Origin of the sequence: Mesorhizobium sp. STM 4661 (assembly GCF_000359125.1) — a bacterium.
In the GTDB taxonomy this organism is placed as follows: Bacteria; Pseudomonadota; Alphaproteobacteria; order Rhizobiales; family Rhizobiaceae; genus Mesorhizobium.
Map to the genome: position 1 here is coordinate 1 of NZ_CAAF010000064.1, position 105,903 is coordinate 105,903.

A 105,903-nucleotide genomic window follows, 5' to 3' on the forward strand; every position below is an offset into this window, starting at 1 on the left:
GTCGCCTGGGGGCACATTCATAAGTTGACCTCTTATCGCCACAAATCGCGCGCTTGATGAGAAATCATCATGGTGGCTGGGGTTCCCATGACTATTCGATTTGCTCTCTGCCCGATCGGCTGCGCGCTTGCGATGGCTGTGGCGACGCCGGCTTTCGCCGACGCGGAATGCCTGGCTAATGGAAAATCATTCCAAATCGGTCAGGTCGCCTGCCTGACGCTTTCCAGCCGGAGCCACCTCGCCCGCTGCGACATGGTGCTCAACAACACCTCGTGGACGAGAGTGGACGACGAGTGCCCGGGAAATACGCCAGCGCTTCACCCCACGTCGATCTCGACACCGGCACCCAGCCTGGTGCCCACGGAGCCGACCGAGAACTGATTTTCCGATAATCTGGAAAGCGGCCGTCGCGACTACTGGTCGCCGCCGCCCTTGGTGAGGATGTCGTCGGCCAGCGAAATCGCTGTGCGGCGATCGGCTTCGCCGGCGGTGGCAAACGCCTCTTCCTGCATGCCGCGTATCCATGGCTGGTCTGCCGGTGAAGCGCGTTCGAGCGCCGCGGTCATCATCGCCAGGCCGCGCACGATCTTGCCGCTCTGGAACAGCAAATTGCCGAGCGTTGCCTGCGCACCGGCATGGCCCTTTTCGGCGGCGAGCTGGAACCAGCGGCCGGCCTGCTTGACGCTGGCCTTGACGCCGCCCTCGCCCTTCAGGAACATCTGGCCCATCTCGAACTGGGCGTTCGGGTTGCGGTAGTTGGCGGCGGCGCGCATGTAATATTCCTGGGCCGCCACTTCGTTCTCGGCGACCGGGCTGCCGGGAATGCCTTTCCTCAGATAGTCGCCGAGCGCCACCAGCGCGTCCGACACATAGCTCTCTTCCGGCGAGCCGGGCTCGACATCCTGGTCGACGATCTCGCTGAAGAATTTGAACGCGGCATAGTCGTCGCGCGCCACGCCATCGCCCTCGGCATACATGCGCGCAAGCTTCCAGGTGGCGCCGATCTGACCGTTTTCGGCCGCGTATTTATAAGCTTCCGCAGCCTGCTCCTTGTGGCCGTTCTTGTAAGCGGAAAAGCCGAACTGGAACACCGCCCACGGGCTGGACTGCGGCTTCACGCCGGTCTTGTCGTCGAACACCTTGTCGTCGAAGGCCATGGCCTGGCCCACGGCGCCCAAGGTCGCGCCAAAAGTGGCGATCGCGACCAGTGCCGAAAAGACAGACGACCTCAACAACTCAGATATCCGCATAACAATGTGTTTCTTTCGCACCGCCCGGATGGGTGACCGCGCCGTCGCGGGCAGGCCCTACCGTTTGTGCATATTTCCAGATCGCGCCCGACTGATAGTCAGTCGTGCGCGCCTTCCAAGTCTCTGCCCTCGCTGCCAGTTCCGTGTCGGACAGATCGACCTCGATCGTGCCGTTCACTGCATCGATCGAGACCACGTCACCATCCCTGAGCAATCCGATCGGGCCACCCAAGGCAGCTTCCGGCCCGACATGGCCGATGCAGAAACCGCGCGTCGCGCCCGAAAAGCGTCCGTCGGTGATGAGGGCCACCTTGCCACCCATGCCCTGGCCGTAGAGGGCCGCCGTCGTCGACAGCATTTCCCGCATGCCCGGACCGCCGCGCGGACCCTCGTAGCGGATGACGAGAACCTCGCCCTCCCTGTAGTTGCGCTGCGTGACCGCCTCGAAACATTCCTCTTCCGAATCGAAGCAGCGCGCCGGACCGGAGAATTTCAACTCCGCCATGCCCGCGACCTTCACGATCGCGCCTTCGGGGGCAAGGTTTCCCTTCAAGCCCACGACACCGCCGGTCTGGGTGATTGGTCGGTTGGCGGGACGGACCACATCCTGGCTATCATTCCAGGCAACGTGCTCCATGTTTTCGGCCAAAGTGCGGCCGGTCACCGTCAGGCAATCGCCATGCAGGTAGCCGTGATCGAGCAGCGTCTTCATCAGGAGCGGAATGCCGCCGGCCTCGAACATGTCCTTGGCGACATATTTGCCGCCCGGCTTCAGATCGGCGATATAGGGCGTCTTCTCGAAGATCCTGGCCACGTCGAACAGGTCGAATTTTATTCCGGCCTCATGCGCGATCGCCGGCAGATGCAGCGCCGCATTGGTCGAGCCGCCGGTGGCCGAAACCACGGTCGCCGCATTCTCCAGCGCCTTCAGCGTGACGATGTCGCGCGGGCGGATGTTCCTTGCGATCAGCTCCACGATCTTTTCGCCGGAGGCGAAATTGAAGCGGTCGCGCATCTCATAGGGCGCCGGCGCGCCGCAGGAATAAGGCAGCGCCAGACCGATCGCCTCGGCGACCGTGGCCATGGTGTTGGCGGTGAACTGGGCGCCGCAGGAACCGGCCGACGGACAGGCCGCCTGTTCGATTTCGAGGAGTTCGGCATCACCGATCGTACCGACCGAGTGCTGGCCGACCGCCTCGAACACGTCCTGGACGGTGATCTGCCGGCCCTTGTAGGAACCGGGCAGGATCGAGCCGCCATAGATGAAGATCGACGGCACGTTGAGCCGCACCATGGCCATCATCATGCCGGGCAGCGACTTGTCGCAGCCGGCAAGACCAACCAGCGCGTCGTAGCAATGGCCGCGCATGGTGAGTTCGACCGAATCGGCGATGACCTCGCGCGACACCAGCGACGATTTCATGCCCTGGTGGCCCATGGCGATGCCATCGGTGACGGTGATGGTGCAGAATTCGCGCGGCGTGCCGCTGGCGGCGGCGACGCCCTTCTTGACCACTTGCGCCTGGCGCATCAGCGAGATGTTGCAGGGTGCTGCCTCGTTCCAGCAGCTCGCGACGCCGACCAGCGGCTGCGCGATCTCGGCCGCCGACAGTCCCATCGCATAGAGATAGGAGCGGTGCGGCGCGCGCGCCGGACCGACCGTCACGTGGCGGCTGGGCAGCTTGGCCTTAGAGATGACTCTGGCGTCCATACTCTTCCTTGCCGCGGGCGGTGCGGCCTGCCCCATCGCCGAGCCTTTTGGCACGTGTCCCGAGACAAATTCGAGGTGCGCCGGGTTTATGGCGGGAAATAGGCAATTTCCCCGGGCAGGTTTCAACATTACAGGATGTTCAGAAACTGTTGCCGAAACGTCACAATCGCAAGAGGCGAAGGGTGTGCGGCGTATTTGCAACGTTGGCCATATGCCGATCACCCCGCAAGCCATTCGGAGGAGCCCGGCCAAAACAAAAACGCCGCGCAAAGCCCGGTGTTTTGTCGTTCAATTCTAAAGACTTACCACTTCACCTTCACGGAAGCCGAAAGGGCGGACACGAGATCGTTGCCAAAATCATATGACACGTCCGTGCCATGGGGAATACCATCCTCGTCATAGACGACGCCCACTGACCCACTGGTCATGATGCCTACGGCGCCACCGAAGCGGACCTCGACGTTTTTGCTAGGCGTGAAGGACGCACCGGCGGCGACCGTCCAGGTATCAGTCTGCGAGCTCAGACCCGTCGTCGTGCCGCGATCCCAGGTAAGGGTCGCCGCGCCGCTCCACTGCTCGTTGAACTTGTGACCGATACCGCCGGATACGGTCCAGCCGTCGCGATACAGCAGGTCCAGAGATGTGACAAAGCTCGGACCCCCGTAGGTACAGGCAACCGGAGCCCCAACAGCGCAGAAATTGACAATCTGCAACACACTCCAGTCGACCCACTTCACCGATCCGAAGGCCAGCCAGTCCGGAGCAATGCCGGACTGGAGCTTGAACTCAACCGACTGCGGCATGGTCGCTGTGCCAACTACGGGAATTACGCTGCTGCCAACCTGCGTGAGATCGACCGTTCCGGTCACATCGCCCAGATCGACCGCGCTGTTGTAGACCAAGCTGGCACGGAGCGCGATTTCGGGGATCTCATAGGCAGCGCCCATGCGCCAACCGACACCATTGCCCTCGAGATCGATCCGGCCAATGCCGGTAAAAGGCACGGGAAATCCCGTGAAGTCCTGGACCAGCCGCGTCTTGAAGCCACTGACATCCTGGTAGAACACACCGCCGATGAAGCGGAACTGACCTTTGCCTGCATCCATCTTGTAGGAGCAGGTCGCGGCATAGTTCTCGCTGTCGATCTTGGTTTCGATGTTGCTGTTGGCGCCTGCCCAGTTGAGCCCGGGATTCGTATGCGCTCCCCAAGGTTCTGAATAGTCGGCCATACAGTCGATTTGGCTTCCAACTCCGACCTTGATGCCCATGCGGGGAACAAAATAGCCCTCTGTTTCATCGGCAGTGCTGGATCGATAGTTCAGGTTGCCGCCGCCGGGGCCCGTGACCACGGGAAACGCGGTGGTCGTGTCGGTGTCCACGGCATTCTTGACCTTCCGGTCGGGCATGACATAGGTGCCGGAAACCTCGCCGGTGACCTGCGCCGGATCGAACAAAAGATCGATGTTGTAGCCGCCGCGCTCGAGGCCGCCGGCATGCGCCATCCCGATCAAAGCCAGCGAAAAGCACCCCGCCGCCAGCAGTGCTTTCAGACGCAAATTGTCCATGGTGTCCTCCCCGAATATTAGTGGATCAAGCTAGAACCAATTCGGGTTAACGGTGCAACAACGAATTCGTGACGCGTACATGTACGCCTCGGTCGAACGCATTTTCGACAAAGTGACAGCCTTCGCCACGAGGCCGGAAAAACGGTCCTCTGGCCGCAAATCGACAAAAAGAATCAGAAAAACCGCTTAAAATGACGCGAAAACAGCGTATTTTTGCGAGGTCGAGCCCCATTGTTACATTATGGCAACAATGGGGCCAAAACATTCCGTTTACGTCAATATTTACGCTGCGGAATGCCTATTTTCGTGGCAGGAAGCCCGCCCGAGAAGCAGATTCAAGAGCTGGCGAATCCAGAGCATCGGACCCAAAAAGTGGAACCCTGTTTGGGTAATCCGATGCTCAAACAAAAAACGGTTCAACTGGCGTCGCGAACCCGCGCCAGCGCCACCGAAAGCTTCTCTTGCGCCTCGCGATACTCAGCAAGTTTTTCGCGCTCGGCCTCCACCACCTCTTCCGGCGCGTTGGCGACGAATTTCTCGTTCGACAGCTTCTTGTGCAGGCGGGCGATCTCCTCGGTCACCTTGGCCAGTTCCTTCTGCAACCTCGCCGCTTCAGCGGTGAGATCGATCAGGCTGCCGAGCGGCAGGCAGATGGTCGCCTCGTTGAGCACGATCTGAGCAGAGCCCTTGGGAGCTGCATCCGCCAGTGAAATATCGCCGACCCGCGCCAACCGCTTGATCGCCGAATCCTGGCGTTCGAGCCTCTCGCGCGTCGCCTCGTTGGCACCGATCACCACCAGCGGCGCGATTGCCGCCGGCGGCACGTTCATTTCCGAGCGCACGGAGCGGATGCCCGAGACAAGGTCGACCAGCCAGTTGATATCGGCGGCAGCTGCCGCATCCTCGAAATCCGGTGACGGCCAGGCGGCATGGCAAAGCAGCGATGGCCGTTCCTTGCCCTCGCCGGCCGTCTCAGCCCACAATTCTTCGGTCATGAACGGCATCATCGGGTGCAGCAGCTTGTAGATCTCGTCGAGCACGAAGGCGACGCAGGCTCGGCTTTCGGCCTTGGCGGCCTCGTCCGTGCCCATGAAGACCGGCTTCAGCAGTTCCAGATACCAGTCGCAAAACAGGTTCCAGACGAAGCGGTAGGCAACACCCGCCGCCTCGTTGAAGCGGTATGAGGTGATGCCGTCCGTAATATCCTTGGCGGCTCGCGTCAGTTCGGTCAGGATCCAGCGGTTGACCGCCAGCTTGGCGTCGTTCAGCCAGAAATCGTCGTTGCGCGCGACCTCGTTCATCTCGGCAAAGCGCGTCGCGTTCCACAGCTTGGTGCCGAAGTTGCGGTAACCGGCGATGCGTGCCGGGTCGAGCTTCACGTCGCGCCCCTGCGCCGCCATCACCGTCAGCGTGAAGCGCAGCGCATCGGCGCCGTATTCGTCGATGAGGTCGAGCGGGTCGATGACGTTGCCTTTCGACTTCGACATCTTCTGCCCGTTCTTGTCGCGCACCAGCGCATGGACATAGACCGTATGGAACGGCTCCTCGTCCATGAAATGCAGGCCCATCATCATCATGCGGGCGACCCAGAAGAAGATGATGTCGAAGCCTGTCACCAGCACGTCGGTCTGATAATAGGTCTTCAGCTCCGGTGTCTGGTCCGGCCAGCCAAGTGTCGAGAACGGCCACAGTGCCGACGAGAACCAGGTGTCGAGCACATCCTCGTCGCGGGTGAGGATCTCGCCGGGCTGAAAATTTTCGAGCTTGTCCTCGACCCAGGCCTTCCATGGCCCTTCCAGCGCCAGATAATATTCGACCGCGGCGCCAAGCGCCTCTTCCTCGGTCTTCTCGACGAAGACGCGCCCGTCCGGCCCGTACCAGGCCGGAATCTGGTGGCCCCACCAGAGCTGGCGCGAGATGCACCAGGGCTGGATGTTCTCCATCCAGTCGAAATAGGTCTTTTCCCAATTCTTCGGCACGAAATTGGTGCGGCCCTCGCGCACCGAGGCAATCGCCGGCTTGGCCAGCTCCGCCGCGTTCGCATACCATTGCTCGGTCAGAAAGGGTTCGATCGGCACGCCGCCGCGGTCGCCATGCGGCACGGCGTGGCGATGCGGCTCGACCTTGTCGAGAAAGCCACCGGCCTCCATCAGTTCGACGATCTTCTTGCGCGCGACGAAACGGTCGAGCCCGTCGAGCTCGTCCCAGACCGCCTGACGCTCCGGCGTCACTTCGAGACCGGCAAGAAAATCCTCATTGTCCTTGAGTGTCACCGCCGCCTCGACGGTGAGGATGTTGATTGCCGGCAGCTTGTGACGCCTGCCGACCTCGAAGTCGTTGAAGTCGTGCGCCGGAGTGATCTTGACCGCGCCCGAGCCTTTTTCCGGATCGGAATACTCGTCCGCCACCACCGGGATCTTGCGGCCGACGATCGGCAGGACCAGGTTCTTGCCGACCATGTGCCGAAAACGCTCGTCGTCTGGGTGCACCGCGACGGCCGTGTCGCCCAGCATCGTCTCGGGGCGCGTCGTCGCCACGGTGATGAAGGTCTTCGGGTTTTCCGGATCGAACGCCACGCCCTCGACCGGATAGCGGAAGTGCCACAGATTGCCGTTGACCTCCTGCTGCTCGACCTCGAGATCGGAAATCGCGGTCAAGAGCTTCGGGTCCCAGTTCACAAGGCGCTTGTCCTTGTAGATCAGCCCTTCCTTGTAGAGCGTCACGAACACTTCGAGCACCGCATTTGACAAGCCCTCGTCCATGGTGAAGCGCTCGCGCGACCAGTCGGCCGAGGCGCCGAGGCGCTTCAACTGATTGAAGATCGCGCCGCCGGATTCAGCCTTCCACTCCCAAACTTTCTCGATGAACTCTTCGCGCGTCAGATCACGGCGATGGATCTGTCTTTCCATGAGCTGGCGTTCGACCACCATCTGCGTGGCAATGCCGGCATGGTCCATGCCCGGCTGCCACAGCACGTTCTTGCCGCGCATGCGCTCGAAGCGCACCAATATGTCCTGCAGCGTGTTGTTGAGGGCATGGCCCATATGCAGTGAGCCTGTCACGTTCGGCGGCGGGATGACGATGGTGAAGGCTTCGGCGCCCTCCTCGGCCCCTGCGCCGGCGCGAAACGCATCGGCCTCTTCCCAGAGTTTAGCGATCTTCGGCTCGACGGTTTTTGCGTCGTAGGTTTTTTCGAGCATGGAAAGGGCGTCCGAGCTGTCGGGATTTGTTGGGTTTGGTGTAAATCGGAAGGCAGTTGGCAAGTCAACCAGCCGCGGATGGCATGGCCAATAGATAGCGCCGGGATAGTTCGGTGCAACTCGCGGAAGTGATTGTCGCAGGGCAATCGCTTCCGGTTTGCGCTGCCCATTGCCCTGCCCGTCCTCCGCAGCAGCTGCGCTGCAGCTGCGGAGGGTGGACCGGGCATTTTTCCCCGAATAGTGACGGGGAGAAAGAAGCTTGCATTGAAAGCTTTCGCCCATCGCGAACGCCGCAGCAAGGCGCCGAGGGTCGCGACAAGCCCCTTCTCCCCGTCACTATACGGGGAGAAGGTGCCGCAGGCGGATGAGGGGCAGCGCCGACTTCGACAATTGGCCGGTCGAGCGCTTGCTTTTGTCTGAAGCGATTACCCTAGTGATCGTCGACGCAGTCATTGCCCGGAAGGGGCTGAGTCCAAATTCAACAAAACGCCGCCCATCGGCAGCGCTTTTCGTCCGTCGATTGCCGAAGGCGTTACTGCGCGCCGCGCGCCACGCGCTCGATTTCCTCGCGCACCAGCCGTTCGACCAGTGTCGGCAGATTGTTGTCCAGCCAGTCCTGCAACATGGGCCGCAGCATCTCCTCGGCCATTTCGTCGAAGGTTTTCTTGCTGCGGTTGGCAAACGCATCGGAAAGCTCGCCGAAGGCAGCGGCAACCTGCCGGCCCGTACGCTCGGAAAGGATCGCCGGACGAGCGGATGGCGCCTCGACCGCGGCCGGCCGCGCCGATACGCTTTGCGGCTGGACCTCGAAAGCAGGTTCGGCCGTCACTTCGTCCTCGAAAACCTCGACCTTCGCTTGGGCGGGCGGCGGGCGGCGCATCTCGGATTTGTCCGGGGCACTGTCGGCGGCCTTGTCCGGCTTGGCCACGGTCTCGCCGACCGCGGCGATCTCGCGCCGCCAATCGGCAACGACGGCCGTCTCCGCAACCCTTGCCGTCGCAGGCGCATCCGGCTTGGCCGCCGGGGTCGGCTCGGCGGCAACCCTGGCGCTCACCTGTGCAAGCGTTACCGGCGCTTTGACCGGAGCCGGATCGGATCGCACTGGCGGCCCCATGCGTGCGATAACAGGGTCAGCGGCCTGTATCTCCGCCCGTGGCCTCCTGACGTCCAGTCCCGGACGCAATTCGGCGCGAAAAGCATCCACTACCGGCGGCGCCCCGGCTGCCTCCGGGGGCGTCCCGGCTGCCGGTGCCGGCACGGGAACAGACGCCAAATCCTGCAGCAGGTCATCCGCTTCGCCCGGCTGCTTGCGGCCGGTGTCGCTGTCCTCGATGATCCGTCTGATGGAAGCCAGTATTTCTTCCATGGAAGGTTCGCGTTGCACGCTGCTTGCCGTCGCCATCGTCACATCCGCCGCCCTTGTGACACCTTGCAGATTTCCCACCCGGCCAAAGCCGGATGCGAATCATGCCGACAGCGTAACCCACGGATCGCCTTGCGAGAATCCCCAATCTGATGGCGTGCTGGATTTCAACAGACTATGTATGTCGCGCAAAAGTGCGCAGCGGTTTTGCGACAACGACATGCATAAAAACAAGAACTTAAAGCGCGTCCGCACGAATCCCACCGAAGCGACGCGCTTTAGGCCCGCGCGTCCTTGTGACGCGCGGGCTCTAATCTGTTGATATGCAAGTAATATGAATCAACCGGTTTTTGCGGTCGCGGGCAGATCTGGACCGCTGGCGAAATCAGCGACCATCCGGCGTGCGCAGGCCGATCCACTTGTCCTTGACGGCATTGTAATGCTCTTCCGGCCGGTATTTCGTCACCTGAAGGGCGAGACGCTCGGTCGACAGGCGACCGATCGCCGAGAGGATGGCATAGCTGGCCACCACCACGTCGCGCTCGGAACTGGCCTGGTTGATCTTGGCGGTGATGACGGTCGCCTGGGCATTGAGGACGTCGAGCGTGGTGCGCTGGCCGACATTGCGTTCCTCGATGACGCCGTTCAACGCCAGTTGCGCGGCGTCGATCACTTGCCTGTTGGCAGCGACGCTCTGCTGCGCGGCGGTGTATTGCGTCCAGGCCGAGGCGACGGCCTGGCGGACTTGATCGCGGTTGACATCGACCTCGATCCGCGCCTGGCTGAGCGATTCCTTGTTCTGGCGCACAATCGCCGAGGTGCGGCCACCCGAATAGATCGGTATGGTCAGCGTCGCGCCGACGCTGGCCGAATTGGTCGTGCCATCCTGTGTCGCAGTGAGGCCCGGCACGGTGTTGCGATAGGCGCTTGAAACACCGGCGGAAGCGGAAAGCTGCGGCAGCAACGCGCCTTCGGCCGATTTCACCGAAAATGCCGCCGCGTCGACGAGATGCTGGGTAGCAAGGATGGCCGGATGCTCGTTCGCCGCAATCCCGATCGCGGCCTCAAGGCTCCGGGGCAAGAGCTTCGACACTGGTGAAGCACCCCTAAGCTTGCCGGGCTCGTCGCCGACGATCTGGTGATAGGTCGCGGCACTTGCCAGCGCCTGCGCGCGGGCGGCGGCCAGTTGTGCCACGGCCGAGGCGCGTGAGGCGTCGGCCTGTGCCACGTCGGTGCGGGTGCCCTCGCCGACCTCGAAGCGCGAGCGCGCCGCGCGTGCCTGCTCGGTGAGGAACTGCAGATTCTGTTCGGTCAGCACTGCAATCTGGCGGTCGCGAATGACGTCCATATAGGCGCTTGCCGCGTTGAACAGGATGTTCTCTTCGGTGTTGCGCAGGGTCTCGACCGAGGCGCGGACCTGGGCTTCGGCGGCCGCGACATTGTTCCTGGTCTGAAACCCGTCGAACAACGTCTGGTCTATCTGCACGCCGAAATTGCCGGTGGTCAGACGCGCGGTGTTGTTGGTGCCGTTGAGATGGCTGCTGGAGTAATCGATGCTCGCGGAACCATTGATGGTTGGGCGCCAGCCGGACTTGGCGATGGCGACGCCCTCGTCGGTGACGCGGACACCGGCGCGGGCCGAATTCAGTTGCGAATTGTTCTGATAGGCCTTTGAAAGCGCGCCGAGGATGGTTTCCGCCGAGGCGGCCAGCGGAGAAAGCGCGGTCGCGGAAACGAGGACGGCGGCAAAAAGGCTCTTGCGTACAGACGGCACGTTATATTCCCTCATTCGTTTTGCACGGGAACCGCGCCACGCCAGCCTCTCTTTCTGATCAGCCGGCGCCGCGTTTTCATCGTTCCCCCGCTGATAGCCCCCAGAATTGCCCGGTTATGCTGATCAACAACGATTGTTCAAACGCAAGCGAACATGACAGCGCCTTTGCTGCAAGGCAAAACCACTCAGAATTCAAACGCATGGATGCGTTCAAATCCAGGTAGTGGCTTTATTGCCGCATTAAATGCGCGTCTTCCCGTTACAACCCCCCCGGTTTTAAAAAATAGACGGGCCACGCCCGAATTTCCCTGCCCCTCGACCGCGACCAGACGCCCGCCCTCGGCAAGCTGGTCAAGCAGCGGCGCCGGCACCTTCCCCACGCTGCCGCCGATGAAGATGACATCGTATGGCGCCGCAGCGGCATGGCCTTCCGGCAGCGGTCCCTTGACCACGGTGACATTGTCGCAGCCCAGCGCCGATAGCGTCGATCTAGCGGCCTCAACCAGCGTCGAATCGCTTTCCAGCGCAACGACGGACTTTGCCAGCCGCGACAGGATCGCCGACCCATAGCCGGTGCCGCAGCCGACATCGAGCGCCGAATCACCGGGCGCGATCTCGGCCAGTTGCACCAGCTTGGCCAGCGGCGAAGGCTCCATGAGATAGCGCGGGCCATCCGCTCCATCGGCAATGCGGATGTCCTCGTCGATATAGGCAAGAGCGCTTTGGCCGGAGGCGACAAAAGCCTCGCGCGGCACGGCAAGCATTGCATCGATGAGCGGCGCGCTGGTCACGTCGGTGGTGCGAATCTGGCCATCGACCATCTTCACCCGGCGTTCGGCAAAATCAGCGCTCATGTTCCAACCAATCCGCCCAAACTTGATCCGCCCAAACTCAACCTGCTTGCCGCGCCGGCGGCTCATTTCGATCGGAACCCTGGCCCCTGGCGCTGGCGCGCGGGAGCTTGGGCGCCTGGAGGCCTCGCCCGGAATCGAACCGGGGTGCAAGGATTTGCAGTCCTCTGCGTAACCACTCCGCCACGAGGCCTCGTTGCTCCCGGCGTTCCACCCGGTTCCAATAGGTTGCGGCGAAAATGCCGTCAAGCGGCCATGGTGCATTCCGGACGGTTTCCCCTAGGCGTCGTGCCACGTTTCGAATCTTCGATACGCATATTGCGATTAGTATATTAGTTAATTGTTAAACACCAAATATGGCGAAGGGAAGCCCAGAACCTGAACTTCACGTCAGGTAGGCCGGAGGGTCCACTCTCAAGGAGATTTGCGAGGACTTGGGGCAATGCTCAGCGCATTAGCCATGGTGAGTCGAGCGAGCTTCTTCGACGCTTGCCGGCTTGCCAATTCGGCGCGAACTTCTCATTTCGACCGCCGCCGTCGCTCCCACCAGACGACGAACCGGCGCCGGTGGCGGCGCACCAAGGCAAACTCGTAGGAGAGCACCAGCAATCCGATCGGAATCATCCAGAAACCCAGGATGGGCAGGAAGCCGAGAATGCCGCCGAAGATCAGGACAGCCCCAATCGCGATCCTGCGGCTGCGCGAGCGCGGCATGGTGAACTCGCGGCCGAAGACCGATATTTTCCGTGCCGGCACCTGATTGTCGCTTGTTGCGCTCATGTCTGGTTGATGATCCGCTCGATAAAATAAAGACACCAGAAGACGAAAGCCGCAACCGCCTTTTCGGTTCCGCTCCCCGCCGGATGGCTGATATGAGGATGCAAACGCGCGATTGCGAGAAATCGCCGCGCGAAAAAAGCACCGAAAAAATACGAAATGCTTCTTTGCAAAGCCGAAACGGGTTTGCTATAGGCTGCGCCACTCACATGAGAGCCTCTGTTCCCCGGTAGCTCAGTGGTAGAGCAACCGGCTGTTAACCGGTTGGTCGCTGGTTCGAATCCGGCCCGGGGAGCCAACTTTTTCAGAGGCTTAGACTGTCCTTAAAATCTCCGAAAAGCGGCTGATCTACAGCATATCTACAGAATCTGGTTTCGCTATGGCCTGACCTGATGATGGCTGCGAATCGGCGTGACGGCAGGCTTTGTATGAACATCAGGATCGCCCAACGACCTTTCACGGCGGTAACAGGGGGGTTCGATTCCCCTTGGGCGTACCAGATATTCACTTGATGCCAATCCGCAATCGGCGGTCCCGATAAGGGACCCGAAAAGCAGCGGTCGCCGCAGCCGAATCCACTTCTTCGCGATGGGCGCATGCGCAGCGCATTTCGTCGCCGGAATATCCACCTACCCCGAGGAAAGGGCCGGCGACACCTCCCAAGCCAATTTCCGCCCGCCGCGCTCCACGTTGTTGCAAGACGTTCAAATTTGAGCTTCCGTACTCATGCTTTGTCGAGAGTATCTCCTGTAGTCCTTTAGACCTTCTGCGCCGCAAGGTTGCGCCGTTCTGAATGGCCGTCGGCGACGAATGACGACGAAAATAGGAGAACGCAATGACTCGCAATCACGTTGAACGTCTTGATGAGTTCAGGGAGATCCTGGTCGCGACTCGACGCGAAGGAGTCCGCAACGTGCACCATACTCGCGACGCAATGCGGGCAAGTGGCTTTCAGATCGGGGACAGCGACGGCTCCAGCTATGGAGCCGAGCTGAAGGCGCTCCAAGAGGAAATTGAGGCAGTGGATCGCGCCATCGAAGACGAGAAGCGGCTGGCCCTGGCCCTCGACAGCGCTGCTCAATCCCGGCGACCGACCAAGCCGAGAATCGTGAAGGTAACATAGATTCAGATACCGCCCTTGGCGCCCGTCGATCGCCTGCGACACCCGGCCGACCGGACAGCGCCGGTCGGCTGCGTGCATCGATAGGCGCCTGTTGCTCATGCACGAACGGGGATGATCTTCTCCCCCGAGCGTCGCTCGGTCGGGTTGAAGGCGGGAACGGCATAGTCGAGGGTCGAGATGTTGCCGATGTTCGCCCGCAGTCGTCCGTCCCGCACCCGCTGGACGATCTCATTCAGTTGGCACGATCGGACTCGACAACGAAGTCGACCGCCAGGCCATTGGCAGGCTGCGTCGTCGGGCGGCCCGACGACGGTCACCCGTGAACCGGCGTCTGTGGGTGGAAAGCTGCCGATCAGGCGATCAATGCTTGAGGCACTTGCGGCCCATTGCCATGGCCTTGAAGGTGCCCTTCAGATCGACGACGAAGGTCCCCTTGGTTTCCGGAAATACGATCATTTCGTATTTCTTCGCCACGTCGCGCTTGAATTTCGGGTCGTCTGTCAGGATGTAGCCGCCAGAATATCCGCCCTTGAGTTCGCCGCTCGTGCTGGTGGCCACACCGCTATAAAGATGGCCAGCCATTGAGACGAAGATTTGCGACTGGTTGCCGTTCTGGAGGCCGATATCCACCTTCGTGAACACGCCGAGATACCCGACCTCCTGATTTGCGGTAACGCCCATTTGCACAGCACTTGGGCCATCTTGGCGTACGATCAAGCAATCTCCGCGCGTTTGGTTTGCATAGACCGTCCAGCCCTCGATGTCTTCACCGTATCGGACAAGCACATCGCTGGCCTTGGGAAGCGGATTTTGATTTTGTGCGTAGGCCGCCGTTGCGAACGAAAGTGCTACTGACGTTGCCGCGATGAGTGTCATGACGTTTCGCATGGATATTCCCCTTGTGTTCAGGCTGAACTGTTCTGTGGACGTTGGCGCGATATTCGATTGCTCCGGATTGGCCCGCACCGTAGTGACCGAACCGCCATTATGCGGCATGAAAGGCCAGAGGCCATTCCAGGACGACCAGCTAGACAATATAGTTCATCCAACTTTTCATGCGCAGCAGGATGCGCCGAACAACCGCCACCGAGGCCATATGCGTGCTGTATACGGCGACCTGCGCTGTCGATCCAGCAGGGAGCTGGTAAGCCGAAACATCGTCAGTAATATCGATACCGACTAGAGCGAGACCCTGTGTCTGTCCGCGATCCTCTGGATTGAGGAGGGTGGGGCTTGCCTGCAACTGACCCTGCGAAACCGCATCGACAACCTGGCTGACCTTGCCCTGAAATACTTTCCCTGGGATAGCGTCGAATGCGATCTCCGCTTCTGCGCCTAGCATCAGGCGTTGAACGACAGTTTGCGGAAAGGCTGCTGCGAAAACCCTGTCGCCCTCATGAATGAAAATCAAGGCCGGTGCTGTTCCTGCCATCATGCCGGGGCGGAGGAAGAGCTGGGTTACATAGCCAGCTGTTGGTGCCCTCACCACGGTTTGATCGAGGTCGTATTTGGCGTTGCCTAGATCGGCCGTCAGTCTGGCGACCGTCGTGTTTATGCCGCCGATTTCGGATGCAAAGGCTAATTGAGCTCGCTCCAGCGCCGCCCTACTTTCTGCCAGTGATTGGTTTGCGGCCTCGAGGTTGTGAGACGCCGTGTCGACAGTAGCCTGCGCAATTACCTTTTTTTCCAGCAATTGCGCCTGACGATCGAATGTCTGCTGGGCCAGTTCAACCTGCGTCTCAGCTTTCGCAACGCCGGCGCTGGCCTGATCCTGCGTCGACTTGAGCTGCTTGACACCTTGCTCTGCTTCCGCGACAGCCGCTTCCTTCTGTGCGACGACGAATTTGTAAGGTTCCGGATCAATCCTGAACAGGACGTCCCCCGCCTTGAGAGCTACGTTCGGTTCAACCGGAACCTCGACCACGCGGCCTTTCACTTCGGGGATGATAGGGGTCGTGAAGAAATAGAGGCGTGCTTGCGTTGTAAAGGGGTGATTGTAGTTCATGGTCGCCAGCAGGCCGCCCACAACCAACACACCTCCTAGGCATGCTGTGGTCGCCGTCCATTTGTTGACGGGCAGACGCAGGAACTTGAAAACTACAACGCAGATCGCTGCGTAGCCAAGGAGCAGGAGCGCGCCCATAGTGTCACCTCACGTGCTGCTGCGCGCGTTCAAGCGCTGAGAGCCGTTTATCGATTTGTGAGATTTCGGCGGAGTTTTCTGAGACTGCGGTCGTTGAAACGCCCCAGCCGCGATCTGGGTGGTAAAGGATCGCCCAGATCCATAGGAAGGGCCACAGCGCACCCAAGGTGAAGAGGCTGACCCAGGTTGCTGCACCGATGGCGTCCTGGTGTGGGTGATTGCGGGCCTTGGCGATTTCGTAGGGGATTGCCCAAACGGCAACCGCACCGTAGGCGACCAGCAAAAGCACAATGATCAGGGTAATGAGCGCGACAGTATTGAGCATCGTTGTCTCCGCGTGAGGCAATATGCGCCCGCTACGGCGCCAGGCTCCATGTGTTTCGAACTGGGGCTCCAGCGCTGTTCAAGGGCCTCGGCCTCACTGCACCAACTCGACATCCGGCAAGGTCCATGTCCCTGCGAACAAGGGCGCGGTGGGGCTGTAGAAGCGAAAGAACGGATAAAAGCCCTTGCCGGGAACTGTCTCGATCCAGTTGCTTTCCGAGCCCGCGGGGGCGCTTCCGGCGGGGCCGAAGTAGAGGTCGACCGAACCGTCGGCGTTGGCTTTGAGCTTTTCGTTGCCCGAGCGGGCCGAGTCGTTGCCGGCGTTCTGGATCATCGAGCGGGTTTCGGTGTCGTACAGCGTCAGCGACCAGAAGGCCAATGCCGGGACATTTGCGGGCACGTGCAGCCGGTAGGACTTGCTGCCGTCGAAGTGATTGCCGTCCTTGTCCTTGAATGCCTGGATATACTGCGCGCCGGGGCCGGCTTTCTTAACGCCGATGGCGGGCGACATGTAGATCGCGCCGTAGAAATAGTGCAGCCGTTCGTCGAGTTGGGTGTACGTGTCGGTCTCCTGATCCGCCTTCATGAGCACGACCCAGTGCCAGTTCTTGCCGAGAAAGGTCGTGGCGCCGCTGATGCGTTGGTCGGCATTGAAGAGCAGGTTTCGCGCCATCGCGTGCCCGACCTTGGCGGCGTCCACGAGGATGGTCGTTTGACGCGCATCGGGCTGGAACGGCTTGCCCTTCTCGATGCCCAAGGGCTTGAGCATGGCCATGAAGAAGCGATCACGCTCGTGAACCGGGTTGTTGTTGATGAATGCGGAGAGCCGCGCCCAGTATTCAATGCCGTCCGGCGGAATCGTATCCATCTTAGGCCCCGACATCGAGATCACTTTGTTCGGCTTGGGATTTTTGCGCTCGCTCCACGGGTAGACTTTCATCTGCTTGATGAGCTTCACCGCGGCCGCAATGTCGCCGTTCTGCACGAGACCGCGATTGAGGAGGTTGTAGTTGTTCATCGTGCCATGCAGAACATAGTATCCCTGCTTGGGAACCTTACCCTCGAAACCAGGGGGCAGGAGAAGATACTTTCCCCCTTTACCCTTGTCGGGGCCAGGCAAGCCGACATCGCTGATAGCGCGCTGCCAGAAGTCATCGATCAGGCCGACGGCGGGCCCAGCCGGGATCTCGACGACAACCGGCCCTTTGCTGAGATCGACATTGACCATCCCGTAGATCGTTGTGTCGTTGGCCGTGAGCCAGACGCCCTTGGTGTCGGAGAAGTTGTCGGCGATGACCAGGTCGTTGAGATCGGCGCCCAGATCTCGCTTTACCCCGACCCGGATGGATTCGAACGAAACGGCAGGAAAGGACCACAGGAAGGCCTGAACAGCCCGCTGGAAGTCCAACTCGTCATAAAGCTTTCGCGACGTCTCTTCGGTGGGATAGCCGTGCTCGAACTTGAGCGTGCCGATGCGCGTCTCAACACTATCGGGAACCTGCGCGTGAGCGCCCGCCAGGGTCAGAACGCAGGCGACTGCGGTGGCGATGAGTCCATGCTTGCGGGTCATCTTCATGATCGTGCTCCTGCGACTTGGAATGTGTCGTGCGCTTACTTCACCAACTCGATCTCGCCGGGCCGCCATGTCTTGTCGAACCACGGCTCAAGCGGGCCGTAGAGGCGGAAATAGGTCCACCAACCCTTACCCGGGACCGTCTGGATCCAGTTGGTTTCCTTGCCGTCCGGTGCCGTGGGTCCGAAAAAGAGATCGACCGATCCATCGGCATTGGCAATCAGCTTGTCGCGGCGGCTGTTCCTGCTCGGGAACGGCTGTGATGTCTGCAACTCGGAGCGAGTTTGCGGGTCGTAGACGACAATCGACCAGAAGTCCTTGGCGGGCGCATTGGCGGGAATGTTCAGCTTGTAGTTCTTAGCGCCGTCGAGGAAGTCACCGTGGCTGTCCTTGGCCGAATACATATACTGGGAGCCCAGACCGATCATCTTCTTCACCATGGCGGGCGTGTTGACCGTCGCCTGGTAGAAGAAGAGCGAGCGCGCATCCTGGTTGCGGCTGCCCTGATCGGCTCCAAGCCACTCGTGGCTGCCGCCGACGAAGGTGTAAGTCCATGCGCTCCCCGGATAGACAGCGGCATCCGCGAGGCGTGGCCGGAACACAGTGGCTCTGGCGGTGGCATTGCCGATGGCGACGGCGTCAGTGAGGATCGCCTTCATGCGCGCATCGGGTGCAAACGGCTTGCCCTTTTGGATGCCGATGGAGGCAAACAGACCGCGGAGTTCTGCGTCCGGCATCGTTACCGGTTCGCGGTCAATCACGGTGTGCAGTTCTTCGTAGAATTGGAAGTCGTTGGCGTGGATCGTGTTGAACACCTTTCCCGACGCGCTAATGAACTCCATGGCCGGCGGCTTGTCGGCGCTTGCGAGCGGATAGACCTTGAGGCCGTTCTTGAACAGTTCGGTTGCGGCATCAGGCTTGCCGTCGACAAGGAACCCGCGCAGGATCAGCCAGTTCACATAACTCGGCGACCTGGCGACGAAATACTTCTGCCTATCGACATCAGCCTCCATTCCCCCGACAGGCGGATTTAGAGCGCCCTCGTAATCCGGCGGCAGGATCATATATTTGCCGCCAGCGCCACGGTCGAGACCCGGAGCACCCATGTCCACGACAAAGCGGAAGAAGGCATCGTTGACGGTGCCGGGACCCGTCTTGGGCGGTACCTCCACTACCGTCGGCCCGTCAGTCTTCAGGTCGAGGAACACTGAGAGATAGACGGTCTCGGTGTTGGCGGTCAGGAAGAGTGGATTGGAGTCGGCCAGTTTGTCGAAGATCATGGCCTTGTTGGACGAAGTTGCACCTATTTCGACCATCCCGAGCCTCAGTCCTTCGATCGAGGTCGCGGGAATGCCGTTCAAAAATGTCTCCACGCCCCGCGCCAGGTCGATGAAGTCATAGACCTTTTCAGCGGTCGCTGGGGAAGGCATGCCATCGAAGAAGTCGAGTGTGCCGATGGTGGTCTCGACCTTGGAGGGCGTCATGATCTGGTCAGGTATTTTCTGGTTGTAGCCCGGTGTGTTCTGCGCATATGCGCTCATAACGCTCAGCCCTCCTGCGGCGATTGCGGCAACAATGCCGTGCTTTCGGGTGATCTGCATGACTAGCCTCCCTGTCATCGATAGTGGTCTGGACGGCTACTCAACCAGCTCGAAATCGCTCGGCTTCCAGGTCTTGTCGAACCACGGCTCGAGCGGTCCGTAGAGCCGGAGCAGCGTGTTCCAGCCCTTGCCGGGCATGGTCTGCACCCAGTTGCCTTCGTGGCCGGCGGGTGGCTGTGGGCTGAACCACACCGTCACCGAACCGTCAGCGTCCGCCTTCAGGGCAGGATAAGTGCTGTCGAGACCAGCGGTCGCCTGGTCGGTCTCCAGCATCGAGCGGGTCTGGTTGTCGTAGATCGTAAACGACCAGAACCGGGCGGCGGGGACAGGCGCGGGCATGGTGACCTTGTAGATCTTGCCGCCATCGAAGTAGCGGCCCTGCGAGTCGCGCGCGGCGATGGCATAGGTCGACCCCGTGCCCGGCTTTGCCGCGGTCATCGCCGGCGTGACGCCGGTGGCGTAGTAATGGAACATCGCGCGCGCATCGAGAAGCCGGGCGCCCCCGTCGATGAACTCGTGGCTGCCGCCAATGAACGTCGTGAACCATTGCCGGTCAGGAAAGATCCTGAGGCGCGGGTCGCGCGGTGAGAACAGGATGGCGCGCGCAGTGGCGTTGCCCACGGCAACAGCATCAGTGAGGATCGCCTTCATGCGCGCATCCGGCGCGAAGGGCTTATCCTTCTTGATACCGATGGCGGCAAACAGCCCGGCCGTTTCCGGGTCGAGGAAGTCGGCCGGCTCGTGCTGTACCACCGCATTCAATTCTTCATAGAAATGGAAATCGTTGGCGTGGACCGTGTTGAACTTCACGCCGGAGATGTTGACGAATTTCTGCGCCGGAGGGTTCGCTGCGACCGACAGCGGGTACATCCGCGCGTTGGCCTTGATGCTGGCAACCGCGCCCGCGACGTCACCGTCTTTCACAAAGGCGCGGATGATGAAGAGGTTGCTGTAGGTACGAGGTTTTTGGACGAAGTAGCCTTCGCTCGGCACCGAGCCGGTGTCGCCGGGCGGCACAAGCAGGTATTTGCCACCTTTTCCCTGATCCGGCCCAACAACGCCGAGATCGGTCACGTAACGGAAGTAGGCATCGTCGATCATGCCCAGCGCTCCTGGCGGCACCTCGACAACCATTGGTCCTTCCTTGAGGTCGGCGCAAAACCAGACATAGACCACGGTCGAGTTCGGCGTGAGAAACAAGGCACGGGCGTCCGCCAGGTTCTCGGTAATGCCGATGCCCTCGTTGGGCTTGTACCCGGCTTCCTTGAAGCCTTCGCACAAGGCGTAAACCGAGGTTGCCGGGATGCCCGACAGAAACGTTTCGACGCCGCGCCCCAGGTCGAGGTTGTCGTAGGCCATCTGAACGGTCTTTTCGTCCGGCAGGCCGTCGAAGAATTTGAGCGTTCCGATCCTCGTCGCCACCGTGTTCGGTGTAGTGACAGACTGCGGGACATCGGCCTGGTACTTTGGCGGTGGTTGCTGTGCCGAAGCCCCAGTCGCGCCAAAGCAGGCAAAAATCGCGAACAAGCTTGCGACGCCTCTAGCCAGCGCGCGCCTGAAAGACGTTATCGACATCTCGATCCTCCCGTCCGTCCATTTCGGAAACAGCAAAGCAAATGGCTCTGCGAAGAGCCTCATCCGTCTGGGCGTCGCCCTAAGTGTGGTGGGAGTATCTGTTCTGAACCCATGAGACCGAGAGTAATGCCGCGCGGGCGGCTGTGCCTGATCGACCTCATCTCCCTCCTGCACATTGCGGCGGAAGATGCGCTCGCAACGATCCTAAGACCAGCGAGGGCGATGTAACTTACGCGGGGTATACACACGGCAAAGGCGCTTGACGGCATCAGGCACGGGAGCACTCAGCGGGCTTGTCAGCCTGTCACGGATTGGTGGTAGGGGGTGGCCGCGGGATCCTCGCCCCATGGGGCGCGAGTGGAGTTTTAGCACTCGCCGAAGCTACTACCTTTCGGCCCTATGGGAAGGATCAATCGGCGATCTTCAGCCCGGCTTTCCTCAGCGACCCGATAAAGAACTCGACGTCTTTCTCGCGGCCCAAACGCATGGAGAGTTGATTGCGAATGTCCTTGACCAAATCTGGTTGATTTTGTTCCAACCAGGCACGTTCGCGATCAGCTTCTACTTTCATTCCTGCTTCCCCGTAAAAGGCAGCGCGCAACAAGTGATAGAGCGGGTTCTTGTCAGAAGGCGTCCTGCTGATCCACATAATCGCCTGCGAATAATCCCCGCTGAAATAGGAGCAAAGACCCAGGTCCGCCTGATAGTCGGCGGAGGAACCCGGATTCCGTTGGCGCGCTTCTTCAATCAATGAGCAGCCCTCTGTCCACTTTCCGGACAGCGACAAACGCTCTCCATAGTTGCTCATGAACTCGGTGTCGTTTGGATTGATTGCCAAAGCCTGTTTGCCCACCTGCAACGCCGCTTCGATTTCCCTATTGAAATACAGCGCAAGCATTTCCGCCTGGCGTCCCCGGATGTTGAGAGGGTCAAGGCCTGTGGCCTGCCTTGCCGCCGCCAAGGCGCGCGTGAGCGCCGCTGCCCTCGCAGCGGGATCGGCGGCAAACCCGTACCGATATTGATCAATATAGATTAGCGAAAGCAGACCCCATCCGGTGGCGTAGTTCGGGAAGCGATCGACGGCCGCTTGGAGGCACGCCCGCACCGATGAACGCTTTTCCGGGTCCAGGTCTTCCCGGTATGCATAGTAAGAAAGCGAACAAGAATAGGCGGCCCAATCCTCGGGCGGACTTTCGACCTTGACGTTGGCGTCTGCCTGGAAGATGACGCCATAGGTTTGCGCCAGACTCGTCGATACGTTGCTAGCGATGTCGCTCTGAGCTTTGACAAGCTCTGCGACCTTCATCTGGCCGTCATAGCTGTTCGCCCAAAGAACCGAGCCGTCGGCCTGGTTTTTCAACCTGACGCGTAGGCGGAATGCGTCGGCGGAAAGGTGGACGCTTCCTGCAAGGACGAATCGTGGCGGCGAGACCGATTTATCGCCGTCACTGACGCGCGTCTCCATGACGACGACGTCCTTGAACTTGGAAAGCTGGCTGATAATTTCGTGCTTTAGTCCAGTCGCGATCGCAGCCCCGTTCTGAGTGCCAGTTAGATCGTCGAATTTCTCCACAAGCACGCGGGGTGTCAACGGCGCACTCGACCTGACGGAAGTCCACCACCACGCAAAAACAGATGCTCCGGCCACGAAAAGGGCCAGGACCATGGCCGGCATTAGCAGCGGCGACACCGTCCAGTGCCGTTCAGGTTCGGTAATTTTTGGGGGCACCTGGAGTACTGGAGACTGGGCCGCTGGGATTTGCTCACGGCGCACGAAGTCAGGAACATACCCGCCCTTTGGAATGTTGATGACGATTGGGTCGCTTTGTCCGGATGTCAGGTAGTAGCGCTCGAGCGCGCGTCGAAGGTGGCCGGCCTCGATGCGTACGATCGGATCGGACTGAGGGTCGAAGGCCTCACCGCGACCGAACACTTCGACCGCGATCGAATAGGCCTTGATGCGGTCGCCGCGTCCCGCCAGCGTCTCCTCAACGACGTAGCGAAAAAATCGATGTTCGCGGTCCGTGGCAGCAAAATCTATACTATTTATTATTAGATCAAGTTGGGCGCGGCAATCTAGAAGAAAGGGATCTTCTTCTCTCTCTGTGGTTGTCGCCGGCTGTATCACCGTATCCCTCGCCTGCCCAAATGCCATTTTTGTCGGCTTTTGCTGGGCAACAAAGCACTCCTTCACGCAACTTACATCCCACAGCTAGCTCATGGCAATATGATTCAGCGAAATCAGAGTAATACGGGTGAAGCGGCATTCAAGACGGGGCCTTATCACTCGCCATGGTTGTCCAAGGTTGTACCGCCAGATGCTTTCCTCCAGGTCGCCTTTTGCCCGCTTTTTCCTCGGGCAATTACACACTCCTCCACGTAACTTACATTCCGCCGCAACCTCGCACCAATATAATTCGGCCAGATCATTGAATTGTGTCATGGCCACGCAAAACGGACAGCCCAGAAAACATAGTGCGGCCTCGGCGGTGGTGCGTCGCTTTCCGCAATTCGAACTGACGATCCATCGTCTGATGGATCGGAACGATAGCTTTCGGGACATGTGCGAGGAACTTGCGGACGCGGAGTTTGCGCTTTCGAGGGTCGAGCTGGTCGCGCCGGAATTACGCGAGGCCAGGCGAACGGAATGGCAGGAACTGGTGGATCGGTTGATCGGTGAAGTCGGAGCAGTCGTCCTGGAATCGGAGGCTGCCCGGAGAGCTGGCTTCAATCCCGGGTCGCAGCGCTGAGTATCAGCAATTTGCGTTGTCGAATGGAGGGTTGACTTTGGAAGTTCTGTTCCGCGATCGACACCTGACGATGGCTGTGACGCTGCTCGCGTCGTCGCTCGTCGGCACGGGAGCCCGGGCCGAGGACAGCCAAGACCTTGCCAAGAAGCTGTCCAACCCGATTGCCTCGCTGATCAGCGTGCCGATTCAGTTCAACTACGACAGCGGCTATGGGCCAAACGATGGCGAAAAGGCCTATGTCAACGTTCAGCCGGTCATCCCGTTTACGCTCAACGACGACTGGAACCTGATATCGCGCACCATCGTGCCGATCGCCTGGCAAAATGACATCGCGGGACCGTCCGGCGACCAGTTCGGTCTCGGTGACATATCCGAGAGCCTGTTCTTCTCGCCCTCCAAGCCAACGGCAAGCGGGATCATCTGGGGCATCGGCCCGGTCCTGCTTTTGCCTACGGCGACCGACGCGTTGCTTGGCGGGCAAAAATGGGGAGCGGGACCGACTGCCGTCGTCCTGAAGCAATTCGATGGGTGGACGGTCGGTATGCTGGCCAACCACATCTGGTCGTTTGCCGGCGACAGCGATCGCAACGACATCAACTCCACATTCCTTCAGCCCTTCGTCTCTTACACGACGAAGGATGCCTGGACCTTCACGCTGAACACCGAGAGCACTTACAATTGGGAAGCGCACCAGTGGTCGGTCCCGGTCAACTTCCAGGTCTCGAAGCTGGTGGTCCTCAACAAGCAGCCGATCAGCCTGACAGCGGGCGTGCGCTACTGGGCTGAAAGCCCTGACAGCGGTCCTGACGGTTTCGGCTTCCGCACCGCGATCACGTTCCTCTTTCCGAAGACATGAGACCGGAGGCGAATGGCAGGCCGAAGAATAACCATGTGCCCGACGCCTCAATGGTCGCTTGGCATCGTTTGTAAATGCATCGCAATCACACAGCGGGTGAAGAAGATGAACCGGACCAAGCTTTATTCCAGATTGCCATCGAGACTGCAGCCTATGGGCAGAAGCCTGCTGGCGGCATCCTTGGGATTGGCGCTCTCCTGTGCTCCGGCCTGGAGCCAGAGCCCCATAGACAAGGACGCCAACGACATCCTTGTCGCCTCGATGAATTACTTGAAAGGCCTCAAGGCGTTCAGCGTCGATTACGATACCGACCACGAGATCGTCGACAAGGCCGGCCAGAAGCTCCAGTACAGCGCCTCGGGATCCCTCCTGGCCTCGCGCGGCGAAGGATTTCGAATGACCCGGCAGGGTCCCCTTGCGGATGTCGAGGTCACCTTCGACGGCAAAGTCATCTCGCTTTACGGCAAAACCCTCAATGCCTTCGCCCAGATTGACAGCCCAGGTCCGAGCATCGATGAGGCGGTCGAGGAATTCAGGGTGTCGACAGGACTGGATGCTGCCGGCGCGGACCTGATGTCCTCGGACCCCTATTCGGTCCTCACGGAGGGAGTCACCGAAGGCACACTGGTCGGCGAAGCCTTCATCGGCGGCGAAGTCAGCGATCATTTGGCGTTCCGGACGGACACCGTCGACTGGCAGATCTGGATCCGCCAGGGCGACCAGCCTCTGCCGCTCAAATATGTCATCACCACCAAGTGGGTGACCGGAGCGCCCCAGTACGCCCTAAGGCTCAGCAACTGGAACGTCGCCCCCAAGGTCGACGCCAAGCTGTTTTCTTTCACGCCGCCGGCGGACGCGAAAAAGATTGAACAGATTAATTCGGACGAGACTGGCGAACTGTCTCTGGAGGACGCAGAATGAAAACCCTGACGCAATATCGGAGATTTGCATTGGCCCTGGGCCTCGTCACGGCACTCTTTGTCACTGAAGACGTGGTGGATAATACGCTTGTACCCCTCGGCTCGTTCGTCTCCAGCGCCGAAGCGCGGGTTGGCAGGCCGGCGACGCCTCGCAGCGTTGCCGGCGTTGCCCGTCGCACCACGCGCCGCGTGGTTCGACGGTCCACCGTTTACGTAGCCGCGCTGCCGGCGTCCTGCGTCAGGGTCAACATCAATGGCATGACGCTGTCGCAATGCGGCGGAGTCTATTACCAGCCATACAGCGGTCGTTACGTTGTGGTGTATGTCGATTGATGATTACACTGCTCATCACCAATGACGCCGGCACTGCAAGCCAAACCCGGAAGCGAGCCAGACCATGAAGACCTTCTATCGGACAGTAACTCGCGGCTGTGCCATTCTGTGGCTGCTTTGCCTTGCGCATCCGGCGGCAGCCGCCGATCTGGTTTCACCGGTGACGCCGGAGCTGAAGCCGGTGGAAACCGAACAAGGGTGGACGTACGCTATTGCGCCGTATTTCTGGGCGGCCGGGCTCTCCGGTGACGTGGGGTCGTTCGGTCTCCCCACCGTCGAGGTCGATGCAAACTTCGGCGACATCCTGAAGAATCTGGACTTCGCGGCGATGGCCACCGCCGAGGCACGCTACGACCGTTACAGCATTTTCGGCGACATCCAGTATGTCAAGATATCCGCGGGCAACGGCACACCGAGAGGGGTCGTCGCCACCAGCGTCGATCTTACGTCCGAAACATTCTCTGGTCTGATTGGAGCCGGCTATTCAGTCTTCCAGAGTGAGGCCGGACGGCTCGATCTTGTCGGAGGTATGAAGGTTTGGTCCGTAAACAACGACCTGGACTTCCATGGCGGTATCCTTGACGGCGTCTCTGCCAGCGATGGAAAGACCTGGGTGGATGGGTTGGTCGGCGTTCGCGCGAACTACTCGTTCACGCCCGAAGTCTATCTGACCAGTTGGGGCATGATTGGCGCAGGCGGCGCGAAGGTCGACTGGGACGTCGCAACCGCCCTGGGCTACAGGTTCAACGACCGGGTTTCGGCTGTCGCCGGCTATCGCGCCCTGGGCGTCAACTACGATAAGGACGGCTTTGTGTTCGATGTCGTGCAGCAGGGCCCGATAATGGGTCTGGTCATGCGTTTCTAGGGTGGCGATTGCTGCTGATCCTGGAGACAGCCGGCAAAGTCGACTTTGCGCCGAGAGATGCGGTTCTGCCAGTAGCATACAGTTAGTTACCTTCCTCACGAGAAGGCACTTCTCCAGTCTACCCAAGAGCAATGCTGGGAGACCGGCGCACCGCGGTTCATGTCAGTCCCAAGGCGAGGAGAAGAAAATGGACACTCGATTTCGGCGGTGTCTGCGGAACGTGTCGCTGGCCGCACTGACACTGTTGACAGCATACGCGCCGGCCCATGCAGCCGACCTCCTCATTGCAATGCCGAACTGGCCGTCAGGCCAGGCGGCGGCCAATATCATCAAGTACGGCATAAAGGAGAAACTCAATCTGGACGCCGACGTGCGCGAGATGGGCACCATGACGGCATTCGCCGGAATGGATACCGGCGAGGTCGACGTCTACCCGGAAGTCTGGGTTCCCAACTTCGATTCACTCGTCAAGAAATACGTCGAGGGGAGCAAGACCGTCGACCTCAGCCCGAAGGGTGTACCGGCAACGCAGGGCATCTGCGTTACGCGCGAGACGGCGGACAAATATGGCGTGAAGGATATTTCGGATCTGGCCGATCCGAAAAAGGCATCCGTGTTCGACACCGATGGCGACGGCAAGGGCGAAATATGGATCGGCGCGCTAGGCTGGTCGTCGACGAGCATCGAGAAGATCCGGGCAAAGAGCTACGGCTATGAAAAGACGATGACGCTCCTGCAAATGCCGGAAGATATGGCAATGGCTGCAGTCGACGCCGCCGCGGCAACCGGGCAACCAATCGCCTTCTACTGCTACAGTCCGCATCACATGTTCAGGCTCCATGATCTCGTCCAGTTGACGGAGCCGAAATACGATCCCGCCAAGTGGCACATCGTTATGCCGAGTGACGACCCCGACTGGCTGTCGAAATCGGAGGCGCCGGTGGGGTGGGACGCATCGCATTTCTATATCGGATTTGGGTCCTCGACGGCGAAGCGCCTGCCGAAAGTGGCGGCCTTCCTCTCCAACATCGACTTCACTCCAGAGGAGGTCACGGAGATGAGCTACGCCGTGCAGGTCGATCGACAGGACCCTGCCAAGTACGCACAGACCTGGGTCGCGAAACATCAAGACCGGCTGAACGCCTGGTCGAAATAGGGACAGGGGACGACCATGACCTATTCGCTCGCAAACCGGTCTGCCGCTCCGAAAAGCAATGATCGTAGGGCCGCTGGCCTGGTCGTTGGCACGGTCCTTGTCATGACCGCGATCGGCGCGACATTGGCGTATGCTCAGACGCAGGTATTCGATCCGCAGACGCATAAGTGGGTCGATTACGACAAGAAGAAAGCGCGAAAATACTACGCCGCTCACAAGGAGGTGCCCGAGGCATTTCGCCCGCAGATGGTCAAGTTCCGCACCGCTGAGGTGCCCGGTACGATCATCATCGATGGCAACAAGCATTTTCTCTACCTTGTGCAACCGGGTCAGCAGGCCATGCGCTACGGTATCGGTGTCGGCCGGGAAGGGTTTGGATGGGCCGGCATCGTGCGCGTCGGGCGCATGGCGGAATGGCCGACATGGACGCCTCCGGCCGAAATGGTCGCTCGTGATCCGAATGCCGCGAAATACGCCGCAGGCATGCCGGGAGGGCCCGACAACCCGCTCGGTGCCAGGGCGCTCTATCTATACGAGGGCGATCAGGACACGATCTATCGGATACACGGCACGCCCGAACCATGGACGATCGGGCTGGACGTGTCATCGGGGTGCTTCCGGATGAGGAACGACGACGTCACCGATCTCGCGTCTCGTGTCAGCGTTGGAGCCAAAGTTATCGTCCTCATGCAGGGCGCCGCCCTATACAAGGGCGTGTGAGGCAACGTTTGGGGAGGACCGGCAATGTCGGCAAAAAATGCAGTCAGAAGATCGATCCTGGGCGTTGGCCTCGGATTATTCGCAGGTGCCTTGAGCGGCTGCACCAGCACACCTCCACCTCAGCCAGAACAGATGTCGAGGACCACGGTTGAGACGGCTCCGGCCGACCTCCAGCTTCTTTGCGCCAGCGCAGTCGCGAAGGCGAGCGGCATCGACAGTGCCAAGCTGCTTCCGGTCTCCTCGAGCAAAATCGACTCCAAGACCTATCAGGTCGAACTCGATGCCGGCGGCAAAAAGACAAGCTGCCTGGTGGATACCGACGGCAATGTCAAATCCGTGGAGCCAACCTGATATGCATCGCTTGAATTGGCGGATCGGTTTGTTGGCGAGATGCTCCCTGGCATCTGTCCTGCTGCTTTCGGTCGCCGGATGTGCCTCCAGGCCGACCAACGTTCTGCTGCCTGTAGCGGATACCTCTCCTACGTCCAGCAAGGTGGAGATGCTGGTAGCGACGACCCGCGCGCGCTCCGCCAATCCGGCCGAGATGTATACGGGCGAGCGAGGACTGGCCCCGTCGTTTGCGGATGTTACGGTGTCGATCCCTCCGGATTCGGTCCGCAAGGTCGGCGAGGTCGCCTGGCCCAAGAAGCTGCCCTCAAACCCGGCTACGGATTTCGCGGTTCTGAAAGCCCAGGAATTGTCGGTGGAGGGTGCGAAGGCGTGGCTAAATGCCTCCGTGAAAAAGAGCCCCGACCATAGCGTCCTGGTCTTCATTCATGGATTCAACAATCGGTTCGAAGACTCTCTTTATCGCTTTGCCCAGATTGCAAAGGACACGGGCACGGATAGCGCTCCGATCCTGGTCACGTGGCCTTCTCGTGGCAGTACGCTTGCCTATGGCTATGATCGGGAAAGTACCAATTACACCCGCAACGGCGTTGAGAACCTTTTCCAATACCTTGCGCGCGATCCTGAGATAAAGGAAGTCTCGATACTCGCTCATTCGATGGGCAACTGGCTTGCCTTGGAATCCTTGCGCCAGATGGCCATCCGCAATGGCGGCCTGCCGGCGAAATTCAAGAACGTCATGCTGGCGGCGCCTGACGTCGATGTCGACGTGTTTCGCACGCAGATTGCCGACATGGGCAAACAGCACCCGCAGTTCACCCTCTTTGTCTCGCAGGACGATCGCGCGCTCAAGGTTTCGCGGCGGGTCTGGGGCAATATCCCCAGGCTCGGATCCATCGATCCAGAGCAAGCTCCCTTCAAGGAAGAACTCGCCGATAACAACGTGACCGTCATCGATCTGACAAAGATCAAATCCGGAGACAGCTTGAACCATGGCAAGTTCGCCTCATCTCCGCAGATCGTTCGGCTGATCGGGGCGCGGATGGCCAACGGCCAGACATTGACTGACAACAGGATAGGTTTGGGCGACACGATCGTACAAGCGACGACCGGCGCGGCGGCGGCTGCTGGCAGCGCTGCAGGGTTGGTGATTTCGGCACCCGTTGCGGTGGTCGATCAGAACACCAGAGAAAACTACGGCAATGAGGTCGAGGCACTGGCAGGCTCGAACAGTTCAAAATCAAAGACAGCAGCCAAGGCCGGGTGCGGCACAGGCACGGCGAAGATGGCAAACTGCAAAAAGTAGCAGACAACGATCTTGTCAGCGCCTGACCTGCCTTGAGATCGGCTTGGACTGACATCTCTGAAAATGACAAAGCTCTCCTGCGCACGTCCATCGCTGGACGCCAGAAAACGGTAGAAAAGCACACACGTTGAATGTGATGCGGCGGTTGGCGTCCTCGCTGCAGTCATGTTCGCCAGCGCGCGATTTGTAGCACCGGCAACGTCACATTGCGGGCCATCCTGTAACTAACCCGCTGCCGGTCGCTGTCTTACACATTACCCCACGTAACTTACGTTCCGCCGCTGGCCCCGAGCAGTAATCTGCCCCCGTCTGGTGACGGTCAACGATCCTAAGTCGCCCTAGGGTGTGTTGAGATTCAGGTCAGGCCGCGTCGAGAATGGTGGCTTCCGAGAACCGGAGCGGAGCGTACTTAAAGTACGTGAGCACCGGAAGCGCAGGAAACCGCCATTCGCAGGCCGGCCTCACCTGAATCTCAACACACCCTAATACAGAAGTCTTTCTTCAGCCCTCTATAGGGCGTGTTTTTTGCGCAAAAGTCGAAGGCGCGTCTGGCGGCAGATAAAACAAAAATGGGAGAATGGACGTGAAAACAATCAAGTGGTGTCTCGCTATCCTGGCGGTTGTTGCCGGATTGGCGCTCGACGGCAGCGCACTCGGAATCTCCGGTCTTGTCGTATCGAAGGCGCAAGCAAGAGTTGGTCGACCACTGACCCCTAGAAGCGTTGCCGGAGTTGGCAGACGCACCACGCGCCGCGTCATACGCAGATCGACAATCTACGTCGCGAGGCTTCCGGCCAGTTGCGGCAAGGTCGTTATCAACGGCGTGCACGTCTGGCACTGCGGACACACCTACTACCAGGCGACAGGCGGCCGTTACGTGGTCGTGTACCCCTGAGCATGAGCTGCCCGAAGCCGCGCCGCGATATCTCGGCATCGATATCTCGGCATAAGGACCACGCTCGCCGTGACCATCCTTTCGGAATGCGGTCGGTCGGCTACCGGATTTATCGAATGCTGGTGGTGAGTCACCACTGAGAACGAAGCACTTCAGAGGAGATCAGCAATGACCAATGAGAACGACAAGATCAACCGCACAGTCCTACCGATGCCGTCACGGCCGCGAACAGGCCTCATCACCTATGACGCCAAAGATCCAGATACCAAATTTCCGCCGATCGAGCAGTTGCGCCCGCCTAAGGGGGCGCCCAATGTCATCGTCATTCTGATCGACGACGTCGGCTTCGGCGCCTCCAGCGCCTTCGGCGGGCCGTGCAACACGCCGAACGCCGAGCGCCTCGCCGCGCGGGGCCTGAAATACAATCGCTTCCACACGACGGCGCTGTGCTCGCCGACGCGCCAGGCGCTGCTCACCGGCCGCAATCATCACTCGGTCGGCATGGGCGGCATCACAGAGATCGCCAGCGGCTCGCCCGGTTACTGCTCCGTGCTGCCCAACACGATGGCCCCCCTCGCCAAGACGCTGAAGCTGAACGGCTATGGCACCGCGCAGTTCGGCAAATGCCATGAAGTGCCGGTGTGGGAGACGAGCCCGGCCGGCCCGTACACGGCATGGCCGACCGGCGGTGGCGGCTTCGAGTATTTCTACGGTTTCATCGGCGGCGAGGCACACCAGTGGTATCCGTCGCTCTACGAGGGCACGACGCCGATTGAAGTGAAGAAGACACCCGAAGAGGGCTATCACTTCATGGAGGATATGACCGACAAGGCGATCGGCTGGATCGGCCAGCAGAAGGCGCTGATGCCCGACAAACCCTTCTTCATCTATTTCGCGCCCGGCGCCACCCATGCGCCGCATCATGTGCCGAAGGAATGGGCCGATAAATACAAGGGCAAGTTTGACCAGGGCTGGGACGAAGTGCGCAAGGAGACCTTCGCGCGCCAGAAGAAGCTGGGCGTCATACCCAAGGACTGCGAGCTGACCGCTCGGCACGAACAGATTCCTTCCTGGGACAGCATGGACGAGAAGATGAAGCCCGTGCTGCGTCGCCAGATGGAAGTCTATGCCGGCTTCCTCGAATATGCCGACCATCATGTCGGCCGGCTGTTCGACACGCTTGACCAGCTCAAAATCGCCGACGACACACTGATCTACTACATTATTGGCGACAATGGCGCCTCGGCGGAAGGTACGTTGATCGGGTGCTACAACGAGATGGCGAACTTCAATGGCCTCGCCGCGCTCGAGACGCCGGAATTCCTGATGGAGCGTCTCGATAAGCTGGGCGGGCCGGAATCCTACAACCACTTCGCGGTCGGCTGGGCGCACGCTATGAACACGCCCTATCAGTGGACCAAGCAGGTTGCTTCCCACTGGGGCGGCACGCGCAACGGCACGATCGTGAGCTGGCCGACCGGCATCAAGGCCAAGGGCGAGATCCGCTCACAATTCCATCACGTGATCGACGTTGCGCCGACCGTTCTCGAGGCGGCGGGCCTGCCGCATCCGGTGTCGGTCGAGGGCGTCCAGCAGGCGCCGATCGAGGGCACCAGCATGGTCTACTCGATGAATGACGCGAAGGCAGCGGACCGTCACGAGACCCAGTATTTCGAGATGTTTGGCAATCGCGGCATCTACCACAAGGGCTGGACGGCGGTGACGCGGCACAAGACGCCGTGGATGCTTCACGGCGAAAAGGTGCCGGCCTTCGACGATGATGTCTGGGAGCTCTACGACACCACCAAGGACTGGAGCCAGGCGAAGAACCTCGCAAAGGCAATGCCGGACAAACTGCACGAGCTGCAGCGGCTCTGGCTGATCGAAGCGACACGCTACAATGTGCTGCCCTTGGACGATCGGGTGGCTGAGCGCATGAACTCCGATATGGCCGGCCGACCGGTGCTGATCAAGGGCAATACCCAGATTCTGTTCGGCGGGATGGGGCGTCTATCGGAGAATTCTGTCCTCAACATGAAGAACAAGTCGCACTCAGTGTCGGCGGAAATCGACGTGCCCGAAGGCGGGGCGGAGGGCGTCATCATCGCACAGGGCGGCAATATTGGTGGCTGGACGCTCTACGTGAAGGACGGGAAGTTGAAGTATTGCTACAATCTGATCGGCGTGAAGCACTTCTTCGCCGAATCGAAAGACAAGATACCGTCGGGCTCGCACCAGGTCCGTATGGAGTTCGACTACGACGGTGGGGGCGTCGCCAAAGGTGGCAAAGCGAATCTGTTCATCGACGGCAAGAAGGTCGGCGAAGGGCGGGTCGATGCCACGGCGCCGACCGTCTTCTCAGCCGACGACGGCACCGACGTCGGTTCCGACACCGGCGCGCCGGTGTCGCCCGATTACGGACCGCGCGGCAACGAGTTCAACGGTAAGATCCGCGGTATCCAACTTGCGATCGGGGACGACGCCAATCATCCCGACCATCAGGTCTCGCCGGAGGAAGCTCTCCGCGTAGCGATGGCACGGCAGTAAGGGCCGGGCGCAGGCGGGACCGGCAAAAGCATCGCCGGTCCCGCGCACACGTCTTCTCCAAAAGGGACTGAGGAAATGGTAATCGCCGATATTCTGCAGCGCTTTTGGGAGAACATTCTCGATCGGCCGAGCGGGCCACTTGCGCTCAGGTTCCTGCTCCAGCCTGCAATGGCTACTCTTTTCGCAATACGCGACGGCATCAAGGACGCTCGTGCCGGGCGCTCGCCGTATTTCTGGACGGTCCTATCCAAGCCCGACGAACGCCGCCAGCGGTTGAACGAAGGATTGAGGTCGACAGGCAAGATCATCGTACTCGCCGTCATCCTGGACACGGTCTATCAGTTCATCGAACTCGGCACCTTCTATCCCGGCGAAGCCTTGGTCGTGGCGTTTGTTCTCGCCTTCGTTCCCTACCTCCTGATCCGAGGCCCCGCGGCTCGCATCGCGCGCTGGTGGAGCGGCCGTCCAGCACCGCATGGCTAGTGATGAAAGGGACATAAGTGATCTCCCGCCGAAGCAGAACCAAGTGATAGTGACATAGAGGAGACCAGAAATGGCGAGCCCTCCCGTAGAAAGCCAAGAAGCGAGGTTCCAGGTCCACGTCACGGCTGAAAGTCATTTTTCGTGGTTACGCACGCGGCTCAGTGTCGAGCGCACCATGATGTCGTGGATTCGCACCTCGATCGCCTGCATCGGTTTCGGCTTCACGATTGTTCAGTTCTTCGATCGTCTTGGGTCCATGGAAGGAATTGCTGCCGCCCTTCGCCCGCAGGCTCCACGATATATCGGCCTCGCCCTCATCGCGGCAGGGATATTGGCGCTGGCAATCTCACTTGTTCAATATCGCTGGGGTGTCCGCTACCTGTGGAGCGAGCCGTATCGCTCCATAGCGGGAGCTAAGGCTCACGAAATGCAGACGCCAATCATCGGTCTGACGATCATGCTGATGCTCACCGGCCTGCTCGCCTTTGGCGCGGTCCTTGTTCGAGCGGTATAGGCAGAGGAAAGTAGATGAAGATTGCGGGCATGAGCTTCGACTTTGGCATCGTGGGACGCCACGATGGGAACGACGCTGGGGGTGTTCTATGAATAGCTCTGTTGGCCTGAGCCATCGCAACCAGGATTTCGCGCCACCGCACTTCAAGGACATGGTTTGGATCCCCGGTGGCACATTTCTGATGGGGTCGGACCAGCACTATCCCGAAGAAGCGCCGGCGCACCGCGTCAGGGTGAATAGCTTCTGGATGGACTGCTACACGATAACCAATCGTGAGTTCGAGCGTTTCGTCGCGGAAACCGGCTATGTGACGCTCGCCGAGCGTCCGGCGGATCCCGCACAGTATCCCGGAGCAAAGCCGGAACTGCTGGCGCCGTCGTCGGCCATATTCAAGAAGCCGGCTCAGAGGGTCGACATTCGCAACCCCTATAATTGGTGGGTGTATGTGGGAGGCGCCAACTGGCGGCACCCGCGCGGTCCAGCCAGTTCCATCAAGAAGCTGCTGGACCATCCGGTCGTCCATGTCGCGTTCCAGGATGCTGAAGCCTACGCGAATTGGGCCGGCAAGGAATTGCCGACGGAGGCCGAGTGGGAGTTCGCCGCTCGCGGCGGGCTCGACGGCGCCTCCTTTGTCTGGGGCGACGAACTGGCGCCAGGCGGGAAGCACTTGGCCAACACCTGGCAGGGCGAGTTTCCTTATGAAAACCGAAACGAGGATGGCTACGAGTGGACTGCTCCGGTCGGCTCGTTCCCGGCCAATGGCTTCGGCCTTTACGACATGGCCGGCAACGTTTGGCAGTGGACGACGGATTGGTATCAAGAGCACTCCAGGATCGACAGCCCTTGCTGCACCATTGAAAATCCCCGCGGCGGCGAACGCGACGCGAGCTATGACCCCAACAACCCGGACGTCCAGATCCCGCGCAAGGTCACCAAGGGCGGCTCCTACCTCTGCGCCCCCAACTACTGTCAGCGCTATCGACCCGCGGCCCGCATGTCGCAACCGATCGACACCTCGACCGGGCATCTCGGTATGCGTTGCATAGTTCGCAACGTGGATCCTTGAGGCTGCCATGGAAGCGGGATTTGCCGAGGTCACCGCCTACGCGCTGCTGCTGATCGACGCGATTGCGCTCTGCGCCATCGTCTACGGCACAATCGAGGCGTTCATCGCTACCATTCGTGCCTTGCTCATGCCTTCATCGCGCGAGCCGGGGCGTGGCATCTGGCTGAGGTATGCCCGCTGGCTCGTGGCAGGCCTAACCTTCCAGCTCGCCGCGGACATCATCGAGACGATGGTGCGCCCGGGTTGGGATGACATTGGACGATTGGCGGCAATTGCCGTCATTCGGACGTTTCTCAGCTATTTCCTTGACCGAGACATTTCGGAGGCCCGCGAAGAAACAATGGCCCGAGAGATGAAGTCTTGATCGGTCGGAAAAGTAAAACTGTGCAAAACATGAATAATATACTTAAGGCATTTAGCCGCGGCACCGTAAGCAGCCGGTCGACGCGGCTGACTCATAATCTCGGCGCCACAACAGGACGACCAATATGAGCGACAATCCTACGCCGGACGCAGATGTCACCTCTCTAACAACGGCCCTCGAGGACGTTGCAGAACGCTTCGTTGCGGGCGCCCATGCGCGATACCTGGCCTGGTTCGAGGCGCCAGCCGAATTCGATAGCTTGCGGAGCTCGCTGGCCGCCGCGTCGACATCAGTTATTGGCCTCTGCTTCCAGATCATTCTGGTTTCAGGGATCGTCGCCGGCACGTTCCTGTTGATAAGCCGACAGGCAAATAGAGACGGTGCCGGGGGCAGCAGATGGCGCCGCTTCTTATACCGTTCGGCCGCGGCTGTCGCGGCTCTGGTGATCGGCTTGCTCGTTGCGCAGCTTCTCGCTGGTCCGGGCCTGCCTCTGCGGACGTTGCGGCTCTGGACGGTGGTGACCGTGCTCGGCTTCATCATCCTCGCCGCCGTCAGATCACTCTTGATGGGATCGCGGCGAACCAAGTTCGCCGAGCGCTCCGTCCATCTGGCGGCGCTCGTGCACCACCTCTCGCTTGCCATTGGCTTGGCGATCATCGGCGTTGCGCTGTTCGCGACATTAAGGCTCTGGAGCGTCGGGCCGGCCTTGGGGGATCTGCTGCGAACAGGCTTGGGAATTCCGATCTACCTTCTGTTTGCATGGTCGGTATGGCGGCACAGACGCACAATGGCAGCCGCCGTCGCCGGTCCGCGCCCCAGAAGCCGCTGGCGCACCCATCTCGCCAAGATGTGGCCGGCAATCGTGATCGCGTTCCTGATAATCACCTTTCTCAGCACTCAGGCCGCGCTGACCCTGGGAGTACCGCTTCGTGGGTCGGCCGTTCTGCTCACCGCGTTGACGTTTCTCGCCGCGCCGCATCTCGACGCAATGATCGGGAACTGGGCACAGCGCGGGTTGGAGTCTCCTGACATCTCGATCCTGGCAGCGGCAGGGCGACAGACCGCCCGCTTCACCGTCGTGGCTGTCATGATTGCCATGCTGGGAACGCTATGGGCGACACCGCTGGCTGCCGGGTTCGGCATAGATCTGCGAGAGGTCGTCAAGGGCGCATCCGGTGTGGCGCTGATCACGTTGGGGGCGGCGTTTCTGTGGAACGTGGTCGGCACGGTGACGGCTCGCGCCTTGCGCGCGGAGTTACCCGCCGTAGCTGGTGACGAGGAGGAGCTGGGTGCGCCGCGTTCACGGCTGGGCACACTGGTGCCGCTGCTCAGCGCGGTCGGCAAATCGAGTATCGTGGCCCTAGCGCTGCTGTCGATCCTGGTGTCGATCGGGGTCAATGTCTGGCCGCTGATCGCCGGCTTGAGTGTGTTCGGGCTGGCCATCGGCTTCGGCTCGCAGACGCTGGTGAAGGACCTGGTCTCCGGGCTGTTTTTCCTGATCGACGATGCATTCCGCTTCGGCGAATATATCGAATCGTCAGGCGCCAAGGGGACCGTAGAAAAAATCTCGGTCCGGTCGGTTTCCCTTCGCCATCCGCGCGGTGCCTTGGCGACAATTCCCTATGGCTCGATTGGCAAGATCCAGAATTTCAGCCGCGACTGGATGGTCGAGAAACTGATCTTTCGCGTTGCATTCAACACCGATGTCGAAAAAGTCCGCAAGATTTTCAAGAAGATCGGCCAGGATATTTCGGCCAATCCGGAACTTGCCGGAGATCTGCTCGAGCCGTTCAAGAGCCAGGGAATTGCCGATGTTGAGGACGGCACGCTGGTCATCCGGGCCAAATTCAAGGCGAAAGCGGGCAGAAACTTCATGATCCGCCGCGCCGTTTTGACCGCCGTGCACCAGGCATTTCAGGAACACGGCATTCAGGCCGTCCCAAAGCCACTGACATCTAATCCCGGAGCACAACCAGCACAATCCCAGAGCACTGCCTGAGCATTCCGGATAGTCATGATCGCGCTAGCAGTTGCTAGTGACGCTTGCTGGCTCCACGACGGATCGCCAGGGGAATGCGATCAGGGTTCCGGGTCAAATCCGGCTTGAATTGGCCGGCGGTGAGGACCAGGAGCAAAAGTGCACGCAAATGAATGAAACTCGGCACGCAAACGAAGCACTGTTTGAGAATGGACCGCCGGTAAGTCTCCAGCGCCGTCTCGGGTTGGTGAGGGGTAGCCAGTTCAACGTTGGCCGTCGCGCGTTGATAGTCGCAGTGGTGGGGTGGATCCCTCTTCTGGTCTTGGCCGGCTTTCACTCCAATGGAATTGCGTCGATACTTTGGGAAGTGGATGTCCATGCGCGGTACCTCATCGCCGCGCCATTGCTCGTCTTGGCTGAAGCGCAGTGCGCGCCAAGGCTCAATGCCATCGTACGGCATTTTGCCGATGCCGGGCTTGTAACCGACAAGGACCGCGGAGCGTATGACGCGGCAGTAGCATCCACCCGCGCGCTGCTCAATTCGAACCGGGCAGAGATTGTTGTGATCGCTCTTGCCTATCTCGTTGTCGCTGCTGTGGCCTTTTCCCTGTCGTTCGACCAGTTTCCGGTTTGGCACAAGACTGGCAACTCCGCGCCTGCCTTCTCGCCGGCCGGCTGGTGGCACGTGCTGGTTAGCCTCCCTCTGCTGCTCATTTTGCTCTTTGGCTGGGCGTGGCGGTTTACTCTGTGGGCGCGCTTCCTGTGGCGGGTCGCCAGGATGGATCTTAGGCTCTTGGCCTCCCATCCGGATGGCGCAGCCGGCCTTGCCGTGCTCGGATATTCGTTGCGGGCATTTTCCCCAATAGCGATGGCACTTGCCATGATCGTCGCCGGGCGTTCAGCACAGATTGTCTTGGTCGATGGCGTGATGCCGAAAGAGACGATGATTTTCAGTGCTAGCCTCCTGCTCGCTGTTGGCGCCCTGCTTGCCGCGCCATTGTTTTCTTTTACGCCGATTTTGATAAGGGCACTGCAGCGCGGCTCGTTCGAGTACGGAGCGCTTGCCAACAGGGTTGGGGCAGCCTTCGAAGAGAAATGGATCGGGCGCGATCGACTCGTCGACAATTCCGCGTTGGAGAGGCCAGACTTCTCGGCGACCACTGATTTGTACGCGATCGTCGCCAACGTCTATTCGCTGCGGCTAGTCCCGATCGATATGAAAAGCGTTGCCGCACTTGGGGTCGCTTTGCTGCTGCCATTCGTCCCGGTGGTATTCTTGGCACTGCCCGCCGAGCAAATCCTGGCAGAACTCAAAGGGCTGCTATTCTAGCAGCCTGTCGGACTTGATCTGACGACGCGGTTCGGATTCCGTGGCATGGGTTGATTCTGCCTTCTTTGACTGGAGCCATAGTGAGCAACTTTCGCCAGGTTGATCGCGAGACCGGGTTTTTGCTGCTGCCGTCGGTGGATGAATGGCTGCCCGAGCGGCATCTGGCGCGCTTCGTTGTGGAGGTGATCGAGCGGCTCGACCTGTCGGCGATGGTCAAGGCCTATCGCGGCTCGGGCTCGGCCTCGTATCACCCAAGCATGCTGTTGGGGCTTCTGGTCTACGGCTACGCCACGGGGGTGTTCTCGTGCCGCCAGCTGGAGCGCGCCACCTACGATTCGGTGGCGTTCCGCTTCATCGCTGCCAACGACCATCCCGACCACGACACCATCGCCACCTTCCGGCGCCGGTTTCTCAGGGAGATCGAAGGCCTGTTCGTCCAGGTCCTGATGCTGGCCCGGGAGGCCGGGGTGCTCAAGCTGGGCACGGTGGCGCTGGACGGCACCAAGGTTCACGCCAACGCCAGCCGGCACAGCGCGCTGTCCTATGAGCATGCCAGCAAGCTCGAGGCGCAGCTGAAGGCCGAGATCAAGGAGCTGATGGCGCTGGCGGAGGCTGCCGATTCCGCGGATGCGCCGGACGGCATGTCGGTGCCGCAAGAGCTGGCCCGGCGCGAGGAGCGCTTGGCCCGCATCGCCGAGGCCAAGGCGAAGATCGAGGCGCGGGCCAAGGAGCGCTTCGCGCGCGAGCAGGCCGATCATGAAGCGAAGATGAGGGCCCGCGCGGAGAAGGCGCGGAAGACGGGCCGCAAGCCGGGCGGTCGGCCGCCGCAGCCACCGACGGCAGGGCCCGGCGCCAAGGATCAGGTCAACCTGACCGACGAAGACTCGCGCATCATGCCGGGGCCAGGCGGCGGCTTCGAGCAGGCCTACAACGCGCAAGCCGCGGTGGCGACCGGCAGCCTGCTGGTGGTCGCCAACGATGTGGTGCAGGCCGCCAACGACAAGGAGCAGATCGCGCCGACGCTGGCGGCGCTCGCCGCGCTTCCCGAGGCGCTGGGCAAGCCCGAGGCCATGCTGGCGGACACCGGTTATTTCAGCAACGCCAACGTGACGGCGTGCGCCGCGGCCAAGATCGCGCCGCTGATCGCGCTCGGGCGGGAGCGCCACAATCTGTCGTGGCAGGACCGTTTCGCCAAAGCGCCGCCGGCCCCGGACAACCCGACGCCGCTCAAGGCGATGGCGCATCGGCTCGCTTCGCCCGAGGGCCGGCAACTCTATGCCCTGCGCAAGCAGACGCCCGAACCGGTGTTCGGCATCATCAAATCGGTCATGGGTTTCCGACAGTTCTCCCTGCGCGGCCTCGAAAAGGTCAAAGGCGAATGGAACCTGGTCACCATGGCCTGGAACGTGAAGCCCATGTTCGCCCTCGCCCCTGCCTGACAGGGCAAGCCAAAACCGCATCATCGCAAAAACACGCGCTACCATGAAAACTTCACGTCCCTATCCATTTCCGTCCGACATCGCAGACCTCAGTCCGACAGGCTGCTAGCGCGAAACACGATCGGCTTGGGGCGGCGTCATTTCCCATTCAAGCCATGCCATCGGCCTACCCCGCCGCCAAAGCCGTCACTTCACGGCGGAACGGCAGCGCATCACCGATATCGTCTTCGTCCAGTTCGCGCGCGAAGCGGTGTCCGGCATAGGTCGCCCAGGCGATCGGACCTGGCGCCTCGGCATCGCCTATGACCTTGATCGAGCGAATGCCATTGTCGGCCCATTCGTCCCGCCGCGCCTTCAATTCCTGCCAGACACCATCGTCCTGCTGGCGCGACGTCACCAGCACCACGGCGTTGGCGGCAATGTCGCGTTCGACACCGGTGTAGGCACAGGCGGTGGCAACGCCTCCCAGCACGACGCGCGTCACGGTCCGGTTCAGCACGATCTCGACGCCGAGCTCGGCCAGCCGGCGATGGATGGCGCCCTGCTCCAGTGTGTTGCGGGTCCAATCGGACACATACGCTGACGGCGTCACCAGCGTCACCGTCGCGCCCTGGCGGGCCATCAGTTCGGCCAGAACGCCACCCATGTAATAGTGGTCGTCGTCGAACAGCACGACAGTGCCGGCCGGCACATTGCCGCCCATCAAATCGTCGGGCGTGTAGACCGGCATGGCCGGGTCCACCGGCATCGGCACGACATGCGCGCGCGCCACGCCATCGCGGCGCCATGTCGAACCGATGGCGATGGCGACGTTTTGAAAGCCGAAGGCCAGGATATCCTCGGCCGACAATCGGCTCTCGAAATAGACGTTGACATTAGACATCTGGCTGAGCTGATACTGACGATAGTCGCGCACGCGGCCCCATGCCGAGAGGCCGGGCAAGCGGCATTCTCGCGCCACCCGGCCCCCAAGCTCGGTGCCGGCTTCTGCGATGGCCACCTGATAGCCGCGCAGGCCGAGCGCGCGGGCGGCCTCCAGTCCGGCAGGACCGGCGCCGACGATCAGCACGCTGTCGCTGTCACCCTTGACCTGCATGCGCTCGGGATGCCAGCCCTTGCGCCACTCTTCCATGAATGTCGGGTTCTGCGTGCAGCGCGAGATCGACATGGTCATGTCGCCGGTGATGCAGATGTTGCAGCCGATGCATTCGCGAATGTCCTCGATCCGCCCCTCCTCCACCTTCTTCGGCAGGAAGGGATCGGCAATCGACGGCCGTGCGCAACCGATGAAATCCAGCGTACCGGACTTGATCATCTTCACCATCACATCCGGCGAAGTGAAGCGACCGACACCGACGACCGGCTTCGAGGTCAGTTTCTTGATGCCGGACACCAGGCTCTCCTGCGCGCCTTCCTCCTTGAACCGCGACGGCCCGGAGCAGTCTTCCCAGGCGCCATGCGCCAGATCCCACAGGTCGGGCAGATCGGCATGCATCTCGATCATGTCGCGCACTTCGGAATTGGCAAAACCAAGCTCGCCGATCATCTCGTCCAGTGACAGCCGCAGCGTCAGGCCGCACGTGTCGCCGATGGCGTCGCGACCCTCTTCGATCAGTTCGCGCATCAGCCGCGAGCGGTTTTCCAGCGCACCGCCATATTCGTCGGTGCGCTGGTTGGTGGCGGTGGACAGGAAGTGCTGGATGATGCCGAAACCATGCGCGCCGTAGAGACAGACCAGATCGAAACCTGCCAGCTTGGCGCGTTTGAAGGCATTGCGGTGCCAGCGGCGCAGGTCGCGTATATCCTGCTTGTCCATGGCGCGGGCCTGAACCGGGTCGTTGGTGAAGGTGCGGATCGGCAAGGCCGACGGTCCGCGCGGCACTTCCTTGGTGTAGAGGTTCGGGCCGTTGATGCCGGAATAGGCCAGTTGGATGCCGGCCAGCGCGCCATACTGGTGCATGGCCTTGGCCATCTTCGCCAGCGCCGGGATGTCGGCGTCGTCCCAAAGCCTGAGCTCGATGAAGGGCGTGATCTCCGAAGTGTGGTGCATCTCGGTCTGTTCGGTGAAGATGACACCCCAGCCGCCTTCCGACTTGACGCGCCGCATCTCAGCCGCTGCCGACGGATCGCGATAGCCGCCGCCATTGCAGTGCGGAACCTGGTAGAAGCGGTTCTTGGCGGTCACCGGACCGATCTTCACAGGCTCGAACAGAATGTCGTAGCGTGGATCACGCATGGTGCTTCCTTCCTGCCAGCGTCGCATCGCGGCATGCGCGGTGATGGTTTCAAACCTTGACGCAAGCCGGTCTGCCCGGTGGGCAGATGCCGTAACCTACTCATAGGTTGCGGCGCGTGCCGGAAAACTACAGATTTCTTCTGTACCGATTAGGACGCGCCTAATCAGCCCCCGCCGCCTGGATTAGCATCCGGTGAATCCCGGCTGAGCCAATTGCGACTTCAAGGCCGTGGCCACGCGATGCTAGATAGCGCGCACGGCCAATGAGACACACGACGCATGGACAGCATCCAGATCCTTGAAAAGCTGATCGCCTTCCCGACGGTTAGCCGCGACTCGAACTTGGACCTCATCGGCTACGTGACGGAGTTGCTTTCGGCACAGGGCATTGCCTGCCAGATCATCCGCAGCGCGGGCGGCCACAAGGCGAACCTGTTCGCCACCATCGGGCCGGCCGACGCTCCCGGCGTCATGCTGTCCGGCCACACCGATGTCGTCCCCATCGACGGCCAGGACTGGACGCTGCCGCCCTTCGAGATGACCGCGCGCGACGGCAAGCTGTACGGCCGAGGTGCTGCCGACATGAAGGGTTTCGTGGCCTGCGCGCTTGCCGCCTGTCTCAGGGCCGCGAAAATGAACCTGCAAACGCCCTTGCATCTGGCGCTTTCTTATGACGAGGAGGTCGGCTGCATCGGCGTGCACAGCCTGATCGACATGCTGCAGGCCGCGCCGCACCGGCCATTGCTGTGCATCGTCGGCGAGCCGACCAACATGCAGGTGGCGACCGGCCACAAAGGCAAGCTCGCAGCACGCGCGATCTGCAGGGGACGCGAAGGCCATTCGGCGCTGGCGCCGCTGGCGCTCAATGCCATTCATCTGGGCTGCGACTTCGTCTCCGCATTGCGCGGCGAACAGGATCGGCTGGCGCGCGACGGCGCGCGCGACGGCGACTACGACATTCCCTACACGACCGTCCACGTCGGCAAGATCAATGCCGGCGTGGCGCTCAACATCGTACCGAACCTCTGCCAACTCGACTTCGAGATCCGCAATGTCGCGGCCGATAATGCCGCCGATATCCTTGAGGGCCTTCGCGCGGAGGCGCAGCGTATTGCCGCTGCCGCTTCAACGATCGAGCCGGAGGCGGCCATCGACATCGACATCACCAACACCTATCCGGGGCTGGAGACGCCGACGAATTCGCAGGCTGTGGCCTTCGTGAAGTCGCTAACCGGCGCCAACGACACCATCAAGGTTGCCTTCGGCACCGAAGGCGGATTGTTCAGCCGCGACCTCGGCACGCCGACCGTCGTTTGTGGACCAGGCTCGATGGCGCAAGGGCACAGACCGGACGAATTCGTCAGCGTCGAACAGATGCGCCGCTGCGACGACATGCTGGACAATCTGCTGCGGCGGCTTGCCGGACAACAGTTGCAGGTCGCCTGACAGAGGCCGCTGTTATTCCACGACCCGCCCGCTGCCGAACACGCCCTGTTCGACGACGAAACGGCGGCAGTGATCGATGAATGCCTGCACCGTCTGGGTGCGGTGCTCGGCGTTGGGCAAGGCGACCCCCATGGTCAAAGGCCGCAAATCCCCCGCCAGGGGTACGAAGACCAGCGGCTTGCCGTCTGGCGCCAGCGTGTTGAGCGGCCGCATGTTGGCGATGCCATAGCCGAAGCCGTTCGCAACCATCGACCGCATCACCGCAATGTCGCCGGTGCGCTCGGCAATGTTCGGCCGGATGCCCCGCGACTGAAAGGCCGAAAGAAAATATTCGCGGCTGTATGGCAGGTCGAGCAGCACCATCGGCTCGTCGGCCAGTTCTTCCGTCGTGATCGAAGCCTTGCCGGCGAAGCGGTGCCCCTGCGGCAGCATGACATAGGCCGGCACCAGCATCAGCGGTTCGAACGTCGTGTCCTGCGACAGTTCGAGATCGTAGGTGAGTGCTGCATCGATTTCGCCTCGCTGCAACATTTCGAGCAACTGACCCTGGTTGCGTTCGAACTGCCGGAACCGCACCTCGGGATAGGCGCGCTCGAATTTCATGCGCAGGGTCGGCATGACGATCTGCGCGAAGGTCAGCAGGCATCCGACCGCCAGTGGGCCGCGCACCTTCTCGGCGATGTCGCCGGCAATATCGTGCAGGGCGTCGGCATCGGCAAGCAGCCTGGCAGCCTCCTTGAGGAAAACGCGCCCGCCGGCCGTCAGCGACAGGCCATGCGAATGCTTGCGCACAAAAAGCTGGACGCCGAATTCGGCCTCGAGCTGCGCGATGGACGCCGAAATCGAGGGCGGCGAAACATTGACCTGCTCGGCCGCCTTGGTAATCGAGCCGGCTTCGCCGACGGCGACGAAATATTCCAGTTGTCTGAGCGTGAAGCGTAACGGCATGGGCTTCTATGTTGCCGGTTTGGGCGCTGCGATCAAGCGCCCGCTCTGCTTCAGTACTTGATCCATGTCGTTTTCAGCGCGGTGTACTTGTCCAGCGAATGCAGCGACAGGTCACGGCCGAAGCCGGATTGCTTGATGCCGCCGAAGGGCGTCATCGGGCTCAGCGCATCGACCGTATTGACGGAGACCGTGCCGGCGCGGAGCCGGCCGGCGACGCGGTGCGCGCGCGAAAGACTGTCGGTCCACAGCGATGCCGCCAGCCCGTATGGGCTGTCATTGGCGATGCGGACAGCCTCCTCTTCGTTGTCGAAGGCTATGACCGAGAGCACCGGCCCGAATATCTCGTCCCTGGCAATCGGGTCGTCATGGGCGACATTGTCGAAGATGGTCGGCTGTATGAAGCTGCCGCGACCGTTGACCGTGACCCGATCGCCGCCGACGACCAGGCGCGCGGTCTTCTTACCGGCCTCCACGAAGCGCATGACGTTGGCGGCGTGGCGGGCATCGACCATGGCGCCCATTTTCGAGGCCGGGTCGAGCGGATCGCCAGGCTGGGTGGCGGCCGCGCGCTCAGCCAGTCTCTCCACGAAGGCATCCTTGATGCCGCGTTCAACGAGCAGACGCGAATTGGCCGAACAGACCTCGCCTTGGTTGAAGAAGATGCCGAACGCCGCCATGTCGGCCGCCGCACCGAGATCGCCGCAATCGGCGAAGACGAGGTTCGGGCTCTTGCCGCCTGTTTCGAGCCAGACCTGCTTCATGTTCGACTGGCCCGAATACTGCAGGAACATCTTGCCGACCGCGGTCGATCCGGTGAAGGCAAGGCAATCGACATCCATGTGGCGGCCAAGCGCCTGGCCGGCCGTCTCGCCAAGGCCAGGCACGACATTGAGCACACCGCTGGGCAGGCCCGCCTCCATGGCGAGTTCCGCCAGCCTGAGCGCAGAGAAAGGCGACTGCTCGGCCGGCTTCAGCACCACCGAATTGCCCGCCGCCAGCGCGGGCGCGCACTTCCATGTGGCCATGTCGAGCGGGAAATTCCACGGCACCACGGCGCCGACCACGCCGAGCGGCTCGCGTCGCACCAGCACCAGATCGCTGCCGCCGGTCGGCGCGATCTCGTCGTAGATCTTGTCGATGGCCTCGCCATACCACTGGAAGATCGCCGCCGAGCCGGGGACGTCGACAGTCGCCGCATCGGTGACCAGCTTGCCCATGTCGAGCGACTCGAGCAGGGCAAGCTCCTGCAGGTTTTCACGCAGCAGCCGCGCCAGCCGCAGCAGCACCTCTTTGCGGTGCGCCGGGCTCGTGCGTGACCAGACACCGGCCTCGAAACTGCGGCGCGCGACGGCAACGGCGAGATCGATATCTTCCTCGCCGCACGACGCCACCTCGGCCAGCGTTTCGCCGGTGGCAGGATTGATGCTGGCGAAGGTTCTGCCTGACCGCGCGGCAACCGTCTTGCCGTCGATGAACGCCTTGTCGCGAAAACGGATCGCGGATGCCTTGCCGATCCAGTCCTTGTGACTGAGTTCGCTCATGCGGATATCTCCCCCTGTGTGCCGGCTACTCGCGTGCCGGCTACTCGTCGCCCGGCACGCCGTAGCTCGGCGCGTCGGACGGATTGATCGCGCGAGTGACATAGGCATCGAGTTGCGGCTTGTAGCGATCCCACAAAGCCGCCAGTTCCTCGATTGGGCAGCTGTCGCTCCAGTCGCAGCGCAGGTCCGCGACGGGCCATGCGACCTCGCGCACCAGCTTCATCCCAGCCGAGTGGACCGGACCCGCCTCGCCACCCGCCTTCAGCGCGGCGCGCATGGTCGCGATCAGGCGGTCGCCGAGATGCCCTTCCGAGGCGAGGAAGGCTTCGACCATGGCTTGCGGCACGCCGTCATGGGCCAGCATGTTGCCGCCGCAGGCGACATTGTCCGCACGCGCTTCCGCCCAGATGCCGAGCGCCTTAGGCCCGGAATGGATCGCGGTGGTACCGGCGGCATCGACGGCCAGCACCTGACGGTAGTCGCTGTAGGCGCCGGTGCGCTTCAGGATAGCGACCGCCTCGGCGGCCGAGGCACCGCGCGCCAGCAGTTCGAGCCCCCTGGTGCCGAGCGTCGGATCGGTGACGTTCTGGCTGGCGACCGCCCCCACGCCCGCCTGCGCATAGGCGCAACGCGCCGCCACCGCCGGAGAGGAAGACGACACCGCGACGCCGAACATGCCGGTGCGGCTGCACCGCGCGACAATGGAGAAGGTCATGGCATCAGTCCGGGATTACGGCGGTGCCGTCGATCTCGACCAGCCAGTCCGGCCGCGCCAGGGCCTGCACGACGAGACCGGTCGAAACAGGATGCACGCCTTTGATGTACTCGCCCATGGTGCGATAGATCGCCTCGCGATGGCGCACGTCGGTGATGTAGACGACCACCTTGACCAGGTGCTCCATGGTGCCGCCGCACTCTTCGATGAGCTGCCTGATGTTCTGCATCACCTTGTGCGTCTGCTCGGCCGGATCGTGGCTGTCGATATTCTTGGCTGTGTCGAGATCCTGAGGACATTGGCCACGCAGATAGACCGTCCGGCCACCCCGCGTGACGACCGCCTGACACAGATCATTGTCGAGCTTCTGCTCAGGATAGGTGTCCTTCGTGTTGAACTTACGGATTCTTGTGTGCGCCATCCTGGTCTCCATCAGATCGGGCTCGTGGCTGTTGTCAGCGTCGGTCAGGCGTCCACCGTCTCGCGCCGTGCTGCAGCGTGATAGGCCAGATATTTGCGCTGTGTCGAAATACGGTCCGCGACATGCTTGGCATCATGCCAGACACCCCAGATGAAACTCGACCCTCTTCGCGACTGCCAGGGAAGCCCGAGAAAAAAGAGGCCAAGCTCGACCGAGACGCCGCGCTGATGCCTTGGCCGGCCCTTCTCGTCAAAAGCATCGACCTTCAACCAGCTGTAGTCGACGGAAAAACCTGTCGCCCAGATGATCGCCGCTATCCCGGCTTCGGCCAGATCGAGCTCACGAAGCGGATTGGTCAAGCAGTCGGGATCCGGGTCGATCCGACGGGCCGCGGGCTCCTCCGGCAGGTCGAGACCGTTGCGGGCAACATAGGCGTCGGCCTCGTCCAGCAGCGACATCAGGTTGGCGTCACCGCGGGCAATGTTCTTCGCCAGATCGGACGCGAAGGTCAGCACGCCGTCCTGATATGTTTTTGTCATGCCGACCAGGGTAAGCCCCTGCGCAGCCAGCCGACGAAAATCAATCGTTTCGCCGCCACGCGCGCCGCTCACCGCAATCGTGACATGCTCCGTGCCAGGCCCCGGGGTCTCGAGGTCCCATTTGCCGAGAACGCCAAGCCACCAGCAGAAATCGCGCCCCCGATAGGCCCGCGGCGGGCGGTCGTGCGCGCCGACCGAGAGGTAGACGCGCCGCCCCGAGCGCTGAAGCTCATCGGCGATCTGCACACCCGACGATCCCGCCCCGACCACCAGCGCCGCGCCCTTTGGCAACTGTCCGGGGTTGCGGTACGCGCTGGAATGAATCTGCAGAATGCCGACATCGCCGGGGACAAGGGCGGGGATGACGGGGACCTGGAAAGGTCCGGTCGCCGCGACGATGCTGTTGGCTTCGATCACGCCGTCCGACGTCTCGACGCGGAACCCGGGTCGACCGACATTTCTTTGCGCGAGCTTGACCTCGACGCCGCAGCGGATCGGCGCATTGATCTGCCTTGCATAGGTGGCGAAATAGTCCGCAACCTCCTCCTTGGAGGGAAAGCCGTCGGGACCCGTCACGGGAAATTCCATGCCCGGGAAACGGTCATGCCAGGCTGGCCCATTGGCAACGAGCGAGTCCCATCGCTGCGAACGCCAGCGCTCGGCGATCCGGCCACGCTCGAGAACGAGATGCGGCACCGCGCATTTGCTCAGATGCTCAGACATAGCCACCCCCGCCTGGCCACCGCCGACGACAAGCGTGTCTATTTTTTCCACTGACATTTCTGCGTCCTTTCCCCTCAAGAGTTTCTGCGGATGCGAGGAGGTCAGATCGCTGGTGTACTGGAGGGACTGATTAGCGAAAATTACGATTTCACGTGGCAGTGGTTAGCTTGTCCCTAAATGCCTGGAGAGACTGGCCAACGCGAGACTACGACAACATCGCCCTGGCCGCTTTTTCGCCGATCATCATGGATGGCGCATTGGTGTTGCCGCCAATCAGCGTCGGCATGATCGAGGCGTCCGCCACGCGCAGATTGTCGAAGCCGCGCACCTTGAGGCCGGCGGGATCGACCACTGCCATGGCGTCGGTGCCCATCTTGGCCGTGCCGACCGGATGATAGACGGTGAGGGCCTCGGCACGCAGATAGGCGAGGATGTCGTCGTCGGTGACGACATCGGGTCCCGGCAGGATTTCCGCTCCGCGAATATCGGCAAAGACCGGCGAAGCCAGGATCGAGCGCGCCAGCTTGATGCCCTCGATAAGGGTCAATGCATCCCGCCCGTCACTGAAGAAGCGATGATCGATCAGCAAATTGCGGCGGGTGCCGTCACGCTGAAGCGTGATTTCGCCGACGCTTCCGGGTCTCAGCACGCAGGTATGCACGGCATAGCCGTGGCCATATTCGACGAGCCGGCCGCGATGGCTGCGATAGCCCGGAACAAAGTGGAATTGGACATCGGGAATATCGCCGGCATATCTCGTCTTGGCGAAGCCGCCGGCCTCGACGTAATTGGTCGTCAGCATGCCTTTGCGCCGGACGAAATACTGAAAAGGTGCGGCCATCATCGCCGGCAGATTGGCAAGCGACAAACCGAGCGTCCTGGCGCTCTTCGACCGCACGGTGATCATGCCGTCAACGTGGTCGCGCAAATTCTTGCCGACGCCCGGCACGTTCATGACCGGTTCCACCCCCGCCGCCTTCAGCTCCTCGGCCGGGCCGATGCCGGAAGCAAGCAGGATGCGCGGCGAGCCGATCGCGCCTGCGCTGAGCACGACTTCGGCACGGCATGTCAGCCTTTGGGCTGATCCGTCCTTGATCACATTGACGCCGGCGACGCGCCCGCTTTCAACCGCCAGATCAAGCACCTCGACGCCTGACAGCACCCGGAGGTCCGGGCGGCCGAGAACCGGCCGGACGAAGGCTGAATAGGCCGAGAACCGTTCCCCCTTGTTCTGGGTGACATTGTAGATGCCGAGACCGAGTTGGCCATCGCCGTTGAAATCGCGGTTTTCGGGCAGGCCCACGTCCCGGCCCGCCTCCACCCACAGGCTGGACACGGTGTTGGGATCACGCGGATTGTCGACCAGCAGTTCGCCCTCGAAGCCGTGATAGGCCGGGTTCTGCGACAGGAGGTTCCGCTCCAGTCTCTTGAACACCGGCAGCACGTCGGCATAGGACCACCCCGCGCAGCCAAGCGCCGCCCACTCGTCATAGTCCTGTGCGGCGCCGCGGATATAGACCATGGAATTGATCGAACTCGACCCGCCGAGAAGCTTGCCGCGGTTGACGGGTATGCGGCGGTTGTTGAGCAGCGGCTGCGGCACGCCCTTGTAGCCGTAGTCGAAAGCCGGATTGCCGTAGAGCGAGAGAATGCCGGCCGGCACGCGCACCCTTGTGCGGTCGTCGCTGCCGCCGGCCTCGATCAGGCAGACGCGGTTGGCGGGGTTGGCGCTCAGCCGGTTAGCCAGGACACAACCGGCCGAGCCCGCGCCAATGACGATATAGTCGAATTCCGCGGTCGCGATGCTCATGCCTTCTAACGCTCGTCGTCTTCGTCGTTCTTCAAGAGCTCGAGGATTTCCCGCTTCATGGCGATGAAGTTCGGCTCCATGACCAGATCCATGCTGCGCGGACGCGGAAGGCCGACGCGGATTTCCTTCTTGATCTGGCCGGGCCGGCCGGACATGGCGAGCACCCGGTCCGCCAGCAGGATCGCCTCGTCAATGTCATGGGTGACGAACAGGACCGTTTTCTTGGAATGGTCCCAGATCCTCAGCAAAAGCTTCTGCATTGAGTGCCGGGTCTGGCTGTCGAGCGCTCCGAAGGGTTCGTCCATCAGCAGCACCTGCGGATCGTTGGCGAGCGCACGCGCAATCGCCACGCGCTGCTTCATGCCGCCCGACAGTTGCGAGGGATAATGGTTGGCGAATTTCGCCAGGCCGACCTCATGGAGAAAATGCTCGACGATGGCCCTGCGCTCGGCCGCCGGCATGCTCTTACGCTTTGGACCGTATTCGACGTTCTGCGCCACGGTGAGCCAAGGGAACAGCGTATAGGCCTGAAACACCATGCCGCGATCCGGGCCCGGCTCGGTGACCGGCTTGCCGCCGACGGCGATCGTGCCGCCGGTGCGCTCCTCGAGTCCGGCGATGAGATAGAGCAGGCTCGACTTGCCGCAGCCGGATGGGCCGACGATCACACAGAACTCATTGGGCGCGACATGGAACGAGATGCCGTCCAGCGCCAGCACTGCGTTGTCGCCCGTGCCGTAGCGCAGCACCACATTGTCAACGCCGATGTCGGCGCTCTTCGGTTTCGTCGCGAGTGTAAGGGCGTCCATTTCTGCAAATCCTCAATTGGCCCAGGGAGCGACGAGGCGGCGGATGCCCCGGAACAATTGGTCGGTGCAAAGACCAAGGATGCCGATCATGGCGATGGCCATGAAGATGACGTCGACCTGGAAGCCGCGCATCGCCTTGAGCGAGATGTAGCCAAGTCCGCTGCGCGCGGCGACGAGTTCGGCGACGACGAGATAGGTCCAAGCCCAGCCCATGGTGACGCGCAGCACGTCGAGCACGTTGGGAAGCGTGGCCGGAAAGACGATGTGGAAGACGGTGTCGCTGCGTTTCGTGCCAAGCGTATAGGCTGCGTTGACGAGGTCGCGCTGAACGCTGCGGGCGCTGTCGGCGATCATCACCAGCTGCTGGAAGAAGATGCCGAAGATGATGACGGCCACGCGCTGCTCGATGCCGATGCCGATCCACAGGATGAACAGTGGTACGAAGGACGTCACCGGTAGATAGCGGATGAAATTGACGAGCGGATCGAGCGCCGCCTGGACGATGCGGTAGGTGCCCATTGTCAAGCCAAGCGGCACCGCCGCGATGCTCGAAATGACGAAACCGATCAGCACCACCTGGACGCTGGCGAGCACGTGCTCCCACAACGACCCGTCAAGCGCCATCCTGATGGTAGTGGACAATACGGATTCAGGGCGCGGCAGGAACATTTCCTTGACCGCTCCAGAATAGGTCAAGGCGAACCAGCCACCGATGACCGCGACCCAGACCAGGACGCTGAGCGTGATGGAGAGAGGGCGCGACACGGCCAGATAAGGCGTGGCGACAGCTTTCCAGGCGGATCGACCGGGCTGATTTTTATCCACGCTCGTGGTCACGATATGGCTGATGGGAGACGTTGCATTCGGTGCCAGTGTCACAGGGAAACCCTTTGGGCTGGATAGACCGCAGGCGATAGGCTCGGCCTGCGGTCCAGCGAACTCACTTTGCGAGGCCAGATCACTTTGTCAGGAAGGACGGATCGACGAGGTCGTCGTATTTGATGTCCATCTTGAGCTTACCGAAGCCGCCCCAGACATCGCCGCCGAGCTTGATCAGCTTGCCGGCTTCACCACTCTCGCCGCCGGCGAAGAATTGCGCATTGCGCTCCTTGCCGTAGAAGTTCACGCCCGCGGCGGAGGAGGCGAAGTCCTTCGGATCCTTGAGCCAGCCGCCGACGCCCTTGGCCATCACTTCATAAGCCTTCGCAGGATTTTCCTTGATGAACTCGTTGGCCTTGTAGAGGCCCTTCACTAGCGCCTCGACATCCCCGGGGTTCTTCGTGATGTAGTCGCAGTTCAGCGCCACCACATCGACGATCAAGCCGGGCGTCTTCGAGGAATCGATCAGCACCTGTCCCTTGTTTTCCTTCTTGGCCAGCGTCAAATGCGGTTCCCAGGTGACGGCGACAGGAATGCGGTCGGCCATGAAGGCGGCGGCGGCATCATCCGCCGTCATGTTGGTGATCTTCACGTCGGCCTGAGTGAGACCAGCCTGCTTGAGCAGTATGTTGAACCAGAACTGCGACACTGAACCCTCGTTCAGCCCGACCTCCATGCCCTTGAGGTCGGCGACGCTCTTGATCCCGCTCGGCGCCAGGACACCGTCGCCGCCATGGCTGTCATCCAGGGCATAGACCGATTTGAAGCAGACATCCTTCGAGCGGTACTTCATGATTTCGTCGATGGTCGAGGCGCTGCCGTCGAGCTCGCCGGCGGCGACGGCCGCCATGTACATCGATGCTTCCTCGATGACTTCGAGCGAGACATCGAGGCCCCCTTCCTTGAAGTAGCCCATGTCACGCGCAAGGAAGAGCGGGCCGTAGCCGACCCAGGTCGTCATGCCCAGCTTCAAGCTGCCGGCTTCGGCGTGGAGGCTCACGGAAAGGGCGCTGAGGGCAATGCCGGCCGCAAGCGCGGCATGGCGAAACTTCGAGATTATTGTCGTCATCACGTTCCCCTGTCTTTTTCTGAGGTCAGGCGCTGTCCGCACCAAAACAACTCGCTTCGGATGCATCACCGGAGGCTGCCACCTGACGGTCTTTTTGTTCTCTTTCAGCCGGCGGATGGAGCAAAGCACGGCGTGTGCGATGCACAAATAATGATTTTCGATAATTCTGCTTAGGCTGGGCCTAACCAAGCCCGGGCGCTGCTGCGTCTGTGCCACCCCCAGACTTTGGCGCGAGACGGGCTGACGATCCCGATGTCGTCGCTTTCGGAGAGGTCAATGATCCGCAAAACCCTGAGCGCAGGACGGAGGAGCCGGAACTGCGCGCAGCAATGGCTGCCGAATAGGGTCTCGGTTGGCGGAGGAGACGGTTCAAGCTCTCGCCCGACCTGCCTGGCTTACCGCTCAACGTTTATGCCGCTAACTTCGATGTAGGGATGTGCATCCTCGGCCCTGTTGCCGGAGCTCGGCCGCGAGCCACGCGAGACGCGTCAGCTCTACACGGAGCACGTGCTGCCCCTGGTGCGTCAGCTGGCTGCTCAACTCGATCCGCAACTCGCGGATCGAGAGGGTGTCGCGATCTCTATCTTCGCAACGCTTATCGGCACGCTGCAACTGGCCAGGGCGGTTGATGACGCTGACTTGCGCATCCTGGCTGCAGGCGCAGATGCTGCCTTCATCCTAGCTCAAACCAGCATGCCCATCGGGTTTTCGATGAGGCGCTTGAAGGCGACCAGCAGTTCGGCGCCGAGCGCGCCATCGACGGCGCGGTGATCGGTCGACAGCGTCACCGACATTACGGTAGCGACCTTGATCTCGCCATTCTTGACCACGGCGCGCTGCTCGCCCGCACCCACCGCCAGGATCGTCGCATGCGGCGGGTTGATGACGGCGGCAAAGTCCTTGATGCCGAACATGCCCAGATTGGACACCGCGGTCGTGCCGCCCTGATTTTCCTCAGGCTTCAGCTTGCGGCTGCGGGCGCGGCTGGCGAGGTCCTTCATCTCGTTGGAAATGACCGACAGCGTCTTTTCTTCCGCCTTGCGAATGATCGGCGTGATTAGCCCGCCGGGGATCGACACGGCTACGCCGACATCGGCATGCTTGTGCTTGACCATGGCACTGTCGGTCCATGAGGCATTGGCATCCGGCACCGCCTTCAGCGCCAGCGCCATCGCCTTGATCACCATGTCGTTGACCGACAGTTTGTAGGCCGGCACCTCGCCCTTGTCTGTCCTCTTCACCGGGGCCGCCACGTTGAGCTGCGTGCGCAGCGCCAAAAGCGCATCGAGTTCGCAAAGGCGAATGGAACCTGGTCACCATGGCCTGGAACGTGAAGCCCATGTTCGCCCTCGCCCCTGCCTGACAGGGGAAGCCAAAACCGCATCATCGCAAAAACACGCGCTACCATGAAACTTCACGTCCCTATCCATTTCCGTCCGACATCGCAGACCTCAGTCCGACAGGCTGCTAGGTATGCAGAAATTCCAACTGGTGACCCGAGGGAACGTCAAAGCCCAAGTTCCTTATGCCGGAGCGACGGACAGAGCGATGGCAACGCCTCATACTTGTTCCCAACAATGGTCATCGTCATTCCTGGCCTGTATCGGTGCTTGTGGCGGTCCCCTTCGCATAGCACTCTGCCAAATGGTAAAGGAAGGCGCGCCAAGAGAAGCTGGCGGCCGAGGGCCGGCTGAGCTTCATTAGGCCAAGCAAGGTGAATATGCCGCCTTGCCGATGCCCGCCGACCTCGCGTGCGGCCGTTTCGCGATGATCGACGACGGAACCGGCTTACAGCTCGTGCCCTACCGCCTGATCTCAAAAGAACGCGTCGGTCAGCACATCCCCGGCATCGCTCTCGACAGCCGCGAGATCGAGTGGGTCTACGGCAGGAGGCGAGTTTGGGGTTCTGTTGGCTTTGAATAGGACAGGTTTTGCCCGGCGACAGAACTGCCTGCTCGTCGCCGGCTTTATTTAATGCGGGCGACACCGCCCGAAATCTCGATAGTTTCAGACCCGGTCAGGGCCTCAAGGTCACCGTTGGGCCAGTTGACGAAACAGCCGTTCACGCAAAACTCCACGGTTTCGCCTGCGTGCAGTGCCAGCTGCACCTTATCGCCGCGTTCGGTAACGATTAGTATTCGAACCTCAGTGTCCTTGTTGACCACGCTGGTCGCGAAAACACTATCGTTCATGGCAATAAGCGAGACTACCGCAACAAGCGACATTCGCATTCTATGGCATCGGTGTTTCCGCCACCTCTGTTGAATTTCGCAGGCACTCACCCACCTGGTAGACCCGACGCCAACTAGACGTGAACTTCGTCTTAACATTGTACATCAACTGTCATGCCCGGGTCTCGATATGCGAGGGCGACAGTGCCAGCATGCCAGCCCGAAACTTTGATCTCCATTGTCGTCCCTCCAAGATTTCACGTCGGTGAGGCTCTGTCATCGGGTCAAGGTGAACATCCTTAACTTGACCGATGTTGACGCGTTCCCTGTCGGGGCGGAAGTAAATAACTGTATGCTACGGTGGAGAACTGGGTAAATCGCGCGAGCGGTCCATCATGCTTGCGAAACGGGCCGCGAGAGCGGGGATCGCGGCTTCGGGATCGACGCCGACCCAAGCTGCGAGCCAGATCGGAGAGTGCGTAAGATTGCGAGTGGCGTTCGCCTTCTGGGGAGACGATAACCGAAATCGTAACATCGGCGATCGACCCGTTGATGATCGCAAGCAGGTAGCCGAGGTTACGCGTGTTGACTCTCTTCGCGCGCAGTCGAGGTAGCGGGGACGGCGCGATCCGATCCCACAGCCTTCCATTGCGAGAGGATGTCGCCCCGACGCGGTCGTACTGCAGCACCTGGCGGTTACCGTTTTTTTGTGCCGGCCAACTTCGCCAGATCGCGTCTACGGCGATCACCACCACACCATCGTGACCGCGCCGTCGACCCTCGTCGAGCCCGTTCGGGTCTTAACTTCCCTCAACGACGCGCCGCATAAGAATATCTCTTTTGCAATTCGGCGACCCCATTTCAGTCAACGAAGCGCGTCCTGTCAGACTTGAGGCCACCTCGGCGAAGTCGGGCATTTCAAGACCTTGGCGCACCAGGGTATCAAGTGCCTGCTCGGCCGTCCTGATAGCGGCGAGCCGCGCCAGCACCGTCTCAGCCTCCAGGCGGGGCACCACGGCGATACCGTCCCGGTCACCGACTATTATGTCTCCAGGCGAGATGGTCACTCCTCCCAGCACAACTGGGAATGCCTGGACCATTGCGCGCCGGCGAGTTGGCGATGACCCCAGCACAGTAAACCGGCAACCCGACCGCCTCGATCCCGACAACATCGCGCACGAGGCCGTCCGTGATGAAGCCGGCGACCCCCTTGTTGCGCGCTGTGACCGCATCGGCACTGCTGACCGCCGCGTCGTAGTCGATGATTTCGTAACCGGTTGACCTAGACGGCCTCGCCCTGGCGCCGGTCGATGTCTTTGTCGGAGCCAACATTTGCCGCGGACGAGGTGTGGAGATACGCCACGGCCTGCCTCAAATCCTTACCACTCATGGCCTGCCGCCTCTTTCGTATATCTTTTGCTTCAGCAACTTAGCGTTCACGAGCGGAACGCAGTGTGTTCAGCCTCCGATGGTTCAGTCTCCGTTTCCCCTTTGTGTGTTGCCGCGTACGCCTCGAACGCCTGCCTCCCCTTTGCGGCCCATAGCTCGCGGGAGTGTTCGCCCTGATCGCTTTTGAGCTTGTCGGCCATCCAGAGCAGAGCGCCGAGGATGGTGGCGCGATCATCGCCGGTGAGGTCCACAATCCCGGCCTTGATCACGAGGCCGCCCAGTTCGATCAGATGCCGCGTGCGCTTACGGCGTTCGACCTGCCATGTGCGCATATCATGCCGCGCCCGTGCCGCCTGATGCCGGTTGCGGTCTGTCCGATCGCGCCGGAGTGCCGTCAGCGTCGCGGTCAGTCGCCTGTGCAGTCCGCCCCGACCGGCCTTGAAAGAAGGCAGCCCCGCGCTTCGCCCATGCCTCCCGCTTTCCAGCTTCTTTGGTCTCCGCCAGCACGATCAGCGCACCTGCTAATTCCTCGGCGCTGAGCGCATCGGCGCCGGTGGCGATCACCAGTTCACCGAGTTGCTGCACTTTGCGGGTCTTCAGTTCGCGCGCCTTGTCCTCCAGCGCCTTCAGTTCCGCATCAAAGTCCCGTGGTTTGCGCATCGTCGTCTCCATGAGTTGTCGATGCATGATGATAGGTGGGCACTTTACCGAATGCTCCAGGGTTGCCGGGACGGCTCGGGACGGGCTGGTCGCTCCCGAGATTTTTTCGAGGGAGGGCGCGCTTATACGTCGTGCCGACGTGCGCTTTGATGTGCAAATGATCTGGTCGCGATGGCGATCTATCATCTTCACGTCAAGGTCATTGGCCGCAAGGCAGGCTCAAGCGCTGTCGCGTCGGCTGCCTACCGTTCAGCGTCGCGGCTGCGCGACGAGCGCATCGAACGCAGCCACGACTTTTCCAGCAAGCGCGGTGTCGTCCATTCCGAGGTGATGTTGCCGGAGGATGCGCCGGAGGCCTGGCGCGACCGCGAGAGGCTGTGGAACGCTGTCGAGGCGTTCGAGGTGCGCAAGGATGCCCAGCTCGCCCGCGAGGTGGAGTTTGCTCTTCCACGCGAACTAAGCCAAGGGCAAGGCATCGAACTGGCGCGCGACTTTGTTCAGGCGGAGTTTGTCAGCAAGGGCATGGTCGCCGATCTCAATGTGCACTGGGACATGGCGGAGGATGGCAGTCCAAAACCGCATGCCCACGTCATACTTGCCATGCGGTCCGTGGACGAGAACGGTTTTGGTCCAAAGGTGCGCGACTGGAACCAGACCGAGATGGTCGAGCGCTGGCGCGAGCGATGGGCGGAACTTGCCAACGAGCGCCTTGCCGAACTCGACATTGACGCCCGCATCGATCATCGCAGTCTGGAGGCGCAGGGCATTGCCTTGGAGCCGCAATCCCAGATCGGTGCTCCGGCCCAACGCATTGAGGACAGCGGCATCGACACTGCCGACATTGAAGCCGACCGCGCCGAACTGCATCGCGAGATCGCACGCAAAAATGGCGCGCGCATCATTGCCGATCCATCCGTGGCGCTCGATGCCATCACGCACCAGCAATCGACCTTTACCCGAAAGGACATTGCGAAGTTCTCGCATCGTCACAGCGATGGAATCGAGCAGTTCAACCAGGTGATGGGCGCGATCGGCAGCGCACCCGATCTGGTCGAACTCGGCAAGGACGGACGCGGTGAAGATCGCTTCACCACCAGGCAGATGATCGACACCGAGCAGCGCCTGCATCGCTCGGCGGAATTGATGGCCGAGAAGGAGCGACACTCGGTGAGTGACACGCATCGCGAAGCCGCTTTGGCGCGCGCAGCGCAGCGCGGGCTTATTCTGTCAGACGAGCAGGCAGATGCACTGGATCACATCACCGACGGTCGCGGTCTTGGTGTTGTTGTCGGGTTTGCCGGCACGGGCAAGAGCGCCATGCTGGGCGTTGCGCGTCAGGCATGGGCGGCAGCGGGCTATGAGGTCCGGGGCGCGGCACTCTCGGGTATCGCCGCGGAGAATCTCGAAGGCGGATCAGGAATTGCCTCGCGCACCATCGCCAGCATGGAACGCGGCTGGGGACAAAGCCGCGATCTGCTCACCGCGCGTGATGTCCTGGTGATCGATGAAGCCGGCATGGTCGGCACGCGCCAGTTGGAGCGCGTGCTCTCCCATGCGGCAGACGCCGGCGCGAAGGTCGTGCTTGTTGGCGATCCGCAACAGTTGCAGGCGATCGAAGCGGGCCCGGCGTCGCTGCCTCCGATAACGAAAAGTCGAGAGATCCTCTTCGACGGCTCCGTGACAGGCGGAAAACGTGGCTGACAATTCCAGACATCCAACAACAACGAAGTGTCATGCTGATGTCATTCGGCGCCCCTAATAGGCAAGGATAGCCCTTTGATCTCATCAGGGCTGTGCTCAACGGACCAGGAGGGATTCACTTATGCAACGACTCAGCATGATGCTGCTCGCCAGCGCCTCGCTCGCCGCTCTTTCCCCCGCCCTCGCTCAAGACAAGCTTCCCCAGGCGACTGACAGCTATTTCACCGCAGCGGAGGCCGATCTCGCCCGCCGGCTGGCGATCCAGCCGATCATGGGCAAGGCCAAGAATGTGATCATCCTGGTTGGTGACGGCATGAGCATCGCGACCGTCACGGCTTCTCGCATCCTCGACGGCCAGAAGCGCGGCGTTGACGGCGAGTCGAACAACCTTTCGGTCGATACTTTTCCTTATACCGCGCTTGCGAAGACCTACAGCCATGACGGCCAGGTTTCCGACTCCGCCCCGACCGCTACCGCGATGGTGTCGGGTGTGAAGACCCGCAATGATGTGATCGGCGTCAACCAGACCGTGGCGGTCGGCGATTGCAAGGCGGCTCTCGCTGGCGAAGTGACGTCGATCTTCGAACTCGCCGAGGCGGCCGGCAAGGCCACCGGCGTGGTCTCTACCACACGCATCACCCACGCCACCCCGGCCGCAACCTACGCGAACACCCCCGTGCGCGATTGGGAGAGCTCGAAGGAGCTGCCGGAGGACGCCAAGGCAGCCGGCTGCAAGGACATTGCCGACCAGCTCGTCAACTGGCCAGCCGGTGACGGCTTCGAAGTCGCGCTCGGCGGCGGACGCGCTTATTTCCTTCCGGCTGAAACAGCCGATCCCGAAGACAAGGAGAAGACCGGCCGTCGCACGGACAAGCGCGATCTCACCGCGGAATGGACCGCTAAGTCGAACAACAACGTCTTCGTGTTCGACAAGGCCGGCTTCGACAAGGTCGACGTGGCTTCGGGTGCCAAGATCCTCGGGCTGTTCGAAATGAGCCACATGGAATACGAGGCCGATCGCGCCAAGGACGCCGCGGGCGAGCCTTCGCTGGCCGAGATGACCGCCAAGGCGCTCGACCGCTTGGCTCAGGACGAAGACGGCTTCGTCCTGATGGTCGAGGGCGGTCGTATCGACCATGCCCACCACGACGGCAATGCGGCACGGGCGCTCGAGGATGCGCTTGCCTTCAACCAGGCGATCAAGACCGTGCTGGAGAAGACCAAGCGCGAGGACACGCTGGTCGTCGTCACTGCCGACCACAGCCACACCATGACGATTAACGGCTATCCGAAGCGCGGCAATCCGATCTTCGATAAGGTCGTCAATGTCGAGGGAGAACTCGAACTCGCCGGCGACGGCAAACCTTACACCACGCTGAACTATGCCAATGGTCCCGGCGCGTATTTCCCGCCGGTCGGCAAGGACGAGGACAAGAGCAAGGCCCAGCCGGCTGGCGTTCGCCCCGATCTGACCGATGTCGACACGACCGGCATCGACTTTCGTCAGCCCTCGACCGTGCCGATGGCCAGCGAAACCCATGCCGGCGACGACGTTGCCGTCTACGCCTGGGGCCCGTTCGCTCACCTCTTCCAGGGTACGGTGGAACAGAACTACATCTACCATGTCATGAGTTACGCCTCGGGCCTGGGAAAGGTGCAACCGAACTGAAAGGGGGCGTGTGTTCGCCCCTGCTCTCATGGGAACTTAGGCCGCCGGACAAAGCCGGCGGCCGCGTATCGGGGACACGAACTGATCGAGCGTCGCACGCTGCTTTCGGAAGTCCTGGTGGAGTTGCTTCCGACGCGCAGCACTCGCCGCGACCAACCTCGATTCTTCCGATCTGTATGAGAAGGAAAACGGTCCTTTCGGATCTCGCCGAGAGCTGAACGACTCGGCAAACCTTCGCAGTCGTGGGGAGCAGGGAAGTCGAAAACTCATAGTTCGCATCTTCGCCGACCCCGGGAGCCATTCAAAATCAAGCTCTTGGCTGGCACGCAAGCAGCCAAGCCCTGCTCCGGCAAGCATTTGGCACACACCCTTGCCTGAATCGCTTCGTTGGCCGCCTTGGATCACAGCGATTCCCGACGTCGTGCGACAACATGCCTGGGCCAAGCGATACCTAGATGACTGACCTCGCCGGCGAAACGAGATTGCTCGCATTGAGGCGGATGCGAATTTGATTTGCTTGGTAATCCGGCATCCATAGGGCAAACTCCCTGCCGGGCTTCAGGAGGAGAGATGAAAGCACGCACCGCCACGGTCGGCGATCTGGAAGACGTTTTTCGTGATCTGTCGAAGCGCATGTCCGACGAATATGTCGCGGCCGGCAAGGACCCCAAGATCGCCTACGACAATCTGATGATGAATCTCAAGGAAGGTCGCGCCCACGCGCTTGTTCAGAATGACAAGACCGTCGCGATCATCGCCTGGCATGAGCATAGTGACGCCGCGGTTACATTATTCGCCGCGCGCGAGGATTTCTTCAACGCCGCGACGGTTCGCTTCTGCAAGCGGCACATTCGCCAAATCCAGGCACTTGCCGGCAACCTGCCCATTCACTCAACCAGTTGGCTCCGAGGACCTGACGTTGCAAAATGGTTTCGAGTAATCGGCTATGTCGAGAGAGAGCCGGTGGGCGGCGCCAGCCTGTTTGAATTGCCGCCGGCAGCTTCCGAAAAGCGGATCGGCCAACACGAGGCAGGCGACGAGGAGAGCAATATTTCCGCTCATCGACGCACCGGGTGATCCCAGGCATTTTCAACCCTGCGCAAACCTTGCCGGATCTTGATGCATGTCGCGCAAAACGCGACGCGCTTTCGCATTCATCGCGCATGTCGCCTGATGGACCGGACCACCGCCTTCCGCGATCACGCAATACCCGGTCCTGTGACATTTGCTACCTTTCTTCCCGTGCGGATTTGATTTCCGCCTGGCCGGTGCCCATCAGGCAACCTACCCCAACGCCCCCCACAGTGGCGCCGGCCACCTTCCCAGCATGCCGAGCCACTTCATTGCGGCACCGCGAGCGCTTTGCAGGGAAGTGCCTGCCCGACCAGATTGACGTAGTAGCGCAACACCGTCGGCACGATCTCGTCGTTGAAGACGTAGCGATCGCCATGCAGACCCTCGCCGGGGCCGACATCGCCAACGCCGATCCAGGCGTAGCAGCCGCCTGTCTCGCGGACCATGAAAGCGAAATCCTCGCAGCCGAGGCTTGGGCTGAACTCGGTCGAGACGTTCTCCCTGCCGACAGTGGCGGCAGCCGCCTCTACGGCGCGGCCCGTCGCATCCGCCGTGTTGATGAGCGGCGGATAACCCTTTTTGTAGTCGAGCGTGGCGTTGAGCGAATGGGCCGCGGCAATACCCCGGGCGATCTCGCCGATCAGCCGCTCGCAGTGATCGGAATGGCCGGGCTCGAAAAAGCGGCAGGTGCCTTGCAGCCAGACCTTGCCCGGCACGATGTTGCCGACATTGCCGCCATGGATCTGCGTGAGACTGACGACAAGCGCGCTTTGCGGATCGACCGAGCGGCTGACGATGCGCTGGACGGCCTGGACAAAGGCGCCGGCGGCCAGGATCGGATCGTCGCCGAGCTGCGGCATGGCGGCATGCGCGCCAAGACCCTCGAAGGTCAGTTCGAAAGTGTCGACGGCCGCCATCTGCGGTCCGACGCGCGCGGCGATCGTCCCCAGCCTGACGCCCGGCCAATTGTGCACGGCATACATCGCCTCGACCGGGAAACGCCTGAACAGGCCGTCCTCGATCATGCGCATGCCGCCGCCTTCGTTTTCTTCGGCCGGCTGGAAGACGAAGCACACGGTGCCGTCGAAGGCGCGCGATTGGCTAAGCAGCCTGGCGGCGCCGAGCAGCATGGCGGTGTGGCCGTCATGGCCGCAGGCATGCATCACGCCCGCCTTCCCAGAGGCATAAGGCAAGCCGGTTTTCTCCACGACCGGAAGCGCGTCCAGCTCGGCGCGAAGACCGATGGCGCGCGTGCCGGTGCCGCTGCGCAGGACACCGACAACCCCGGTGCCGCCGATCCCCTCATGCACCTCGTCGAAGCCGAAGGCGCGCAGTTTCTCAGTGACGAAGCGTGCCGTTTCGTGCTCGTTGAACCCGAGTTCGGGATTGGCATGGATATGGTGCCGCCATTCGATGACCTCTGGCGTCAGCGCGGCGATGGGATCATTGTGCAGCATGATACTCTCCTCCATGGCGGCAAAGGGCGGTTATGGTCCGCTCCTTTGGCATCGCTCGGGAATAGAAGGCCGGACAAGAGGCGTCTTGAACCAGATTGACCGCAGCCGGGACGAAAGACGTGCACGCGACCGAAACCAGCAAATACTGGCGCCATCCCTGCTTCCCCGACCTTGGCCTGTTCAAGGCGCGCTTCACGCGGCATCGTTACGAATTGCATACACACCCGACCTATGTGATCGCCCTGATCACGGCTGGCTGCGAGCGCATTCGCATCGGGCGCCGCAATGTCATCGCCCCGGCCGGCACCATTGCCATCGTCAATCCCGAGGAGTGGCATGACGGGGAACAAGGCGCGGATGAAGGCTGGGCCTACCGGACCTTTTATCCCTCCGTGCCGTTGATGACGGCGCTCGCCGGCGAGCTGGGCCGGGATCGCGCCCCGGTCTTCTCGCGCGCGATCATCGAAGACCATCATCTCGCGGCAAGGCTGGCGGCGGCGCATGAGGGCTCGACGTCCCAGGACGCAACGAAAGCCGAGGCGTCCCTGCTCGCCGCGTTGGGGCGTCTCATCATTCGGCATGGCGACTGGAACGGGCGGACCGAGGCGGTCGAAAACGCGGGATCGCGGCGGCGATTCTCGGCCTATGAGGAACTGATCGAAAGCAGGCTTGGCTCGCCGCTCGACCTCCAGCGGCTTGCCGACGCCACGCGCGTGACCCGGTTCCAGGTCATCCGGGATTTCAAGAAGACGATTGGCCTGACGCCCGCGGCCTATATCCGCGACCGCAGACTGCGCCGCGCCCGCCTCTTGATCGAACAGGGGCTCGGCCTCGCTGATGCGGCAATCGCGGCGGGTTTCGCCGACCAGAGCCATCTCACCCGCACCTTCCGCGCCGCGCACGGCATGTCGCCGGGCATGTTCCGCAGCGCCGGCTGAGAAAGGGAGATACTTGCGCGTGTACGCTTGTCGCGCGATGGTGTCACGAGGCTTGGGAGGAACCATGCGAAACATCCTGGCATCAATGACGCTGCTCGCGGCGGCGCTATTTGCAGGCGTCGCTCTGGCGCTGGATAGCAGCGGGATGCCGGTGGTCGTGACGCCGCTTGCCTCACGCACGGAGACGGCGTCCGGCCAGCCGATAGTGCTGCCGCAGAAGAACGTCGAGGTCCTGGTTTCAACCTATGACATCGCGGCGGGGGCAACCTTGCCGGTCCACAAGCACCCCTTCCCCCGCTACGCCTATGTCCAGGCCGGGACGCTTCAGGTCACCAATGTCGAGACCGGCAAGAGCAACACCTACAAGACAGGCGATTTCATCGTGGAGATGATCGGCCAGTGGCACCAGGCCACCAATGTCGGTGCCGATCCGGTCAAGCTTCTGGTGATCGATCAGGTTGAACAGGGCACCAAGAACACCGTGTTGCGCCAGTAGCCGGCACTTCCAGTCCTCCGTTCCGCTCACATTCTCTAGGACAGAAAACGGATGGGATCGCTCGTCGTCGCCCTTGATAGCCCGAACGAGTACGTTGGTGTCGGGAGTGATCTTCACTGCTTGCCGGCCCAGCCTCGTGCGGCGACCGTGTTCATTTCCTCGATCGACAGGGATGGGCCACCCTCCCTCTTCAGAAAGTCGAAAACATCCGAGATTTTTCCTGTCGGCCGCGCGGCTTTCATCCCGATCCGGCCATCGGGAAGCTTGTCCACGATAATTTTCTCGCCCGGATGAACCCCCAGATGCTTCAGAATATCCTTGCGCAGCGTGACCTGCCCTTTGGCGGTAATGGTAAGCGTGCTCATGGCGAGCCCTCCTGTCGAAGTTACGTATGTAAGGCAAAAGCGCCTTACCATCGAGAGCGCCAGAGCCCGTTGGATGGCTGCAGCGACAATAGGGAGCGCGCTGAGCCAACGGTTCCGGCTTTCGCGGCAGCGGAGCCGATGCTAGGGCTGCGCGATCTCTAACCATCAAATGGACCGCCCCGTGACCGACATCGAACGCCCTCGCCTGCCGCTGATCGAAATCTGCGTCGAAGGCATGGACGGGCTGCTCGCCGCGCAAGCAGCCGGCGCCGACCGGGTCGAATTGTGCGCCAGCCTGGTCGAAGGCGGCATCACGCCAAGTCTCGGCACTGTCCGCGCGGCCCTCGAACTGGCGACGATCCCGTTCCATGTCATCGTGCGGCCACGTGGCGGCGACTTTCTCTACAGCGACGCCGAATACGGCTCGATGCTCGCCGATGTCAGCGCGCTCCGCGAACTCGGCGTCGCCGGCGTCGTCGTCGGCTGTTTGAACGCCGACGGCACCATCGACGAAAAGCGCATGAGCGAACTGGCGCAGGCGGCGGGGCCCTTGAACGTCACCTGCCATCGCGCCTTCGACATGACGCGCGATCCGGCCGAGGCGCTGGAGGCGCTGATCCGCTGCAAGGTCGGGCGGGTGCTGACCAGCGGCCAGCGCGACACGGCGCTGGAAGGAGCGGAATTGCTGGCGGATCTCGTGCGACAGGCCGGCGACCGCATCATCATCCTCGGCTGCGGCGCGCTCGGCCCCGAGAACATCGCCGAGGTGCTGGGAAAAACCGGGCTGGTGGAAATGCATTTCGCCGCACTCAAGGACGTGCCGAGCACCATGCGTTACCGCAATCCCCGCGTCGGCATGGGCGGCGCCGACCATGATCGCGAGTACCGCACCACCGTCACCGACGGAGCGCTGGTGGCGGCGACGATCGCGGCGGTTCGGGCGCGATGACGAACACACCCTCGCCGATTGTCAGGGTTTCGCCTCAGGATGAACCCGCCATCCTCGCTCTCAACAACGAGCACGCGGCCGAACTGTCATGGCTCGACGCCGAGCGCCTCTCCTTCCTGCTCGGCGAGGCATTCCATGCGCGCCGCATCGGCCCACTCGAAGCCTTCATCATGACCTTCGACCAGGACGCCGACTATGACAGTCCGAATTTCCTGTGGTTCCGCGAACGCTACAAGCGCTTCGTCTATGTCGACCGCGTCGTCGTCGCCGGCCATGCGCGCGGACGCGGCCATGCCCGCCGGCTCTATGAGGACCTGTTCGACCATGTTGCGCGTGCCGGCCAGACCATCGTCACCTGCGAGGTCAATGCCGAGCCGCCCAATCCGGCCTCGGACGCCTTTCACGCGGCGCTCGGCTTTGCCGAGGTCGGCGACGCGGTGATCCACGGCGGCAAGAAGGCCGTGCGCTACTACGCCAGGCAGATCGCCAGCTGACACGCCAGCGATCTGACTGACGTCAGGCGTTGGCGGCGGCCACCGCGCGCTTGGCCATCACCGCGACCAGATTGGCGCGGTAGTCGGCCGAGGCGTGGATGTCGCTCATCAAATTCTTCGCCGGCACTTTCATGCCGTCCAGCGCCGAAGCCGCAAAATTCTTGGCCAATACTGCCTCGATCTCCTTCGAGCGGAAGACGCCGTCGTCTCCTGCCCCGGTGACGGCGACCCTGACGCCATCCTTGCCCTTGGCCACGAACACGCCGACGATCGCATAGCGCGAGGCGGGGTTGCGGAACTTTTCATAGGCAGCCTTGGCCGGCGCGGTGAAGGTCACCGCGGTCACGATCTCGCCGTCCTTCAGCACCGTCTCGAACAGCCCCTTGAAGAACTTGTCGGCGCCGAGCTCGCGCTTGTTGGTGACGATGGTGGCGTCGAGCGCCAGCAGGGCCGCCGGATAGTCGGCTGCCGGATCGTTGTTGGCGATCGAACCGCCGATCGTGCCCTTGTGGCGCACCGCCGGGTCGCCGATCAGCGACGCCAGATGGGCAAGCGCCGGACAGGCCTTTTTCAGCTTCTCGTCGCTGGCGACGTCACAGTGCGTGGTGCCGGCGCCGATGGTGATGGTCTTGCCCGACACCTTGACGCCTTGCAGTTGCTTGATCCGCGACAGGTCGACGAGATCGGAGGGGGCGGCGAGCCGCGTCTTCATGGCGGGGATCAGCGTCATGCCGCCCGACAACAGCTTCGCATCGCCGCTCTTGATCAGCTTGGCGGCCTCAGTGACCGAGGCGGCACGGTGATAGTTGACTGCGTACATGGGATTCTCCCCTAAGTGGCGGTGAATAGTGAATGGTAAATGGTGAATGGCCAGATTGGCACCGCGTTCGCGTGCCGCTTTTCCATTCACCATTCACTATTCACCCCTTTTTCGTCGCCCGGATCGCCGCCCAGACCGTGGACGGCGATGCCGGCATGGCAATATCGGTGATGCCGATGGCGTCGGTAATGGCGTTGATCACCGCCGGCGGCGAACCGATGGCGCCGGCCTCGCCGCAACCCTTGATGCCGAGCGGGTTGCCCGGACATGGCGTGTTCGAGGTCGAGACCTTGAACGACGGCAGGTCGCTCGCGCGCGGCATGGTGTAGTCCATGTAGCTCGCCGTCAGCAGCTGGCCGCTGGCATCGTAGAAGGCGCCTTCCAGCAGCGCCTGGCCGATCCCTTGCGCGATGCCGCCATGCACCTGGCCCTCGACGATCATCGGATTGATGATGTTGCCGAAATCGTCTGCGGCGACGAACTGGATGATCTCGGTCGTGCCGGTTTCCGGATCGATCTCGACCTCGCAGATATAGCAGCCGGCCGGGAAAGTGAAGTTCGACGGATCGTAGAATGCGGTCTCCTTCAGGCCTGGCTCCATGCCACCGGGCAAATTGTGGGCGGTGTAGGCGGCGAGCGCCATCTGGAACCACGGCACGCTCTTGTCCGTGCCCGCCACCTTCAGCGAGCCATTGTCGATGACGATGTCGCTCTCGTCGGCCTCGAGCAGATGGGCGGCGATCTTCTTGGCCTTGGCCTCGACCTTGTCGAGCGCCTTGGCGACGGCCGACATGCCGACGGCGCCGGAGCGTGAGCCGTAGGTGCCCATGCCCATCTGCACCTTGTCGGTGTCGCCATGGACGATCGAGACGCTGTCTATCGGCACGCCGAAACGCTGGTTGACCAGTTGCGCGAAGGTCGTCTCGTGGCCCTGGCCATGGCTGTGCGAACCGGTCAGCACCTCGATCGTGCCGACGGCATTGACGCGCACCTCGGCACTTTCCCAAAGGCCGACACCCGCTCCAAGACTGCCGACCGCCGCCGACGGCGCGAGGCCGCAGGCCTCGATGTAATTGCTCATGCCAATGCCGCGCAGTCTGCCTCTCTTGGCGGCAGCCGCCTTGCGCTTTTCAAAGCCGGCATAGTCGGACGCCGCCATCGCCGCGTCGAGCGAGGCGGCATAGTTGCCGGCGTCATAGTTCATGATGACCGGCGTCTGGTGCGGAAACGATGTGATGAAATTCGCGCGGCGAAGTTCCGCCGGCGAGACGCCCAGTTCGCGGGCGGCGGTCTCCATCGTGCGTTCGAGCACATAGGTGGCCTCCGGCCGCCCTGCCCCACGATAGGCGTCGACTGGCGCGGTGTTGGTGTAGACGGCGCGCACATTCGCATGGATAGCCGGAATGTTGTACTGGCCCGACAACAGCGTCGCGTAGAGATAGGTCGGCACGCAGGACGAAAAGAGTGACATGTAGGCGCCGAGATTGGCGATGGTGTCGACCTTCAGTCCGGTGATCCTGTTGTTCTTGTCGAAGCCCATTTCCACGGTCGAGACATGGTCGCGGCCATGGGCGTCGGTGAGAAAACTCTCGGTGCGGTCGGCCACCCATTTGACCGGCACGCCGGTCTTCTTCGAGGCCCACAGGCAGACGATCTCTTCGGGATAGATGTAGATCTTCGAGCCGAAGCCGCCTCCGACATCCGGCGCGATGACGCGCAGCTTGTTTTCAGGCGCGACATTGTAGAAGGCGCTCATCACCAGGCGCGCCAAGTGCGGGTTCTGCGAAGTCGTCCAGCAGGTGTAGTGATCCTCCGCCTTGTCGTAGTGGCCAAGGGCCGCACGCGGCTCCATGGCGTTGGGCACCAGCCGGTTGTTGACGATCTTCATGCGGGTGACGTGGGCAGCGGCCTTGATCGCCGCGTCGGTCGCCTTGCCGTCGCCAAGCTCCCAGTCGAAAATCAGATTGTTTTCGGCTTCCGGATGGATCTGCGGCGCACCTCTTTCGAGTGCCTTCGGAGCATCGACGACCGCCTTCAATTCCTTGTAGGTGATGTCGACCGCTTCGGCCGCGTCGCGCGCCTGGCTCTTGGTTTCGGCGACCACGACGACCACCGCGTCGCCGACATAGCGAACCTTGTCGAAGGCCAGCGGCGACCACGCCCCCATCTTCATCGGCGAGCCGTCCTTGGAATGGATCATCCAGCCGCAGATCAGGTTGCCGATGCCGTCGGCCTTGAGTTCCCTGCCGGTCAAAACGCCAATGACGCCGGGCATGCCTTGCGCCTTTTTGACATCTATCTTCTTGATCTGCGCATGTGCGTGCGGGCTGCGCACGAAGGCCGCATGCTTCATGCCTGGAACCACCATGTCGTCGACATAGCGGCCGGCGCCGGTGATGAACCTCTTGTCTTCCTTGCGCGCCACCCGAGCGCCGACGCCTTCAATGCCCATCGCAGAAATTCCTCCCGGTGAATGGTGAATGGTGAATGGTCAATAGTGAATGGCGAACTAGCGAGTGATTGGAGCCTGGACCAGACTATTCACCATTCACTATTCACCATTGACTTCACGCAGCCTGCCTGGCCTTGCCCTTCGCCCCCTTGGACATCGTCACTGACGCGGCGAGGATCGCCTTGACGATGTTGTGGTAGCCGGTGCAGCGGCAGATATTGCCTTCGAGCTCGACCCGCACCGTGGCTTCGTCGAGACCTTCGGGATGGCGGTTGATCATATCGGTCGCCGCCATGATCATGCCCGGCGTGCAGAAACCGCATTGCAGCCCGTGATGCTCCTTGAACGCCGCCTGCACCGGATGCAGATCGGCGCCGTTGGCCAGACCTTCGATCGTCAGCACGGTCGACCCGGAGGCTTGCACCGCCAGCATCGAGCAGGACTTCACCGCCTTGCCGTCGACATGGACCACGCAGGCGCCGCATTGCGAAGTGTCGCAACCGACATGCGTGCCGGTGAGGCCGAGATTCTCCCGCAGGAAATGAACCAGCAGCGTGCGGTCTTCGGCGACGCCGCCGACCCGCTTGCCGTTCACCGTCAACGATACTTCCGACATGAAACCTCCCTGGGTAATTACCTTGGTCGTTCTGTCGCCGATGCGGCGCGGGCGCTCCGGCTGTTCGCTCTTCCTCCACCCGTGTAACACACGGAAAAAGCGGCTTGAAATCCCGAAGTCGTGAGAATGCAGTTCGCCCGAAAGTCCGCATATTGTACTTTCGGTCACGCTGGCTCATTGCCAAAACCCCCGCTTCAAGACAACAATGATTTTCGACCCCCCGCGCCCAAGGCGAACAAAAGAGTCGCGAACAAGAGAGCGTCGGAGGAAACGACAGGAGGAGCCGCTGGCCAGCTCACGGACGCGCTATGCATGCGGCCTGTTGGCGCTCACCACCGACGAGCCCGACACCGACGCGTTCGCCCGGGCAGTGGCACTGGAAGCCGCCGCCATCGACGCCGGCTTCGCCCTGCTCTTCTTCTCGCAAAGCCTTATCGAGGCGGCCGCCCTGGCGGATGCGCTGAAAACCCATGCGCCGGCGCTACGCTATGCCGGCTGCTCGACCGCCGGTGAGATCACACCTCAGGGCCTGGAGGACGGTCATATCCTGGCGATGCTGCTTCCCTCCGCGTCGTTCTCGGCGGCCAGCACCATGGTCGAGAATCTGTCCTCGTCGGGCATGGACAAGATCACCGGCGAAGTCGAGACGCTCAGGCGTTCGTTGCGTGGAAGCGGGCCCGAGCGGGCCAAAAGCACCTTCGCGCTCTGCCTCATCGACGGCCTGTCCTATGCCGAGGAAGCGGTGACCTCCGCCATCCATTGGGGCCTCGACGACATTCCACTGATTGGGGGGTCGGCCGGCGACGATCTCAAATTCGAGACGACGCGGCTGATCTCGAATGGCAAGGTCACCTCCGACAGCGCCATCATCGTGCTGATCGCCACCGAAATTCCTTTCCACGTCTTCAAGACCGACAATTTCGTTCCCACCGACGAGAAGCTGGTGGTGACGGCATCCGATCCCGATCATCGCATCGTGCGCGAGTTCAACGCCATCAATGCCGCCGAGGAATACGCCGCTTCGGTTGGCATCGTCGCGCAGACGCTGACGCCGCTCAGTTTCGCCTCGCATCCGGTGGTGGTGAAGGTGGGCGGCGAATATTACTGCCGCTCGATCCAGAGGATGCATCCGGACGGCTCGCTGTCGTTCTTCTGCGCCATCGACGATGGCGTGGTCCTTTCCATCGCCCAGCCCAAGGATATGGTGGAAGCAACGCGCGCCGCCCTGAGGGACGTCGAGGACAGGTTGGGCGGCATCGACATGATCCTTGGTTTCGACTGTGTGCTGCGCCGGCTCGACGCCCGCAACCGGCAGGTCTTTCGCGATATTTCGGAACTTTACCGGGTCAACAATGTCATCGGCTTCGGCACCTATGGCGAACAATACCGGTCGATGCATCTGAACCAGACATTTACCGGCATCGCCTTCGGCGAACGCTAGTGCATGTCGCCCAAAAGTGCGTAGCGGTTTTGGGATAACGACATGCACAAAACAAGGACTTAAAGCGCATCGCCTAAATCACTTTGGTCGCGACGCGCTTTAAGCGCAATAGGACATTTCCCATGCCGCTCAGGGACATCACCGACCTGGAGAAATTGAAGAAGATCAACGCCGCCCTGGTCAGCCGCGTCGAGCGGTCGATGGACCAGCAGGGCAACGCCTTCTCGCTCTTCCAGACCGCGATTTCCCTGGAAAACCGCGTGCGCACGCGCACTGAGGAACTGCATTCGACCTTGCGCCGGCTGGAGCAGTCGAACATCGATCTCAGCGCCGCCAAGGAAAACGCCGAGCTCGCGAACCTGTCCAAGACCAGGTTCCTGGCAGCCGCCAGCCACGACGTGCTGCAGCCGCTGAACGCCGCGCATTTGTCCGTCTCGGCGCTGGCCGAGGTGCAGACCTCCGACGAGGGCAAGAAACTGGTCCGGCAGGTTGAGCGGTCGCTGGAGACGATGGAGGATCTGCTCCGCACCCTGCTCGACATTTCCAAGCTCGACGCCGGCGTCGTGCAGCCCGACATCGGCGACGTCAATCTGGAAACGCTGTTTTCGTCGCTGCGCTCGGATTTCCTGCCGGTCGCCGACTTGAAGGGGCTGACGCTAAAGTTCCGGCCGGTCAATGCGGTCGTGCGTTCGGACCGCACCTTGCTGCGCCGTGTCCTGCAGAACATACTTTCCAACGCGTTGCACTACACACGCTCCGGCGGCGTGCTGGTCGGTACCAGGCATCGCGGCGACACCATCCGCATCGATGTCGCCGATACCGGCTGCGGCATTCCCGACGACCAGCGCGAGGCCGTGTTCGAGGAGTTCCACCGCGGCACCATCTCGGCCGATGCCGGGCTTGCCGGCGGCGGGTTGGGGCTGGGCCTCGCCATTGTGCGCCGCATCGCGGCCGCACTCGGCCATCCCGTTACGTTTTCCTCGAAGGTCGGCCACGGCACGATCTTCCACATCGACGTTCCGGTCGGCATCGGCGCCACGGCCGACGCCATCGCCAACGCCACCGACATGGAGCGGCCGCGCGGCTACGGTCTGTTCGGCACAAAGGTGCTGCTGGTCGAAAACGACGCCGAGGTGTTGCAGGCGATGACGTCCCTGCTTGAACGCTGGCAATGCCTGGTGCGCGCCGCCACCTCGACTGACGACGCGCTCGACATGCTCGGCGACACCGACTGGGTACCGGACATCGTCATTGCCGATCAGCACCTCGACGGCGGCGACCTCGGCACCGCCACCGTCGCCGAGGTTCGCGACTATCTCGGCCGCGCCGTCCCGGCGCTGATCGTCACGGCCGACGGTTCGGAGGCCATTGCGAAAGCCGCCCGCGCGGCCGGCATCGAGCTGATGCGCAAGCCGCTGAAACCAGCGCAGCTAAGGGCGCTGCTGGCGCATCTGCTGGCTTAGATGTTTTACAGCTGGTTGCTGACTTCGACCAGGTTCCCGTCGGGATCCCTAAAATAGACTGACAGAATGGCACCGGCTGCTCCAGAGCGTTCGCCAGGCCCGGCGACGATCTTGATGCTTTCCGCCGAGAGCTGCTTCACAACCTGGTCGATCGGGGTATCGGTGAGCACGCAGAAATTGCCGCTGCCCGGCACCGTGTCGCGCGCGATGTCGGGAAAGGCACGTGCGTCCTGAAGGCTGATTTTATTGGCGCCGAAATGCAACGACCATTTGCCGGGCCGCTCCTGTCGCGGCTCCATGCCAAGCACCCGTTCGTAGAAGCGGCAGGCGCGCTCGACATCATCGACCGCGAGAACGATATGATCGAGCGCTGTGACTTTCATCGTGCCCGTCCTGTCGCGCGAACGCCTAGCCGCGGCCGATGCTAAAACCCGGCCTGATCGCGAAACAGCTCCGCATTGTCCAGCTTCGAAACCTCGATCACCGCTTGCGTGCGGCTGTAGACGTTGAGCTTGCGCAGAATTTCGGAGACATGCGCCTTGACCGTGGTTTCGCCGACCTGCAGCTCGTAGGCGATCTGCTTGTTGAGCAGGCCCTGGCGCAGCATCTGCAACACCCTGAGCTGCTGCGGCGTCAGCTTGGCAAGACGTTGCACCATCTCGGCGCGATCGGCGCTCTCGGCGTCCGGCGGCTGGCCTTCATAGGTTTCGGGCACATAGATGGCACCATCCATCACCGAGCGGATGGCTGCGGCCAGGTCGCTCTTGCGCGCCGATTTCGGAATGAAACCGGCGGCACCATAGGACAGCGCCTCGGAAATGATCTTCGGCTCCTCATAACCCGAAACGATGACCACCGGCAGGCGGGGATAACGGGTCCGAAGCTGCAGCAGCCCTTCAAAGCCATGCACGTCAGGCATGCTGAGGTCGAGCAAGGCAAGATCGAAGGGCTTGGCGTCAGCCAGAAGCTCGAGTGCCTCGGCGATGGTGCGCGCCTCCACCGTATCGACCTCCGGATAGGCCATCTGCACGGCGCTGTGCAGCGCCTCGCGAAACAGCGGATGGTCGTCGATGATCAAGAACCGGGCACGGTCACTGGCTGTCATTTGCTGCTGTCACTTGGGTTCATTTCGGTTCGCTCCGCTACAGGATAGTCCCGCGACCATGGCCAGATTATTGCCAAATAGTACATCGCGGGAACACCTGGCCGACAAGCCGGTCCTTTCTGCGATGCAACAGCTTGCCCGGCGGTCCAAATCGGTCGAATGTGGCGGCAGCAAATCGAAGCCGTGACCTGATGAGCGACATCGTCCTCCACAATTACTACCGCTCCTCCACCTCCTACCGCGTACGGATCGCATTGGAGATGAAGGGCCTGACCTACGAGTATGTGCCACACCATCTGCGGCACGGCGAGCATCTGGAACCAGCCTATCTCGCGGTCAATCCGCAAGGGCTGGTGCCGGCGCTGATCCTGGGCGACGGTACGCTTTTAATGCAGTCGCTGGCGATCATAGAATTCCTCGACGAATCCAACCCCGAGCCGCCACTGCTGCCGAAGGATGCGCTGGGCCGGGCGCGCGTCAGGATGCTGGCGCAGATGATCGCCTGCGACATCCATCCGGTGAACAATCTGCGCGTGCTGACCTCGCTTCGCACCCTGTTCGGCGCCGGCGACCAGGATGTCGTCAACTGGTTCCGGCACTGGGTGAATGAGGGTTTCCAGCCGCTTGAGACGATCCTGGCTTCGTCGCCGGAAACAGGAATGTTCTGCCATGGCGATTTGCCTGGCCTGGCCGATATCTGCCTAGTCGCCCAGATCGCAAGCAATACCCGTTTCGGCGTCGACTTGACGCCCTATCCGACGATAACCCGCATCCACGCCGCTTGCATGGCGTTGCCGGCCTTCAAAAAGGCGGCCCCGGAAAACCAGATCGATGCCGAATAGCAGCGCAAGAAGCATGAGGAATTGCCTATGAAAGCCGTCATCTTCGAAAAGTTCGGCGAAGCGCCGACCATCCAAACCGTTGCCGATCCGACGCCAGCGCTGGAAGGCGTCGTCATCAAGGTCGAGGCGACCGGGCTCTGCCGTAGCGACTGGCATGGCTGGATGGGCCACGACGACGGTATCCGCCTGCCGCATGTGCCGGGTCACGAGCTCGCCGGCGTCGTGGTCGCCACCGGCAAGCAGGTGACCCGCTGGGAGCCCGGCGAGCGCGTCACCGTGCCGTTCGCCGTCGGCTGCGGCCGCTGCTTTGAGTGCACGTCCGGCAATCATCAGGTCTGCGAGCACCAGTCCCAGCCCGGCTTCAACGCCTGGGGCTCGTTCGCCGAATATGTCGCCATCGACTATGCCGACACCAATCTGGTCCGCTTGCCGGACGAGATGGAGTTCGCCACCGCCGCCAGCCTCGGTTGCCGTTTCGTGACGTCGTTCCGCGCCATCGTCGACCAGGGCCGGGTGACGCCGGGCGAATGGGTGGCTGTGCATGGCTGCGGTGGCGTCGGCCTGTCGGCGATCATGATCGCCAGCGCCATGGGCGCCAACGTCATTGCCATCGACCTGACCGACGAGAAGCTCGATTTCGCCAGCAAGATCGGCGCTGTGGCGACGATCAATGCCGCGAAAACGCCGAATGTGGTCAAGGCGGTCAAACAGATCACCAATGGCGGCGCGCATATGTCGATGGACGCGCTCGGCCATCCCACCACCTCGTTCAACTCGATTGCCAACCTGCGCCGGCGCGGCCGCCATGTGCAGGTCGGCCTGATGCTCGGCGATCACGCCAGGCCGCAAATCCCGATGGACAAGGTGATCGCTTTCGAACTCGAAATCCGCGGCAGCCATGGCATGCAGGCCTACCGCTACCAGGCGATGATGGAGATGATCCGCACCGGCAAGCTCAAGCCGGAGCTGTTGGTCGGCAAGAGGATCAGCCTCGAGGAGGCGCCGGCCGCGCTGATGGCGATGGGCGGTTTCGAGGGCATCGGCATCGGCGTTGTGACCAAGTTCCAGTAACGCGCGGCGCAGTCACTGCGCGGCCACCTGTTGCGGCACAGCCTGCTTGGCGAACCTCTTAGCGCCAACGACGCAAAGCACCACGGCGACCGTGACGGCGATCATCACGGGACTGACCTGCTCATGCAGCAACGTCGCCGCCAGCGCGAGGCCGAAGAAGGGCTGGAGAAGCTGCAACTGCCCCACCGCGGCAATGCCACCCAGCGCCAGCCCGCGATACCAGAACACAAAACCGATCAGCATGCTGAACAGCGAGACATAGGCAAGGCCGATCCAGGCGTTGATGCCGACGCCGTCAAACGACGCCGGCTTGGTCATCAGCGTCAATGTGAGCATCACCGGCAGCGACAGCACCAGCGCCCAGCAGATCACCTGCCAGCCGCCGAGCCGGCGCGACAGTGCGGCTCCTTCGGCATAGCCAAGACCGCATGCGATGATGGCGGCAAGCATCAAACTATCGCCCAGCGGCGAGGCCGATCCGCCCTGCGCCAGCGCAAAGCCGGCCACGAGGGCGCTGCCAAGGCACGAAAACAGCCAGAAAGCCGGCCTTGGGCGATCGCCGCCGCGAATGACGCCAAAGATCGCGGTCGCCAGTGGCAACAGGCCGACAAAAATGATGGAGTGAGCCGAGGTGACGTGTTTCAGCGCCAGCGCGGTCAGCAAGGGAAAGCCGACAACTACGCCCAGCGCGACAATCACGAGCGACATCAGATCGCCGCGCTCCGGACGTTTCTGTCGGAACAAGAGCAGCATTGCCAGACCAAGCAGTCCGGCTATCGCAGCGCGGGCCGCGGTCAAGAAGATCGGGTCGAAATCCATCACCGCCACGCGCGTCGCCGGAAGCGAGCCGCTGAAAATCAGCACGCCTATGAACCCGCTGACCCAGCCGCTCGCCGTCTTGTCCATTAAAGACTCCTGATGTTCTCGCTCACTATCGGGCCAAGACGTGTGGCTTTGCCAGAGACAATGCAGTACAATTCTAAGAAACTGTTATGGTCTAGAGAGCAGTACGGATGGATGAACTGACGACGGAAAGCGAGGGCAACAGGACGCTTGTCGAAAGCGTCATGGTAACGATCAGGCACCGGATCGCCGCACGGATCCTGACGCCGGGAGCACGGTTGCCGTCGATCCGCGCCTTTGCCAAGACCATGCAGGTTTCCAAATCCACCGTGGTCGACGCCTATGAACGTCTTGCCGCCGAAGGAGATATCCGTTCGCGGCCGGGTTCGGGTTACTATGCCGCCGGGCCAATTGCGCCTTTGTCATTGGCCGAGATCGGCCCCCGGCTCGACCGGGCAGTCGATCCGCTCTGGGTTTCGCGCCAATCCCTGGAAGCGGGCGAGGACGTGTTGAAGCCAGGTTGCGGCTGGCTGCCGGCCTCATGGATGCCGGAGGCTGGCCTGCGCCGGGCGCTGCGGACGGTGGCGCGGGCCGATGCCGCTACGCTAGCCGATTACGGCACCCCGCTCGGATTGCCGCCACTTCGTCATCTGCTGGCGCGGCGGCTCGCGGCGCACGGCATCGACGCCTCTCCCGAACAGATCATGCTGACGGAATCGGATACGCAGGCCATCGACCTCCTGTGCCGGTTCCTGCTTGAGCCTGGCGACGCGGTGCTGGTGGATGATCCCTGTTATTTCAATTTCCATGCCTTGTTGCGCGCCCACCGGGTCAAGGTTGTCGGCGTTCCCTACACGCCGTCTGGGCCGGATATCGAGTTGTTTGCGCAGGCGCTGGCCGAGCACAGGCCGCGCCTCTACATCACCAATTCCGCGCTTCACAACCCGACAGGCGCGATACTGTCGCCGGTCGTTGCCCACCGCCTGCTCAAGCTTGCCGATCAATCGGGACTGACGATCATCGAGGACGATATTTTTGCCGACTTCGAACATACGCCCGCCCCCCGGCTGGCGGCATTCGATGGCCTCGACCGGGTCGTCTATATCGGCAGCTTCTCCAAGACGCTTTCAGCCTCGATACGCTGCGGCTTCATCGCCGCGCCCCGGCGCTGGATGGAGGGTTTGACCGATCTCAAGATCGCCACGTCCTTTGGCAACGGGCGGCTCGCCTCCGAATTGGTGCTGACGCTGTTGAAGGACGGGAGCTATCGTAAGCATATGGATTTGCTGCGGGCGCGGCTTTCGCGCGCCATGGCCGAAACAACCACCCGCCTGCAAGCCATAGGCATCGCGCCATGGATAGACCAGCCGGCAGGCATGTTCCTGTGGTGCAGCCTGCCGGAGGGGATGGATGCCGCCGAGATCGCCCGTTACGCCTTGTCGGCCAACATCGTGCTGGCGCCCGGCAATGCGTTCAGCCTGTCTCAATCGGCCAGCCGTTTCATGCGCTTCAACGTCGCGCAATCCAGCGATGAGCGGATCTTCAGGACGCTGGAAGCGGCGATGGCGCGTTGTGACTGACGGTCCGGGCTTGGTGCCGCCTTAGGCCCCTGCCCGCCTCCGTCGCTCATACAGCATGACCAGCGTTTCGGCCGTCAGCGCGGGCTTCTGCTCGCCTTCAATCTCGACCGTATTGGCCGCCTTCATCAGGTACTGGCCCGGCCCTCTGTCTTCCACGGACAAGAGCGTCGTGCGCAACCTGATGCGCGCGCCGACCCGGACAGGCGACAGGAAACGCACTTTGTCGAAGCCGTAATTGAAGGCGGCCTGCGTATTTTCCGGCACGATGCCCATGTCGAGCGCCAGCGCGCCGATGATCGACAGCGTCAGATAGCCATGCGCGATGGTGGTGCGGAACGGGCTTTGCCGCCTTGCCCGTTCTGGGTCGACATGGATCCATTGGTGGTCGCCCGTGCATTCGGCAAACTGGTCGATGCGGTTCTGGTCGACCGTCGTCCAGTCGGACACGCCAAGTTCCTGCCCGGCCATGGTCCTGAGCTGCTCATAGGTCGGCGGCGTCCTCGGCCGTGTTTCCGTCATTCCTGCTTTCCCGATCGCTGGCCTGCCTCCGGACCACGAACCGGCCGCCTCTGTCAATTCGCCCTGTGCGATTCCGTTCCGCCATATTCGGCCGGAGTCGCGCCGGGGCCTATCCCACGCACCGGAAGCGGTTTATCCAGCCAGGAGAAATCCGGCTCGACCGCTTTGGCTACGATCGATCTACTACTTCTCGTAGCCGGCGCGGATCTCGGCCATCGCCTCCTTGATGCGGTCGCGCAGGATCTCGACGGATTCGGTGCCGGACGTCTTGACCAGTTCGGCAACCTCGCCGGCATTCTTCAGCGCGGTTTCGAAGGATTTCCTGGCGAACTCCGTTTGTTTCGTCATCAACTCCTGCGGATTGCCCGGCGCCCTGTAACTTTGAGCCATGTCGGTAATCTCGCGCAGCGTGTCCTGCAGCATCTCGCGCTGCCTGGACATAAGCGACTGCGCTCCGGCAGCACTTGCCCTGGCCGACTTTTCCAGGGCTTCGAGGTTCTTGCGGTGGTGGCTGAGGATCGCCTCGACATCGACGTTCGGCAACTTCAGGTCGCGGCCGAACCTGCCGAACATGTCCATGAAGGAGTCGGAATCCGGTTGCTTTGCCATGATGGTTCTCTCCCCTGTTGCCGCGAATGCGGCACCTGGAGAGAAGAATAGAGCACCGGAGCTTCGCGGTCCATTCGGACAGGCAACGAACGTTTCAAAGCCGTGCGCAGCGCCTCAGTTGACCAGAAACAGCCGTTCCACCGTATAGAGCACGACACCGGCAAGGCCGCCGATGACCATGCCGTTGAAGCGGATATATTGCAGGTCCCTGCCGATGTTCATCTCGATCAGCCTGGTGAGCTGGGCAAGATCCCAGCGCCTGACCTGGTCGGCGATGAATTTCGACACGCCGCTCTTCTGGCTTTCGACAAAGGAGGCCAGCGCCACGACGAAGCCCTGGTTCATGTCGGCCCTGATCTGCGGATCGCCGGCAAGATGTCGGCCGACCTCGACGAACATGCTGGCGAGATGAGCGCGGATCATCGAGTTAGGCGCCTTGGCGTCCTGCTCGATGAACAGGCGCAGACTGTCCCACATGTCGCCGGCCAGCGCCTTGAGTTCCGGCCGGGCGAGGAAATCGCGCTTCAGTTTCTCGGCGCGCCTTGCATATTGCTTGGATGTCCTCAGCCGCTCGATGAAGCTTTCCACGAAGCGGTCGAATTCGGCACGCATCGGATGATCGGGATCGGCCCTCACCTCATCGAGCAGCGAACCGGCGGAGGCGACGATCTTCTTCAGGAGATAGGCGTCGGCGCGAAACAGGTTGAACAGCGACGGCAATTCCTCGCGGATCTTCTCGCGCATCGTCGCCAATGCCTCTTCATCGCTGAGGAACCGGCCGACCACCTTGGTGAACTCGTCGAACAGTTTCTGGTGGCGGCGGTCGTCGGTCAGGGCCGACAGCAATTCGGCGGCGAGCGGCGCCAGCGGCACCTTTTCGACCTGCTCCAGCATGCGGCTGGTGACGAAGCCACGCAGGCCGGACTGCTCGATGGCCGCCAGCGTCTGCGGCACCAGACGGCCGACGAACTGCGACAGACCGGCCGCCCGGTCGGCGTCCGACAGCCAGTCGGCGACGAGCGCGGAAAAGTCGACCTCGGCGAGTTTTTCGCGCACCGGTTCCGGCGCCAGGAAATTGACCTCGATGAAGCGGCCTAGATTGTCGGCGATGCGGTTCTGATTCTCGGGAATGATGGCAGTGTGCGGGATCGGCAGGCCAAGCGGCCGCTTGAACAGCGCCACCACCGCATACCAGTCGGCCAGCCCGCCGATCGTCGCGGCCTCGGCAAAGGCGGCGACGAAACCCAGCCACGCAAAGCGGCCTTCGAACGACTTGGCCACCGCAAAGATGAGCACGCAGAGCGCAAGAGCTGCCGTGGCGAGGAATTTGGTGCGCCGCAGCGCCGAAAGCTTGGCGTCCGCATCGGCGTCGGACCGGGCGACAGGCCCCCAAGCCTGGGCTGGTTGTGACATGGAACCGCTCCTGGTGGATCTCGCGGACTTACTTAGTAACCCGCCCAGCCGAATGCGCGCCACATTTCATCCCAGTCCGATTTGCGCGACCGCGCACACAAAGTTGACGATAATATTCAACTATCATGCGGTGCTTGTCTGGAATTATTCCAAGGTATAGGCCATATTCACTCATGTCGCCCAAAACTGCGCCGCGGTTTTGGGATGACGGCATGGACAAAGACAAGGTCCTGAAGCGCGTCGCTCGTTTGACGCGGTGCGTTTTAGGATCAAGCCACTGCTTCGCGAGGACAAAATGCGCCTGACACGCCAGACCAACTACGCCATGCGCATCTTGATGTATTGCGCCGCGAACACCGATCGGCTGAGCCGCATCCCCGAGATCGCCGCAGCCTATTCGGTGTCCGAGCTTTTTCTCTTCAAGATCCTGCAGCCGCTGGTCGAGCATGGCCTGGTCGAGACGGTGCGTGGCCGGAATGGCGGCGTCAGGCTCGGCCGTGCTGCCGAATCGATCAGCCTGTTCGACGTCGTGCGAGTGACGGAAGAGAGCTTTGCCATGGCGGAATGCTTCGAGAACGATGCCGCCGAATGCCCGCTGGTCGACAGTTGCGCGCTGAATTCGGCACTGCGCGAGGCGCTCAACGCCTTCTTCGCCGTGCTTGCGCGCTATACGATCGCCGACATGGTGGCCGCACGACCCAATGTGCGACACCTGCTCGGCATCGACATGCTGGAGCAGCGGGCGCCAGCCGCCTGATCTCTGGTTAATGCACGTGGCCCCAAAAGTGCGCAGCGGTTTGGGGAACATAAAAACAAACTCTTATTGAACGTCCTAGCCGTGTAAGTGTACGTTGTATCGCTCTGACTTCCGACGCAGGTGCTAACCGCGTTCTTCATTAGGCACAAATTTGTCCTCCATAAAAAAAGCGACGCGCTGAAAAGCTCCGTGAAGAAGAGAGCACCTAGCCCTGCAACCACGCGCCAGACTGCCGGCCCCGGCTTTACCTTTGAGGATCTTTCATCTGGATGGTTGGCGACTAGGATCCTGACCGGCGAAAAATTGCCAGGGGTTGGAGTCGGAGGTACAAAAATCCAGTCGCAGACTGACGCATTGCACTGGCAGATCGATGACCTATTGGTGACGGCTGAAGCAGACGGCAGCCACCTTGCCCTCTCGTGCAAGAGCAACACGCAGGTGTCGGCCAACGGCCTACCAGCTGATTTCGTTCAGCGCGCCTGGAAGCAATGGCGAGACCCCGACAGCCCGATGCAGCGAACGACCGATGTGTTGGCGCTTGTGACGCGCGGGCGGCACGCGGCGTTCACACCGCCATGGAGCGATATCGTCAGCTGGTGTTCAGGTGACGACCCGGCTCTCGCTATCGCGCGCATTCGAAAAACGCAAAAGCACGCGCGCATCTTTGAGAGCATCCAAGCGCCGGGCGGCTCCGGCATGGCAACGGACTCCGAAACCGTCGAACTGATCCGGCATCTCGCAGTCATCCCGCTCGACTTCCAGCTTGATCAATCATCCTCGGTTGAGGAAGCGATCGCCAGATGCCGGACGCTCTTGCAGACTGGCGACCTAAACGAGGCGCAATCGGTCTGGACCGATTTGTTGCAAATGGCTACGACCACGCGAGTCGGATCCGGTACGCTGACACTCCGCACGATTTGGGAAAATCTCCGCGCAAAATATCGCCTCAAGGATCGACCGAGCTTCGAGGGGTCATGGAACGCTCTCCGAGCGTTGACCTTGGACTACAAAGCGCGGATCGAGACAGCGCTTCCTTCAGGCGTTGTCATTGACCGCAACAAGGACAAAGCCAAACTGGCGGAGCTTCTGCGGGATCAGCCAATCGTGGCAGTGTTCGGCGAATCCGGCAGCGGCAAGTCGGCCATTGTCAAAGTGACGTTGGACGAGTTGTTCCCTGCGCAAAACCAAGTGTGGCTTGGCGCGGAACAAATCGATGCCGCGACCAGTGAGTTGGATCGATCGCGGCTCCAAATTTCATACCCCTTGCATGACGTCCTTCTGGCAAGCACCAGCGCCGGCAATATGCTCGTGATTGACGCGGCCGAGAAGCTTGATGCCGACGCACTCTCTCGAACTAAATTGTTCATTCAGCGCCTCATTCCACCTCCCAGTTCGACAAGCCCACTACAGTGGCGCGTCGTGTTTGTCAGTCAAACTGAAGGTTGGCGCGACCGCCTCCAGCCGTTAATCGGCCAAGCGGTGCAACGTCCTCTGAGCGTCGAGGCAATCGACGTCGAGGACGTGAGAACTGCACTCCGCTCAAGCAGCGATTTGCGTTGGCTGGCTAACCGGGATGAAACGGTGGTGGCCCTCACTAACCTGAGAACCCTCGGGTGGGTCGTCCAAGCATCGGCCGCGTTTCAGGCGGGGAGTGAGGCACTGACGTCGCCAGCGGCAATAGCGGACCGTATCTGGGCATTTTGGACGCAAGAGCGACCGGCGTCCCAAAACTTGCTCATTCGACTGGCGGAACGTGAAGCGGAGTTCGTGCGAAGCTTCGCGCTAAGCGAGTTGGACGCGACAGACGCCGTAATCTTCCAGAACAGGCCAGCGCACCTGCCGCTCCGGAAGAACGCGCGCAACCGGATTGAGTTCGAGCACGATCTCGCAGCGGATTGGGCCCGGTTCCAACGGCTCAAGGAAATTTCGCATGATGTCGATCGGTGGGCTGTTTTGGCCAACAATCCGCATTGGGGCGGAGCATTGCGCCTTTTCGGTCAATTCCTTTTGCGCGAGCCCGTCGGCGCCTCGAGTGAATGGGATGAGGTGCTCTCGGTCTTGGAGGCGAAAGGAGCCACGTCCGCTGCTGACATACTGCTGGATGCACTGTGCCTTGATCCGCAGGCTGCCCGATTTTTGAATGACCGCGCTGAACTGTTGTTGTCGAAAGGTGGTGAACGGCTGAATCGCCTACTTCGTCGGTTCCTTCACATCGCCACGTTACCCAGTGCGCCGGAGGCACTACAAAACGTCGATCGTTCCTTCGCACTCTATGTGGAAGATAAGTATCGCACCCCGATCATTGGGCTTTGGCCCGCAATGGCGAATTTTCTTCATGCGCATCTGGCGCAAGTTGCGGAACTCGTATCCCCGACCGTGGCGGACGTATGCGCAGCGTGGCTAACCACGACCCCGCTGCGGCTGCCTGGGGATATTCCCTTGCCGTATCGCAAGGAGTTCGCCGAGATCGCATTAGCGACAGCGCGATCTCTCCAGATTGAACAGGGCAAAGATATAATCTACTTTGGCGATGGTGAGCGCCCCATCTACACGGCGGCGTTTTCCGGTGGATGGGATCTCCCTGACGAGGTGGCGACCTGGGCGTTGGAAATGATCCAGCGGCGTCCTCAAGCTGAGGAGGTTGCGAAGAAGATCGCTGAGGCCAAAGCAAAGGCGGCGGCAGACCATGCGGAACGGATGAAGTCCGATCCCGAGTATAGGGATCATCAGAGAGAATTGGCCGCGCAACGATCCAGCGGTCCGATGAGCTTCCCCAGTTCGCGAAAGCTGCCGCCTTGGTCAATGGGCCCGAAACGCCGGGTCGAGAATGATTTTCGTCATGTTGTCCTTCATACGGCGGCGCTGACGCCGCTAATGAACCTCCGTCCCGAATTGGTCGCGGAGATCATGCTTGCCGCTATCATTGAAGGAAACCCTAGAGAGGAATATTCCGACACGCTGCATTTTGACAAGGTCGGGCTGGAATACGACGCCGAAAGCTATCCCACCGCCTTCTGGAAAAGCCAATTCCTCGTCTTCCTGCAAATCAACCCTGACATTGCGCTGACAACTCTCATCCGTCTGGTGAATTTCGCCACGGAAAGGTGGGCGCATCCCCGGAGGGGCAGCCACAGGAAACCGCGCCAGATCAGACTTGCCATGCGACGGCAGGAAGGCGTCTTATCTGGGCGACGGGATGGTCTTTGACTGGACCCAGCAAGAATCCAACTCGACTGGACAGCTTCACTGTGCACTGAACGGCTTGGAACGGTGGCTGACTTTGCGGTTGGATCAGGGAGCAGACATTGACCGCTATCTAGAACGGCTTCTGGACGAAGGGAATTCGCTCGCCTTCATCGGCCTGCTAGTGAACATCGCCAAGTACCGGCCTGTCCTGTTGTCGGGCGTGCTCATGCCAGTGCTCAGCAGCGAGAGCGTGTTCTGGCTTGATGCGGGCAGGGTCAAAAACAGCCGATTCAACGCATTCGCGTGGTGCCGCACAGGAGAATCCGTTTTCAACGCAGCGCGGGATTGGGCGGCAGCGCCTTATCGACAACGGAATTTGCTAGAGCTCGTCAGTCCGCTCATACGTCGGGACGTTGGCGTTGCCACCTTCCTCAAAGCAGCGATGTCTAATTGGAAAAAACCCAAAGCACCCAAGGAAGCCATCGAATTCAGTATCCTTTGCGCCCAGCTCGATGAAGCAAATTATCGGGTCAATCACGACCCGCATACCGGCGAAGAAACGGTCGAGTTCGATTGCCCCGAAGCAGTCAAAGTCGAGGCTGTTGCTTTCCAGCAGGCGAGCGCTCCAAAACTACGAAATCTCATGCTCGCATATCGGTGCGAGCAGGTTCTTCAACAGCGCGGCGAACTGGCAGATCGAGACGCTGAGATCCTGGCGAGCGTGTTGACCGCCGCGCCGACCGAAGACGATTCTGACGATAAGGGCCGCCAAGCGCTCAACAGATTGGCGGCGGCCGCGACACTTGTTGTCTGTGCTGGCGCGTGGCTTGCGGCTAGGCGCGATGCGGAGGAAGCGGCCAAGTCCGAACTCCGAGTTGCCGCCGATGGCATTGCAAACGATTTCGAGTCACTACGCCGACGGCGTGTCAGGTTCGACGAACCTCTAAAGTTCGCGGCGCATGGGATCTTTCATCTGTGGCGCCGTGGCGGCAGCGAAGAACCCCGATGGGAGCAGGCCCTGCTTTGCATTCTGACTAGCGGCGATGGGCATGCGGCCGGCGTGGTGGGTTTCCTTGCCCACCACCACCGGACGGCGCTTGGTGAGCGGTGGTGGCGCCTGCTGCAACTCGGCACCCTGTGGTCAGCCTTGTCGATGCTCGGACCGGACTATGATGACCTGCCCGACATCGCCGTGCACTGGCAACGCTGGGTGCGGTGGCTGCGCTCCCGACGCGTGTCGGGCGTGCCACGCGACAGATCTCACCTTGATCCGCTAGGCACTTGGCAGCGGCTTAAATCTCTAGAACGAGCGCGCTGGCGTCGTCGCGCATCCGACGAAAATAGAGACTGGTTGCCACCATCGCACGAAGAAAGGGTTTCGCACGGTCTCGATACGGGCTTCCTTGCCAGTTTCTTTGGCTGGCTGCTCGCCGAAGATTCGCGCCCAGAAGGAGAGAATCTCGAAGCTGCCGGCGAGATGATTTTGTTGCTTTGGTCCTATGAAGCCGCCTTTTGTTCGGAGCACCGCAACGAGCGCGACGAATATAGCCTGCCTGATCAGTTTGGGTACAATATCATTGCCAAGCTGGCTTTCTATGCGGCGCACCTACAGGCGGACCGCGCATCGGAGGTTTGGCGGGGAGTACTGGGCCTTGGCCCCGCTGCGCGCCACCTCATCGAGCATTTTGTCGGCGCATGGTTTATTGAACTGAGCCACGGTTGCGATGCAACCGCGTTCTGCGCGCGCTGGCAAGATATGATCGAGTTCGCACTGGACGGCGAGTGGACCAAGGGCGGCTACTGGTTCGATGAACAGCGGATATTGCAGCAACTGCTGGGATTTGGTTCTGAGGCGTTCCTGACAAATCTGCCTGACGCTGCTTCAACTGTGCTCGCTATGCGGGAACTCTACCAGCGCTGGGCAGAAACCAATCTGCAGATTGATGAGGAAAATGTAGCCGCGTTCGCCTACTTTCTTGCCTCGAAGTCTGGGACGAAACTGCGGACCGATGGCGTAAAATGGCTGGCCGCATCATTCGGCGGAGCAGTCCATGAACAGTATTGGCGAGATCGAAAAGGCACCGGAGATGCTTTGGTCAATCTCCTCGACGTAACACTCCAAGAGAACGCATTGGTATTGAGGCGGGATCCGACGGCTCTGGATGCGCTGGTGGCATTGGCGTCTTATCTTGTGGCTAGGCAGGTTCCCACGGCGCTGACGCTTCAGAAGCGCATCAAGCGCTTAAGATGACCAGCCCGGATTGTTGACTGGCTTCGATCTAAAAACGTCAACATTCGTCCAGCGAAATCCAATTTAAAGAAGACTATTGATTTCAAATCGAAATTTGGATCATCGTTGTGATGACGCAGACCTAAGCTGCTGATTGCGGCAACACGAACGGCATATTCCCCGGCGGCAGCGCGCCGACCTTCAGCCGGCAGTCGAACACTTTTTCGATCAGATCGTCGCTCAGCACGTCCTGCGGCGAGCCGTTGGCGGCAAGCCTGCCGCGATGCATGACGAAAATCCGGTCGGCATACATGGCCGTCAGATTGAGGTCGTGCAGGATGGCGACCACGCCGCCGCCCCTTCTGGCGAAATCGCGGGCAATGCCCATGATGATCAACTGATGCTTGATGTCGAGGCTGGAAACCGGCTCGTCGAGGAACAGATAGCGCGGCTTGCCGTCGAGCACCGGCGCCCAGACCTGACAGAGCACGCGGGCAAGCTGCACGCGCTGCTGTTCGCCGCCCGAAAGCTCCTGGTAGAAACGGCCGGCAAAGCCGTCGAGATCGACGCGCGCCAACGCCCGTTCGGGCAGGCGCTCGTCCTCGCCGGGCAACACGCCGGAGCGTCCACCGACCAGGCCGAGCCTGACGATCTCGCGCACCGTGAAGGGGAAGGACAGCGTCGTCGCCTGCGGCAGCACGGCACGCACTGTCGCGGCTTCGACCGGCTTCAGCGTCGAGAGATCGCGGCCGTTGATGATCACCTCTCCCGAATAGGCAAGGTCGCCCGACAACGCCTTGAGGAAGGTCGTCTTGCCCGAACCGTTGGGGCCGACGATCGCCGCGACTTCACCGGGCCGCATGTCGAAATCGACATTGGCGACGATACGCTTGCCGCCAATGGCCACAGAAACATCCCGCGCTTCGATCATCACGCCTCCTACAGGTCGACGACGCCGCGCTTGCGCAGCAGGATCCAGAGGAAGAACGGCGCGCCGGCGATCGCGGTGACGATGCCGATCGGCAGTTCGGCCGGCGCCACGATGGTGCGGGCGACGGCATCGGCCAAAAGCAGCAGGCAAGCGCCGAGCAGCGCCGAGGCCGGCAGCAGATAACGGTTGTCCGGGCCGATAGCCAGGCGCAGCAAATGCGGCACGACGATGCCGACAAAGCCGATGCCGCCGCTGACGGCGACAGACGCGCCGACCGCCGCCGACACGCCGACGATTGCCGTGTATTTCAGTCGCTGCACAGGAATCCCGAGATGGCCGGCGGTGGCCTCGCCGAGTGCCAGCGCGTTAAGGCCACGCGCCAGGAACGGCATCGCCGCCAGCGCCAGCACGATGATCGGCCCGACGGAACCGATCTTCTGCCAGGTCGCGCCGGCGAGCGAGCCGAGTTGCCAGAAGGTCAGATCGCGTAACTGCCGGTCGTCGGCCATGAAGATCAGGATACCGGTCAGCGCCATGGCAAGGGCCGCCAGCGCTATGCCGGCAAGCAGCATGGTGGCGACCGAGGTTTGGCCATGCCTGGTGGCGACCTGATAGAGCACCAATGTCGTCGCCAGCCCGCCGCAGAATGCCGCGAGCGGCAAGGCAAGCGTTCCCAGCGCCGACGTGAACGGCGCGAGCACAGTGGCGCCGAGCACGATGACGGCCACCGCGCCAAGGCTCGATCCGGCTGAAACGCCGATGAGGCCGGGGTCGGCCAGCGGGTTGCGGAACAGCCCCTGCATGACCGCACCGGAGACGGCAAGCGAGGCGCCGATCAGCACGCCGAGGATGACACGCGGCAGACGGATGTCGTAGACGATCAGGCGGTCGCGGGCGTCCAGCGCCTCATTGCCGGGCGCAGCACCGAACAGCCAGCCATGAACAACGCTGATGGCCGACGCATCCGATGCACCTGAAGTCAGCGACAACAGCACGGCAAGGGCGAGCCCCAAGCACAAAAGCAGGATGACGATGCGGGCGCGCCCCGAACGGTCTCCGTCCGATGCTTTCGCCATAGTGCCCGCCGCACCAGCGATCGATTGATCGGCCATCGGGCGCCGCTCAGTCCGTGACCTGCCCGCCATAAAGCGAGACGGCCAGATCATGGATGGCGTCGGCCGTGCGCGGCCCGAAGCCGAGCAGATAGCCGCCATCCATGCGGACCACCTTGCGGGCAACGCCCGCCGGCGTCGATGAAATGGACGGGCTGGCGAACAGCTGGTCGTCCGATACGGCCGGACCGGCGTTGTTCATCATCAGGATGACGTCCGGCCTGGCGGTGATGACAGCCTCGTCGGACAATTGCTTGTAGCCGGAAAAACCGTCGATCGCATTGACGCCGCCGGAAAGCTTGATGATGCCGTCGGCGGCTGTCTGGCTGCCGGCGGCGAGGATCTTGCCGCCTTGAATCGACAGCACGAACAGGATGCGCTTGCGATCCTTGATCGAGGCGGTCTGCTTTTCGGCGGCCTTCAGCCTGGCATCGATCTCGGCTGCCAGCGCATCGGCCTTGGCGTCGGCGCCGAGCGCCTTGCCGACGATGCGGATTTTTTCGAGTATGCCTTCACGATCGTAGCGCTCGGGCACCTCGATGAACGGGATGCTCGTCTTCTTCAGCACGTCGACGGCCTCCTTTGGGCCGCTGCCGTGCAGCGCCAGGATGCCCGACGGATTGACCGAAAGCACACCTTCCGGCGAAAGCTGGCGCATATAACCGACATCGGGCAGGCTGAGCGCCGCCTCGGGGTAGCGGCTGGTCGAATCGCGGGCGACCAGCCGGGCCTGTTCGCCAAGCGCAAAGACGATCTCGGTGATCGAGCCGCCGATGGCTGCGATCTTCGAATTGTCGGCAAAGACCGCAGTGTCTTCCGCAGCGTTAGCCGGCAGAAGGGCCGCGAAAGCCAGGGAAAGGCCGACCGCCGGCGCAAGCGCCCGTTTGGAAAGGGGCGCCAATCTGCCAACGCGCGCAAGCCCGAGAAAAGAAAGCATCGTCATTGTCCTTAGGCCGCGGTCGGGCTTGGAATGCGCGGCAGGTTTTCGGCAAGGAACCGCCAGTCTTCGCGCTCGCCTTCGCCTTCATGGCGCTTGCCGAAGAACTGGATGATCATCTTGCCGTCGGCGCCATAGGCTTCGAGCGACGTGACATGGCCGTCCTTGGTCGGTTTGCGCACGGCCCAGACCTCATGGATGTGGTCGGTCCGCAAATGCAGATGGAAGGTCTCGTCCAGCACGTTGACCCATGGCCCCATCGGCTTGATCGATTTGATCGGGCCGGAATGGATCTGGATACAGCCGCGATTGCCGACAAAGCACATGATCGGCATCTCGCCCTCGGCGGCATGGTGGAACATGGCGCTGACGGCGTCGTTGTCGAGCAGCCAGGCGTAATCCTGGCCGACCATGCGCATCGCCTGCTGGCGGTCGAGCTTCAGCGTTTTCAGCATGCCGAAGAACTGATGCACGTCGGTCAGCCGGCTCCAGCGCTCGCGCAGATCGTCAATGCTCGCAGCGGAGTCCGTAGCCTCGGCCTCGTCTTCAAACCCTCCCCCCGAAACCGCGACCGACGGCTCCTGGTTCGGCGATTCGAGCCCGGCCACCAGCTTCTGATAGGCATAGAGATTGGACGCGGGCCTGAGATGCACCTTGTGCACCGCCTCGCCCGCCTCGTCGAAGAACTGCAGGCTGCGCCTGATGTCACCGCCGTCGCGCTTTTCCACGGCAAAGCCGTGCGCCCAGACTTTCGGGAAGATGCGCAGGTCGATGTTCTCGCCAAGCACCATCGCATTGTGGTTGCCGGTGACGATTTTGTCGTAGACGCCGATCTTCTCGTGCACAGCGCTTTCGTTACGGGTCAGCGCCATGACCTCGCCGACAGCCTCCAGCCCGGTCAGAAGATCGTTGACGCGCGGCTCGACGCGGACGACGCCGTCGCCGCAATGCGCGGCGACCAGTTCGGCCTCCGAAATGCCGAGCTGGGCGGCGAGATCGCGCTCGCGCATCTTCGGATTGTCCGCCCGCGCCCGCCGGATTTCATGCGGGGCGGGTTTTACGCGCTGGTCCATATCTTAAACACCTGCCTGTCTTACAGCCACTCGCCTTACGGCCACTTGCAGCTACTTGTTGAGGATCAGCTTGCCTTGGCGAGTGATCTTCAGCCGGTAGAGCGCGCCGTGGTGCTCGATGCCGATCTCGTGCTCACCCTGGAACAGCGTGTTGCTGGACAGCGTCCTGACGGCAAGCGGAACCCGGTCGAAACGGGCCGAATTGTCGTCGGAACGGCGGACGCGATAGCGAAAGTCACTGGGATTGTGCGTGTTCATTGGTTCGATCCCTTTCCTGTGCCGGGCGTCTGGCTAGGCGTTGCGTAGATGCCGATTCATTTCTTGACTTGAATAATCATGTTTACTAGTCAGTGCAATACCGGACTAAATGAGTCAACATTTAAGACGCCGGACACGATGAAAAATGCCAGCGAGCGCCAAGCCAGCCAGCATCGAACCTGGATTTTTGGAGTTGGGGCATGGGGTTGGCGAATTGGGGACGGCTGGACTTGGCGAAGGGTGACGCAGGTCCGGCGCATCGGTCGATGGCGAGGACAATGGCCGCATTGCTGGCCGGCGCGGCAGCGATCAGCTTGCTGACAGCACCCGCTGGCGCTCAACAGGCATCAGCTCAACAGGGACCAGGCGAACAGCAGACTGACCAGGCGAAGCAAGCTGAATCGGCCCAGGCACCGGCGGGCGCGACGCTGCTCGACCAGATCCTGGTCATCAGCCGCACCGGCGAGACGGCGATCGAATCCCTGTCATCGACCAGTCATGTCGACCAGGAACAGTTGGACCGGCGCATGGCAACGACGCCCAACGAGATGTTGCTGGGTGTGCCGGGTGTGGCGGTCCAGGCCGATGCAAGGCGTGTCAGTTCCTCCATCAACATCCGTGGCCTGCAGGATTTCGGCCGCGTCCAGGTGATCGTCGACGGCGCCCGCCAGAACTTCCAGCGCTCCGACCATGGCCCGCAATCGACCTTCTACGTCGATCCCGAACTCATCAAATCCGTCGACGTGATCCGCGGCCCGGTCGCCAACACCTATGGTTCGGGCGCGATCGGCGGTGTCGTCTTCTTCGACACCAAGGATGCCGAGGATTTTCTCAAGCCGGGTGAGACCTGGGCCGGCTCCGTGACCGGACGCTACGAGAGCAATGGCGAGGGCTGGACCACCAGCGCCACCGGCGCCTATCGCTTCAACGAAAACTGGGACGTGCTGGGCAACATCGTCTACCGCGACTACGACGACTACAAGGACGGCGGTGGCGACACCGTCAACGGCACCGGCTTCGACGTGCTGAGCGGCCTGCTCAAGACCACCATCCGCCCGAGCGAAAACAGCGAGTTGAAGCTCGGCTGGGTCGGATCGAGCGACAGCTGGAACGAGGTCAGCGGCGGCGTCCCGGTGAACGACGCCGACTTGAAGTCGAATACTTTCACCGCCCGCTACAACATCACCGACGATGCCAAGAGCTGGCTCGACCTGCACATCAATGCCTCCTACAACAAGACCAACCTCGATCTGACGACCCTGGTCCCTCAGAACCGCTTCGACCCGGTCACCGGTCTTCCCGTGGTCCTGCCGGCAGGTTCGCTATCGACTTTCGATGTCGGCACGACCGGCATCGATATCTGGAATACGTCGCGGTTCGAGACCAGCGCGATCGCGCATGAACTGACCTATGGTGGTGACTGGGTCGGCGACGACGTCGAGACTGGCGGCACCGCAGGCGGCGACAGTTTCTACACGCCTTCGGGCAAGCGAAACGTTTCCGGCGCCTATGTCCAGGACAAGCTCACCTGGGATTGGCTCGAAGTCATCGCCGGGCTGCGCTACGACAGCTACAAGCTCGACAGCGATGTCGGCGAAACCTCTGGCGACCGGCTATCGCCCCGCATCACCGTCGGCGTCTCGCCGTTCGAGAGCGCGAGCCTTTCAGGGCTGCAATTCTATGGCACCTACGCGGAGGGCTACCGCTCTCCTTCGCTGACGGAAACCCTGATCAGCGGCAATCATCCGGCCGGCGTCACCTTCCCGTTCCTGCCCAATCCCAATCTGAAGCCTGAATCCGGCGAGACCGTGGAATTCGGTGTCAACTACAGCACCAACGGCATCATCCAGTCCGACGACGCGCTGCGGTTGAAGGCCGCCTACTTCAACAACAATGTCGACGACTATATCGACGGCGTGACACTGTCGGCGTTCGACCCGACCAGCGGCTGCCCGTTCGGGCCGGGCATCCCGATCTGCTTCCAGTACCAGAATTTCGCCAAGGCCAAGATCGACGGCTTCGAGATGGAAGCGTTCTACGATGCCGCATGGGGATATGCCGGGCTTTCCGCCTCATTCATTGATGGCCACACCATCTCCTATGACGGAGACCGGGCGGACCTTGCCACCATCCCCTCCTCCCAGGTCACGGCGCAGCTCGGCCTGCGTTTTCTCGAGGACAGGCTCACCGTCGGCGGCGAAGTGCAGTACAATGGCAAGCTGAAGGGCAACGCGATTGCCAAGGACTATACGCTGGTCAATGCCTTCGCCAGCTATCAGGCGACCGACAATTTCAAGGTCGACTTCCGCGCCGACAATTTGTTCAACGTGAAATACACCAACCCGTTGAACGTATCGGCCACCAGTGTCATTTACGAGCCTGGCGTCACGCTGAAGCTGGCGGCGACCATGCGGTTTGGAGGCTGATGACAATGACAGGCTTGACGGCATCGCTTCGTCTGCTGACCTCGGCGTTGGCGGTGTCGCTTGCGATGGGCCCGGCGCTGGCGCAACAGGCCGCGCCGGCCCCATCGCTGACCCTCGAGCTCAACGCCATGCAGCCCTCGGACAAGGGCTGCCGCTTGACCTTCGTCGTCAACAACGGCCTTGGCGCCGATCTCGCCAAGGCGGCGTTCGAGATCGCGCTGTTCAACGAGGCCGGCGTCGTCGACCGGTTGACCGTGCTCGACTTCAAGGAATTGCCGGCGGGCAAGACCAAGGTGACGCGTTTCGACCTTGCCGGCACCGACTGCACCAAGCTCAGCCGGGTGCTGATCAACAGCGCGACGGAATGCGCCGGCGCAAGCGTCGAGCCTAACGCCTGCATGCGCGGCCTGAAGACCGAGACCAAGACCGGCATCGCCTTCGGGGTCTGAGTGGGACTGCATCCCGCATTCACGCAGACCACCGCGGCATGGCCTCTGACCGGCGCCGCTTCGCCGCTGTGCGGGGCAAATGATCTTGATTTGACTTTTCCGCGTGGGTCGCCGCAATTTCCGTCGCGCGACATGCAGGAAATCAGTCCCCTCCCTGACGCCGGCGGCGAGCTGGCGATAGTGCCGGCCGAGCCGCTTGCGCAGGCGCGCCCGAAAGGACAAACGCGCAAATGGACCGCGGCGATCGTCGTTTCATGCCTGCTTCACGCCGCCGTAGCGGGGGTTTTCCTGTTCTCGCCGGCCGGGTCATTCGATTTCCAGGATGCTACGCAGTCAGAAGGCAGCGATCAATTGGGCGCCAATGTCACTGGCAGCGCGCTGGATCGCGAAGCGCCAGCAATGAATGTTACATTGGTGCCGAACCCGCAGCCGGCCAAACCGGAGGCGGCAACGGCCAAGCCAGCCAAACCGGTGCAGCCAACAGAGCCTCGGCAACCCACCAAGGAAGCAGTGAAGCAGCCCCTTGAGCCTCCGCCGGAAGCTGTCAAACCGCCAGCGACCAGACCAGACATCCTGGTGGCTGGAGCTCCCGATGATCAGAGCGTGGTTCCGAAGAATGAGGTGCCGGCACAGCCGACTGCTCAGAAAGAAAGCACCGAGGCGCCTGTTGCATTTGCCGGGCAGCCGCCGATCCCCAGTGCCAGACCAAGTCCGGCAGTGCCCCCTTCAAGAACAAGCGAAGCAGATGAGAAGCGCGGCACGGCAGATGGCCAGGACCGCTCTGCTCTGGCAGCGAGCAAGGGCAAGAAACAAAATGAAGCAGGCACCGCAGCGGAATCCAGCTACCGCAGCGACGTCATAAGAAAGCTCAGCCGCGTCAATCGCGGCGTCCCGCCTTCGGTGCAAGCAACCGCACGCAACAATGCGTTGTCACATTCGTCATTGGCAGTCGTGGCGGCATCAATGAATTGCGCATCCTGCAAAGCTCCGGATCGGCAAACTTCGATCAGGTCGTGCTCGGCATCGTGCGCAAGGCAGCTCCCTTCCCTCCCATCCCGCCAAAGGTCGGCAACAATCTGGTGTTTACAGGCGCTATCGGTCCGTTTTGAGAGTCTTCGCCTCGTCGTTTCCATCAACCGTCACAGTTCGCCAATTCTGAAAGGAACCAGCATGTACATCGCCATGAACCGCTTCAAGGTCCAGAACGGCTCGGAGGACGCCTTCGAGGACGTCTGGAAAAACCGCGATTCAAGCCTCTCGGAGATGCAGGGTTTCAAGGAATTCCATCTGCTGCGCGGCCCGGTCAACGAAGCCGAGGGCTACACGCTGTTCGCCTCGCACACGATCTGGGCAAGTCATGAGGATTTTGTCGCCTGGACCAAATCCGAGAATTTTCGAGCCGCGCACCGCAATACCGGCTCCAGCAAGGTGCATTATCTCGGCCATCCGCAGTTCGAGGGCTTTTCGGTCGTCGAGGGCGCGTGACGTGGCATCGCCCGCTGCTGACCCTGCCCGCACAATCCCGATCCTGCCCTCGCCCGATATCAAGGCGACACGTGATTACTACCGAGACCAGCTCGGTTTCGGCGTCGTCGGGCCGGAGATGGACGACTATCTCATCGTGCGCCGCAACGAGATGGAGATTCATTTCTGGAAGAGCGACGACCGCAAACTGCCCGAAGTATCGTCCTGCTATATCAGAGGCGGCGAGGTGCCGGCGCTGCACGCCGAATTTTCGGCGCGCGGCGTCAACAAGCTCAGCCCCTTCACCGTTCGCCGATGGAACATGAAGGAGTTTTACGTCTGGGACCCGCACGGCAATCTGCTGAGATTTGGCTGCGCGCCGGAGGAAGTGTGAACTTCGGCGAAGCCGTGCCTGCCGCTTCTCAGACCTTGGTGAACAGTCCTCGCAGCCCCCGCGTGAGGCGCTTGCGCAACCGCCGCCAGCGACTGCGGCGATCGAGGAACGGCAGCAGGCGCGGATCGTTTCCCAGGTCGCCAAACCTTTTGACATGCTGCGACAGGAATCCCGGCACGAAATGCCTGCCGTTGATGGCGCCCAGCCGTGTCGCATCGGCCAGGACATAGTCGAGGACATCCTTGCCCATGGCGATCTCGTGCGTCCGATAGCCGGGTGATTGCTGCACGTGACCGCCGGCATAGGCGGTGCCTGCGGAAACGCTGGCTCCATGCAGGCGATAGAGGCCGAGACATTCCGACAGGATCAGGCTGCCCGCGGCCAGATGCGCGCATGTTGCCGCGATATAGTCGGTTCCCATCCTTGACTTGAACGGAAACGCCAGAACCGGCTCCAGCGCGCCGCGCCGGAAGACCATCGACGATGTCGGCGCCCACATCCAGCCATAGGCCTCGGGGCCGAAATAGGTGATTGGATATTCCGATGCATAGACGATCTCGGGCGCCATCTCGCCAAGCTGCTTGCCGGGCGTCGTGGCCGTGCCGGACGCATCCGTCCGGGAACGCGGCTTGCGCAACATAAGGTAGGTACCGCTGAGCACGGTGCGGTCGCTGTCGATCAGATAGACGTCGGAACTGGACATTGCCGCCGGGCGCGTCGCATTGAGATGCGCGGAAAGATGCGCGACGAGAAAATCCGGCAGCCAGATATCGTCGGCGTCGAGGAACGCCAGGAAAGGCGCATCGCTCGCGGCAAGACCATCACGGAACGCAGCCAGTTGGCCGCCATTTTGCGAACGCACCAACAGGCTGAGGCGCGGATCGCCGATCGCCTGGAGAAGCTGGCGGACATGGTCGGTCGAGCCATCGGTCGAAGCGTCGTCGACGATGACGCAGGTCCACCTCTGATAGGTCTGCGCCAAGACCGAGCGGATCGCGTCCTCGACGTAGGCGCGATAATTGTGACAGGTGATGACGACGCCGACACACGGAAGCTCAAATGGCGTGGATTGCATCAGGTCAGCCTCGCCCGGTGGTCGGGTCGCCCGCATGTTTATCCCGGCATCTTTTCTTTGCAACCGATCACGCCGCAGCCAGCAGGCTGGCATTGCCGCCCGCGGCCGTGGTGTCGACGCAGACAGCCCTTTCATGAGCATATGCCGCCGGGTTGAGCACCTCGCTGACCAGCGGCACGATCGGACCGGCGCGGTCGGCGATGACTTTGCGCACGATGCGCGCGGCCTCTTGCGTACCTGAAAAGGCGACGACGTCGACACGCAGAGAGCGTGCCTCGACCGGGTCGGGCCGGCCGTCGATGGCCGCCAGCGGCAGGCCCTTGCCGGTCAGCGCCGACAGTGCCGCCGGCGCACCTGGCGCGACGGCGAGCACCGCATTGCCCGCGGCGAGCGCCTGGATGGCCTGCGCCAGCAGCGTGTCCTGATCCGGGCCGAGGCAGAGCACGCGGCCGCGCGGCGACAGCGACAGCGTGTTGGCCTCGCCGGTTGGCCCGGGCAGGTCGACCTGGCCGAAATCGATGCTCGCGGCAGCGCCGATCGCCGCCGCGCCCTTGCCGCGCAGATGTTTGCGCAGGATGGCGACGCGGTCTGCCCGTGTCGACCAGCCGCCAAGCGCGGGATCGGGCAGATTGTCGGCAAGCTCCGTCGCCGTCACCTTGTGGCCATCGGCGATATGCGTGCCGGCCTCCGGTCCCTTGCGGAAGCGTCTGAGATAATGCGGGCCGCCGGCCTTCGGCCCGGTGCCGGAAAGCCCCTCGCCGCCAAAGGGCTGCGAGCCGACGACGGCGCCGATCTGGTTGCGGTTGACATAGATGTTGCCGGCATGGATGCCGTCGACGAAATGCTGGACGCGGCCCTCGATACGGGTGTGCAGGCCGAAGGTCAGGCCATAGCCCTTGCGGTTGATTGCGGCGATGACGGCGTCGATCTTCTCGGCGTCGAAGGTGGCGACGTGGAGAACCGGCCCGAACACCTCGCGCTCCATCTCCTCGATGCCTTTGACCCGGAACACATGCGGCGCGACGAAGCGGCCATCCTTCGGCGCTTCGAGCTTGACGATCAGCCTGCCCTGCAGGCCCATTTTGGTGCAGTAATCGCGGATCGAAGCTTGCGCCTCGTCATCGATGACCGGGCCGACGTCAGTCGAAATCTGCCAGGGATCGCCGATGCTGAGCGCTTCCATCGCGCCTTTCAGCATCTCCAGCATCTTCTTCTCGACATCCTTTTGCACATAGAGCACGCGCAACGCCGAGCAGCGCTGGCCCGCACTCTGGAAAGCGGAGGCCAGGATATCGCGCACCGCCTGTTCGGGAAGTGCGGTGGAATCGACGATCATTGCGTTCAAGCCACCGGTCTCGGCAATCAGCATGGCATCGGGCGCGGCAGTCTCCGCCAGTTGTTTCTCGATCAGCTTGGCGACCTCGGTCGAGCCGGTGAAGCAGACGCCGGCGATGCGCGGATCGGCGGTCAGCGGGCCACCGACGGACGGTCCGTCGCCGGGCAGAAGCTGGATGACGTCTTCCGGCACACCGGCCTCGCGCAGCATTTCGACGGCGCGGAAAGCGATCAGCGGCGTCTGCTCGGCCGGCTTGGCGATCACCGAATTGCCGGTGACCAAGGCGGCGGCGATCTGGCCGGTGAAGATCGCGAGCGGAAAATTCCAAGGCGAGATGCAGACGATGGCGCCGCGCGCTTGTGTCCCCGCTTCGGCATTGGCGGCTTCGGCGGCGTAGTAGCGCAGGAAGTCGACCGCTTCGCGCACTTCGGCAACGCCGTCGGCCAATGACTTGCCGGCCTCGCGCGTCGCCAGCGCGAAGAACTCGACCGCGTTGGCCTCATAGAGGTCGGCGGCGCGGTTGAGGATGGCGGCGCGCTCGGCGACCGGACGTTTCGCCCAGGCCGGCTGCGCCTCCACCGCGATTCGCACGGCGGTCGCGACCTGCTTGGCGGCAGCCTCGCTGACCGTGCCGACCACCTCGTCAGGCTTGGCCGGATTGACGATGGGGCGCTGCTTGCCGTAGCCGGCGGCGCGGGTGATCGGCTTGGCGTGCCAGCGATCCGGCCCGGCAAACCCCGCTTTGGCCTTGTCGATGGCGGCCAACGTCACCGTATCGGTGATGTCGACCCCCCTGGAATTGCGGCGGCCGGCGCCGAAGATCGCCGCGGGCCGCGCGATCGCCGGATTGGCGGCGGGACCCTGTCTTTCAACTGTTTCGAGCGGGTCGCGGGCGATGTCCTCCGGCTCGACCTCCTCGTCGGTGAGCTGGTGGACGAAGGAGGAGTTGGCGCCGTTCTCCAAAAGCCGGCGGACCAGATAAGCGAGCAGGTCGGAATGCGCGCCGACCGGCGCATAGATGCGGCAGCGCGTGCCTTCGGCCTGACGCACCGTCTCGTGCAACGCCTCACCCATGCCGTGCAGCCGCTGGAACTCGAAGGAGTCGCGATCTCCCGCCATCGACAGGATCGCGGCCACGGTGTGGGCGTTGTGGGTGGCGAACTGCGGATAGATGCGGTCGGTCATCGATAGCAGTTTTTTCGCGCAGGCCATGTAGGAGACATCCGTGTTGGCCTTGCGTGTGAAGACGGGATAGCCGTCGAGCCCGAGCATCTGTGCCCGCTTGATTTCCGTGTCCCAATAGGCGCCCTTGACCAGCCGCACCATGATGGTGCGGTCGTACTTCTTCGCCAGTGCGTAGAGCCAGTCGATGACGAAGGCAGCACGGGGACCATAGGCCTGGACGACGACGCCAAAGCCGTTCCAGCCGGCAAGCTCCGGCTCTGCCAGCACCCGTTCGATGACGTCGAGCGACAGGTCGAGGCGATCGGCCTCCTCGGCGTCGATGTTGAGGCCCATGCGCGAATGGCGCGCCGCCAGCGCCAGCGACAACAACCGGTCGGCCATGACAGGCAGCATCTTTTCCTTCTGCGCCACTTCATAACGCGGATGCAGCGCCGAAAGCTTGACCGAGATACCATGGTTCTGGCGGATGTCGGGACCATTGGCCCCCGCATCGAGCGAGGAAATCGCATCCGCATAGGCCTTGAGATAGCGCAAGGCGTCGGCCTCGGTGCGGGCCGCCTCGCCCAGCATGTCGAAGGAATAGAGATAGCCTTTCTGCGTCATCGGCCGACCGCGCTTGACCGCCTCGGTGATGGTGCGGCCGAGCACGAACTGCTCGCCCATTTCGCGCATGGCGGCCGCAACCGCCTTGCGGATGACCGGTTCGCCCAGACGGCGCACCATGGCCCGGAGCGTGCCCTCGATGCCGCCCTCGCCTTCGTCGAGCACCCGGCCGGTCAGCATCAGTGCCCAGGTCGAGGCGTTGACGAAGATCGAGCTCGAGCCGCCCGAATGCGCCGACCAGTCGTGCGGCGCGATCTTGTCGGCGATGAGATCGTCCATCGTCTCGGTGTCGGGCACGCGCAGCAGCGCCTCGGCCAGGCACATCAGCGCCACGCCCTCCTTGGTCGAGAGGCCGTAGGCGGAGAGAAAAACTTCCATCAGCCTGGGATCGGACGAGCCGCGCACCGCTCGCACCAGATCGGCGGCGCGGGCCGAGATCGCGTTGCGGTCCTTTGTCGACAACCCCGTCGCCTCGGCCAGCCGCTTCATCGCCTCGTCTTCGTCGGGCAGATAATTGGCACGGATCTGCTGGCGGATGGGATCGAGCGCTGGCATGGCGGTCCTATGAAGCGAGCATCAGGGAGCGGGCCGGCGGTCACCGGACCGAATGGCGCAAACTAGCACAAAGCTAGATTTCAGTCGTTCCAAAGAAATCGACAGGATAGGTCAGTTGACCTATCATATGGCCTGATTTCCCTCAGTTTAACCATGGAATCGATGACCGAAGACCAATTGGACCGCATCGACAGGAACATCCTCTCGGCGTTGGCCCGCGATGGGCGGCTTCCCATATCGGAGCTCGCCGCCAAGGTCGGCCTATCGAAGACGCCGGTGCAGGCGCGGGTCAAGCGGCTGGAGAAGGACGGCTATATCAGGGGCTACCAGGCGATCATCGACCGCGAGCGCATGGGCGAAGGTCATGTCGCCTTCGTCCAGGTCAAACTGTCCGATACGCGCTCGGCCGCTCTCGACGCCTTCAACCGCGCCGTCCAGGCGGTGCCGGAGATCGAGCAATGCCACATGATGGCCTCGAGCTTCGATTACCTGCTGAAAGTCCGCACCACCGATATCGCCGCCTATCGCCGCGTCCTCGGCGAGCGCATTTCCGCCCTGCCCCACGTCGCCCAGACCTCGACCTTCGTGGCGATGGAGACGGTGAAGGATCGCTAGCAGTTCAATGGCCCGTGCGCGATTTCGGCTTCCCAGGCTCGAAACTGATGCGGAGCTTCGATCCGGTTGCCTTGGCGAAACGTTGCAAGGTCCGGGTTGAAGGCATGTTCCGACCACTCTCCAAACGAGCAATGACCGCTTGTGTCGTTCCCATGGCGGTGGCGACTTCTTCCTGCGTCATGTCGGCTTCGCCGCGCGCCCTGATCAAAGCTTCAGCGATCGCGAACTCTTCCTCCAAGGCTTCGTATTCGGCAACGAACTCTGGATCCTTGAACCAGTCCTTGGCGGCTTCCTCGACGGGTATTACTTTCCGGCTCATAGAACCTCCTTTGCTCTCTTCAGAGCCAGTTCGATCTCACTTCGTGGCGTCTTCTGCGTCTTCTTGGTGAAAACCCGCACGATAACCACACGGCGTTCGGCCGCCGTCACGTAGACCGCGCGAGCAATCCCGTCACGCCCCTTCATCCGCATTTCCCAAAGCCTGCCCTCCAGGTGCTTTACGTAGGGCTCGTGCACTTTCTGCAGGCCATGAGCCTCGATCAAACGCGATATCCGCAGAAAGTTGGCAAGAATGTCTTTCGGCTGAGCCTCAAGCTCGTGCCGAACTTCGACATTTAGAAACTCAACCACCCAGCCCATCGAGTCAGGATATATCTTTTTTGCAATATTTCTTCAACTGTAATTGCTGGCCGGAGTCTATTCATTATTCACTCCGCCAGCGTCTTCAAAAACGCCACCAATGCCCCGCGCTCGCGGTCCGAAAGCTGGAGCGGATGGATCTCGGACACGCCTTCGACACTTGCCGGCGCCTTGGAATAATGCGCCACCACCTCGTCGAGCGACGAGAACTGCCCGGCATGCATGTAGGGTGGCCGCGTGGCAGCCCCGCGCAGCGACGGCGTCTTGTAGGCGCGCACCAGCTCCGGCGCATCCTTCACCATGAAGCGCAATTCGCCGCAGGCGCCGGCGTCGCCGTCGCGAAAGGCGCCGAAACAGTTGAACGGATCGGCCTCGACTTGGCGTACCGCATCCACGCGGCCGCGATCCGGTGGCAAATCCTTGACCGGCGGCACGCCGGTATTGTGGAAACTGTTGTCGGTGAAGCGCGGACCGGTGTGGCATGTCACGCAATTGGCCCTGCCGATGAACAGCTTCAGCCCAAGGATTTCCTCGGGCGAAAAGGCGTCGTCGCTCTTCGGTACAGCGCCGGTGGCCAGGTCGATGGCAAAGCGGTCGAAGCGCGTCCGCGGCGGTGCGATCGACCGCTCGAAGGCGGCGATCGCCTTGCCGATATTGGCGAAGACGCGATTGACGTCCTCGGTCTGTTGATCGGACATGGCGCGCCACGCCGCCTTTTCGGCGTCAGTGCCGAGCGGGCTGGCATTGGCCGGCACCTTGGAAAGGTCGGGCAGCGGCCCGAAGATGCGCTCATAGCGTTCGCCAAAGCGCGCCTCGATGTAATGCGCGAACGCCGCTCGGTTGCCGGCTTGCTCCAGCGGATTTTCGAGTGGCGTCAGCGCTTGCGCCCAAAGGCTGTCGCGGCGCCCGTCCCAGAAGAACCAGGGATCATGCGCGACGCCGGCCAGCGGCATGGTGCGCCGGTTGGTGCGGCCGACGCCCACCGCTTGCGGCAGGTCGTCCTGGAACTGCCGGTCGATCTTGTGGCAGGTCGAGCAGGAAACCATGCCATCGCCGCTCATCCCCTGATCGAAGAACAGCGTTGAGCCAAGAGCGGCAGCGGCCGGCACATCGGCGAAGCGATTGGTGGTGTCGGGCTTCAGTGAGGGCAACGCCGACAACGCCAGCGAGGCGATGGTCTTCTTCTCGGCATCGGAGAATTCCGGCTTGCCGCAGCCGGCAAGCACGGCCATCGCCATCAGCACGAGAAAGCGCGAAAGCCAGCTCACAGCAGCACGTTGAAGACGACCGTGTCCGAACCGGCCGCCGCGGAAATGGCGAAATGCAACCGCCACAATCCGCTCATCGTGAATTTCAGCCCGTCGATGCGATAGCGCCCGTCGCCCAGATAATCGGTCGCTTGCGGGCTGGTCGGCAGGCCATGATTGTGCTGCGGCATGCCGCCGGAAACCGCGATCGCCGCCCCTTCCACCGGCGCTCCCGCAACTGTCTTGAGGGTCAACAGCCAGGATTGCAGCTCGCCTTGCCGGATAACGCCGCGCTCGGGCTCGAAACTTGCCACGAACAACCCGTTCGCCGTCTTTTTCGAACGGGAAATGTCCGCGCCGGCACCCTGCGGCGCTTGCGGCGCGGTCAGATAGACCACCGCCAGAATGCCAGCCAGCAAGGCAGCCAGACCAAGACCTGCTAGAACATAACGCCATAACGATGCCAAACCGGTTCCTCTCCAGAGATAACGTCTCGGTCGGCAGATCGCGTCCCGCCGCGCCTGTGGGAAAGCGCTTCTGGCGCAAAATCCGCCGCCGCCAAGCATGGCGCCGCCGGCTGCAAAAAGCTACAGCACCGGGTCTTTGGTTTTGTGCATGTCGTTACCCCAAAACCGCTACGCACCTCGGGTCAGGCCCGAGGGCAAGCTTTGGGGCGACATGCGCCAGGAGAGAGATTCATGGCAGGAAACGGCGTCGCCTCGATCGGTGAATGCATGCTTGAACTTTCAGGCCAGGCGGGGCCGAACTGGCGCATGGGCTTTGCCGGCGACACGTTCAACACGCTGTGGGCGCTGCATGCGCTGAGTGGCGACCGTCCGGCGACCTATGTATCGGCTTTTGGCGACGATCCGTTCTCGCGCGACCAGATCGGTTTCTTCGCTGAAAACGGCATCGGCATCGGCGCCAGCCCGGTCATATCAGGCGCACGGCCCGGCCTCTATGCCATCATGCTGACCGGCGCCGAACGCTCCTTCACCTACTGGCGCGGCGATGCGGCCGCGAGGCAGCTTGCCTCCGATCCGGCCGCACTGGCAAAAAGCCTTGAAAACCAGGCGCTTGTCTACTTTTCCGGAATCACTTTGGCAATTCTGGATGAGGCCGCGCGCAAGACGTTGCTTGCGGCCATCGACACGGCGCGCGCGGCCGGTTCGCTTGTCGCCTTCGATCCCAATTACCGGCCGCGACTGTGGCTCGGCCGTGAGGCGGCGCAAGCCGCTATCCTCGATGCCCTTGCCGTCACCGACATCGCGCTGCCGACCTTTCCCGACGAGCAGATGCTGTTCGGTGATGCAGCGCCGCAAGCAACGGCGCAACGACTGGGAAAGCTGGTCGGCGAAGTCGTGGTCAAGAACGGCGAGGAGCCGGCGCTGATCGCCGAAAACAAGACCCTGCAACCCGTTCCAGCCGTGCATGTCGCCGCCCCCGGTCGACACGACC

At 61.8% G+C, this 105,903-nt stretch carries 96 protein-coding genes, 2 tRNA genes and 3 pseudogenes; 46 read left to right on the top strand and 55 right to left on the bottom strand.

Annotated features, from left to right (window positions below):
• Positions 1–69: 69 nt before the first annotated feature.
• Positions 70–381, top strand: a complete 312-nt coding sequence (locus MESS4_RS20895; RefSeq protein WP_006335237.1) for a hypothetical protein — start codon at positions 70–72, stop codon at positions 379–381.
• A 32-nt stretch (positions 382–413) separates the two neighbouring features.
• Here the strand turns inward: MESS4_RS20895 and MESS4_RS20900 are convergent, their stop codons facing one another.
• The 10 genes from MESS4_RS20900 to MESS4_RS33655 all read right to left on the bottom strand — a co-directional run bounded on the left by MESS4_RS20900 (position 414) and on the right by MESS4_RS33655 (position 12,700).
• Positions 414–1,250 carry a tetratricopeptide repeat protein gene (locus tag MESS4_RS20900; protein WP_036241803.1) on the bottom strand — a complete coding sequence of 279 codons (837 nt, stop codon included), beginning with the start codon at positions 1,248–1,250 and terminating at the stop codon, positions 414–416.
• A complete protein-coding gene (gene ilvD / locus MESS4_RS20905) occupies positions 1,237–2,961 on the bottom strand; it encodes a dihydroxy-acid dehydratase (RefSeq protein ID WP_006335241.1) in 1,725 nt (574 codons plus the stop codon). Before ilvD ends, MESS4_RS20900 begins: the two co-directional genes overlap by 14 nt.
• A gap of 302 nt (positions 2,962–3,263) precedes the next feature.
• Positions 3,264–4,463, bottom strand: coding sequence for an OmpP1/FadL family transporter (locus MESS4_RS20910; protein ID WP_244441184.1), 1,200 nt, complete (start codon positions 4,461–4,463; stop codon positions 3,264–3,266).
• A 479-nt stretch (positions 4,464–4,942) separates the two neighbouring features.
• Positions 4,943–7,726 carry a valine--tRNA ligase gene (locus MESS4_RS20915; protein WP_006335245.1) on the bottom strand — a complete coding sequence of 928 codons (2,784 nt, stop codon included), beginning with the start codon at positions 7,724–7,726 and terminating at the stop codon, positions 4,943–4,945.
• Between the two features lie 532 nt (positions 7,727–8,258).
• Entirely contained in the window at positions 8,259–9,128 is an 870-nt protein-coding gene (locus tag MESS4_RS20920; protein WP_006335247.1) for a PopZ family protein, read from the bottom strand.
• 346 nt (positions 9,129–9,474) lie between these two features.
• A complete protein-coding gene (locus MESS4_RS20925) occupies positions 9,475–10,863 on the bottom strand; it encodes a TolC family outer membrane protein (protein ID WP_006335248.1) in 1,389 nt (462 codons plus the stop codon).
• Between the two features lie 185 nt (positions 10,864–11,048).
• Positions 11,049–11,717 (bottom strand): protein-L-isoaspartate O-methyltransferase, encoded by a 669-nt coding sequence (locus tag MESS4_RS20930; RefSeq protein ID WP_006335249.1) that lies wholly within the window; start codon positions 11,715–11,717, stop codon positions 11,049–11,051.
• A gap of 116 nt (positions 11,718–11,833) precedes the next feature.
• Positions 11,834–11,907: transfer RNA gene (locus MESS4_RS20935), tRNA-Cys, on the bottom strand.
• A 326-nt stretch (positions 11,908–12,233) separates the two neighbouring features.
• The gene (locus tag MESS4_RS20940) at positions 12,234–12,494 is read right to left on the bottom strand and encodes a hypothetical protein (protein ID WP_006335251.1); all 261 of its coding nucleotides are present in this window, start codon (positions 12,492–12,494) and stop codon (positions 12,234–12,236) included.
• Positions 12,491–12,700 carry a hypothetical protein gene (locus MESS4_RS33655; RefSeq protein WP_157385632.1) on the bottom strand — a complete coding sequence of 70 codons (210 nt, stop codon included), beginning with the start codon at positions 12,698–12,700 and terminating at the stop codon, positions 12,491–12,493. Before MESS4_RS33655 ends, MESS4_RS20940 begins: the two co-directional genes overlap by 4 nt.
• A gap of 14 nt (positions 12,701–12,714) precedes the next feature.
• On the opposite strand from MESS4_RS33655, the gene MESS4_RS20945 reads away from it, so the two are divergent.
• Both MESS4_RS20945 and MESS4_RS32505 read left to right on the top strand, forming a co-directional pair.
• Positions 12,715–12,789, top strand: a tRNA-Asn gene (locus tag MESS4_RS20945).
• A gap of 537 nt (positions 12,790–13,326) precedes the next feature.
• A complete protein-coding gene (locus MESS4_RS32505) occupies positions 13,327–13,614 on the top strand; it encodes a hypothetical protein (RefSeq protein WP_006335252.1) in 288 nt (95 codons plus the stop codon).
• A gap of 95 nt (positions 13,615–13,709) precedes the next feature.
• On the opposite strand, the pseudogene MESS4_RS34685 reads toward MESS4_RS32505, so the two are convergent.
• From MESS4_RS34685 to MESS4_RS20980, 7 genes and pseudogenes are all read right to left on the bottom strand, one after another.
• Positions 13,710–13,894, bottom strand: a pseudogene (locus MESS4_RS34685) (NADP-dependent oxidoreductase); the annotation flags it as partial.
• A gap of 80 nt (positions 13,895–13,974) precedes the next feature.
• Positions 13,975–14,490 (bottom strand): hypothetical protein, encoded by a 516-nt coding sequence (locus MESS4_RS20955; RefSeq protein ID WP_244441177.1) that lies wholly within the window; start codon positions 14,488–14,490, stop codon positions 13,975–13,977.
• Between the two features lie 151 nt (positions 14,491–14,641).
• Positions 14,642–15,757 (bottom strand): HlyD family secretion protein, encoded by a 1,116-nt coding sequence (locus tag MESS4_RS20960; RefSeq protein ID WP_006335261.1) that lies wholly within the window; start codon positions 15,755–15,757, stop codon positions 14,642–14,644.
• 4 nt (positions 15,758–15,761) lie between these two features.
• Positions 15,762–16,082, bottom strand: a complete 321-nt coding sequence (locus MESS4_RS20965; protein ID WP_006335262.1) for a DUF3302 domain-containing protein — start codon at positions 16,080–16,082, stop codon at positions 15,762–15,764.
• Between the two features lie 93 nt (positions 16,083–16,175).
• On the bottom strand, positions 16,176–17,657 hold the full coding sequence (locus MESS4_RS20970; protein ID WP_006335263.1) for a DUF1254 domain-containing protein: 1,482 nt from the start codon (positions 17,655–17,657) through the stop codon (positions 16,176–16,178).
• A 35-nt stretch (positions 17,658–17,692) separates the two neighbouring features.
• Positions 17,693–19,255 (bottom strand): DUF1254 domain-containing protein, encoded by a 1,563-nt coding sequence (locus MESS4_RS20975; RefSeq protein ID WP_006335264.1) that lies wholly within the window; start codon positions 19,253–19,255, stop codon positions 17,693–17,695.
• Between the two features lie 36 nt (positions 19,256–19,291).
• Positions 19,292–20,614: a DUF1254 domain-containing protein gene (locus MESS4_RS20980; RefSeq protein ID WP_244441178.1), complete on the bottom strand. Its 1,323-nt coding sequence runs from the start codon at positions 20,612–20,614 to the stop codon at positions 19,292–19,294.
• Between the two features lie 37 nt (positions 20,615–20,651).
• On the opposite strand from MESS4_RS20980, the gene MESS4_RS34690 reads away from it, so the two are divergent.
• Positions 20,652–20,945: a hypothetical protein gene (locus tag MESS4_RS34690; protein WP_006335266.1), complete on the top strand. Its 294-nt coding sequence runs from the start codon at positions 20,652–20,654 to the stop codon at positions 20,943–20,945.
• Positions 20,946–21,239: 294 nt separating this feature from the next.
• Here MESS4_RS34690 and MESS4_RS20985 read toward each other — a convergent pair whose 3' ends face one another.
• A complete protein-coding gene (locus tag MESS4_RS20985) occupies positions 21,240–23,024 on the bottom strand; it encodes a hypothetical protein (RefSeq protein WP_244441179.1) in 1,785 nt (594 codons plus the stop codon).
• 247 nt (positions 23,025–23,271) lie between these two features.
• Between MESS4_RS20985 and MESS4_RS20990 the strand changes: the two genes are divergently transcribed.
• From MESS4_RS20990 to MESS4_RS21070, 18 genes are all read left to right on the top strand, one after another.
• Entirely contained in the window at positions 23,272–23,580 is a 309-nt protein-coding gene (locus MESS4_RS20990; RefSeq protein WP_006335269.1) for a hypothetical protein, read from the top strand.
• A 70-nt stretch (positions 23,581–23,650) separates the two neighbouring features.
• On the top strand, positions 23,651–24,436 hold the full coding sequence (locus MESS4_RS20995; protein WP_085987826.1) for a hypothetical protein: 786 nt from the start codon (positions 23,651–23,653) through the stop codon (positions 24,434–24,436).
• A 153-nt stretch (positions 24,437–24,589) separates the two neighbouring features.
• Complete coding sequence (locus MESS4_RS21000) at positions 24,590–25,357, top strand: DUF2092 domain-containing protein (protein ID WP_244441180.1); 768 nt, start codon at positions 24,590–24,592, stop codon at positions 25,355–25,357.
• Complete coding sequence (locus tag MESS4_RS21005) at positions 25,354–25,689, top strand: hypothetical protein (protein WP_006335272.1); 336 nt, start codon at positions 25,354–25,356, stop codon at positions 25,687–25,689. Before MESS4_RS21000 ends, MESS4_RS21005 begins: the two co-directional genes overlap by 4 nt.
• A 64-nt stretch (positions 25,690–25,753) precedes the next feature.
• Positions 25,754–26,554 (top strand): hypothetical protein, encoded by an 801-nt coding sequence (locus MESS4_RS21010; protein WP_006335273.1) that lies wholly within the window; start codon positions 25,754–25,756, stop codon positions 26,552–26,554.
• Between the two features lie 187 nt (positions 26,555–26,741).
• Positions 26,742–27,710 (top strand): glycine betaine ABC transporter substrate-binding protein, encoded by a 969-nt coding sequence (locus MESS4_RS21015; protein ID WP_006335274.1) that lies wholly within the window; start codon positions 26,742–26,744, stop codon positions 27,708–27,710.
• Positions 27,711–27,812: 102 nt separating this feature from the next.
• Entirely contained in the window at positions 27,813–28,430 is a 618-nt protein-coding gene (locus MESS4_RS21020) for a L,D-transpeptidase (RefSeq protein ID WP_157385639.1), read from the top strand.
• Between the two features lie 24 nt (positions 28,431–28,454).
• A complete protein-coding gene (locus MESS4_RS21025; protein ID WP_006335283.1) occupies positions 28,455–28,781 on the top strand; it encodes a hypothetical protein in 327 nt (108 codons plus the stop codon).
• A gap of 1 nt (position 28,782) precedes the next feature.
• Positions 28,783–30,084: an alpha/beta hydrolase gene (locus tag MESS4_RS21030; RefSeq protein ID WP_006335284.1), complete on the top strand. Its 1,302-nt coding sequence runs from the start codon at positions 28,783–28,785 to the stop codon at positions 30,082–30,084.
• A 577-nt stretch (positions 30,085–30,661) separates the two neighbouring features.
• Complete coding sequence (locus MESS4_RS32515; protein ID WP_081609809.1) at positions 30,662–30,979, top strand: hypothetical protein; 318 nt, start codon at positions 30,662–30,664, stop codon at positions 30,977–30,979.
• A gap of 168 nt (positions 30,980–31,147) precedes the next feature.
• On the top strand, positions 31,148–33,526 hold the full coding sequence (locus tag MESS4_RS21035; RefSeq protein ID WP_006335285.1) for an arylsulfatase: 2,379 nt from the start codon (positions 31,148–31,150) through the stop codon (positions 33,524–33,526).
• 168 nt (positions 33,527–33,694) lie between these two features.
• The gene (locus tag MESS4_RS21040; protein ID WP_198292786.1) at positions 33,695–34,009 is read left to right on the top strand and encodes a hypothetical protein; all 315 of its coding nucleotides are present in this window, start codon (positions 33,695–33,697) and stop codon (positions 34,007–34,009) included.
• A gap of 70 nt (positions 34,010–34,079) precedes the next feature.
• Positions 34,080–34,523: a DUF202 domain-containing protein gene (locus MESS4_RS31250; protein WP_006335287.1), complete on the top strand. Its 444-nt coding sequence runs from the start codon at positions 34,080–34,082 to the stop codon at positions 34,521–34,523.
• A gap of 88 nt (positions 34,524–34,611) precedes the next feature.
• Entirely contained in the window at positions 34,612–35,589 is a 978-nt protein-coding gene (locus tag MESS4_RS21050; protein ID WP_006335288.1) for a formylglycine-generating enzyme family protein, read from the top strand.
• A 7-nt stretch (positions 35,590–35,596) separates the two neighbouring features.
• Positions 35,597–35,953, top strand: coding sequence for a DUF1622 domain-containing protein (locus MESS4_RS21055; RefSeq protein WP_006335289.1), 357 nt, complete (start codon positions 35,597–35,599; stop codon positions 35,951–35,953).
• 124 nt (positions 35,954–36,077) lie between these two features.
• A complete protein-coding gene (locus MESS4_RS21060) occupies positions 36,078–37,952 on the top strand; it encodes a mechanosensitive ion channel family protein (protein ID WP_006335290.1) in 1,875 nt (624 codons plus the stop codon).
• Positions 37,953–37,989: 37 nt separating this feature from the next.
• Positions 37,990–39,261: a hypothetical protein gene (locus MESS4_RS21065; protein ID WP_157385633.1), complete on the top strand. Its 1,272-nt coding sequence runs from the start codon at positions 37,990–37,992 to the stop codon at positions 39,259–39,261.
• 80 nt (positions 39,262–39,341) lie between these two features.
• On the top strand, positions 39,342–40,700 hold the full coding sequence (locus tag MESS4_RS21070) for an IS1182 family transposase (protein WP_006335293.1): 1,359 nt from the start codon (positions 39,342–39,344) through the stop codon (positions 40,698–40,700).
• A 166-nt stretch (positions 40,701–40,866) separates the two neighbouring features.
• On the opposite strand, the gene MESS4_RS21075 is transcribed toward MESS4_RS21070, so the two are convergent.
• A complete protein-coding gene (locus MESS4_RS21075; protein WP_006335298.1) occupies positions 40,867–42,936 on the bottom strand; it encodes an NAD(P)-binding protein in 2,070 nt (689 codons plus the stop codon).
• Between the two features lie 279 nt (positions 42,937–43,215).
• Between MESS4_RS21075 and argE the strand changes: the two genes are divergently transcribed.
• Positions 43,216–44,382 carry an acetylornithine deacetylase gene (gene argE / locus MESS4_RS21080; RefSeq protein ID WP_006335300.1) on the top strand — a complete coding sequence of 389 codons (1,167 nt, stop codon included), beginning with the start codon at positions 43,216–43,218 and terminating at the stop codon, positions 44,380–44,382.
• A gap of 12 nt (positions 44,383–44,394) precedes the next feature.
• On the opposite strand, the gene MESS4_RS21085 is transcribed toward argE, so the two are convergent.
• The 10 genes and pseudogenes from MESS4_RS21085 to MESS4_RS21130 all read right to left on the bottom strand — a co-directional run.
• The gene (locus MESS4_RS21085) at positions 44,395–45,330 is read right to left on the bottom strand and encodes a LysR family transcriptional regulator (RefSeq protein WP_006335304.1); all 936 of its coding nucleotides are present in this window, start codon (positions 45,328–45,330) and stop codon (positions 44,395–44,397) included.
• A 50-nt stretch (positions 45,331–45,380) separates the two neighbouring features.
• Entirely contained in the window at positions 45,381–46,871 is a 1,491-nt protein-coding gene (locus MESS4_RS21090; protein ID WP_006335305.1) for an aldehyde dehydrogenase, read from the bottom strand.
• Positions 46,872–46,911: 40 nt separating this feature from the next.
• A complete protein-coding gene (locus tag MESS4_RS21095) occupies positions 46,912–47,586 on the bottom strand; it encodes a DUF1028 domain-containing protein (RefSeq protein WP_006335306.1) in 675 nt (224 codons plus the stop codon).
• 4 nt (positions 47,587–47,590) lie between these two features.
• Entirely contained in the window at positions 47,591–48,007 is a 417-nt protein-coding gene (locus tag MESS4_RS21100) for a RidA family protein (protein ID WP_006335307.1), read from the bottom strand.
• A 44-nt stretch (positions 48,008–48,051) separates the two neighbouring features.
• Positions 48,052–49,326 carry an NAD(P)/FAD-dependent oxidoreductase gene (locus tag MESS4_RS21105; RefSeq protein ID WP_006335308.1) on the bottom strand — a complete coding sequence of 425 codons (1,275 nt, stop codon included), beginning with the start codon at positions 49,324–49,326 and terminating at the stop codon, positions 48,052–48,054.
• Between the two features lie 148 nt (positions 49,327–49,474).
• Positions 49,475–51,079, bottom strand: coding sequence for a GMC family oxidoreductase N-terminal domain-containing protein (locus MESS4_RS21110; RefSeq protein ID WP_006335310.1), 1,605 nt, complete (start codon positions 51,077–51,079; stop codon positions 49,475–49,477).
• 5 nt (positions 51,080–51,084) lie between these two features.
• Positions 51,085–51,888: an ABC transporter ATP-binding protein gene (locus tag MESS4_RS21115; protein WP_006335311.1), complete on the bottom strand. Its 804-nt coding sequence runs from the start codon at positions 51,886–51,888 to the stop codon at positions 51,085–51,087.
• A gap of 12 nt (positions 51,889–51,900) precedes the next feature.
• A complete protein-coding gene (locus tag MESS4_RS21120) occupies positions 51,901–52,713 on the bottom strand; it encodes an ABC transporter permease (RefSeq protein ID WP_244441181.1) in 813 nt (270 codons plus the stop codon).
• Positions 52,714–52,846: 133 nt separating this feature from the next.
• Positions 52,847–53,836, bottom strand: a complete 990-nt coding sequence (locus tag MESS4_RS21125) for an ABC transporter substrate-binding protein (RefSeq protein ID WP_006335314.1) — start codon at positions 53,834–53,836, stop codon at positions 52,847–52,849.
• Positions 53,837–54,519: 683 nt separating this feature from the next.
• Positions 54,520–55,131: pseudogene (locus MESS4_RS21130) on the bottom strand (2-oxo acid dehydrogenase subunit E2); the annotation flags it as partial.
• Positions 55,132–55,570: 439 nt separating this feature from the next.
• Between MESS4_RS21130 and MESS4_RS21135 the strand changes: the two are divergent.
• On the top strand, positions 55,571–55,759 hold the full coding sequence (locus MESS4_RS21135; protein ID WP_006335320.1) for a DUF3363 domain-containing protein: 189 nt from the start codon (positions 55,571–55,573) through the stop codon (positions 55,757–55,759).
• 44 nt (positions 55,760–55,803) lie between these two features.
• Here MESS4_RS21135 and MESS4_RS21140 read toward each other — a convergent pair whose 3' ends face one another.
• From MESS4_RS21140 to MESS4_RS21155, 4 genes are all read right to left on the bottom strand, one after another.
• Positions 55,804–56,067, bottom strand: a complete 264-nt coding sequence (locus MESS4_RS21140; protein WP_036241807.1) for a hypothetical protein — start codon at positions 56,065–56,067, stop codon at positions 55,804–55,806.
• A 740-nt stretch (positions 56,068–56,807) separates the two neighbouring features.
• The gene (locus tag MESS4_RS34700) at positions 56,808–57,074 is read right to left on the bottom strand and encodes a hypothetical protein (RefSeq protein ID WP_157385635.1); all 267 of its coding nucleotides are present in this window, start codon (positions 57,072–57,074) and stop codon (positions 56,808–56,810) included.
• 369 nt (positions 57,075–57,443) lie between these two features.
• Entirely contained in the window at positions 57,444–57,728 is a 285-nt protein-coding gene (locus tag MESS4_RS21150) for a conjugal transfer protein TraD (protein WP_006335330.1), read from the bottom strand.
• A 1-nt stretch (position 57,729) separates the two neighbouring features.
• Positions 57,730–58,068 (bottom strand): conjugal transfer protein TraD, encoded by a 339-nt coding sequence (locus tag MESS4_RS21155; protein WP_036241825.1) that lies wholly within the window; start codon positions 58,066–58,068, stop codon positions 57,730–57,732.
• Positions 58,069–58,227: 159 nt separating this feature from the next.
• Here MESS4_RS21155 and mobQ point away from each other — a divergent pair.
• The 3 genes and pseudogenes from mobQ to MESS4_RS21170 form a co-directional block, all read left to right on the top strand.
• Positions 58,228–59,679, top strand: a pseudogene (gene mobQ / locus MESS4_RS21160) (MobQ family relaxase); the annotation flags it as partial.
• A 199-nt stretch (positions 59,680–59,878) separates the two neighbouring features.
• On the top strand, positions 59,879–61,426 hold the full coding sequence (locus tag MESS4_RS21165; RefSeq protein WP_006335338.1) for an alkaline phosphatase: 1,548 nt from the start codon (positions 59,879–59,881) through the stop codon (positions 61,424–61,426).
• A gap of 570 nt (positions 61,427–61,996) precedes the next feature.
• A complete protein-coding gene (locus tag MESS4_RS21170; RefSeq protein WP_006335339.1) occupies positions 61,997–62,503 on the top strand; it encodes a hypothetical protein in 507 nt (168 codons plus the stop codon).
• Between the two features lie 263 nt (positions 62,504–62,766).
• On the opposite strand, the gene MESS4_RS21175 is transcribed toward MESS4_RS21170, so the two are convergent.
• A complete protein-coding gene (locus tag MESS4_RS21175; RefSeq protein WP_006335340.1) occupies positions 62,767–63,957 on the bottom strand; it encodes an amidohydrolase in 1,191 nt (396 codons plus the stop codon).
• Positions 63,958–64,076: 119 nt separating this feature from the next.
• On the opposite strand from MESS4_RS21175, the gene MESS4_RS21180 reads away from it, so the two are divergent.
• Together MESS4_RS21180 and MESS4_RS21185 are read left to right on the top strand one after the other, a co-directional pair.
• The gene (locus MESS4_RS21180) at positions 64,077–64,895 is read left to right on the top strand and encodes an AraC family transcriptional regulator (protein WP_006335341.1); all 819 of its coding nucleotides are present in this window, start codon (positions 64,077–64,079) and stop codon (positions 64,893–64,895) included.
• 64 nt (positions 64,896–64,959) lie between these two features.
• The gene (locus tag MESS4_RS21185; protein ID WP_006335342.1) at positions 64,960–65,391 is read left to right on the top strand and encodes a cupin domain-containing protein; all 432 of its coding nucleotides are present in this window, start codon (positions 64,960–64,962) and stop codon (positions 65,389–65,391) included.
• Positions 65,392–65,504: 113 nt separating this feature from the next.
• Here the strand turns inward: MESS4_RS21185 and MESS4_RS21190 are convergent, their stop codons facing one another.
• Positions 65,505–65,756 (bottom strand): AbrB/MazE/SpoVT family DNA-binding domain-containing protein, encoded by a 252-nt coding sequence (locus MESS4_RS21190; protein ID WP_006335343.1) that lies wholly within the window; start codon positions 65,754–65,756, stop codon positions 65,505–65,507.
• Between the two features lie 169 nt (positions 65,757–65,925).
• Here MESS4_RS21190 and MESS4_RS21195 point away from each other — a divergent pair, with 169 nt between their 5' ends.
• Together MESS4_RS21195 and MESS4_RS21200 are read left to right on the top strand one after the other, a co-directional pair.
• Positions 65,926–66,705 (top strand): copper homeostasis protein CutC, encoded by a 780-nt coding sequence (locus MESS4_RS21195; protein ID WP_006335344.1) that lies wholly within the window; start codon positions 65,926–65,928, stop codon positions 66,703–66,705.
• Complete coding sequence (locus tag MESS4_RS21200; protein ID WP_006335345.1) at positions 66,702–67,199, top strand: GNAT family N-acetyltransferase; 498 nt, start codon at positions 66,702–66,704, stop codon at positions 67,197–67,199. Before MESS4_RS21195 ends, MESS4_RS21200 begins: the two co-directional genes overlap by 4 nt.
• A 22-nt stretch (positions 67,200–67,221) precedes the next feature.
• Here the strand turns inward: MESS4_RS21200 and MESS4_RS21205 are convergent, their stop codons facing one another.
• The 3 genes from MESS4_RS21205 to MESS4_RS21215 all read right to left on the bottom strand — a co-directional run bounded on the left by MESS4_RS21205 (position 67,222) and on the right by MESS4_RS21215 (position 71,087).
• On the bottom strand, positions 67,222–68,019 hold the full coding sequence (locus tag MESS4_RS21205; protein WP_006335347.1) for a xanthine dehydrogenase family protein subunit M: 798 nt from the start codon (positions 68,017–68,019) through the stop codon (positions 67,222–67,224).
• Positions 68,020–68,119: 100 nt separating this feature from the next.
• Positions 68,120–70,471, bottom strand: a complete 2,352-nt coding sequence (locus tag MESS4_RS21210) for a xanthine dehydrogenase family protein molybdopterin-binding subunit (RefSeq protein ID WP_006335349.1) — start codon at positions 70,469–70,471, stop codon at positions 68,120–68,122.
• Positions 70,472–70,586: 115 nt separating this feature from the next.
• The gene (locus tag MESS4_RS21215; RefSeq protein ID WP_006335351.1) at positions 70,587–71,087 is read right to left on the bottom strand and encodes a (2Fe-2S)-binding protein; all 501 of its coding nucleotides are present in this window, start codon (positions 71,085–71,087) and stop codon (positions 70,587–70,589) included.
• A gap of 322 nt (positions 71,088–71,409) precedes the next feature.
• Between MESS4_RS21215 and MESS4_RS21220 the strand changes: the two genes are divergently transcribed.
• Positions 71,410–72,528: an FIST signal transduction protein gene (locus MESS4_RS21220; RefSeq protein ID WP_006335352.1), complete on the top strand. Its 1,119-nt coding sequence runs from the start codon at positions 71,410–71,412 to the stop codon at positions 72,526–72,528.
• Between the two features lie 122 nt (positions 72,529–72,650).
• Entirely contained in the window at positions 72,651–73,991 is a 1,341-nt protein-coding gene (locus MESS4_RS21225; RefSeq protein ID WP_006335353.1) for a hybrid sensor histidine kinase/response regulator, read from the top strand.
• A 5-nt stretch (positions 73,992–73,996) separates the two neighbouring features.
• Here MESS4_RS21225 and MESS4_RS21230 read toward each other — a convergent pair whose 3' ends face one another.
• Both MESS4_RS21230 and MESS4_RS21235 read right to left on the bottom strand, forming a co-directional pair.
• On the bottom strand, positions 73,997–74,374 hold the full coding sequence (locus MESS4_RS21230) for a VOC family protein (RefSeq protein WP_006335354.1): 378 nt from the start codon (positions 74,372–74,374) through the stop codon (positions 73,997–73,999).
• Positions 74,375–74,415: 41 nt separating this feature from the next.
• Complete coding sequence (locus MESS4_RS21235; protein ID WP_006335356.1) at positions 74,416–75,096, bottom strand: response regulator transcription factor; 681 nt, start codon at positions 75,094–75,096, stop codon at positions 74,416–74,418.
• Between the two features lie 191 nt (positions 75,097–75,287).
• On the opposite strand from MESS4_RS21235, the gene maiA reads away from it, so the two are divergent.
• Together maiA and MESS4_RS21245 are read left to right on the top strand one after the other, a co-directional pair.
• Positions 75,288–75,938 (top strand): maleylacetoacetate isomerase, encoded by a 651-nt coding sequence (maiA, locus tag MESS4_RS21240; RefSeq protein WP_006335358.1) that lies wholly within the window; start codon positions 75,288–75,290, stop codon positions 75,936–75,938.
• A gap of 27 nt (positions 75,939–75,965) precedes the next feature.
• Positions 75,966–77,009 carry an arabinose dehydrogenase gene (locus tag MESS4_RS21245; protein ID WP_006335360.1) on the top strand — a complete coding sequence of 348 codons (1,044 nt, stop codon included), beginning with the start codon at positions 75,966–75,968 and terminating at the stop codon, positions 77,007–77,009.
• 12 nt (positions 77,010–77,021) lie between these two features.
• Here MESS4_RS21245 and MESS4_RS21250 read toward each other — a convergent pair whose 3' ends face one another.
• Positions 77,022–77,915, bottom strand: coding sequence for a DMT family transporter (locus MESS4_RS21250; protein ID WP_006335362.1), 894 nt, complete (start codon positions 77,913–77,915; stop codon positions 77,022–77,024).
• Between the two features lie 107 nt (positions 77,916–78,022).
• On the opposite strand from MESS4_RS21250, the gene MESS4_RS21255 reads away from it, so the two are divergent.
• Positions 78,023–79,432 (top strand): PLP-dependent aminotransferase family protein, encoded by a 1,410-nt coding sequence (locus MESS4_RS21255; protein WP_006335364.1) that lies wholly within the window; start codon positions 78,023–78,025, stop codon positions 79,430–79,432.
• A gap of 21 nt (positions 79,433–79,453) precedes the next feature.
• On the opposite strand, the gene MESS4_RS21260 is transcribed toward MESS4_RS21255, so the two are convergent.
• The 3 genes from MESS4_RS21260 to MESS4_RS21270 all read right to left on the bottom strand — a co-directional run bounded on the left by MESS4_RS21260 (position 79,454) and on the right by MESS4_RS21270 (position 81,973).
• Positions 79,454–79,951 (bottom strand): MaoC family dehydratase, encoded by a 498-nt coding sequence (locus tag MESS4_RS21260; RefSeq protein ID WP_006335365.1) that lies wholly within the window; start codon positions 79,949–79,951, stop codon positions 79,454–79,456.
• Positions 79,952–80,134: 183 nt separating this feature from the next.
• Complete coding sequence (locus tag MESS4_RS21265) at positions 80,135–80,560, bottom strand: phasin family protein (protein ID WP_006335366.1); 426 nt, start codon at positions 80,558–80,560, stop codon at positions 80,135–80,137.
• Between the two features lie 114 nt (positions 80,561–80,674).
• Complete coding sequence (locus MESS4_RS21270; protein WP_006335367.1) at positions 80,675–81,973, bottom strand: DUF445 domain-containing protein; 1,299 nt, start codon at positions 81,971–81,973, stop codon at positions 80,675–80,677.
• 295 nt (positions 81,974–82,268) lie between these two features.
• Between MESS4_RS21270 and rirA the strand changes: the two genes are divergently transcribed.
• The 3 genes from rirA to MESS4_RS21285 all read left to right on the top strand — a co-directional run bounded on the left by rirA (position 82,269) and on the right by MESS4_RS21285 (position 88,167).
• Complete coding sequence (gene rirA / locus MESS4_RS21275; protein WP_006335368.1) at positions 82,269–82,730, top strand: iron-responsive transcriptional regulator RirA; 462 nt, start codon at positions 82,269–82,271, stop codon at positions 82,728–82,730.
• Positions 82,731–82,919: 189 nt separating this feature from the next.
• Positions 82,920–85,937 (top strand): hypothetical protein, encoded by a 3,018-nt coding sequence (locus tag MESS4_RS21280; RefSeq protein WP_157385636.1) that lies wholly within the window; start codon positions 82,920–82,922, stop codon positions 85,935–85,937.
• Positions 85,927–88,167 (top strand): hypothetical protein, encoded by a 2,241-nt coding sequence (locus tag MESS4_RS21285; protein WP_036241809.1) that lies wholly within the window; start codon positions 85,927–85,929, stop codon positions 88,165–88,167. Before MESS4_RS21280 ends, MESS4_RS21285 begins: the two co-directional genes overlap by 11 nt.
• A gap of 121 nt (positions 88,168–88,288) precedes the next feature.
• On the opposite strand, the gene MESS4_RS21290 is transcribed toward MESS4_RS21285, so the two are convergent.
• From MESS4_RS21290 to hemP, 5 genes are read right to left on the bottom strand one after another with little or no spacing between them, the layout of a single operon-like run.
• Entirely contained in the window at positions 88,289–89,077 is a 789-nt protein-coding gene (locus MESS4_RS21290) for a heme ABC transporter ATP-binding protein (protein ID WP_006335371.1), read from the bottom strand.
• Between the two features lie 8 nt (positions 89,078–89,085).
• A complete protein-coding gene (locus MESS4_RS21295; protein ID WP_006335372.1) occupies positions 89,086–90,189 on the bottom strand; it encodes an iron ABC transporter permease in 1,104 nt (367 codons plus the stop codon).
• Between the two features lie 10 nt (positions 90,190–90,199).
• Positions 90,200–91,126, bottom strand: coding sequence for a hemin ABC transporter substrate-binding protein (locus MESS4_RS21300; RefSeq protein ID WP_081609813.1), 927 nt, complete (start codon positions 91,124–91,126; stop codon positions 90,200–90,202).
• An 11-nt stretch (positions 91,127–91,137) separates the two neighbouring features.
• Positions 91,138–92,199, bottom strand: coding sequence for a hemin-degrading factor (locus tag MESS4_RS21305; protein ID WP_006335374.1), 1,062 nt, complete (start codon positions 92,197–92,199; stop codon positions 91,138–91,140).
• A 51-nt stretch (positions 92,200–92,250) separates the two neighbouring features.
• The gene (gene hemP, locus MESS4_RS21310; RefSeq protein ID WP_006335375.1) at positions 92,251–92,457 is read right to left on the bottom strand and encodes a hemin uptake protein HemP; all 207 of its coding nucleotides are present in this window, start codon (positions 92,455–92,457) and stop codon (positions 92,251–92,253) included.
• Positions 92,458–92,735: 278 nt separating this feature from the next.
• Between hemP and MESS4_RS21315 the strand changes: the two genes are divergently transcribed.
• The 5 genes from MESS4_RS21315 to MESS4_RS21335 all read left to right on the top strand — a co-directional run bounded on the left by MESS4_RS21315 (position 92,736) and on the right by MESS4_RS21335 (position 97,190).
• A complete protein-coding gene (locus tag MESS4_RS21315) occupies positions 92,736–94,883 on the top strand; it encodes a TonB-dependent hemoglobin/transferrin/lactoferrin family receptor (RefSeq protein WP_198292788.1) in 2,148 nt (715 codons plus the stop codon).
• 5 nt (positions 94,884–94,888) lie between these two features.
• Positions 94,889–95,332, top strand: coding sequence for a hypothetical protein (locus tag MESS4_RS21320; RefSeq protein WP_006335379.1), 444 nt, complete (start codon positions 94,889–94,891; stop codon positions 95,330–95,332).
• Positions 95,333–96,273: 941 nt separating this feature from the next.
• Complete coding sequence (locus MESS4_RS34710) at positions 96,274–96,441, top strand: TonB family protein (protein WP_348259958.1); 168 nt, start codon at positions 96,274–96,276, stop codon at positions 96,439–96,441.
• Between the two features lie 61 nt (positions 96,442–96,502).
• On the top strand, positions 96,503–96,817 hold the full coding sequence (locus tag MESS4_RS21330) for an antibiotic biosynthesis monooxygenase (RefSeq protein ID WP_036241811.1): 315 nt from the start codon (positions 96,503–96,505) through the stop codon (positions 96,815–96,817).
• Position 96,818: 1 nt separating this feature from the next.
• Positions 96,819–97,190: a VOC family protein gene (locus MESS4_RS21335; RefSeq protein ID WP_006335383.1), complete on the top strand. Its 372-nt coding sequence runs from the start codon at positions 96,819–96,821 to the stop codon at positions 97,188–97,190.
• Between the two features lie 28 nt (positions 97,191–97,218).
• Here MESS4_RS21335 and MESS4_RS21340 read toward each other — a convergent pair whose 3' ends face one another.
• Both MESS4_RS21340 and putA read right to left on the bottom strand, forming a co-directional pair.
• Positions 97,219–98,265, bottom strand: coding sequence for a glycosyltransferase (locus MESS4_RS21340; RefSeq protein ID WP_036241829.1), 1,047 nt, complete (start codon positions 98,263–98,265; stop codon positions 97,219–97,221).
• 67 nt (positions 98,266–98,332) lie between these two features.
• Entirely contained in the window at positions 98,333–101,944 is a 3,612-nt protein-coding gene (putA, locus tag MESS4_RS21345; RefSeq protein WP_006335387.1) for a bifunctional proline dehydrogenase/L-glutamate gamma-semialdehyde dehydrogenase PutA, read from the bottom strand.
• A 162-nt stretch (positions 101,945–102,106) separates the two neighbouring features.
• On the opposite strand from putA, the gene MESS4_RS21350 reads away from it, so the two are divergent.
• Entirely contained in the window at positions 102,107–102,559 is a 453-nt protein-coding gene (locus MESS4_RS21350; RefSeq protein WP_081609814.1) for an Lrp/AsnC ligand binding domain-containing protein, read from the top strand.
• Positions 102,560–102,563: 4 nt separating this feature from the next.
• Here MESS4_RS21350 and MESS4_RS21355 read toward each other — a convergent pair whose 3' ends face one another.
• The 4 genes from MESS4_RS21355 to MESS4_RS21370 form a co-directional block, all read right to left on the bottom strand.
• Positions 102,564–102,878 carry a helix-turn-helix transcriptional regulator gene (locus tag MESS4_RS21355; RefSeq protein ID WP_006335392.1) on the bottom strand — a complete coding sequence of 105 codons (315 nt, stop codon included), beginning with the start codon at positions 102,876–102,878 and terminating at the stop codon, positions 102,564–102,566.
• Complete coding sequence (locus tag MESS4_RS21360; protein WP_006335393.1) at positions 102,875–103,198, bottom strand: type II toxin-antitoxin system RelE/ParE family toxin; 324 nt, start codon at positions 103,196–103,198, stop codon at positions 102,875–102,877. Before MESS4_RS21360 ends, MESS4_RS21355 begins: the two co-directional genes overlap by 4 nt.
• A 68-nt stretch (positions 103,199–103,266) precedes the next feature.
• Positions 103,267–104,436, bottom strand: coding sequence for a cytochrome c peroxidase (locus MESS4_RS21365; RefSeq protein ID WP_036241830.1), 1,170 nt, complete (start codon positions 104,434–104,436; stop codon positions 103,267–103,269).
• A gap of 26 nt (positions 104,437–104,462) precedes the next feature.
• Positions 104,463–104,912 (bottom strand): FixH family protein, encoded by a 450-nt coding sequence (locus tag MESS4_RS21370; RefSeq protein WP_006335395.1) that lies wholly within the window; start codon positions 104,910–104,912, stop codon positions 104,463–104,465.
• Between the two features lie 231 nt (positions 104,913–105,143).
• On the opposite strand from MESS4_RS21370, the gene MESS4_RS21375 reads away from it, so the two are divergent.
• On the top strand, positions 105,144–105,903 hold a 760-nt coding region (locus MESS4_RS21375; protein ID WP_036241812.1), incomplete at its 3' end, for a sugar kinase.

Coding starts and splice junctions, on each gene's coding strand:
- MESS4_RS21255 (WP_006335364.1), top strand. CDS start 78,023: ATGGATGAACTGACGACGGAAAGCGAGGGCAACAGGACGCTTGTCGAA.
- MESS4_RS21295 (WP_006335372.1), bottom strand. CDS start 90,189: ATGGCCGATCAATCGATCGCTGGTGCGGCGGGCACTATGGCGAAAGCA.
- MESS4_RS21150 (WP_006335330.1), bottom strand. CDS start 57,728: ATGCGCACATGGCAGGTCGAACGCCGTAAGCGCACGCGGCATCTGATC.
- MESS4_RS21000 (WP_244441180.1), top strand. CDS start 24,590: ATGGGCAGAAGCCTGCTGGCGGCATCCTTGGGATTGGCGCTCTCCTGT.
- MESS4_RS20910 (WP_244441184.1), bottom strand. CDS start 4,463: ATGGCGCATGCCGGCGGCCTCGAGCGCGGCGGCTACAACATCGATCTT.
- MESS4_RS21010 (WP_006335273.1), top strand. CDS start 25,754: ATGAAGACCTTCTATCGGACAGTAACTCGCGGCTGTGCCATTCTGTGG.
- argE (WP_006335300.1), top strand. CDS start 43,216: ATGGACAGCATCCAGATCCTTGAAAAGCTGATCGCCTTCCCGACGGTT.
- hemP (WP_006335375.1), bottom strand. CDS start 92,457: ATGAACACGCACAATCCCAGTGACTTTCGCTATCGCGTCCGCCGTTCC.
- MESS4_RS20960 (WP_006335261.1), bottom strand. CDS start 15,757: ATGGGCGCGCTCCTGCTCCTTGGCTACGCAGCGATCTGCGTTGTAGTT.
- MESS4_RS20895 (WP_006335237.1), top strand. CDS start 70: ATGGTGGCTGGGGTTCCCATGACTATTCGATTTGCTCTCTGCCCGATC.
- MESS4_RS21200 (WP_006335345.1), top strand. CDS start 66,702: ATGACGAACACACCCTCGCCGATTGTCAGGGTTTCGCCTCAGGATGAA.
- MESS4_RS21060 (WP_006335290.1), top strand. CDS start 36,078: ATGAGCGACAATCCTACGCCGGACGCAGATGTCACCTCTCTAACAACG.
- MESS4_RS21260 (WP_006335365.1), bottom strand. CDS start 79,951: ATGACGGAAACACGGCCGAGGACGCCGCCGACCTATGAGCAGCTCAGG.
- MESS4_RS20965 (WP_006335262.1), bottom strand. CDS start 16,082: ATGCTCAATACTGTCGCGCTCATTACCCTGATCATTGTGCTTTTGCTG.
- MESS4_RS21165 (WP_006335338.1), top strand. CDS start 59,879: ATGCAACGACTCAGCATGATGCTGCTCGCCAGCGCCTCGCTCGCCGCT.
- MESS4_RS21115 (WP_006335311.1), bottom strand. CDS start 51,888: ATGGACGCCCTTACACTCGCGACGAAACCGAAGAGCGCCGACATCGGC.
- MESS4_RS21025 (WP_006335283.1), top strand. CDS start 28,455: ATGTCGGCAAAAAATGCAGTCAGAAGATCGATCCTGGGCGTTGGCCTC.
- MESS4_RS21100 (WP_006335307.1), bottom strand. CDS start 48,007: ATGGCGCACACAAGAATCCGTAAGTTCAACACGAAGGACACCTATCCT.
- MESS4_RS21140 (WP_036241807.1), bottom strand. CDS start 56,067: ATGCGAATGTCGCTTGTTGCGGTAGTCTCGCTTATTGCCATGAACGAT.
- MESS4_RS21030 (WP_006335284.1), top strand. CDS start 28,783: ATGCATCGCTTGAATTGGCGGATCGGTTTGTTGGCGAGATGCTCCCTG.
- MESS4_RS20980 (WP_244441178.1), bottom strand. CDS start 20,614: ATGGCCTACGACAACCTCGACCTGGGGCGCGGCGTCGAAACGTTTCTG.
- MESS4_RS20975 (WP_006335264.1), bottom strand. CDS start 19,255: ATGCAGATCACCCGAAAGCACGGCATTGTTGCCGCAATCGCCGCAGGA.
- MESS4_RS21270 (WP_006335367.1), bottom strand. CDS start 81,973: ATGTCACAACCAGCCCAGGCTTGGGGGCCTGTCGCCCGGTCCGACGCC.
- MESS4_RS21225 (WP_006335353.1), top strand. CDS start 72,651: ATGCCGCTCAGGGACATCACCGACCTGGAGAAATTGAAGAAGATCAAC.
- MESS4_RS21015 (WP_006335274.1), top strand. CDS start 26,742: ATGGACACTCGATTTCGGCGGTGTCTGCGGAACGTGTCGCTGGCCGCA.
- MESS4_RS20940 (WP_006335251.1), bottom strand. CDS start 12,494: ATGAGCGCAACAAGCGACAATCAGGTGCCGGCACGGAAAATATCGGTC.
- MESS4_RS20955 (WP_244441177.1), bottom strand. CDS start 14,490: ATGACACTCATCGCGGCAACGTCAGTAGCACTTTCGTTCGCAACGGCG.
- MESS4_RS21095 (WP_006335306.1), bottom strand. CDS start 47,586: ATGACCTTCTCCATTGTCGCGCGGTGCAGCCGCACCGGCATGTTCGGC.
- MESS4_RS21040 (WP_198292786.1), top strand. CDS start 33,695: ATGGCTACTCTTTTCGCAATACGCGACGGCATCAAGGACGCTCGTGCC.
- MESS4_RS31250 (WP_006335287.1), top strand. CDS start 34,080: ATGGCGAGCCCTCCCGTAGAAAGCCAAGAAGCGAGGTTCCAGGTCCAC.
- MESS4_RS21125 (WP_006335314.1), bottom strand. CDS start 53,836: ATGACGACAATAATCTCGAAGTTTCGCCATGCCGCGCTTGCGGCCGGC.
- MESS4_RS21320 (WP_006335379.1), top strand. CDS start 94,889: ATGACAGGCTTGACGGCATCGCTTCGTCTGCTGACCTCGGCGTTGGCG.
- MESS4_RS21105 (WP_006335308.1), bottom strand. CDS start 49,326: ATGTCAGTGGAAAAAATAGACACGCTTGTCGTCGGCGGTGGCCAGGCG.
- MESS4_RS21075 (WP_006335298.1), bottom strand. CDS start 42,936: ATGCGTGATCCACGCTACGACATTCTGTTCGAGCCTGTGAAGATCGGT.
- MESS4_RS21210 (WP_006335349.1), bottom strand. CDS start 70,471: ATGGGCATTGAAGGCGTCGGCGCTCGGGTGGCGCGCAAGGAAGACAAG.
- MESS4_RS21350 (WP_081609814.1), top strand. CDS start 102,107: ATGACCGAAGACCAATTGGACCGCATCGACAGGAACATCCTCTCGGCG.
- MESS4_RS20990 (WP_006335269.1), top strand. CDS start 23,272: ATGGCCACGCAAAACGGACAGCCCAGAAAACATAGTGCGGCCTCGGCG.
- MESS4_RS21265 (WP_006335366.1), bottom strand. CDS start 80,560: ATGGCAAAGCAACCGGATTCCGACTCCTTCATGGACATGTTCGGCAGG.
- maiA (WP_006335358.1), top strand. CDS start 75,288: ATGAGCGACATCGTCCTCCACAATTACTACCGCTCCTCCACCTCCTAC.
- MESS4_RS21365 (WP_036241830.1), bottom strand. CDS start 104,436: ATGGCGATGGCCGTGCTTGCCGGCTGCGGCAAGCCGGAATTCTCCGAT.
- MESS4_RS21290 (WP_006335371.1), bottom strand. CDS start 89,077: ATGATCGAAGCGCGGGATGTTTCTGTGGCCATTGGCGGCAAGCGTATC.
- MESS4_RS21035 (WP_006335285.1), top strand. CDS start 31,148: ATGACCAATGAGAACGACAAGATCAACCGCACAGTCCTACCGATGCCG.
- MESS4_RS21245 (WP_006335360.1), top strand. CDS start 75,966: ATGAAAGCCGTCATCTTCGAAAAGTTCGGCGAAGCGCCGACCATCCAA.
- MESS4_RS32515 (WP_081609809.1), top strand. CDS start 30,662: ATGGACGTGAAAACAATCAAGTGGTGTCTCGCTATCCTGGCGGTTGTT.
- MESS4_RS21005 (WP_006335272.1), top strand. CDS start 25,354: ATGAAAACCCTGACGCAATATCGGAGATTTGCATTGGCCCTGGGCCTC.
- MESS4_RS21305 (WP_006335374.1), bottom strand. CDS start 92,199: ATGGACCAGCGCGTAAAACCCGCCCCGCATGAAATCCGGCGGGCGCGG.
- MESS4_RS20970 (WP_006335263.1), bottom strand. CDS start 17,657: ATGAAGATGACCCGCAAGCATGGACTCATCGCCACCGCAGTCGCCTGC.
- MESS4_RS21135 (WP_006335320.1), top strand. CDS start 55,571: ATGCCCGCCGACCTCGCGTGCGGCCGTTTCGCGATGATCGACGACGGA.
- MESS4_RS32505 (WP_006335252.1), top strand. CDS start 13,327: ATGACTCGCAATCACGTTGAACGTCTTGATGAGTTCAGGGAGATCCTG.
- MESS4_RS21175 (WP_006335340.1), bottom strand. CDS start 63,957: ATGCTGCACAATGATCCCATCGCCGCGCTGACGCCAGAGGTCATCGAA.
- MESS4_RS21085 (WP_006335304.1), bottom strand. CDS start 45,330: ATGCCGTTACGCTTCACGCTCAGACAACTGGAATATTTCGTCGCCGTC.
- MESS4_RS21020 (WP_157385639.1), top strand. CDS start 27,813: ATGACCGCGATCGGCGCGACATTGGCGTATGCTCAGACGCAGGTATTC.
- MESS4_RS21285 (WP_036241809.1), top strand. CDS start 85,927: ATGGTCTTTGACTGGACCCAGCAAGAATCCAACTCGACTGGACAGCTT.
- MESS4_RS21235 (WP_006335356.1), bottom strand. CDS start 75,096: ATGACAGCCAGTGACCGTGCCCGGTTCTTGATCATCGACGACCATCCG.
- MESS4_RS21250 (WP_006335362.1), bottom strand. CDS start 77,915: ATGGACAAGACGGCGAGCGGCTGGGTCAGCGGGTTCATAGGCGTGCTG.
- MESS4_RS21300 (WP_081609813.1), bottom strand. CDS start 91,126: ATGCTTTCTTTTCTCGGGCTTGCGCGCGTTGGCAGATTGGCGCCCCTT.
- MESS4_RS21215 (WP_006335351.1), bottom strand. CDS start 71,087: ATGTCGGAAGTATCGTTGACGGTGAACGGCAAGCGGGTCGGCGGCGTC.
- MESS4_RS21155 (WP_036241825.1), bottom strand. CDS start 58,068: ATGGAGACGACGATGCGCAAACCACGGGACTTTGATGCGGAACTGAAG.
- MESS4_RS20900 (WP_036241803.1), bottom strand. CDS start 1,250: ATGCGGATATCTGAGTTGTTGAGGTCGTCTGTCTTTTCGGCACTGGTC.
- MESS4_RS21360 (WP_006335393.1), bottom strand. CDS start 103,198: ATGGGCTGGGTGGTTGAGTTTCTAAATGTCGAAGTTCGGCACGAGCTT.
- putA (WP_006335387.1), bottom strand. CDS start 101,944: ATGCCAGCGCTCGATCCCATCCGCCAGCAGATCCGTGCCAATTATCTG.
- MESS4_RS20915 (WP_006335245.1), bottom strand. CDS start 7,726: ATGCTCGAAAAAACCTACGACGCAAAAACCGTCGAGCCGAAGATCGCT.
- MESS4_RS21185 (WP_006335342.1), top strand. CDS start 64,960: ATGCGAAACATCCTGGCATCAATGACGCTGCTCGCGGCGGCGCTATTT.
- MESS4_RS21355 (WP_006335392.1), bottom strand. CDS start 102,878: ATGAGCCGGAAAGTAATACCCGTCGAGGAAGCCGCCAAGGACTGGTTC.
- MESS4_RS20995 (WP_085987826.1), top strand. CDS start 23,651: ATGGCTGTGACGCTGCTCGCGTCGTCGCTCGTCGGCACGGGAGCCCGG.
- MESS4_RS21050 (WP_006335288.1), top strand. CDS start 34,612: ATGAATAGCTCTGTTGGCCTGAGCCATCGCAACCAGGATTTCGCGCCA.
- MESS4_RS21195 (WP_006335344.1), top strand. CDS start 65,926: ATGGACCGCCCCGTGACCGACATCGAACGCCCTCGCCTGCCGCTGATC.
- MESS4_RS21190 (WP_006335343.1), bottom strand. CDS start 65,756: ATGAGCACGCTTACCATTACCGCCAAAGGGCAGGTCACGCTGCGCAAG.
- MESS4_RS21090 (WP_006335305.1), bottom strand. CDS start 46,871: ATGAGCGAACTCAGTCACAAGGACTGGATCGGCAAGGCATCCGCGATC.
- MESS4_RS21110 (WP_006335310.1), bottom strand. CDS start 51,079: ATGAGCATCGCGACCGCGGAATTCGACTATATCGTCATTGGCGCGGGC.
- MESS4_RS21170 (WP_006335339.1), top strand. CDS start 61,997: ATGAAAGCACGCACCGCCACGGTCGGCGATCTGGAAGACGTTTTTCGT.
- ilvD (WP_006335241.1), bottom strand. CDS start 2,961: ATGGACGCCAGAGTCATCTCTAAGGCCAAGCTGCCCAGCCGCCACGTG.
- MESS4_RS21315 (WP_198292788.1), top strand. CDS start 92,736: ATGGCCGCATTGCTGGCCGGCGCGGCAGCGATCAGCTTGCTGACAGCA.
- MESS4_RS20930 (WP_006335249.1), bottom strand. CDS start 11,717: ATGAGCGCTGATTTTGCCGAACGCCGGGTGAAGATGGTCGATGGCCAG.
- rirA (WP_006335368.1), top strand. CDS start 82,269: ATGCGCCTGACACGCCAGACCAACTACGCCATGCGCATCTTGATGTAT.
- MESS4_RS21230 (WP_006335354.1), bottom strand. CDS start 74,374: ATGAAAGTCACAGCGCTCGATCATATCGTTCTCGCGGTCGATGATGTC.
- MESS4_RS21330 (WP_036241811.1), top strand. CDS start 96,503: ATGTACATCGCCATGAACCGCTTCAAGGTCCAGAACGGCTCGGAGGAC.
- MESS4_RS21340 (WP_036241829.1), bottom strand. CDS start 98,265: ATGCAATCCACGCCATTTGAGCTTCCGTGTGTCGGCGTCGTCATCACC.
- MESS4_RS20920 (WP_006335247.1), bottom strand. CDS start 9,128: ATGGCGACGGCAAGCAGCGTGCAACGCGAACCTTCCATGGAAGAAATA.
- MESS4_RS21205 (WP_006335347.1), bottom strand. CDS start 68,019: ATGTACGCAGTCAACTATCACCGTGCCGCCTCGGTCACTGAGGCCGCC.
- MESS4_RS21055 (WP_006335289.1), top strand. CDS start 35,597: ATGGAAGCGGGATTTGCCGAGGTCACCGCCTACGCGCTGCTGCTGATC.